Annotated in this window: 94 protein-coding genes, 3 riboswitches and 1 other annotated feature (1 of these 98 running past the window's edge); of the genes, 72 read left to right on the plus strand and 22 right to left on the minus strand. The window is 32.0% G+C overall.

Going from position 1 to position 115,343, the window contains the following annotated elements; genetic code table 11:
• The 8 genes from V6137_RS02370 to hpf form a co-directional block, all read left to right on the plus strand.
• On the plus strand, positions 1–779 hold a 779-nt coding region (locus V6137_RS02370), incomplete at its 5' end, for a flagellin N-terminal helical domain-containing protein (RefSeq protein ID WP_425446278.1).
• 402 nt (positions 780–1,181) lie between these two features.
• Entirely contained in the window at positions 1,182–1,997 is an 816-nt protein-coding gene (locus tag V6137_RS02375; protein WP_425446279.1) for a flagellin N-terminal helical domain-containing protein, read from the plus strand.
• Positions 1,998–2,410: 413 nt separating this feature from the next.
• Positions 2,411–2,782: a flagellar protein FlaG gene (locus V6137_RS02380; protein ID WP_425446280.1), complete on the plus strand. Its 372-nt coding sequence runs from the start codon at positions 2,411–2,413 to the stop codon at positions 2,780–2,782.
• A 12-nt stretch (positions 2,783–2,794) separates the two neighbouring features.
• Positions 2,795–5,230, plus strand: a complete 2,436-nt coding sequence (fliD, locus tag V6137_RS02385; RefSeq protein WP_425446281.1) for a flagellar filament capping protein FliD — start codon at positions 2,795–2,797, stop codon at positions 5,228–5,230.
• A 21-nt stretch (positions 5,231–5,251) separates the two neighbouring features.
• The gene (gene fliS / locus V6137_RS02390; RefSeq protein ID WP_425446282.1) at positions 5,252–5,635 is read left to right on the plus strand and encodes a flagellar export chaperone FliS; all 384 of its coding nucleotides are present in this window, start codon (positions 5,252–5,254) and stop codon (positions 5,633–5,635) included.
• Positions 5,636–5,639: 4 nt separating this feature from the next.
• The gene (locus V6137_RS02395) at positions 5,640–6,116 is read left to right on the plus strand and encodes a flagellar protein FlgN (protein WP_425446283.1); all 477 of its coding nucleotides are present in this window, start codon (positions 5,640–5,642) and stop codon (positions 6,114–6,116) included.
• A 194-nt stretch (positions 6,117–6,310) separates the two neighbouring features.
• Entirely contained in the window at positions 6,311–6,508 is a 198-nt protein-coding gene (locus tag V6137_RS02400) for a YjfB family protein (RefSeq protein ID WP_425446284.1), read from the plus strand.
• Positions 6,509–7,813: 1,305 nt separating this feature from the next.
• A complete protein-coding gene (hpf, locus tag V6137_RS02405) occupies positions 7,814–8,341 on the plus strand; it encodes a ribosome hibernation-promoting factor, HPF/YfiA family (RefSeq protein WP_425446285.1) in 528 nt (175 codons plus the stop codon).
• A gap of 283 nt (positions 8,342–8,624) precedes the next feature.
• Here the strand turns inward: hpf and V6137_RS02410 are convergent, their stop codons facing one another.
• Positions 8,625–9,218: a DUF5317 domain-containing protein gene (locus tag V6137_RS02410; RefSeq protein ID WP_425446286.1), complete on the minus strand. Its 594-nt coding sequence runs from the start codon at positions 9,216–9,218 to the stop codon at positions 8,625–8,627.
• Positions 9,219–9,777: 559 nt separating this feature from the next.
• On the opposite strand from V6137_RS02410, the gene secA reads away from it, so the two are divergent.
• The 8 genes from secA to V6137_RS02450 all read left to right on the plus strand — a co-directional run bounded on the left by secA (position 9,778) and on the right by V6137_RS02450 (position 23,351).
• Positions 9,778–12,519, plus strand: coding sequence for a preprotein translocase subunit SecA (gene secA / locus V6137_RS02415; protein ID WP_425446287.1), 2,742 nt, complete (start codon positions 9,778–9,780; stop codon positions 12,517–12,519).
• Positions 12,520–12,683: 164 nt separating this feature from the next.
• Positions 12,684–13,791 (plus strand): peptide chain release factor 2 gene (prfB, locus tag V6137_RS02420; RefSeq protein ID WP_425446288.1). Its coding sequence is split into 2 segments (ribosomal slippage): positions 12,684–12,758 and positions 12,760–13,791, totalling 1,107 coding nucleotides; the frame shifts between segments, so codons are not numbered across the junction.
• Positions 13,792–14,019: 228 nt separating this feature from the next.
• On the plus strand, positions 14,020–16,050 hold the full coding sequence (locus V6137_RS02425; protein ID WP_425446289.1) for a methyl-accepting chemotaxis protein: 2,031 nt from the start codon (positions 14,020–14,022) through the stop codon (positions 16,048–16,050).
• Positions 16,051–16,244: 194 nt separating this feature from the next.
• Entirely contained in the window at positions 16,245–18,386 is a 2,142-nt protein-coding gene (locus V6137_RS02430) for a methyl-accepting chemotaxis protein (RefSeq protein ID WP_425446290.1), read from the plus strand.
• Positions 18,387–18,736: 350 nt separating this feature from the next.
• A complete protein-coding gene (locus V6137_RS02435) occupies positions 18,737–20,899 on the plus strand; it encodes a Tex family protein (protein ID WP_425446291.1) in 2,163 nt (720 codons plus the stop codon).
• 213 nt (positions 20,900–21,112) lie between these two features.
• A complete protein-coding gene (locus V6137_RS02440) occupies positions 21,113–21,862 on the plus strand; it encodes a lantibiotic protection ABC transporter ATP-binding protein (protein ID WP_425446292.1) in 750 nt (249 codons plus the stop codon).
• Complete coding sequence (locus V6137_RS02445) at positions 21,825–22,571, plus strand: lantibiotic immunity ABC transporter MutE/EpiE family permease subunit (RefSeq protein ID WP_425446293.1); 747 nt, start codon at positions 21,825–21,827, stop codon at positions 22,569–22,571. Before V6137_RS02440 ends, V6137_RS02445 begins: the two co-directional genes overlap by 38 nt.
• A gap of 3 nt (positions 22,572–22,574) precedes the next feature.
• Positions 22,575–23,351, plus strand: a complete 777-nt coding sequence (locus tag V6137_RS02450) for a lantibiotic immunity ABC transporter MutG family permease subunit (RefSeq protein WP_425446394.1) — start codon at positions 22,575–22,577, stop codon at positions 23,349–23,351.
• Positions 23,352–23,489: 138 nt separating this feature from the next.
• Here V6137_RS02450 and V6137_RS02455 read toward each other — a convergent pair whose 3' ends face one another.
• Positions 23,490–24,920: a sensor histidine kinase gene (locus V6137_RS02455; RefSeq protein WP_425446294.1), complete on the minus strand. Its 1,431-nt coding sequence runs from the start codon at positions 24,918–24,920 to the stop codon at positions 23,490–23,492.
• Complete coding sequence (locus tag V6137_RS02460; RefSeq protein ID WP_425446295.1) at positions 24,907–25,605, minus strand: response regulator transcription factor; 699 nt, start codon at positions 25,603–25,605, stop codon at positions 24,907–24,909. The genes V6137_RS02455 and V6137_RS02460 overlap by 14 nt, the downstream gene beginning before the upstream one ends.
• A gap of 294 nt (positions 25,606–25,899) precedes the next feature.
• Here V6137_RS02460 and V6137_RS02465 point away from each other — a divergent pair, with 294 nt between their 5' ends.
• The 8 genes from V6137_RS02465 (at position 25,900) to rimI (ending at position 35,671) form a co-directional block, all read left to right on the plus strand.
• Entirely contained in the window at positions 25,900–27,192 is a 1,293-nt protein-coding gene (locus V6137_RS02465) for an MFS transporter (RefSeq protein ID WP_425446296.1), read from the plus strand.
• A 354-nt stretch (positions 27,193–27,546) separates the two neighbouring features.
• On the plus strand, positions 27,547–29,760 hold the full coding sequence (locus tag V6137_RS02470) for a sensor histidine kinase (RefSeq protein ID WP_425446297.1): 2,214 nt from the start codon (positions 27,547–27,549) through the stop codon (positions 29,758–29,760).
• A 314-nt stretch (positions 29,761–30,074) separates the two neighbouring features.
• Positions 30,075–31,241: an amidohydrolase gene (locus V6137_RS02475; protein ID WP_425446298.1), complete on the plus strand. Its 1,167-nt coding sequence runs from the start codon at positions 30,075–30,077 to the stop codon at positions 31,239–31,241.
• A 409-nt stretch (positions 31,242–31,650) separates the two neighbouring features.
• A riboswitch (FMN riboswitch) is annotated at positions 31,651–31,771 on the plus strand.
• A 265-nt stretch (positions 31,772–32,036) separates the two neighbouring features.
• The gene (locus V6137_RS02480) at positions 32,037–32,639 is read left to right on the plus strand and encodes an ECF transporter S component (RefSeq protein ID WP_425446299.1); all 603 of its coding nucleotides are present in this window, start codon (positions 32,037–32,039) and stop codon (positions 32,637–32,639) included.
• 290 nt (positions 32,640–32,929) lie between these two features.
• The gene (locus tag V6137_RS02485) at positions 32,930–33,847 is read left to right on the plus strand and encodes an SMR family transporter (protein WP_425446300.1); all 918 of its coding nucleotides are present in this window, start codon (positions 32,930–32,932) and stop codon (positions 33,845–33,847) included.
• Positions 33,848–34,067: 220 nt separating this feature from the next.
• Positions 34,068–34,520: a tRNA (adenosine(37)-N6)-threonylcarbamoyltransferase complex ATPase subunit type 1 TsaE gene (gene tsaE / locus V6137_RS02490; RefSeq protein ID WP_425446301.1), complete on the plus strand. Its 453-nt coding sequence runs from the start codon at positions 34,068–34,070 to the stop codon at positions 34,518–34,520.
• Between the two features lies 1 nt (position 34,521).
• Complete coding sequence (tsaB, locus tag V6137_RS02495; RefSeq protein WP_425446302.1) at positions 34,522–35,244, plus strand: tRNA (adenosine(37)-N6)-threonylcarbamoyltransferase complex dimerization subunit type 1 TsaB; 723 nt, start codon at positions 34,522–34,524, stop codon at positions 35,242–35,244.
• A complete protein-coding gene (rimI, locus tag V6137_RS02500; RefSeq protein WP_425446303.1) occupies positions 35,207–35,671 on the plus strand; it encodes a ribosomal protein S18-alanine N-acetyltransferase in 465 nt (154 codons plus the stop codon). Before tsaB ends, rimI begins: the two co-directional genes overlap by 38 nt.
• Positions 35,672–35,807: 136 nt before the next feature.
• On the opposite strand, the gene V6137_RS02505 is transcribed toward rimI, so the two are convergent.
• On the minus strand, positions 35,808–36,254 hold the full coding sequence (locus tag V6137_RS02505; protein ID WP_425446304.1) for a hypothetical protein: 447 nt from the start codon (positions 36,252–36,254) through the stop codon (positions 35,808–35,810).
• 190 nt (positions 36,255–36,444) lie between these two features.
• Between V6137_RS02505 and V6137_RS02510 the strand changes: the two genes are divergently transcribed.
• The 5 genes from V6137_RS02510 to V6137_RS02530 all read left to right on the plus strand — a co-directional run bounded on the left by V6137_RS02510 (position 36,445) and on the right by V6137_RS02530 (position 39,910).
• A complete protein-coding gene (locus V6137_RS02510) occupies positions 36,445–37,017 on the plus strand; it encodes an RNA polymerase sigma factor (RefSeq protein ID WP_425446305.1) in 573 nt (190 codons plus the stop codon).
• Entirely contained in the window at positions 36,990–37,514 is a 525-nt protein-coding gene (locus V6137_RS02515) for an anti-sigma factor family protein (protein WP_425446306.1), read from the plus strand. The genes V6137_RS02510 and V6137_RS02515 overlap by 28 nt, the downstream gene beginning before the upstream one ends.
• Before the next feature lie 222 nt (positions 37,515–37,736).
• Positions 37,737–38,642, plus strand: coding sequence for a DUF8173 domain-containing protein (locus V6137_RS02520; RefSeq protein ID WP_425446307.1), 906 nt, complete (start codon positions 37,737–37,739; stop codon positions 38,640–38,642).
• 16 nt (positions 38,643–38,658) lie between these two features.
• Positions 38,659–39,555 carry a LiaF domain-containing protein gene (locus V6137_RS02525; protein ID WP_425446308.1) on the plus strand — a complete coding sequence of 299 codons (897 nt, stop codon included), beginning with the start codon at positions 38,659–38,661 and terminating at the stop codon, positions 39,553–39,555.
• 145 nt (positions 39,556–39,700) lie between these two features.
• On the plus strand, positions 39,701–39,910 hold the full coding sequence (locus tag V6137_RS02530) for a hypothetical protein (protein ID WP_425446309.1): 210 nt from the start codon (positions 39,701–39,703) through the stop codon (positions 39,908–39,910).
• A 101-nt stretch (positions 39,911–40,011) separates the two neighbouring features.
• On the opposite strand, the gene V6137_RS02535 is transcribed toward V6137_RS02530, so the two are convergent.
• Positions 40,012–40,176 carry a hypothetical protein gene (locus tag V6137_RS02535; protein ID WP_425446310.1) on the minus strand — a complete coding sequence of 55 codons (165 nt, stop codon included), beginning with the start codon at positions 40,174–40,176 and terminating at the stop codon, positions 40,012–40,014.
• A gap of 729 nt (positions 40,177–40,905) precedes the next feature.
• Here V6137_RS02535 and tsaD point away from each other — a divergent pair.
• The gene (gene tsaD / locus V6137_RS02540; RefSeq protein ID WP_425446311.1) at positions 40,906–41,919 is read left to right on the plus strand and encodes a tRNA (adenosine(37)-N6)-threonylcarbamoyltransferase complex transferase subunit TsaD; all 1,014 of its coding nucleotides are present in this window, start codon (positions 40,906–40,908) and stop codon (positions 41,917–41,919) included.
• 553 nt (positions 41,920–42,472) lie between these two features.
• Here the strand turns inward: tsaD and V6137_RS02545 are convergent.
• Together V6137_RS02545 and V6137_RS02550 are read right to left on the minus strand one after the other, a co-directional pair.
• Positions 42,473–42,952, minus strand: coding sequence for a site-2 protease family protein (locus V6137_RS02545; protein ID WP_425446312.1), 480 nt, complete (start codon positions 42,950–42,952; stop codon positions 42,473–42,475).
• A 265-nt stretch (positions 42,953–43,217) separates the two neighbouring features.
• On the minus strand, positions 43,218–43,775 hold the full coding sequence (locus tag V6137_RS02550) for a biotin transporter BioY (protein ID WP_425446313.1): 558 nt from the start codon (positions 43,773–43,775) through the stop codon (positions 43,218–43,220).
• 308 nt (positions 43,776–44,083) lie between these two features.
• On the opposite strand from V6137_RS02550, the gene V6137_RS02555 reads away from it, so the two are divergent.
• Positions 44,084–45,394, plus strand: coding sequence for a DUF512 domain-containing protein (locus V6137_RS02555; protein ID WP_425446314.1), 1,311 nt, complete (start codon positions 44,084–44,086; stop codon positions 45,392–45,394).
• Positions 45,395–45,581: 187 nt separating this feature from the next.
• Here the strand turns inward: V6137_RS02555 and V6137_RS02560 are convergent, their stop codons facing one another.
• Entirely contained in the window at positions 45,582–47,504 is a 1,923-nt protein-coding gene (locus tag V6137_RS02560; protein WP_425446315.1) for an ABC-F family ATP-binding cassette domain-containing protein, read from the minus strand.
• 401 nt (positions 47,505–47,905) lie between these two features.
• On the opposite strand from V6137_RS02560, the gene V6137_RS02565 reads away from it, so the two are divergent.
• The 8 genes from V6137_RS02565 to gdhA all read left to right on the plus strand — a co-directional run bounded on the left by V6137_RS02565 (position 47,906) and on the right by gdhA (position 59,240).
• On the plus strand, positions 47,906–48,541 hold the full coding sequence (locus V6137_RS02565; protein WP_425446316.1) for a redox-sensing transcriptional repressor Rex: 636 nt from the start codon (positions 47,906–47,908) through the stop codon (positions 48,539–48,541).
• Positions 48,542–48,717: 176 nt separating this feature from the next.
• Entirely contained in the window at positions 48,718–49,857 is a 1,140-nt protein-coding gene (locus V6137_RS02570) for an acyl-CoA dehydrogenase (RefSeq protein WP_425446317.1), read from the plus strand.
• 21 nt (positions 49,858–49,878) lie between these two features.
• Positions 49,879–50,667, plus strand: coding sequence for an electron transfer flavoprotein subunit beta (locus V6137_RS02575; protein ID WP_425446318.1), 789 nt, complete (start codon positions 49,879–49,881; stop codon positions 50,665–50,667).
• 18 nt (positions 50,668–50,685) lie between these two features.
• Complete coding sequence (locus tag V6137_RS02580; protein ID WP_425446319.1) at positions 50,686–51,906, plus strand: FAD-binding protein; 1,221 nt, start codon at positions 50,686–50,688, stop codon at positions 51,904–51,906.
• A gap of 236 nt (positions 51,907–52,142) precedes the next feature.
• The gene (locus V6137_RS02585; RefSeq protein WP_425446320.1) at positions 52,143–54,155 is read left to right on the plus strand and encodes a methyl-accepting chemotaxis protein; all 2,013 of its coding nucleotides are present in this window, start codon (positions 52,143–52,145) and stop codon (positions 54,153–54,155) included.
• A gap of 294 nt (positions 54,156–54,449) precedes the next feature.
• Positions 54,450–56,450, plus strand: coding sequence for a methyl-accepting chemotaxis protein (locus V6137_RS02590; protein ID WP_425446321.1), 2,001 nt, complete (start codon positions 54,450–54,452; stop codon positions 56,448–56,450).
• A 169-nt stretch (positions 56,451–56,619) separates the two neighbouring features.
• A complete protein-coding gene (locus tag V6137_RS02595; protein WP_425446322.1) occupies positions 56,620–57,459 on the plus strand; it encodes an Asp23/Gls24 family envelope stress response protein in 840 nt (279 codons plus the stop codon).
• Between the two features lie 440 nt (positions 57,460–57,899).
• Complete coding sequence (gene gdhA, locus V6137_RS02600) at positions 57,900–59,240, plus strand: NADP-specific glutamate dehydrogenase (RefSeq protein ID WP_425446323.1); 1,341 nt, start codon at positions 57,900–57,902, stop codon at positions 59,238–59,240.
• A gap of 194 nt (positions 59,241–59,434) precedes the next feature.
• On the opposite strand, the gene V6137_RS02605 is transcribed toward gdhA, so the two are convergent.
• The 3 genes from V6137_RS02605 to V6137_RS02615 all read right to left on the minus strand — a co-directional run bounded on the left by V6137_RS02605 (position 59,435) and on the right by V6137_RS02615 (position 63,517).
• Positions 59,435–61,477, minus strand: coding sequence for a methyl-accepting chemotaxis protein (locus V6137_RS02605; RefSeq protein ID WP_425446324.1), 2,043 nt, complete (start codon positions 61,475–61,477; stop codon positions 59,435–59,437).
• A gap of 177 nt (positions 61,478–61,654) precedes the next feature.
• Entirely contained in the window at positions 61,655–62,605 is a 951-nt protein-coding gene (locus tag V6137_RS02610) for an NAD-dependent epimerase/dehydratase family protein (protein ID WP_425446325.1), read from the minus strand.
• A 21-nt stretch (positions 62,606–62,626) separates the two neighbouring features.
• Positions 62,627–63,517, minus strand: coding sequence for a sugar phosphate isomerase/epimerase family protein (locus V6137_RS02615; protein WP_425446326.1), 891 nt, complete (start codon positions 63,515–63,517; stop codon positions 62,627–62,629).
• 146 nt (positions 63,518–63,663) lie between these two features.
• Here V6137_RS02615 and V6137_RS02620 point away from each other — a divergent pair, with 146 nt between their 5' ends.
• The 6 genes from V6137_RS02620 (at position 63,664) to V6137_RS02645 (ending at position 69,555) form a co-directional block, all read left to right on the plus strand.
• Positions 63,664–64,542, plus strand: a complete 879-nt coding sequence (locus V6137_RS02620; RefSeq protein ID WP_425446327.1) for a LysR family transcriptional regulator — start codon at positions 63,664–63,666, stop codon at positions 64,540–64,542.
• Between the two features lie 169 nt (positions 64,543–64,711).
• Positions 64,712–65,596, plus strand: coding sequence for a DNA-3-methyladenine glycosylase family protein (locus tag V6137_RS02625; protein ID WP_425446328.1), 885 nt, complete (start codon positions 64,712–64,714; stop codon positions 65,594–65,596).
• A gap of 223 nt (positions 65,597–65,819) precedes the next feature.
• Positions 65,820–66,503 (plus strand): DUF554 domain-containing protein, encoded by a 684-nt coding sequence (locus tag V6137_RS02630; protein WP_425446329.1) that lies wholly within the window; start codon positions 65,820–65,822, stop codon positions 66,501–66,503.
• A gap of 520 nt (positions 66,504–67,023) precedes the next feature.
• The gene (locus V6137_RS02635; protein ID WP_425446330.1) at positions 67,024–67,293 is read left to right on the plus strand and encodes a co-chaperone GroES; all 270 of its coding nucleotides are present in this window, start codon (positions 67,024–67,026) and stop codon (positions 67,291–67,293) included.
• A gap of 48 nt (positions 67,294–67,341) precedes the next feature.
• Positions 67,342–68,982, plus strand: coding sequence for a chaperonin GroEL (gene groL, locus V6137_RS02640; RefSeq protein ID WP_425446331.1), 1,641 nt, complete (start codon positions 67,342–67,344; stop codon positions 68,980–68,982).
• A gap of 318 nt (positions 68,983–69,300) precedes the next feature.
• The gene (locus tag V6137_RS02645) at positions 69,301–69,555 is read left to right on the plus strand and encodes a hypothetical protein (protein WP_425446332.1); all 255 of its coding nucleotides are present in this window, start codon (positions 69,301–69,303) and stop codon (positions 69,553–69,555) included.
• A 125-nt stretch (positions 69,556–69,680) separates the two neighbouring features.
• Here the strand turns inward: V6137_RS02645 and V6137_RS02650 are convergent, their stop codons facing one another.
• A complete protein-coding gene (locus V6137_RS02650) occupies positions 69,681–69,944 on the minus strand; it encodes a spore coat protein (RefSeq protein WP_425446333.1) in 264 nt (87 codons plus the stop codon).
• Between the two features lie 421 nt (positions 69,945–70,365).
• Positions 70,366–70,569: a hypothetical protein gene (locus tag V6137_RS02655; RefSeq protein ID WP_425446334.1), complete on the minus strand. Its 204-nt coding sequence runs from the start codon at positions 70,567–70,569 to the stop codon at positions 70,366–70,368.
• A gap of 161 nt (positions 70,570–70,730) precedes the next feature.
• Here V6137_RS02655 and larE point away from each other — a divergent pair, with 161 nt between their 5' ends.
• From larE to guaA, 6 genes are all read left to right on the plus strand, one after another.
• The gene (larE, locus tag V6137_RS02660) at positions 70,731–71,555 is read left to right on the plus strand and encodes an ATP-dependent sacrificial sulfur transferase LarE (RefSeq protein WP_425446335.1); all 825 of its coding nucleotides are present in this window, start codon (positions 70,731–70,733) and stop codon (positions 71,553–71,555) included.
• A gap of 182 nt (positions 71,556–71,737) precedes the next feature.
• Positions 71,738–72,499, plus strand: coding sequence for a nickel pincer cofactor biosynthesis protein LarB (larB, locus tag V6137_RS02665; RefSeq protein WP_425446336.1), 762 nt, complete (start codon positions 71,738–71,740; stop codon positions 72,497–72,499).
• 266 nt (positions 72,500–72,765) lie between these two features.
• Positions 72,766–73,584, plus strand: a complete 819-nt coding sequence (gene larC / locus V6137_RS02670) for a nickel pincer cofactor biosynthesis protein LarC (protein WP_425446337.1) — start codon at positions 72,766–72,768, stop codon at positions 73,582–73,584.
• 26 nt (positions 73,585–73,610) lie between these two features.
• Positions 73,611–74,018 (plus strand): nickel pincer cofactor biosynthesis protein LarC2, encoded by a 408-nt coding sequence (gene larC2 / locus V6137_RS02675; protein ID WP_425446338.1) that lies wholly within the window; start codon positions 73,611–73,613, stop codon positions 74,016–74,018.
• Positions 74,019–74,084: 66 nt separating this feature from the next.
• Positions 74,085–74,186, plus strand: a riboswitch (purine riboswitch).
• A 622-nt stretch (positions 74,187–74,808) separates the two neighbouring features.
• Entirely contained in the window at positions 74,809–76,263 is a 1,455-nt protein-coding gene (gene guaB / locus V6137_RS02680; RefSeq protein ID WP_425446339.1) for an IMP dehydrogenase, read from the plus strand.
• 545 nt (positions 76,264–76,808) lie between these two features.
• Positions 76,809–78,341, plus strand: a complete 1,533-nt coding sequence (gene guaA / locus V6137_RS02685) for a glutamine-hydrolyzing GMP synthase (RefSeq protein ID WP_425446340.1) — start codon at positions 76,809–76,811, stop codon at positions 78,339–78,341.
• 65 nt (positions 78,342–78,406) lie between these two features.
• Here guaA and V6137_RS02690 read toward each other — a convergent pair whose 3' ends face one another.
• Entirely contained in the window at positions 78,407–78,676 is a 270-nt protein-coding gene (locus tag V6137_RS02690; RefSeq protein WP_425446341.1) for a hypothetical protein, read from the minus strand.
• 237 nt (positions 78,677–78,913) lie between these two features.
• Here V6137_RS02690 and V6137_RS02695 point away from each other — a divergent pair, with 237 nt between their 5' ends.
• The gene (locus tag V6137_RS02695) at positions 78,914–79,303 is read left to right on the plus strand and encodes a hypothetical protein (RefSeq protein ID WP_425446342.1); all 390 of its coding nucleotides are present in this window, start codon (positions 78,914–78,916) and stop codon (positions 79,301–79,303) included.
• Positions 79,304–79,307: 4 nt separating this feature from the next.
• Here V6137_RS02695 and V6137_RS02700 read toward each other — a convergent pair whose 3' ends face one another.
• Both V6137_RS02700 and V6137_RS02705 read right to left on the minus strand, forming a co-directional pair.
• Complete coding sequence (locus V6137_RS02700; RefSeq protein WP_425446343.1) at positions 79,308–79,649, minus strand: DUF5658 family protein; 342 nt, start codon at positions 79,647–79,649, stop codon at positions 79,308–79,310.
• A 312-nt stretch (positions 79,650–79,961) separates the two neighbouring features.
• On the minus strand, positions 79,962–80,231 hold the full coding sequence (locus V6137_RS02705; RefSeq protein ID WP_425446344.1) for a hypothetical protein: 270 nt from the start codon (positions 80,229–80,231) through the stop codon (positions 79,962–79,964).
• Positions 80,232–80,457: 226 nt separating this feature from the next.
• Positions 80,458–80,559: riboswitch (purine riboswitch) on the plus strand.
• A 409-nt stretch (positions 80,560–80,968) separates the two neighbouring features.
• Here V6137_RS02705 and V6137_RS02710 point away from each other — a divergent pair.
• The 9 genes from V6137_RS02710 (at position 80,969) to purD (ending at position 94,172) form a co-directional block, all read left to right on the plus strand.
• Positions 80,969–84,718: a phosphoribosylformylglycinamidine synthase gene (locus tag V6137_RS02710; protein ID WP_425446345.1), complete on the plus strand. Its 3,750-nt coding sequence runs from the start codon at positions 80,969–80,971 to the stop codon at positions 84,716–84,718.
• Between the two features lie 210 nt (positions 84,719–84,928).
• A complete protein-coding gene (locus V6137_RS02715; protein WP_425446346.1) occupies positions 84,929–86,161 on the plus strand; it encodes a 5-(carboxyamino)imidazole ribonucleotide synthase in 1,233 nt (410 codons plus the stop codon).
• Positions 86,154–86,678, plus strand: a complete 525-nt coding sequence (gene purE / locus V6137_RS02720; protein WP_425446347.1) for a 5-(carboxyamino)imidazole ribonucleotide mutase — start codon at positions 86,154–86,156, stop codon at positions 86,676–86,678. Before V6137_RS02715 ends, purE begins: the two co-directional genes overlap by 8 nt.
• A gap of 1 nt (position 86,679) precedes the next feature.
• Complete coding sequence (gene purC, locus V6137_RS02725; protein WP_425446348.1) at positions 86,680–87,384, plus strand: phosphoribosylaminoimidazolesuccinocarboxamide synthase; 705 nt, start codon at positions 86,680–86,682, stop codon at positions 87,382–87,384.
• A gap of 14 nt (positions 87,385–87,398) precedes the next feature.
• A complete protein-coding gene (purF, locus tag V6137_RS02730; protein ID WP_425446349.1) occupies positions 87,399–88,787 on the plus strand; it encodes an amidophosphoribosyltransferase in 1,389 nt (462 codons plus the stop codon).
• Between the two features lie 193 nt (positions 88,788–88,980).
• Positions 88,981–90,018: a phosphoribosylformylglycinamidine cyclo-ligase gene (gene purM, locus V6137_RS02735; protein WP_425446350.1), complete on the plus strand. Its 1,038-nt coding sequence runs from the start codon at positions 88,981–88,983 to the stop codon at positions 90,016–90,018.
• Positions 90,006–90,593 (plus strand): phosphoribosylglycinamide formyltransferase, encoded by a 588-nt coding sequence (gene purN, locus V6137_RS02740; RefSeq protein ID WP_425446351.1) that lies wholly within the window; start codon positions 90,006–90,008, stop codon positions 90,591–90,593. Before purM ends, purN begins: the two co-directional genes overlap by 13 nt.
• Before the next feature lie 256 nt (positions 90,594–90,849).
• Positions 90,850–92,382 (plus strand): bifunctional phosphoribosylaminoimidazolecarboxamide formyltransferase/IMP cyclohydrolase, encoded by a 1,533-nt coding sequence (gene purH / locus V6137_RS02745; protein ID WP_425446352.1) that lies wholly within the window; start codon positions 90,850–90,852, stop codon positions 92,380–92,382.
• 518 nt (positions 92,383–92,900) lie between these two features.
• Positions 92,901–94,172 carry a phosphoribosylamine--glycine ligase gene (gene purD, locus V6137_RS02750; protein ID WP_425446353.1) on the plus strand — a complete coding sequence of 424 codons (1,272 nt, stop codon included), beginning with the start codon at positions 92,901–92,903 and terminating at the stop codon, positions 94,170–94,172.
• A gap of 111 nt (positions 94,173–94,283) precedes the next feature.
• Here the strand turns inward: purD and V6137_RS02755 are convergent, their stop codons facing one another.
• Complete coding sequence (locus V6137_RS02755; RefSeq protein ID WP_425446354.1) at positions 94,284–94,481, minus strand: hypothetical protein; 198 nt, start codon at positions 94,479–94,481, stop codon at positions 94,284–94,286.
• A gap of 165 nt (positions 94,482–94,646) precedes the next feature.
• Complete coding sequence (locus V6137_RS02760; RefSeq protein WP_425446355.1) at positions 94,647–94,901, minus strand: hypothetical protein; 255 nt, start codon at positions 94,899–94,901, stop codon at positions 94,647–94,649.
• A gap of 212 nt (positions 94,902–95,113) precedes the next feature.
• Here V6137_RS02760 and V6137_RS02765 point away from each other — a divergent pair, with 212 nt between their 5' ends.
• Positions 95,114–95,407, plus strand: a complete 294-nt coding sequence (locus V6137_RS02765) for a YerC/YecD family TrpR-related protein (RefSeq protein WP_425446356.1) — start codon at positions 95,114–95,116, stop codon at positions 95,405–95,407.
• Between the two features lie 154 nt (positions 95,408–95,561).
• On the opposite strand, the gene V6137_RS02770 is transcribed toward V6137_RS02765, so the two are convergent.
• The gene (locus V6137_RS02770; protein WP_425446357.1) at positions 95,562–96,464 is read right to left on the minus strand and encodes a LysR substrate-binding domain-containing protein; all 903 of its coding nucleotides are present in this window, start codon (positions 96,462–96,464) and stop codon (positions 95,562–95,564) included.
• A gap of 196 nt (positions 96,465–96,660) precedes the next feature.
• Here V6137_RS02770 and V6137_RS02775 point away from each other — a divergent pair, with 196 nt between their 5' ends.
• Positions 96,661–98,130, plus strand: a complete 1,470-nt coding sequence (locus V6137_RS02775) for an alkaline phosphatase (protein WP_425446358.1) — start codon at positions 96,661–96,663, stop codon at positions 98,128–98,130.
• 67 nt (positions 98,131–98,197) lie between these two features.
• Positions 98,198–99,349, plus strand: coding sequence for a YibE/F family protein (locus V6137_RS02780; RefSeq protein WP_425446359.1), 1,152 nt, complete (start codon positions 98,198–98,200; stop codon positions 99,347–99,349).
• Between the two features lie 38 nt (positions 99,350–99,387).
• Here V6137_RS02780 and V6137_RS02785 read toward each other — a convergent pair whose 3' ends face one another.
• Genes V6137_RS02785 through V6137_RS02795 form a run of 3 tightly spaced genes read right to left on the minus strand, consistent with a single transcriptional unit; the run spans position 99,388 to position 103,350 of the window.
• Positions 99,388–101,142, minus strand: coding sequence for an NADH-dependent [FeFe] hydrogenase, group A6 (locus tag V6137_RS02785; RefSeq protein WP_425446360.1), 1,755 nt, complete (start codon positions 101,140–101,142; stop codon positions 99,388–99,390).
• 24 nt (positions 101,143–101,166) lie between these two features.
• The gene (gene nuoF, locus V6137_RS02790) at positions 101,167–102,813 is read right to left on the minus strand and encodes an NADH-quinone oxidoreductase subunit NuoF (protein ID WP_425446361.1); all 1,647 of its coding nucleotides are present in this window, start codon (positions 102,811–102,813) and stop codon (positions 101,167–101,169) included.
• Positions 102,814–102,837: 24 nt separating this feature from the next.
• Positions 102,838–103,350: an NADH-quinone oxidoreductase subunit NuoE family protein gene (locus V6137_RS02795; protein ID WP_425446362.1), complete on the minus strand. Its 513-nt coding sequence runs from the start codon at positions 103,348–103,350 to the stop codon at positions 102,838–102,840.
• A gap of 217 nt (positions 103,351–103,567) precedes the next feature.
• Positions 103,568–103,828 (plus strand) — a binding site (T-box leader).
• A gap of 317 nt (positions 103,829–104,145) precedes the next feature.
• Between V6137_RS02795 and trpB the strand changes: the two genes are divergently transcribed.
• From trpB to gatB, 8 genes are all read left to right on the plus strand, one after another.
• Positions 104,146–105,327 (plus strand): tryptophan synthase subunit beta, encoded by a 1,182-nt coding sequence (gene trpB / locus V6137_RS02800; protein ID WP_425446363.1) that lies wholly within the window; start codon positions 104,146–104,148, stop codon positions 105,325–105,327.
• 217 nt (positions 105,328–105,544) lie between these two features.
• Positions 105,545–107,749, plus strand: coding sequence for a DNA helicase PcrA (pcrA, locus tag V6137_RS02805; protein WP_425446364.1), 2,205 nt, complete (start codon positions 105,545–105,547; stop codon positions 107,747–107,749).
• 156 nt (positions 107,750–107,905) lie between these two features.
• Positions 107,906–109,900: an NAD-dependent DNA ligase LigA gene (ligA, locus tag V6137_RS02810; protein WP_425446365.1), complete on the plus strand. Its 1,995-nt coding sequence runs from the start codon at positions 107,906–107,908 to the stop codon at positions 109,898–109,900.
• A 94-nt stretch (positions 109,901–109,994) separates the two neighbouring features.
• Positions 109,995–111,839, plus strand: coding sequence for a hypothetical protein (locus V6137_RS02815; protein WP_425446366.1), 1,845 nt, complete (start codon positions 109,995–109,997; stop codon positions 111,837–111,839).
• Positions 111,817–113,229: a radical SAM protein gene (locus V6137_RS02820; RefSeq protein ID WP_425446367.1), complete on the plus strand. Its 1,413-nt coding sequence runs from the start codon at positions 111,817–111,819 to the stop codon at positions 113,227–113,229. Before V6137_RS02815 ends, V6137_RS02820 begins: the two co-directional genes overlap by 23 nt.
• Positions 113,230–113,426: 197 nt before the next feature.
• Entirely contained in the window at positions 113,427–113,711 is a 285-nt protein-coding gene (gene gatC, locus V6137_RS02825) for an Asp-tRNA(Asn)/Glu-tRNA(Gln) amidotransferase subunit GatC (RefSeq protein ID WP_425446368.1), read from the plus strand.
• 22 nt (positions 113,712–113,733) lie between these two features.
• Positions 113,734–115,212 carry an Asp-tRNA(Asn)/Glu-tRNA(Gln) amidotransferase subunit GatA gene (gene gatA, locus V6137_RS02830; RefSeq protein WP_425446369.1) on the plus strand — a complete coding sequence of 493 codons (1,479 nt, stop codon included), beginning with the start codon at positions 113,734–113,736 and terminating at the stop codon, positions 115,210–115,212.
• On the plus strand, positions 115,202–115,343 hold the 5' end (the start) of the coding sequence (gene gatB, locus V6137_RS02835) for an Asp-tRNA(Asn)/Glu-tRNA(Gln) amidotransferase subunit GatB (RefSeq protein ID WP_425446370.1). Its footprint extends 1,283 nt past the window's final position; only the first 142 of its 1,425 coding nucleotides appear in the window; the start codon lies at positions 115,202–115,204; the stop codon falls past the right edge of the window. The genes gatA and gatB overlap by 11 nt, the downstream gene beginning before the upstream one ends.

Below are 115,343 nucleotides of genomic sequence, written 5' to 3' on the forward strand. Positions count from 1 at the left end.
GACAATTAGGAATCAACAACACAAATCAAGGAAAATCTTTAGAAAAATTATCTTCAGGACAAAGAATAAATAGAGCTGGAGACGATGCAGCAGGACTAGCTATATCAGAAAAAATGAGAGGTCAAATCAGAGGTCTTAATCAAGCTAGTAGAAATGCTCAAGATAGTATTTCTTTAATTCAAACAGCTGAAGGTGCTATGAATGAAACTCACGCTATACTTCAAAGAATGAGAGAATTAGCAGTACAGGCATCAAATGATACTAATGTAACTGCTGATAGAACAGCTATAGCAGATGAAGTAAAACAACTTGAGAGTGAAATAAACAGAATTTCATCTCAAACAGAGTTTAATACTCAAAAGCTTTTAAATGGAAGTTTCGCAAGTAAAAAATTCCAAATAGGAGCTAATAATGGACAACAAATCGATTTAACTATAGATGCAATGGATGCGTCAGCTTTAGGTGTAAAAAGTGTAAATGGAGATCTAGGCAATGCTTCTGATGCAACAGCAGCAATATCAACAATAAATACTGCTATAACTACAGTATCAACTGAAAGATCAAAGCTTGGTGCATACCAAAACAGATTAGAGCATACTATAAAGAACTTAGATACATCATCTGAAAACTTACAAGCAGCTGAATCAAGAATCAGAGACGTAGACATGGCTAAGGAAATGATGGAATACTCTAAAAACAATATCTTGAAGCAAGCTGCTCAATCAATGCTAGCTCAAGCAAATCAAGCACCACAGGGCGTACTTCAGCTATTAAGATAATTAAGACTTTAAAAGAGTAGATGAGATGTATCTACTTAAAATATTAAAAATCCCCACGGTTAGAAACGTGGGGATTTTAATATTTTAAATTAGTTGTAAAGTAAATTGTTTAATAAGTAATAATGTATTTATACTAAAAGTAAATCCTATATATTAAAAAATGATAAGTAAAAAAGAACAATAATAAATTTAACTAGAGTATATGTTAAGTGGGTATTCCAATGTATAGTATTTTCTTTAAGATAGAAATTTATCAAAAATAAAATAAAAAGTCGTTAAAGAAAGGGGTATAAATAGTCGATACCAAGATACAGAATTAGATATATAAATATTAAAATATTGCAACTAAAATTGTAAGTGGATAAATGCTTTACTACTATATAATAATAAGAGGGTGATGGTGTGAAAATAGGTCATAATATAATGGCCTTAAATGCCTATAGAAATTTAAAGTATAATAATATAATGCTTAATAAAGCTATGGTGCAATTGATTACTGGAAGAAGAATAAATAGTGCTGCTGATGATCCTGCAGGATTGGGAATTAGTGAAAGGATGAGGGCTCAAATTAGAGGCCTTAACCAAGCTGCTAGAAATACTAGGGATTCTATTTCTTTGATACAAACGGCTGAAGGAGCATTAAATGAAACCCATGCTATGCTTCAAAGAATAAGAGAACTATCAGTACAGGCTACTAATGGAACCTATACTGATGGTGATAGAAAAAAGATTCAAATGGAAATAGATGAGTTGGTTGAAGGAATAGACGATATTTCTAGTTATACAGAGTTTAATGGACAAAAGTTAATAAGCTCAGAGGAAAAGAACTTTCACTTTCAGATAGGAGCTAATAGTGGGCAAAGTACCAATTTGCAAATGAGGGATATGGGAAAAGATGCTTTGGGAATTAAAGATATATCTGTGATGTCTGAAGAAGATGCATCCGATGCTATAGAGTTAAGTGACAATGCTATAAAAAAGGTATCATCATTTAGGAGTATGTTAGGGGCTAAACAAAATAGGTTAGAGTATACTATAAATAATTTAGAAAATGCTTCATTAAACTTACAAACTGCAGAGTCTAAGATTAGAGATGCGGACATGGCGAAGGCTATGATGGAGTATGTCAGAAGGAGTATTTTACAGCAAGTTGCTCAGGCTATGATACTACAAGCTATGCAGCAGCCCCAGGTTGTTTTGCAGCTTTTGGTTACTTAGGCAACTTTGTTTTATTACTGGTGAATTAGTACTAGGTTGTTGCTGGGGGATTTATAATTCCTCAGCTTTTTTGTTTAATAGGAAAGTTTTACTTTTGGAATAGAAAAAAATAGTAGCTATTGTAAAATAGTATATAATAGGAATACCAGTATAAGGTTTTAGTGTCATAAAACCATAACAAACTTGACAATCAAGTTCTGTAACTTACCACAATATTTATAATTTTATACAAAATAGTTAATAATTTATAATTTATACAGCATTTTGAGATTTTATTATATATAGATATGGTTTTATATTTTTTAAAATGAAAAAATTATTAAGTTTTGTTATATATAAATATTTTTATCTAAAAATAAAATAAAACTTACCGATATATATAGTAACAGAACATATGAAAGGGGAAAATCAATATGAAGATAGAGGGGGTTGCTAGTGATAGTAACACTAAAATAGCAAGTAGTAATCAACTTGAAGGGACAAGCCATATAGAAAAGAAACACATAGAAGAAAAGGATATTAGAGGGTTAGCAAATAAGCGTGATTATCAATTAGACGTCAGTGAAAAGCTCCTTAAAAAAGCAGAAGAAGAAGCTAATAAGAAGTTACTAGGTGTTAATAAAGAGGTTCGTCTTAGTGTTCATAAAAAGACCCATGACATAATGATGAAAATAATAGATACTGAAACGAAAGAAGTTATAAAAGAAATTCCACCGAAAAAAATAATTGATATGATAGCTAATTTAATGGAACAAGTAGGAATACTTGTAGATGAAAAAGTATAGAGGGGTGATATTATGAATAACATGTTACGTATAACTGGGATGGTATCTGGTATGGATACAGAAACCATGATAAAACAACTTATGAAAGCTGAAAATATGAAAGTTGATAAAGTTAAACAACAGAGACAGCTTGTAATGTGGCAGCAAGAAGAATATAGAAATATAAGTAATCTTTTAAGAGGTCTTAAAGATGAATATTTTGATGTACTAAAGCCTGATACTAACTTTAGATCTCCAGCTATGTTTTCGGCGTTTGAATCTGATGCTAAAGTTAACGGTGTGGAGACAAGTATTGTAAGTGTAGAAGCCAATTCCGGAGCAACAGCTGGTAGTCATACGCTATCTGATATAACATTAGCAAAGAAAGATATTTGGGAAAGTGCGGCTACGGTATCAGGTGGATTAGAGGGGAATACTATAACAGATTTTAGTAATCTTAAAAAAGGAAAATCTTTTGATATAAGTATAGATGGTGCAAGAAAAACTATTACTTTGGATAAAGATTATGCAAGTGCTACTGGATTAAGAGATGGATTAAACACTATAATAAAGGAAAAGTTTGGTATTGATAATGTTGTGTCGCTAAATACTTCTGGAGATGGACTTAACTTTGATTCTACTGGGAATAAGATTGAAATATTTAATTCAAAACATACTTATGTAAGTGATTTAGGTTTTAGTAATGGTCAAACCAATGCTATAACTGGAAATGAACTTGATTTCACATCTCCTATCACAGCAATAGGCAGAATTAATATTGATATAAATGGAACCACCGAAGTGGTGAATGTAAACATAAATAATGCAAATAATATAGGTGAATTTGTTTCTCAACTACAAACTAGTATAGATAGTAGTCCTATAGGAGCTGGGAGCATAACTGTATCCAATGATGGAGATAAATTAAAGTTTATATCCAATAATACTTCTGATGAAATAACTTTTAAATCATCAGATGTGGATAATGTTTTGCCGGCCTTAGGAATTAGTGATAGCAGTAAAATAAATAAACTAGAAGGTGGAGTTAACTTAAGTTTAGATGAAACAGGAAAAGAATTTGTTATATCTGTAAATGGAAGTGATAATTTGATAGATTTAACAAAGGATTATTCCAGTGTAGATAACTTAATCACTGATATAAATAATGAGCTAAGTGCTTCTGGAGTCACTGCTGCAAATGATGGTTCAGGAAATATAATATTCAATACAGGTGGAAATAATGTAAAAGTATCAAATAGTCAGACTTCCATAGTAGATGACTTGGGTTTTACATCAGGAGATAAATCCACCTTTGATGTGGGTCAAGAAATAGGAACAAGCGGTTCTTTTACAATTAACGGCAAAAATTTTAGTTATAATTCTACAGATACCTATTCTTCAGTAATTTCACAAGTTAATTCTGCTGATATAGGGGTATCTTTAAGCTACAATAGCGTAAAGGATAAATTTGTACTTCAGTCGAAGGATGAAGGGTATGCTAATCGTATAGATTATTCAGGGACTTTACTAGAGAATACTTTTAAGTTAGATAAGACTACAGATAGTAATGGTGATGGAATAGCAGATTCAAACATAACGCAAGGAAGTGATGCTAAGTTTATATTAGATGGGGTCAATACTACTAGAAGTACAAATGAGTTTGAAGTTGATGGTGTGAATTATACTCTTAACTCTGATTATACAGGGACTGATGATATTAAAATAAATATAAATTCTAATCCCGAAGAATTGGTAGATAAGATAAAAAACTTTGTTGAAAAATATAATGAGATTATAGATGATATAAGTAATAAGACTTCTGAAAAACGATATTATGATTATAAACCATTGACTAAGGAACAAAAAGAAGCTATGACAGAAGAAGATGTTGAGCTTTGGGAGGAAAAAGCTAAAAGCGGTATATTAAGAAGTGATTCTATCTTAGAAGGAATAACTAGAGATATGAGAACCGCTCTTTATAGTGGAGTTGAAGATGTAGGAATAAGATTGTTTGATATAGGTATAAAAACCAGTTCTTCTTGGAGAGAAAAAGGAAAACTAGTCATAGATGAAGAGAAATTAACTGAAGCCATAAAAAGTAATCCTAATGAAATAACAGAGCTATTTACTAAGTCAGAGGATAGTTCAGGAAATGAGTTAGGTGATAATGAAAAAGGTTTAGGACTTAAATTATATGATATTATACAAAATAATATTAGAACAACTAGAAATGAAAACGGTAAAAAAGGTTTACTAATAGAAAAAGCGGGTATAGAAAATGATATTACTGATATAAAAAATACTTTGACTGGTAGAATAGATGACTATGATGACAGAATAGATGAACTTCTAGATGAATTAAATGATACAGAGACGTACTATTATAATAAATTTGCAAAGATGGAGCAGGCTTTACAGCGAATGCAGTCACAATCTTCTTGGCTTATGGGTCAAATGGGTGGAATGTAATAATATATAGGAGGTAATATAATGGCAATGAAAAATCCTTATTCACAGTATAAACAGAACTCGGTAATGACGGCTTCTCCTCAGGAGTTAACCCTTATGTTATATAATGGAGCATTAAAGTTTTTAAAACAGGCTATGTTATTTATAGATGAAAAAAAGATTGAGAAGTCACATAATTCTATAGTTAGAACTCAAGATATACTTGTGGAGTTTATGTCAACAGTAGATCAAAACTATGAAGTTGGTAAGAATTTATTTAGTTTATATGAGTACATGAATTATAGACTAGGTGAAGCTGATATGGAAAAGGATAAAGAAAAAGTCGAAGAAATATATAGTATGATAGAAGAACTTAGGGATACTTGGAAACAGGCTATGGAAAAGGTAAAGAAAGGGCAGGCTTAAGATTATGGATAAAAAAGAAGAGGTGAAAGCTCTTACTTTTCTTGTTAGAGAAAAGGGGAAATTACTTAATGAAATAGTTGATTTTACAAATAGACAAACAAAGTTTATAGAGTCTGAAGATATGAACAAGCTTCAAAATGTAATAGAGAAAAAACAAAGAGTTATAGATAGAGTTGATAGAATAGATAAAGGTTTTAGTAAGCAGTTTGATGGGATTAAAAAGAAATATAATATAAAGGAAATATCAGAGATAGATGTGGATAGAGATGTTTTATTAGAGTTAAAGGAAGAAACTAAAAAGGTATATGAGTTATTAAATGATATAAAGAAGATTGAAGCTAAGAATAAGGATATTATGAAGGAAAACTTAGATAAAGTTAAGGCTAAGGTTAAAAGTGTTAGACATGGAAAGAAGATAACTTCCGGTTATTATAAAAAGTCAGAGCAGAATTATGGATATTTTATTGATAAAAATAAGTAATTCAGTTAATAGATAATAGTTAATAGTCTTTGGATTAAAGGGTGTTTTGGGTGGTTTATGGATAATAGGGTTTTAAATGAAAATTATTTAGGCTAGTTTGGACAGGGCATGCCCTTGTCCCTACGTCAATAATCTAAAATTTATAATTTACAATTTAAAATTCCGAAGCCATGCTTCGGCAAGGGGGTGATGACATGAATATTGGTTCTATAGGTGCTCAGTCGCTTTATAGTTTGAGACAGGCTTTGGGTATGGCTACTATGAGGAAAGCTATGAATCAAGATGCTCAATCTGTTGGAAACCTACTTAAAGATATGGAGGAGAGTAATCCTAAGGCTTTACAAAGGGCGGTGGAGCCCCATAAAGGTGGGAATGTTGATATTAAAGTTTAGAAGTGAAAAGAATAAATAATATAGAATAAAGAATAGATAAGGTGCAAAGTGGCTTAGGCCACTTTGTTTTTTTGTTTTGGTAGGTTTCCATGGGGATTGATAATCCTTCAACAACGGTGAACAGATAGAAATCCCCGTGGACTTGGGTTCCTGGGGGATTCGTAATCCCCCAGGCCATATACCGGGGATATTAATAGACTTTGGGTTTATTTGTTAACTTTGAGTTTATGGGTTGTGGGATTGCGAATCCCCCAACAACGGGGAAGTTTGGGTTAGTGTTTGATTACGCAGGTTCAAGGGGGATTGATAATTCATCAACAACGGTGAACAGATAGAAATCCCCGGGGACTTGAGTTCCTGGGGGATTCGTAATCCCCCAGGCCCTATACCGGGGATATTAATAGACTTTGGGTTTATTTGTTAACTTTGAGTTTATAGGTTGTGGGATCGGGAATCCCCCAACAACGGGGTTGTATCTACAAAAACTAAAACTCAACAATAATTTAAAATTTAAAATTTATAATTTAAAATTCGAAGTGTCGCTTCGCATATCTTGTGTATAACTAAAATATTATCCACAACAAAACGTATAACTATAATAGTAAAAAAACTTTGTATATTAGCAAAATTGATAGAGGAATGTAAAATCAACACATATCCACTGGAGATTAACAGGTTTTCCACAGTGTAAAAAATGGTAACTAACAGTTTTCCACAAAGTTATTCACATTATCCACAGAAATAGTCATTATTTATCCACAAAAACATAACAGCACGTTTGTGGATAAGTTCATAAATATTTATACATTATTATGAATATGACTATGAACTATGGGATTACGAATCCTCCAGCAACGGAGTTTGGATTATAGTTAATAGTTAACAGTTAATAGTTAATAGTCGTTGGTGGGTAAAGGGTTTTTGGTGGGAGATATAGTTTAGGCTTAAAGATGGGCTTATAATATTTCCTTTAAAAAATAAAACTTTAAATCAAAATTAAATTTATTTACCCCGTATCAAATTGAAATTTTACGACCGTAGGGAGTAAAATAACCTTCCACTATTCACTATTAACTGAAATCTCTCTTTTTCCAACAAAAAATCAAAAAAACAAAAAATCATGTTACATAACAAAAAAATTGGGTAAATTATAATTAACAATAGTTTTACATAAATATGATGAAGTTAACTTAAAAAACTACCAAAATATTTTGAATATTTAGAGGAAAAATAAAAGATATATAGAATATAATTAGTATAAAGGTTTTTTAAAAAACTTTATCATTCTGAAGGGAGTTGTCATTTATGAAATTAATAATCAGTGGAAAAAATATGCAAGTAACAGATGGTTTAAGGAATGCAGCTGAAAAGAAGTTAACTAAGCTTGATAAATATTTTAATCAAGATGTTGAAGTAAATACAACGTTAAGTGTAGAGAAGGACAGACATATAGCTGAAGTTACAATTCCTTTTTCAGGTACTATACTAAGGGCTGAAGAATATACAGATGATATGTACGCTTCTATAGATAAAGTGGTTGATATTTTGGAAAGACAAGTTAGAAAGCATAAGACTAAACTTCAAAAGAGACATAGAAATGGAGATACAATAAGATTTGAAAATATACCCCAATATCCAAAGGAAGATAATGAACCTAAAATAGTGAAAACCAAAAGGTTTGCTATGAAACCTATGGATGAAGAGGAAGCAGTACTTCAAATGGAGTTATTAAGACATAGCTTCTTCGTATTTAGAAATGCAGATACAGATGAAGTAAATGTTGTTTATAAAAGAAAAGATGGAAATTATGGATTGATAGAACCAATGATCTAAAAAAAAGCGGCTTTGGCCGCTTTTTTTAGAATTATAAATTGTAAATTTTAAATTATAAATTGGTGTGGATGCGAAGTTTTTTGGATGTTAGTTGGTTTTTGTTTTAAAGTTGATTTGTTTAGGTTTCATTGGACAGGGCATGTCCTGTCCCTACGGTACAAAAATAACTTTAGAGCCTAAGATTACCTGATCACTATAAATATTGCATTGATAATAATTTATAATTTACAATTTATAATTCAGAATTTAAAAAGGGGTGGCCTTGTATTTTGGCCACCCCTTTTTAAATTCTGCTGTCGTAATTAAATCTAACCACTTTCCCTTTCTTACCACTACTACCTAACATTATACTTTGTATCATGGCAAATAGTCCTAGGGCTATTATTAAATCTCCCACTGTTAATACTTGAGGATTTATGTACATTTCGGGGACTACTATGGTTTTTGATAGGAGGTTATATTTTGTAGCATCTGTAAGAGGTTTATAAAGGGCTACTTTTCCTTCGTTAACCAAATTAGCTGTTTCAGTAAATCCGGCTAAGTTCATACCCTCTGTGGAGATGGGCATTTTAAAGCCGTTGGCTACAAATGGTATAAAGTTCATTATAACACCTATCATAACTATCCAGAGTTCCCTAAAGTTTATATTGATAATGAAGCCGATTAAGAATAATATATATGAACCGATATATAATTCTTTTATATAATCTAGAATAAACCCACTTCCATTAAGCCCAAATAAAACTATTGCCACTTGTACTACAAGTGCTAATATAAAGGGCGAAGCTTTTTTAAAGGATAAATAGGAAAATCTTGATATTTTCCCTCCTCTAATAATTCCAAATAAAATTGCCAATATAAAAATTTCTACAAGCATCTTCATTCCCCCCGTTTATTTTCTGTTATTTATATAGTTTCTAGAATAGTTTGTAAAATCCTTTTATATTAAAGAATAAAGAATAGAGAATAAAGAATAGAGAATAAAGAATAGAGAATAAAGAATAGAGAATAAAGAATAGAGAATAAAGAATAGATAAGGTGATTTTGCTCCCGTTGGTCGCAAAATTACATAGTACAGGGGCTTAAGAGATTAAATGAGAAATGTAGGGACAGGGCATGCCCTGTCCGTGGAAAGTCATAGAATTTAATATGAGGATAAGGTGCTGGGTAGCTAGAAATTTAAGGCATTAAAATCGGTCTAGGCATGCTTAGATCCTACGGTTTTATTAAATAATAAATAAGGAAAACGTCAAATGAATTCGATGCTACTCCTGTACCTATATAATGAAATTTTACGACCCTAGGGAGTAAAATAACCATATCTATTCTTTATTCTTTATTATCTATTCTTTAAAGAAAGTTTCCCTTCTTGTTTCTTACAAATATTAGTGATAAAATAGTATGATAGGATATACCATATTGAAAGGGATGAAAGTATGAAAAAATTCTTTGAGAAAATATTTGGTTCATATAGTGATAGGGAGATAAAGAGACTTGATCCTATCGTGGATAAAATAGAAGCATTAGAAGATGATATGGAGAAACTAACGGATGATCAGTTAAAGGGAAAGACAGATGAATTTAAAGATAGATTAAAAAATGGAGAAACACTGGATGATATATTACCTGAGGCATTTGCTGTGGTTAGGGAAGCTGCGGTTAGAGTGTTGGGTATGAAGCATTATAGGGTTCAGTTAATAGGTGGAGTTGTACTTCATCAAGGTAGAATAGCAGAGATGAAAACCGGTGAAGGTAAGACATTGGTTGCTACATTGCCGGTTTATTTAAATGCCCTAAGTGGTAAGGGTGCCCATGTTATAACAGTAAATGATTACCTTGCTGAAAGGGATAAAAACTGGATGGGTAAACTATATGAGTACTTAGGATTAACAGTTGGTTGTATATTACATGGTATGACCAGTAAGGAGAGAAAAGCTGCATATAACTGTGATATAACCTATGGTACAAACAATGAGTTTGGTTTTGACTATCTAAGGGATAATATGGTTATATATAAGGATGAAATGGTTCAGAGACATCTAAATTACTGTATAATAGATGAGGTTGACAGTATTTTAATAGATGAGGCTAGAACTCCCCTTATAATATCAGGAAGTGGGGATAAATCAACCCATTTATATTTTGCTGCAGATAATTTTGCTAAAACTTTAACAGGAAGAAAATTAGACCCCAATGAAAAAACAGATAAGTTTAATAGAGAGTATGTAGAGGAAAAGGTTGATTTTGTTATAGATGAAAAGGCTAAAAATGTTACATTGGCTGAAAAGGGTGTGGCAAAGGCAGAGAAGTTCTTTGGACTGGAAAACTTAGCCGATGCAGAAAACATGGAAATAACCCATCATATAAACCAAGCCCTAAAGGCTAGAAACCTTATGAAAAAGGACACCGATTATGTTGTTAAAGAGGGCGAGGTTGTAATAGTTGATGAGTTTACAGGCCGTCTTATGTTTGGTAGACGATATAGTGATGGATTACATCAAGCCATAGAGGCTAAAGAAGGTTTAGATGTAAGAAGGGAATCGAAAACCCTTGCAACTATAACATTCCAAAATTACTTTAGAATGTATGATAAACTATCTGGAATGACAGGTACTGCTAAAACAGAGGAAGAAGAGTTTAGGGAAATATATGGGGTAGATGTAATAGAGATACCTACAAATAAACCTGTTATTAGGGAAGACAATCCCGATGTTGTATATAAAAACTTAACTGGTAAGTTTAATGCAGTTGTGGAAGAGATAAAGGAAAAATATGAAAAGGGTCAGCCGGTGCTTGTTGGTACCATATCAATAGAGAGATCAGAGGTCTTAAGTAAACTACTTAAAAAACAAGGGGTAAAACATCAGGTATTAAACGCAAAACACCATGAGAAAGAGGCTGAGATTGTTGCCCAAGCTGGTAGATATAAGGGAGTAACCATAGCTACAAATATGGCAGGTCGTGGTACCGATATTGTATTAGGAGGTAATCCTGAATTTATAGCTAAAAGTGAAATGACTAAAAAGGGATATAGTGATGAGATTATTGCCTATGTGGATGGTTTTGGACAGACAGATAACAAGGAGATAATAGAAGCTAGGGAAAAGTATAGAAAGCTTCTAGAAAAGGCAAAGGAAGAAACTAAAGAGGAACATAAGAAGGTATTAGAAGCCGGTGGTCTTCACATAATAGGTACAGAACGCCATGAATCAAGAAGAATAGATAATCAGTTAAGGGGACGTTCCGGTCGTCAGGGAGACCCTGGTTCATCTAGGTTCTTTATTTCCCTTGAAGATGATTTAATGAGACTATTCGGTAGTGAAAGAATTAAGGATATGGTTGATAAGTTAGGTATGCCCGATGATGAACCGTTAGAACATAATATCTTGTCTAAATCCATAGAAAATGCCCAAAGAAAAGTTGAGGGTAGAAACTTTAATATTAGAAAACACGTTCTTCAATATGATGATGTAATGAATAAACAAAGAGAAGTAATATATGAAGAGAGAAGAAAGGTATTAGAGGGTGAAAACCTTAAGGATCATATATTAACTATGGTAAGTGATACTATAGATGATGCCATAGGTATATATACAGCTGATGGAAAATATCCAGAGGAGTGGGACTTTATAGGTCTTGAAAATTACCTTGTGGATATATGTATACCAGAGGATACCTTAAGGTTTGATAATGTGGAGGACTTCACAAAGGAATCTTTAAAAGATTATATATATGATGAGGCAAAGAAACTATATGAAGCTAAGGAAAATGAAGTATCAGAAGAAAAGATGAGAGAAATAGAGAGGGTTATGCTTCTTAAAGTTGTTGATAAAAAATGGATGGATCATATTGATGCTATGGATCAACTTAAGCAGGGTATAGGTCTTAGAGCTATGGGCCAACAGGACCCAGTTAGGGCATATCAGGTTGAAGGTTTTGATATGTTTGAAGAGATGATTAAAAATATAAGGGAAGATACCATTAGATACCTATTTAATTTTGAAGTTGAAGAAAAGGTTGAAAGAAAAAGGGTTGCCAATATAACAGGAGCAAGCCATGGAAGTAGTGAACCTAAAAAACAAAAAACAGTTGTAAAGGGAAAGAAAATAGGAAGAAATGAACCATGCCCTTGTGGTAGTGGTAAGAAGTATAAGAAATGTTGTGGGAAAAACGCTTAAATTAAAGAATAAAGAATAGAGAATGAAGAATAGATATTGAAACCTTCGACTGAAGTCGAAGCTATAAATTATAATAAAAGCAAAGTGGCCTAGGCCACTTTGTACCATATCTATTCTCTATTATTTATTATCTATTCTCTAAACAGAAGGGAAGGACTGATATATTGCTAGAATTTGAAAGTTATAAGGATAAAATAAATACATTAAAAGAGGAAATAAACGAGGTAGGTGTGTCTCTTTGACTTACCTAGGCTTAAAAATAGGGTAGAAGAACTTGACCAAAAGATGATTGAACCTGGATTTTGGGATGATAATGATACTGCCCAAAAAGTTGTTAAGGAGTCTAAGGCTTTAAAGGATAAGATAAATGAATATGAAAATATATTAAAGGATATAGAAGAGGTCGAGGTTTTATTGGAGCTTGCATATGAAGAAGGGGACAATTCTTTAAAATCGGAGATAGATGAGAATATAGGAAATATAACAGAAGAAATAGATGACTTGAGGATAAACACCCTATTAAATGGGGAGTATGATGATAATAATGCCATATTGTCTATACATTCAGGAGCCGGTGGTCTAGAAGCTCAGGATTGGGCTGAGATGTTACTTAGGATGTATAAAAGATGGGCTGAATCAAAGGAATATACAGTGGAAACTCTAGATATACTTCCCGATACCGAGGGAGGTATTAAGAGTGTAACTTTATTAATAAAGGGGATAAATGTATATGGCTATCTCAAATCCGAAAAGGGTGTACATCGTCTAGTTAGGATATCTCCATTTGACTCTTCAGGGAGACGTCATACATCCTTTGCATCTGTGGATATTTTTCCAGAACTTGATGATGATATAGAGATAGATATAGATGAAAAGGATTTAAAGATAGATACCTTTAGGGCAGGAGGAGCTGGAGGACAGCATGTAAATACAACAGATTCTGCCATTAGGATAACCCATATACCCACTGGAATAGTTGTTCAATGCCAAAATGAAAGATCCCAGCATAGTAATAAGGCAACGGCAATGAAGATGCTAAAGTCAAGACTAATAGAAGCAAAAGAGATGGAACAAAAAGAAAAAATTGAAGACTTACAGGGAGAGTATAATCAAATATCATGGGGCTCACAAATTAGGTCTTATGTATTCCATCCATATAACATGGTTAAAGACCATAGAACTAATGTTGAGACAGGAAATACCTCAGCGGTTATGGATGGAGATATTGATATGTTTATAAATGGATACCTTAAGTTAAAGAAGAATGGGTAAAGAAGAAAGAAGAAATTTAAAAATAAAGAATAGATAATGTGCAAAGTGGCTAGGGCCACTTTGTTTTGTTTATAATGAAATTTCACCACCATAGGGATTAAAATAACCATATTTATTCTTTATATAAAATAATCCCCAATTAATCCCATTGATATCAAAAAAAAGAGGAATTTAAAGATTTATGTAGAAATATATATTAAAATTAAAATTCCAAAAGGGGATGGGGTTATGAGTAGGATAAAATTTAGAAGTTTATCAGCTAAAATAGTAATTTTAACCATTGTATGTCTATTTATTTTAATGTCGAGTGTTTCTTTTTTTACTATTAGAGTTATTTCAGGTTCACTGGAGAGTCAAATTGATTTTTCTGGAAATGGAACTATTAATAGAATAGTTACTCAGCTTCAAAGTAATAAGGTAATGGGGGATAAGGTAGAAAATTTATTAAATCAATATATGATCAATATGGCCAACATGATAGGTCTTATGGATGGGATTAATAATGAAAAACTATTGGAATTATCAAATAATACAAATATAGCAGAAATTAATATAGTAGATAAAAATAAAACCATTGTATCATCAAATTTATCCGATAATGTAGGTTATAAATATAGGGAAGATCATCCCATGGCTCCTATATTTAAAGGGGAAAAACAACGTATTATAGAAGATATTAGAAAAAGTGATGTGGATGGCAAATTTTATAAATATATTGGAATGAAGTTAGGTGATGGAGCAATACAAATAGGTTTACTGGCGGATACTGTAAATGAGATTAAGAGGGGCATAAACTTTGAAAATGGAATAAAAAGGGCTGCAAAGTCTGAAGGAATAGTTTATACTGCTTTTATAGATGTTAAGGGAAATATTTTATATCATAGTGATGAAAATAAAGTGGGAAGTATCATAAAAAATGATTATATAAAAGAAGTGATAGATACTGGGAAAAAGCACTTTATTAAGGAAAACAACCCTGACTATGATTTTAGAGTCTATGATTTAGTTGTACCATACAAAGACAATGATGGCAATATTATAGGTGCAGTTAAAGTGGGGTTGTCCATGGAACATTTAGAAGATATAAGAAGGAAGGTTATAATTTTTACGGCGGCTATATCTATTAGTCTATTTCTTTTAATTGGAATTGTGATATATTTATTTGTTAGAAAAACAATTAAAAACCCCATAAATAAGTTATTAAGCCTTGTTAGAAAAACTGCAAATCACGATTTAACCGATGATAAATCATTGGAATTCATACTTAAAAAATCAGATGAGGTAGGGGTTATGGCTAAAGAAATAGTAAAAATGAGATCTAACTTAAGAAAAATGGTACAGGATTTTAATCATAGGTCAAAGGAACTCCTTAATAATTCTGATGCTTTATCAAAAAGCACAAGTGAAACAGCATCATCAATAGAGGATGTGGGAAAGGCAGTGGAGGATTTAGCTATAGGAGCCTCTAATCAAGCGGAAGGTTCATCGGATGGTATTGTAAAATTAGAGAACTTGAACAATAAGACTAAAGAATTAGTTCAGAATGCCAATACCATGGGGACATATGCAAAAGAAACTAATAATCTAAATAAGAAGTCTATGTTAAAAATGAATGAATTAACATCTAGTTTTAGAAGTAATATTAGTATGATATCAACAATGGGAAATAATATCGATAGTCTTTCTAAAAAATCTAATAATATTAGTCAAATTGTAACAACGATAAAAGAAATAGCGGATCAAACAAACCTTCTTGCATTAAATGCAGCCATTGAAGCAGCAAGGGCAGGAGAATATGGAGATGGTTTTGCAGTTGTTGCCGAAGAGGTGAGAAAGCTTGCCGAGGAAACATCAGCTTCAACTTCCCAAATAGAAACAATAACTATGGAAATCCAAAGAGAGATGGATGTGGTAATTGATAACATGAAAAAAACTGAAAGTTCAATAAATAACACAGGGCATATATCTAAAGAGTTAGAAAAAACATATGTAAAAACAACAAATTATCTAAATAAAATTATAGAAAAAATAAATATTACTTTAGATAATATAAAGGAAGTCGATATTTATAGAGAAGATGTTTCTTCTTCCATAGGTGAGATAACTAAGGTAACAGAGGAAGCATCGGCATCTACAGAAGAGGTATCAGCTACTGTAGATGAGCAATCAGCTACAATGGAAGAACTAGCAGATATGGCTAGAGGTCTTAAAAACATAGCAGAGGATTTACAAGATAAAATAAATGTGTTTAAAATATAGACCTATTGAAGATTAACTATCATCATTGTTGGGGGGCATGATTCCCCCAACTTATATAATAAAATTTTTCCACTAAAGGAAATGGGCCAACCAGATTTATTTCCTACTATTATTCCTTAAATTAAAAAAGGAATTTAATATTTTATGTAGAAATGTTATATTAGTGTTAATTTTTTTATGTAAGGAGTGAGGTTATGGGGTTTTTTAAAAAGGGGTCGAATAAAATAACTTTTTCAAAGAAATTAAAAAAGAATAAAAACAAGAAAAAAACAAAGCCTAACAGAGAGAGAACGGGTAATAAGAGTTCTAAAAATATTAAAAAAATATTTAAAAACTTTAGCTTCAAAGATTTAAAGGTTAGAGGTAAAATAAGGACTCAATTAATATCTATTATATTAATTATGACCTTAATACCTATTATAGCTATAGGTATTATAAATTACAATTTCCAAGCTAAGGACATGGAGAAAAATATAAAGGAAACTAACCTAACTTTAGCTAAGTCCTTATCGGAGCAAATCGATATATTTATGAACAGTTCATACTCTACACTTCAGTCCATAGCTTCTAGTCAAGATCTTATGGAACTGGAACCTTCAGAGGGAAGTATGCTTCTTACAAATGCTGTTATGGATATAAAGAACATATTAGGGGTATATGTTTTCGATAATAGCGGTAGAGAAATATATTCATCAACAGGGTCTGTTGTAAAGATGGATATATCAGATAAAGCTTGGTTTAATGAACTTAATGAAAAGGAAAAAGTATCTTCAGATGCATTTTTGGACGGAGATATGCCAGGGGTTATGATAGCCATTCCCATAAAGGACTTTTTAGGTGATAAAAATGGGATAATAGCAGCAAATATAGATTTAAGAAAGATAACAGAGCTCACTAAACAACATAAGGTAGGAAAAACAGGGATAGCCTATGTTGTAGACAAGACGGGAAGGGTAATAGCCCATCCAAATTTCAAAGAAAAGGTAATAGAAGGATACAATGGAATTAAAAATGAAATAACAGGGGTTACGAAGGTATTAAATGGAGAAATCGGCAGTGATACATATAAAAATGATAAGGGTAAAACAGTACTAGGTTCCTATGAGGATGTTACATCAACTGGATGGGGAGTCATAGTGGAACAAAATCAATCAGAAGTAGCAGACAATGCATCGGCTAGTTTAATGAGGACTTTTATAATCACTATTGTCGCGGCTATACTTATAATAATATGTGCAGCCATAGTTGGAAATATTTTTGCAAAGCCTATAACAAAATTGGCCCAGTTAGCTGATAACCTAAAAGAAGGGGACTTTACAAAAAGGGCGGAGAAAACATCTAATAACGAGATAGGAAGCTTGCAACTTGCCTTTAATAGTATGATAGATTCATTGTATAAGGTCATATCAAGTGTAAAGGAAGTAACAGATAGTGTTACTAACACTGCTAGTGAGCTAAATGAAAACTCTAATCATACACTACAGGCATCATCTGAAATATCCTCTATAGTTGAACAGGTATCAGTTGGTACAGAAAATCAACTTCAAGGGGTTGAGGAAACGACTAACGTGGTTAGAAATATGTCTGACAGTGTAAAAACTGTTGAAAATAGATCAATGGATATATTAAGCGCTATTAATGAAACCTCTACTATAGCCAATGAAGGGGCTAGAGATATAAGAAAGACTAAAGAAAGCATGAATGCCATATCCAGCAATGTAAAAAATTCGGCAGGGGAAATAAAGGAATTGACAAAATATACAGAGGAAATTGGAAATATCATAACCTTTATAGACAATATATCTAATCAAACTAATCTATTAGCCCTAAATGCATCGATAGAGGCAGCTAGAGCTGGGGAATATGGAAGGGGATTTACAGTTGTAGCAGAGGAAGTAAGACAACTTGCTGTCCAGACTAAGGAGGCTTCTAAAAATATAGTTGACATAATAGATAAGGTTCAAAATGGAATGAAGTCAGTTTCATCTTCAATGGAAGAAGGAATAAATGAAGTAAATAAAGGAAATGAAGTTATGGAAAATACTACAAAATCCTTTAAAAATATAATAGATGAAACCGACAAAGTTGTGGATGTTGTTGAGAACTTCACCTATGTGGTTAAAGAGCTTTCAACAGGTATGGAATCAATAGAAAAGGCTATCAATGATGTAAGTGCCATATCGGAACAAACAGCAACAGGAACCCAAACAATACTTGCAAGTACAGAGGAACAGGAGTCAGCTATGGAACACATTAAAAACTCCACAGAAGAGCTAGATAAAATGGCCGATAGGTTAAATGGGATTGTAAGGGAATTTAAAATAAAGAATAAATAATAGAGAATAAAGAATAGATAATGTGCAAAGTGGCCAAAGGCCACTTTGTTTTGATTATAATGAAATTTTATGAACATAGGGAATAAAATAACCACATCTATTCTCTATTATTTGCATTTTCTTCCCCTTGTTTATTTATTCTCTAAAATATATAATTATAAATAGAATTAACATATTGGGGATTCATAATCCCATTAAAGGGTTACAGGAAGATTCATAATCCCATTAAAGAGTTGTAGGGGGATTCGTAATCCCATTAAAGAGTTGCAGGGGGATTCGTAATCCCCCTGCTTATCAGTAGCTTCGAATTCATTCGAAGGTTCCATTTATATAGAGAAGGGAGAAATTTAATGAACATTGTAAGTATTTTAACTAAAGAGTTTAGTTTAAAGAAATTTCAAGTGGACAATACCATAAAGTTAATTGATGAAGGGAACACTATCCCATTTATAGCTAGATATAGAAAGGAACAAACGGGAGAATTAAGTGACATAGTTCTTAGGGACTTAAATGATAGACTGACTTATTTAAGGAACTTAGAAAATAGACAAGAAGAGGTAATAAGACTTATAGATGAACAGGAGAAGCTTACAGAAAAATTAGAAAAACAAATACTACAGGCTAAAACCCTTCAAAGGGTTGAAGACTTATATAGACCATATAAGAAAAAGAGACGGACCAGGGCTACAAAGGCTAAAGAAAAGGGGCTAGAGCCTTTAGCTGATATAATAATAAATGAAGAGGTATTAGAAGGCAATATAGAAGATATAGCCAAGCCCTTTATAGATGAAGAGAAGGAAGTAAATACCATAGAAGATGCCTATCAGGGAGCTATGGATATAATAGCCGAGATTGTATCGGATAATCCAGAGTTTAGAAAAACCATAAGAAACCTTACATATAATAAGGGCATTATTATATCAAAGCTGGTAAATGAAGATGAGAAAAAGATATATGAAATGTATCACGATTATAAAGAACCGGTTAAAGGTATAGCAAATCATAGAGTCCTTGCCATAAACAGGGGAGAAAAGGAAAAAATATTAAGGGTTAAAATCGAGAGTCCCGAGGAAGAGATATTAGATTTATTAAAATCCAAGGTTATAAGCAACGATGAGGCCATAACAACAAAATATCTAAATGATGCAGTTGTGGATGGGTATAAAAGGTTAATATCTCCATCAATAGAAAGGGAGATTAGAAGTAGTCTTACAGAAGAAGCCGAGGAAGATGCTATAAAGGTTTTTGGTAAAAATCTAAAACCCCTTTTAATGCAACCTCCTATAAAGGAAAAGGTAGTTATGGGATTTGACCCAGCCTATAGAACAGGATGTAAAATAGCAGTTGTTGATGGTACAGGGAAGCTGTTAGAATATACCACGGTATTTCCAACAGATCCTCAAAATAAAGTCAAAGAAGCTAAAAAAGAACTAACGGAATTGATAAATAAATATGGTGTAGACATAATAGCCATAGGAAATGGTACTGCCTCTAGGGAATCTGAAACCATAGTTTCAGATATGATAAAAGAAATCGATAGAAAGGTATATTATGTAATAGTAAGTGAAGCAGGGGCCTCTGTATATTCGGCATCTAAGGTGGCTCAAGAGGAATACCCTGATATAAATGTATCCATAAGGGGGGCTATATCCATAGCTAGAAGACTCCAAGACCCACTGGCAGAACTTGTTAAGATAGACCCTAAACATGTGGGGGTAGGACAGTATCAACATGATTTGAATCAAAAAAAATTGGATGAAACATTAAAAAATGTCGTTGAGGATTGTGTAAATAGTGTTGGAGTAGATCTAAATACTGCATCGGTGTCCCTTCTTCAATATGTGTCAGGGATATCAAAAAGTGTTGCTAAAAATATAGTTAAATATAGGGAAGAAAATGGAGTATTTAAAAATAGAAAGGAATTAAAAAAGGTTAAAAGACTAGGAGAACAAACCTTTATTCAATGTGCAGGATTTCTTAGAATATCAGGTGGTGACAATCCACTGGATAATACATCTGTTCACCCTGAGTCCTATAGTGCTACTATGAAACTTATTGATAAAATAGGTATTACAATGGATGAAATTAGAAGGGGCAAGATAAGCAGCATAGATGATAGCTTAATGGACCTATCACAGGAATTAGACATAGGATTACCTACTCTAAAGGATATAATAAAGGAACTTAAAAAGCCGGGAAGAGACCCTAGGGATGAAATGCCAAAGCCAGTATTTAGGACCGATGTTCTTAAGATGGAGGACCTAAAACCGGATATGATTCTTACAGGAACAGTTAGAAATGTTATAAACTTTGGAGCATTTGTTGATATAGGGGTTAAACAGGATGGGCTTGTTCATATATCCCATTTATCAGATAAATATGTAAAACATCCACTGGAAGTTGTATCGGTGGGAGATATAGTTAATGTAAAGATCCTTGATGTTGATTTAGATAGAGGTAGAATTTCGTTGAGCATTAAAGAAGCGGGGGAGTTGTTAAAGAAGAATGGGTAAAGAAGAAAAAAGCGCCAATGGCGCTTTTTTTTTTGCTTTAGTTGCTGGGGGATTCGTAATCCCACAGCTTACCTAGAAATACAGTTTTTGATATAGTAGGTCTTTTAGAATAAGATCTAACGGTGCCTCTCTTCCACTTAAAAATATTAGAAAAACATTATATTTAAATAGTATTATTAAATAAAGATAATTACTATGAAGGGAGATTGGGAAATGGAAGAATATATTCTTAAAACTGAAAATCTTACTAAGTCTTTTAAAAAACAAATAGTGGTTAAAGATATTAATCTAAAGATTAAACCTAAAACCATATATGGGTTGCTTGGTCCAAATGGAGCGGGAAAGTCAACTACTTTAAAGATGATAACAGGAATTTTACATCCGACTTCAGGAAGTATTTTATTTGATGGACACCACTGGAGTAGGAAAGATCTGAGGAATATAGGAGCATTAATAGAGTCTCCAGCCCTCTATGGAAACCTTACAGCATATGAAAATCTTAAAGTCCATACCCTATTATTAGATCTAAGTAAATCAAGAATTAAGGAAGTATTAGATATAGTGAACTTAAAGGATACAGGGAAGAAAAAAGTAGCCAAGTTTTCCTATGGAATGAAGCAAAGACTGGGCATTGCCATAGCCCTTTTAAATAGGCCTAAGCTACTTATTTTAGATGAGCCCACCAATGGTCTTGATCCTGTTGGAACAAAGGAATTTCGAAAACTTATTAAGGGGTTTTGTGAGGAAGGGATAACCGTTATTTTATCAAGTCATATTTTATCAGAGGTTGAACAGGTAGCTGATTATGTTGGGATAATATATGAGGGACAATTAAAATATCAAGGGAAAATAGATAAAGAAAAAGATTTAGAAAGCTTATTTATGAACGTAATAAATGAAAATTCTATAAAAGGGGGTATGATTGATGTTAAATATGATACGGGGGGAAAAACTGAAATATAATAGAAGCTTTTCAAAAAAATTAGTTATTATAGCACCGTTGTTTTTTATTATATATGGACTTATAACCATAAAGCAGATTAATTCACAATATAATTACTTTGAATATACGGTATTTAACTGGTGGCCCCTATTATTTATGCCCATGGGAATAACTTTGATATCTTCGCTCTCTGCTCATAGGGAGAAAAAAGCCGGTAGATATATAGGACTCTTTAGCCATGATATAAGTAAATACAATATGTGGCTTAGTAAGGTGGGTGTTATAGCCCTTTATGTTTTAATATCTACTGTTGAACTTATAGGTGTATTAATCCTTTTGAAGATTATTATTCCAAATAGTATTACATCAATTGGAAATGTTACTAAAGCTAGTATAGTTATTTGGGTTACTTCCTTATCCTTTATACCCATTGCTTTATTTCTAGCAGAAAAATTTGGAATGGTAGTTTCAATTATAGTTAATATATTAGGGATTGTTGCAGGAGTTATTTGTGCAACTGAACCATCATGGATCTTTATCCCCTGGAGTTGGGCCATGAGATTAATGTGTCCTATTGTGAAGGTACATCCAAACGGCATACCCTTAGAACCAAACAGTTATCTATTAGATTCTACTGTAATTTTTAAAGGAATTGTGGTATCAATTTTAGCTTTTATAATACTATCATTATTAACAGGAATTTGGTTTAGAAATAAGGAGGTAAAATAATTGGTGATTATATTTAAACTTTTACTTTCCCAATGGGTTAAGACAAAAAGAAGTGGCCTAAGGTTTATAATATTAATGGTGCCAATAGTTTATCCTATATTTATATTATGGTATTTTAGCCAATATGAGATAACGGATTTATTGCAGGTTAAAATATATAGTGTTTTTTTTGAAGTAATATCTGTTGCCCTAACTATTATCATAGCTTTATTAACTGCCCTTATAGTTATAGAGGAGGAGTTAGCTGGGGACTTTAGGGGGTTTTTACTAACCCCTTTTCCAAGGAAAAAGCTTTATAATATTAAACTAAGTTTTTTAATTATATTAACTATAATAGATATATTTATATCAACAGCTATAATGCTATTTGGAATGAAATTTATACTAAAGATATCGGATATCCAGTATCAAATATTTTTAGTAGGGGCTATATCCACCGTTATAGGTTCATTATTTCTTTATTGCCTTCACTTACTTATAAGTTTTGCATATGGAACAGGACCGTCTATTGCGATGGGTATAGTAGGTTTTTTAATATCTGCTATACTTGGTGTTACCTCCCTAGGAGATAGTATTTGGCAGTTTATACCTTGGGCTTGGGGGGCTAGGCTTTCAAAAATTCCAGTTATTCTTATGCCAATGATGAAAGAAATAGGGGGAAATATATCTAGTAAGTTGTTTTTAAACCAATTTATAAAAGGAGTTATTCCATCGGTAGGCTCCTCTATTATTATAATCGTTTTAGGGAGTAAGTGGTTTGAAAGGTGGGAAGGAAGATAAATAATGAAATCTAGTTGCTGCCACGGCTTATTGAAAAAATACAGTCTTTAGTGTAATAGGTCTTCTAGAAGAAGATATTTAGGGAATCACTAAATCCCTGCTCTCTAAACTGAATAAAGGAGCATACTTAAGGCTCCCTTATTCAGTTGCATCAACAATATTATTAAGCTCTTCAATATAGAATTCCACTGTAGCACCCTTATTATCATTATTATAGGCGATAATATCACCATTATAATTATTTACTATTTTTTTAGAAATATAAAGGCCAAGTCCAAAGTGATTTTTATAGGATTTACTTTGATAGAAAGGATCAAATAATATAGAGGTATCCTCTTCTTTAAAGCCGGTTCCAGTATCTATACATTTAAAATGAATTATCCCCTTATCATAATCATCCCAAATGATAAATTTGATTTCTCCCTTTGATGTAAATCTAAGGCTATTATAAAAAACATTATTTATTACCCTAATAAGCATGGACTCATCTAAAGAATATATAGATTTTGTTAAATTAACTTCAAACACTATATTTATATTCTTTTTATCACAAACAGTTATAAATTCCTGTTCTTTGTTTTTTAATAAATAATCTAAATCAACATCTTGGACTCTAAATAGAAAGTTTAAGCTTTCTACTTTATAAATTAAAGATAAATTATCGGTCAAAATAGACATTTGGTTGCAGTTGTTATTTATAATAGCTATATGGGGCCTTAAATTAAAATTTTCATTATATCTTAACTCTTCGATTAACTCCATCTGTCCCCTTATGATGGTTAAAGGGGTTCTTATATCGTGGGCAATAGAAGATATAAGAGACTTACGTTCCTTATCTACACTTGATAGATGATTAATCATATCTTTAAGGGCGGATATCATGGCATTAAAGGAATATTGTATTCTATTAAATTCTTTCCCCTTAAGCCCTTTAAGTTTAAAATCAAAATTTTGGTTTGAAATTTTATCCGATGCCAACAGTAATAAGTTTATATTTTTGTATACCGATTTATATAATTTTGATGAGAAAATAATTAAGTATATAAAAAAGAAAAATAATGGTGAAGCAATAAGTAAAAAATATATAAGTACAATATGGGGACTATCATTTATATTGTTTATTGAAAAACCAAAGGGGGCTGTTAGGACATATATTCCTTTAATTGAATTATCGCTTTTTATAGGTATAAGCCTATATACCCTGTTGTCTTTTACAATTTCGTGATTTATAGATTTTGAAAAGTTAATATTTTTATCTAGGATATTGGTTTCTCCAAATAAATGGTTACCATTTACATCTAAAACCTCTCCTCTGATTTTATCGCTATAGTCTCCTAAATCAATAAGAGACCCCTTTAATATAGATAATGACTTAAGTTGTATATTTTTTTCTATCGCATTAAAATATTTAATATAGTGATTAGAACTTTTAGCCATGTTAGTCTCTGTGGAGTTAAATATAAAGACAATTAACAGTGTGTAGGTAATAATAGTAGATATAACAGTTAAAAATACTATTTTAATAACTAGTAAATAAAAGTCTCTCTTTAATGTTTTATTTTTTAGCATTTTTAACCTCCCATTTATAGCCTAGTCCATAAAGGGTGGTTATATATGAATTTTCACAGTCAAACTTTTTAATTTTTTTTCTGATGTTTTTGATGCTTTCGGTAACTGTGTCTAAATAACTTTCTGAATCTATTCCCCACACGCTATCAAATATTTTTTCTTTAGAGAAAACCATATTTTTATTCAGCATAAGTAGTTTTATTATCTTATATTCTTTTTTAGTTAACTGTAGCCTTTTACCTAGACAATAAACTTCATTTGCAGAAATATCTATAACTATATTTTTTGAACTAAGGAGATATTTATTATTATTTCTAATCCTCTCTTCCCTTCTTAAATGACTTTCTACTCTTGCTTTTAATTCCCTAAGACTAAAGGGTTTACATATATAATCATCTCCACCCACCGATAGGGCTTCAATTTTATCCTCTTCTAAAGTTTTAGCACTGACAAATAAAATAGGACAAGAAACCTTGTCCCTAATTATGGAACAGAGATTTATACCATCAATATTTTCCATCATGATATCTAACATTATTAAATCGAAGTCATCCTTTATGGCTTCTAAGACCTTTGTACTATCATTAATTGTGGTTACAATATAGTTATAATTTTCAAGGTATTGCTTTATAGTTAGGCATATATCCCAATTATCATCAACGACTAATATACTTTTTCTTATCACTAATATCACTTCCCTATTACTAATTGTCAATAACAAGATACCATAAAGGTGAAAATATTGAAAGATTTTCAATATAGCATATATTATATCACAACCCAATGTAAAGATTAAGTTTGCCTTCGGGGATTAATTGTATATTATTAAGAATATGATATAATTTTATTATCTGAATACAAACTACAAATAAAGAATAGAGAATAAAGAATAGAGAATAAAGAATAGATAAGGAGATTTTACTCCATCTATTCTCTATTCTTTATTCTCTATTCTTTAAATAAAAGGGGGTTACTAAAATTGACAAAAGTAAATAATCAAAAAGAATATAACCGCCGTTGGGCTATTTGGGGAATACTGGCTATTGCCTATGTTATAGTATTTTTCCATAGGGTTGCAGTGGGGGTTGTAAGGGAAGAACTAATATCAGATTTTGGTATTGGAGATGTCCAGTTTGGAAATATAGGGGCAATGTATTTTTATGCTTACATGTTAATGCAGATACCATGTGGAATACTTGCAGATACCCTGGGAGCTAGGAAAACGGTTACATTGGGAGTATTATTTGCAGGGATAGGTTCTATAATATTCAGTGTTGGACAAACTATTGCCTTTGCGTATGTAGGTAGACTTATAGTGGGACTTGGTGTTTCTGTGGTATTTGTATCAACTTTAAAGGTTTTATCAAATTGGTTCAGAGAAGAAGAGTTTGGAAAAATGTCGGGTTTTACTTCATTTATAGGAAATGGAGGAGCGCTACTTGCCCAATTTCCCTTGGCTTTCTTAGTTGGTCTTATAGGATGGAGACTGTCATTTGCAGGAATAGGTGCAGTTACAATAGTGGTAGGTATACTTATATATATTATTGTTAGAAATAAACCTGAAGATGTAGGTCTTAGACCTATTATGGATGAGGAAGGAAATAAAGATATAAACATAGGGGAAAGTATAAAGTCGGTATTTTTAAATATTAGAACTTGGCCGAGTTTCTTTGCCTTTGGTGGAATGTTTGGTTCTGTTATAGCATTTATGGGACAATGGGGAACACCCTATATGCAACATGTCTATAACATATCAAAGGCTAAGGCTTCAACCTTTCCAATGGCAGTTACCATAGGACTTATGATAGGAAGTTTAGCAGTTGGTACTATTTCTGATAGGATAGGAAAAAGAAAGAAACCATTTTTGATTTTTTCATTGGCTTATTTTTGCACATGGGTTGTACTACTGTTTGTTAATCCAGGAAATATGCCCTTTAGTATTCTTTATATATTGTTATTTATGATGGGCTTTACTGCAGCTGGATTTATATTATCTTGGGCATGTGCTAAGGAGGTAAATCTTCCTAGATATGCAGGTATGTCCACAGGAACAGCAAATATGGGAGGATTTTTATTTGCTGCCATAATTCAACCTTTAATAGGATATATACTAAATAATAATTTTACAGGGGAAATAATAGAAGGAACTAAGATCTATTCCATAGATGACTATAATAAGGGATTTTTAGTATGTATAGTAGCCATAGTCATATCTATAATAAGTATTTTATTTATAAAGGAAACAAATTGTAAAAATATAGTTAGAAAATAAGTAGATTTTATTTAGGCCTGAATATATTCGGCCAATTTTAAAGTTATGTAGTATAGAATAATAATAAAATTTAGTTACTGGATATTCGTAATCCCACAGCCTATTAATAAATATAGTTTTTGGCATAATAGGTCTTCTAGAAGAAGACCTAAGGGCTTCAATATATTGAAGTCCTACATATTTGTGGAATCAGCAAACCCCTGCTCTCTGCTCCCTGCTTCTTGCACTCTGCTTTTTTTAACTCCGCACAGAACAAAGAGGCCACAATGATGCCTTTGTTCTTAATTTTTAGCAGGAATTTACAAATAAAGGTAGAATTATTATATATTAAGCTTCAATATAGGGGGAATTGAGATGTGCGAAATCATTAATAATATAAAATATTGTCCCAGGTCATTTTATGGTACCATCAATTTAAATAGGGGTGGTTTATTAAATAAAGCTATAAAGTTTTTAATATATAGTATCTTAAAGGAAGGTGGCCTAGTTATAATAGAATATACAAATCCTAAAGATTTAATAGCTAAGAAAGATATGTTAAGGGATTTAGATGTATCCTTAGATAGACTAATTTTTACCCCTTCTATTAAGCAATTTCCTATGTGGGATAATAATAAAATGTATGATGAATATATAAGTAATAGGGACACTAATGACAAGGTGTTATTTATAGGTAAAAGAGATGGTAATTATAATAAATGGGATATAGACGAGATATATAAATACAATAATACAATAAAAGATATGTGTATAAAGAAGGGCATTATGTCTATTATTGAGTACAAACTTGAAGGATTAAGGGAAGATATATTTAGAAATATTATAGACTTACATGATAATCTTATAATTTCCAGTGATATGGGAATATATCATTGTGGCAATGGAGATTATGAAAAAATCAAGATATTGGGTAGTGTATTAAAAGGTCGAAATAGCAATGAAGAACAACTTTTTAAAGAGAAAAAAAAGTTTCAATTATTAAATGAACTTATTATCGATATTTCATATAAACATAACAAAGAAGACTTATTTAATAGTGCCGTTAGTTCTGTAGGAGAAATAATAGGAGCAGATTTTGGTCATATGGTAGATTTTTATCCCCTTAATTATGAAAAACTAGTGGGTAGGTACAATTTTCCCCATGGTCTAGAAGAATATTTACTTAAGATTCCTATGGATAGGCGGGAAGTATCCAGATATTATAGTGATAAAAATAGTCGTGATATAACAATAAGGGACCCAGAATATTATGAAAATGAAATGAGAAAATACATATTAAAAAAATATAAATTAAAAACTGTCATCGAGATACCTATTACAAAGGATGAAGAGGTACCTATAGGGGGAATATATTTATTTTCTAAGAAAGAATGTAGTATGTTTTTTAAACATATACCCTTTTTACGAGCAGTTAGAAATGCATTGTTTATAATATTAAAAAAACAAAGAAAAAATGAAGAAGAACAGAATAGGCTTATAAAAACAGAAAAGTTAAAGTCTCTAGGAGAACTGGCAGGGGGAATAGCCCATGACTTTAATAATGTGCTTACTACAATATTAGGTATTTCTCAAATAGCCCTTTCTAAGAATTTAGATAACGATACTAAAAAATATTTAGATATAATATATAAATCGGCATTAGATGGGAAGAGCATAGTAGAAAATGTTGAAAACTTTACTAAAAGAAGGTCTAATAATAAATATGAGTTACATAGGTTAAAGGAAATACTAGAGAGTAGTATAGAGATGGCAAAACCAAGATGGAAAAACTCCTATGAAAGTAGAGGAATAAAACTGGAACTTATTAAAAATCTTAATTCAAAGAGCTATATCTATTGTAAAGCCCATGAGATAAGGGAAGTTATACTTAATATTATATTAAATGCCATGGATGCAATGGAAGCTGGGGGAATCCTTACAATAGATTCTTATGATAAAGACAATAAAGCGATTATTGAAATAAAGGATACAGGGGAAGGAATGACTGAAGATGTCAAAGAAAGAATATTTGAATCCTTTTTTAGCACAAAGGATGTACGAGGTACTGGATTGGGACTTAGTATATCTAAAGATATAATAGAGAGACATAATGGGGAAATAGTAGTAGAAAGTGAACTGGGAAGGGGAACAAAGTTTATAATAAAATTAGATAGTCATTTAAAGGATAATAAAGCAAAAGTAGGCAGTATTGATATACCTAAGTTTAATAATGTAAGTGCTTTAATTATAGATGATAATAGGGAAGTTGCCTATTCCATAGGACAATTAATGAATATGCTTAAAATTAACAATGATATTGAAACAGATGTTGATAAGGTTATGGATAAGATAGACAATAATGATTATGATATTATAGTATGTGATTTAGCAATGCCAAGAATAGGGGGATTGGATATAGCAAAAAAAGTAAAAGATAAGTATCCAAATACTAAGTTTATAATTATGACAGGATGGCCTGGGGAAATAGGGAGCAAATATTTAGATAAAGTAGATTATATATTGGAAAAGCCCTGTCTTCTTAAGGATTTAGCCGAGGGAATTGATTTGGTGATAAATAATAAAGAATAGAGAATGAAGAATAGATAAGGAAATTTTATCCACTCTGTTCATAAAATTAAATTATGTAGGGACGGAGCATGCCTAGACCCTACTTTAGTTAAAGAAGAGAGTATAGAGAAGAGACACAATAATAAGATTATTGCATAAATGTCAGTTAAGTTATATAATGATATTTAGAGACACGAAACAGTTTTGAAAAGCAAAGAATGAAGAATAAAGAATAGAGAATAAATAAGGAAACCTTCGACTGAAGTCGAAGCTACTATTCTTTGCACCATATCTATTCTTCATTCTCTATTATTTAAAAAAGAGGGGGTTTTAAAGTGTTACTTATAAAAAATGGTAAAATATTTACAATGGTTGGTGATGTAATAGACAAAGGGGACATATTGATAGAGGATGGAAAGATAAAGGAAGTTGGAAAAGGAATAGAGGCACCTAATGGATGTGAAGTTATTGATGCTGATGGCAAAATGGTTATGCCGGGTTTTGTTGAGGCCCACTGTCATTTAGGTTTGTTCGAAGATGGTATAGGATTTGAAGGGGACGATGGAAACGAGTATGTGGATCCTGTTACTCCACAACTGAGAGCAATAGATGGTATAAATCCCATGGATATTACATTTAAAGAAGCCCATGAAAGCGGTGTTACCACTGCTGTTACAGGACCGGGAAGTGCCAATGTAGTGGGGGGACAATTTGCTGCCATAAAGACTTATGGAAATAGAGTTGATGATATGATAATTAAAGAGCCGGTGGCAATGAAGATAGCCTTTGGTGAAAACCCTAAAAGGGTATATAATAATCAGAAAAAGTCTCCAGTAACTAGAATGGCCACAGCAGCTATATTAAGGGAAACATTATTTAAAGCAAATAACTATATAAAAAAGTTGGAAAAATATAAAGATGATCCTTCTAAGGCTCCAGAATTTGATATGAAAATGGATGCAATGACTAAAGTAATGAAAAAAGAGATACCACTAAAGGCCCATGCCCATAGAGCAGATGATATATTAACAGCTATAAGGATAGCCAAGGAATTTGATGTAAATATAACTTTAGACCATTGTACAGAGGGACATTTAATAGCTGATTATATAAAAGAAGAAAATAAAGATGCCATAGTAGGTCCAACATTAAGTGATAGGAGTAAGTTCGAACTTAAAAATCTAACATTTAAGACACCTGGGGTGCTACATAAAGCAGGTGTCAAGGTTGCTATAACAACAGATTCTCCAGTAATACCCCTTCAATACCTACCTATATGTGCCGGTATGGCAGTTAAATCTGGATTAGAGGAAATGGAAGCATTAAGGGCAATAACAATAAATGCAGCAGAAATAGTAGGCATAGATGATAGGGTTGGAAGTATAGAGGTTGGAAAAGATGGAGATATAGTAATATTTGATGGAAATCCTATTAAGGATATTGGTTGCAAGACGGTGGCTACGATTATAGATGGGAAAATAGTTTATAAAAGCAAAGAATAAAGAATAGAGAATAAAGAGTAGATAAGGGGATTTTACTCACTTTGTTCGTAAAATTGGATTATGTAGGGGCCGGGCATGCCCGGTCCGGAGGGCGGTTTTAAAGTTAAGTGAAGTATATAGTTTATGACCTGTGGGATTACGAATCCCCCAGGAACGGGGTGGAGTAGATCTTCCACAGAGGGAAGAGCTGGTGGTCTAGGCATGCCTAGACCCTACGATTCATTAAATAAGAGTGGGTAAAGAAGAAATGTAGGAACTGAATATATTCAGTTCCCCGCCCTATAAAGAGGGGGAAGTCAAATTATTGTTATTGGGGGATTCGTAATCCCCCAACCTAATTTATTAGCTAATAAACTTTTTGTTGAACTATTAACAAAATAATGGTATAATTAAATTGAAAATAAAATAACGAAATCTTCAGGGCAGGGTGAAATTCCCGACCGGCGGTTAAAGTCCGCGAACTGTTTAAATACAGTTGACTTGGTGAGATTCCAAGACCGACAGTAGAGTCTGGATGGAAGAAGATAGTTTTATGTACTATTTGGTACATAATTATGTTGAACACAAACCTTGAAGATATATATCTTCAAGGTTTTTTTAGGTTTTAATTTAAGAATTGTAAACAAAAGTAATGTAGGGTCTAGGCATGCCTAGACTATCTACCCTGTCAAGTGGTGGAAAAAATCAGCTTGCTGATTCTAATATAATAATTTTACGAGGATAGTGAGTAAAATAACCATATCTATTCTTTATTCTGTATTCTCTATTATTTCTAAAAAAGAAGGGGGTAATAAAATGTTAGTTTTGAGAGAAAAAATGGATACAAAATCAATGGTAAAGATATCAATATTGTCGGTTCTAGCTTTTATAATAATGTTTTTTGAGGCACCGTTATGGTTTGCTCCACCATTTTTAGAGATTGATCTAAGTGATTTACCTGCACTGATAGGAGCTTTTGCCATGGGACCTGTGGCTGGAGTAGTTATTGAATTATTAAAAAATATACTTAATATAGGTTTGCAGGGAACCGATACAGCAGGCATTGGTGAGCTTGCTAATTTTATAGTAGGTAGTTTGTTTGTATTTAGTGCTTCCTCTATATACTTTAGAAAAAAATCTTTAAAAAATGCCATAATAGGTATGATAGTTGGAACAATAGTTATGGCAGTGGCAATGTCTGTAGCAAATTATTTTGTATTAATACCATTTTATTCGAAGGCATATGGTATGCCTATAGAGGCAATAATAGGTATGGCAAGTAAGGTAAATAGTATTGTTGTGGATCTTAAGACTTTTATAATATACACAGTGGTTCCTTTTAATTTAATAAAGGGAGTATTATTATCAGTCTTGGCATTGCCACTATATAAGAAACTTGCGCCAATACTTAAGAGATAGTGGAGAATTGATAATGAAAAGTGAAGAGTTAAAGGAACAAATCGGCTGAGGCCCATTTGAAATTTAAATAATTTTACCACCGAGGGTAGTAAAATCACCTTAAATTGTCAACTAAAACAGGTAGTAGAGGGGAATTTATTCTTCGGTATAATAAATGTAGGGGCTGAATATATTCAGCCCCTACATTTGTTTATCCCCAATCTCTGCACTTCGCATTTTTATCGTTTTAAAATAGACTACAAAATAAAATTTAACTGTGATAAAATAAGGAAAGACAAAGGAGGTATAACATGGTATATTTATTTTTAGCAATAATATGTAGTTCAGCCATTGCAATTATATTTAAATATAGTGAAGGCAATAATATGAATCGATATGCTGTTACAACATCAAACTATGTTATGGCATTTACAGTGAGTCTTGTAATGGCATTAATGGAGAGAAACATATATTTTTCCAATGATAATGTGTTTAAAAGCTTTGTAGAAGAGTCTAAAAATGTAATAATAAAAAATCAAGGATTATTTTCGAATGATTCAAGTATAGTTTGGTCAATAATTATAGGAAGTGTTGCAGGGGTATTTTTCTTTTTATCATTTATATATTATCAGAAAAGTGTTAAAGAAAATAGTGTAGGTCTAGCAGGAGCTTTCTCTAAACTGGGGATATTAGTTCCCATGTCCCTTTCCATAATACTTTGGAATGAATTACCAACAAAAATACAGTGGGTAGGAATAGTATTGTCAATGGCATCGATACTTATAGTTAATTTATCCTTTAAAAAATCTAATATTGAAGAAATTAGATTTAATCTAATATTACTATTTTTATTTGGTGGAATGGCGGAGTTCTCAAATAAATTTTTTCAGAAATATGCTATAGACGATTATAAAAGTTTGTTTTTATTTTTTGTATTCTTTGTAGCATTTATAATAAGTTTAATATTTACAATAAAAAGAAAACAACCTGTGGACAAAAGGGATATATTAACAGGGTTTATGGTCGGAATACCAAACTTATTCTCATCATTCTTTTTAATAATGGCACTAAAACCAATGAAAGCTTCAGTTGTATACCCCATATATAGTGCGGGAAGCATAGTAGTTATAAGTTTAGCAGGATTATTATTCTTTAAAGAAAAATTAATGAGAAAAGAAAAGGTTTCTATTGTTATGACCATAGTGGCATTGATTCTTATTAATTTATAATATTGTTGTAGAGATATAGACCAATCATAAAATTTTCCCCAATGAATTCCACAATTGTGTTGTTGGGGGATTGGTAATCCCTCAACCAATAAAACTAGGAAAGGTCAAAAGCTGAGGGATTACGAATCCCTCAGCAACGAAAAGCAGAAATGGAGAACAAATTTTATTAAAGATAAATTTGGATATAATAGAAATAGGATAAACTTGAAAGGATGAAATTATGCTAAAGATAATAACCAACAATCCACAGGAAACGGAAAATCTAGGATACAAATTGGGCAAAACACTAGAAGCTGGGGATATAATATGTCTTATAGGAGACTTGGGAGCAGGAAAAACCACATTAACAAAATCCATTGCTAAAGGTTTAGATATTGATGATTATATTACAAGTCCCACATTTACGTTAATAAAGGAATATGAGGGGAGATATCCTTTATACCATTTCGATGTATATAGAATAAATGATGTTGATGAAATGTATGATCTTGGTTATGAAGAGTATATCTTTGGGGAAGGTGTAAGTATAATAGAATGGGCAAATATTATAGATGATATTTTACCAAAGGAAAAGTTAATAATAGATATAAAGAGGAAAGATATTAATAAAAGAGAAATAAATATATATGGAGAAGGTAATAGATACAAAGAGATAATTAAGGAGTTGAGTTAACATGAAGATACTTGCCATAGATACTTCCAGTATAGTAGCCACCTGTGCCATAATGGATGATGATAAGCTAATAGGAGAGTACATATTAAATCAAGGTAGAACCCATTCTCAAAAAATAATGCCTATTATAAAAGAATTACTAGATAATTGTGAATTGAAACCAGAGGATATAGACTTATTTGCTGCAGCAAAGGGACCGGGTTCCTTTACTGGATTGAGGATAGGAATAGCTACAATAAAAGCCCTTGCCCATGTAAATGACAAAAAAGTTGTGGGAATACCAACAATTGATGCCCTTGCCTTTAATGTCCCCTACTCTAAGGGAATAGTTGTCCCTATGATGGATGCAAGGAGGGATAGGGTTTATAGCGGAATATATAAATGGGAAAGTGGTGGACTTTCTGTAATAAGAGAGCAGGATGTAATAGAAGTAGATGAGCTAATAGATATATTAAATGAAAGAAATGAAAGGATAATAGTAAATGGTGATGGGGGAAATGTATATAGGGAAAAACTATTAGAAGGTTTAAAAAATGAAGTAGTTTTTGCGCCAAAATCATGTAATATAGCCAGAGCATCATCTCTATGTGAATTGGCATTTTCAAAGGTGGAAAAGGGAGAATTAGAAAGTTATTTAACCCTAACTCCACAATACTTAAGGAAATCCCAGGCAGAAAGACAATATGATGAAAAATGTGGTGTGGATAATGGATGTAACTGTTAGAAAGATGGAAATAGATGATATAGATGACGTACTAGAGATAGAAAATAAATGCTTTACAACACCTTGGAGTAGAGATGCTTTTATTCAAGAAGTTAATAAAAACTTACTTGCTAAATACATAGTAGCAGAGGTAGATAAAAAGATATTAGGTTATGGTGGTATATGGCTAATAATGGACGAAGGTCATATAACCAATATTGCAACCCATCCTGATTATAGGGGATTGGGAATAGGAAATTTTTTAGTAGAGGGATTAATAAATATATGTAAAGAAATAGGTATAATGAATATGACTTTAGAAGTAAGAAAGTCAAATACCCCAGCTAAATCCTTATATAAGAAATATGGTTTTAAGGAAGAGGGAATAAGGCCAAATTATTATAGTGATACTGGAGAAGATGCAATTATAATGTGGAAGGAAATTTAATTAAAGAAGAATGGGTAAAGAAGAAACTTAAAAGCAAAGAATAAAAAATACAGAATAAAGAATAGATTATGTAAGGACTGAATATATTCAGTCCCCCCCGCCGCAGGAAGAGGTGGGGTTTTTTAATTTACTTAAGCTATTTTGATAAAAAATCAATTATTTTTTTAGTTTGTTCAATTGTTAGACTAATAGTTACCCCTTTATTAATATGAAATTTCTCGTTACTTCCTATAGATATAATAACAGTTTCAAAAGAAGATACTATAGAAATGTTTAATTCATCCTGAAGATCTATGCATTTACCTGAAACAGAACCTATTTCTATAAATTCATTAGAGATGTTTTTACTACTGTCAATAGCTTGTAGAAGAAATCTTCGTATTAAGGGTATATTTTTATTTAATATATATATAGAAATATCTGATCCATAGGCTTCGTATACAGTAAAGGTAAAGTTTGATGAATGATTTTTAGCGAATATAATTATTACAGAGATTTGATTTTCATCTGTTATACTATGCTTTTTTAAACAGGATTTTTCCTTAGAAAGGTCTATATTGTTTGAAGTAATACTAAGTTTCAATAACTTTGCCTCCATTCTTAAAAAATTATAAATAGCATTTAATAATTAGATGGTATAATAAGTTAATTATAATTTATTATACCATCAATTAAAGAAGAATGGGTAAAGAAGAAATATAAAAAAACTTTCAGACAAAATTAAATTATTTTCGTAGTATATTTATAGAAGGACAAAAGGGAGGAGGGGGATTATGGATGATAAAGAAATAGTAAATCGTTGTTTAGATGGTGACGGCGATGTCTTTAAAGAGTTGGTTACCCGTCATAAGAAGAAAATATATAATATAGCTTATAAATTTACATTTAATAAAGAAGATGCCCTTGATATAACTCAAGAAATATTTATAAAAGCATATAATTCCCTTGAAAAATATAATCCCAAGTATAAATTTTCATCATGGATTCTTAAAATGACTACAAATTACTGTTTGGATATTAAGAAGAAAAAAAGAGTAAATACAGTGGAGTTAAATACTAAGCTAAAGAATGACAAAACCACAACTAGTGCAGAAGATGTATTTATTCATAAGGAAAATAAAAAAATTATAAAGGATGCAATAAATAATCTTTCTAAAGAATATAGAGTACTTATAATACTGTATCACAATGAAAATCTAAGTTATAAAGAAATATCAGAGACATTAAATTTACCCCTTACGAAAGTGAAAAACAGACTGTATCGGGCTCGGAATATGTTAAAGGAAAACTTAAAAAATATTAAAGAGGAGGAATCTAAATGGACTGCCAAAGAGCTTCAATATTAATCATGGAGTATATAGATGGTGATATTTTAGATATCGATAAAAAGCATTTATTAAACCATATTGAAGATTGTCATCATTGTAAAGAAGAGTTTCAACTAATAACAGAAGCCGTGGACTTAGTGGAAGATGTAGATGAAGTGGAGCCTCCTTTAGAGATAGAAGAAAATATAATGAAAAAGATAGATAAAGATAGGTATAAAGCAAATGGAAATCATACATCTTTAATTTTAACACTTTTGGCTATAATGCCTATAATTATGGGATATATAAGCTACAGGTCCATATTTAATAATTTATCCATTGGAGAAGTGGCAATAGTTACTATAACTAGATTTGTTAATTTTACCGTATTGGCCCTTCCCAAGGTGTTGGCTTTTATAAACAATTATTTATTATTGATATTTTTGGGGGCTATGTCTATAGTAAGTACAACAATAGTTTTTATGGTGATTGTTGTTTTATGGCAAGTAAGAAAGCAATTGAGAATTGAGAATTGACAGTTGAAAGTTTAAGGAAACCGTCGAATGAATTCGATGCTACCATATATTAAAGAAGAAAGTGTAAAGAAGAAAGAAGAGATATAAAGATGTGGAAGCTGTGCTTCCTTATGTAGGGACTGAATATATTCAGTCCCCGCCGTGATAAGAGGCGGGAGGGTATCTAACTAGTTGCTGGGGGATTCGTAATCCCTCAACCAAAATAGAAAGGAGAGATTTCGTATGAAAAAGAAAATAGCAATATCACTATTAGTCATATTGTTAATAACTACAAGTGTAGTATTTGCAACAGAAACAATCTATGAAGGGAGTAAACTGGCATTATTTAAAGATATAAAAATAAATGGAGATACCCATATAAAAGGGGAGATAATATCCATTTTTTCAGACGTAGAGGTAAATGGAACTGTAGATGGAGATGTAATATCTATATTTGGAAATACTATTGTGGATGGTAAAGTAGATGGAAATACACTTTCGGTATTTGGAAGTGTGGATATGGGAGAGAACTCAATAATAACTAGGGATAGGATACAGATCTTAGGTGGAGTAAATGAAAGACCAAACTCATCAATTGTTTCTGGTGAAGAAGTGGGCATAATGCTAGTAGGGGGATTTTTTACAGGTATAACAGGATTAATAATAATAATACTCTTTCTAATCATAGGGAAATTTGTTATTTCATTTATTTTATCAATATTATTGGTAGCTTTAATACCCGATAGAATAAATAAAATAACAGATAAGGCAACAAATAATATTTTAAGAAATTTTGCAATAGGATTAGTTACCACTGTTATAATATATCTAGCATTTATACTATCAACAGCTACAGTTGTGGGAATAATATTGTTACCTTTTCTAGCTATAGCAAAAGTAATATTAGGATTTATTGGAAATACAACCATAAAAATAGCCATAGGTAGAAGGATAGGGAAAAATAAATCCTGGACTAATATGACAGAATTAATAATAGGAAGTTTTATATATCTAATATTGGATTTAACAATAGTCTTAAAACCAATACTATATTTAGCCAAGTTCATTGGTATAGGAGCTATTATAGATACAAGGGGAGGGAAAAAAGATTATATCAAAGAACCACAAAATAATAATGAGATAATATAACAGGGGGTAAAGATTTATGAAAAAATTAATTATATTAATAATAATATGTCTGATTCCATTAACGGGGTGTGTTATTGAAATAGATGACGATCTGGGAGTGAAGATAAACGATAAAAACTTTAATGTAAATATAGATGGACTTAATAAGGTAGAAATAGGAGATACGAGGACAATCGAAGAAGAGTTTGAAGTTAAAGGGCAGAAGGAACTGGAGGTACGCTTAGATGTAAGCGGGGCAGACTTAAGTATTTCAAAGACCGAAGATAATTTATTTAAAGGTATAATCGAAACCAATATAAAAAATCTTAAACCTAAAATAGAACTAAAAGACAATAGAATAATTATAGATGATAATTTTAAATATAATGGCTTAGGAAAATATGAGAATAATTGGAATCTAAAGTTTACTAATAATATACCTTTAAAATTAGATATTGATAGTAATGCGTCGGATAATGGGTTTGATTTTACTGGAATGAAGATTAGTAAATTAGATATAGATACTAATGCTGCTAGTACAGATATTAACTTTAATGAAAAAAATGAAGAAGATTTAGATAAAATAAAATTAGATATAAATGCAGGAGACTTAGATATATTTGATATTGGCAATGCAAATGCCAGTGATATAAATGTAGATGTCAATGCAGGAAGTGTGGATATTGACTTTGGGGATAAAGTTTTTAAAGATACAGAAGTATCCATAGAAGCCAATGCGTCAAGTATAACAATAGATGTTCCAGAAGATGTGGGGATATCAATAGAGAAGGAAAATATGTTATCGAGCCTAAGCTATAATAGTTCTGAGTTTGACAAGGTAAATGGTAGATATATAAGTAAAAATTATGATAAAGCTAAATATAAAATAGAAATAGAGTTAGAAGGTGGAGTAAGTAGTTTTGATATTAAGTAAAAATAGAGGGGAATTCATTCCCTTACATAATAATATAGAAATATGTATAAATTATTGGTCATAAGAAATACTAGAAACATATCAAAGATAGCCTTGAAATAAATTGAAGTTTACTTATAGCAGAAAAGTACGAAGGAGGATTATTATGGCCAATAAAGAGCAATTAAAAAAGGTAGGACTTTTATGTAGTGAACACCGCTTTAGAGATGAAGGTGGACTTAGTTCTGATATAACTGTGAATAATAAAGAGGTAAAAAGCTGTGAAAACTGTATTCACTATACTGAAGATAAAAGATGTGATATAAACCTAACCGATGAGATATTATCAAACATGGCAGAACTGGACTATGAATAGATGAGAGTGGAAAGTGGAGAGAGGAGAATTAAAAATCAGCGAAGCTGGTTTTTTACTAATCTCTTAACTTTCCACTTTCACTTCTCCACTTAATGTATTCTCTATTCTTTCTTATCTATTCTCTGTATCGGTATACTTGCTTCTGGTTTATCCTTTAAAACCATCATCAAAGCAAAATCTCCATAATTTACTTCCGATAACATTCCATCGGACATTATATTGTTTTGAGCTATTTTGTTATAAAGGGAATGTTCACTCTTAGCCAATAATATCACTCCTTTAGAGGAATATACCTCTAATTATATTTTGGCTTTTACGGGACTATATAATGTGAGGGAAAAAACGGAAAAATAAAATTAAAATTTTGTATAAATTTTTAATTAAAAAAGAAAGAAAAGATGTAGGGACAGGGCATGCCCTGTCCGGTGGACGGTTCCAAAATTTAATAGGAAAATGAAGGGATGGGTAGTCAGAGGCTTATGGCATTAAAATCGGTCTAGGCATGCCTAGATCCTACGTTTCGTTAAAGAAGAATGGGTAAAGAGGAAATGTATAGATACAGAAGCTTTGCTTATTTATTTTAATAATAAAGTTATTATAAATGTTTTTTGAAAATAATGGCACTAATTTATTTTTATCGTAGGACTTGAATATATTTAGGCCGATTTTAAAGTTGTATAATATAGTAAAATTTAATTGCTGGGGGATTCGTAATCCCACAGCTTATTACAAAATATAGGTTTTGGGCATAATAGGTCTTCTAGAAGAAGACCCAAGGGCTTCAATATATTGAAGTCCTACATAACTTTATGGTCTCACAAACTCCTACTTTTGTTCTATATAATCAAATTTTACCACCGTAGGGAGTAAAATAACGATAATTCTTCTTTCCTAATTCTTCTTTAACTTCCCCCTCTTTCTAGTAACAAAATCTTAAATAGGTTATAATATAAACATGATATTATAGATGTAATAGATTTATAGGAGGAATTAAATTGGATAAAGATATAATTGTTTTAGCAATTGAGACATCATGTGATGAGACATCGGTTGCCATTGTTAAAGATGGAAGGGAAGTTTTAGCTAATGTTATTTCTTCTCAGATAGACATACATAAAAAATTTGGTGGTGTGGTTCCTGAAGTGGCATCTAGAAAACATATAGAAAATATTAATGCCATTATACAAGAGGCTCTAGATAAAGCTAGAATAACATTCGATGATATAGATGTAGTTGCAACCACATATGGGCCTGGACTTGTAGGGGCTTTATTAGTGGGTCTGTCCAGTGCCAAGGCTATAGCATTTGGAAAGAATATCCCTTTAGTTGGGGTAAATCATATAGAAGGTCATATATATGCAAACTTTATAGAAGATAAAAGTCTTGAACCTCCGTTCATGTCCTTGATTGTATCAGGTGGACATACCCATTTAGTATATGTAGAAGATTATGGACAGTATGAGATCCTAGGCAGGACTAGGGATGATGCTGCTGGAGAAGCCTTTGATAAGGTAGCAAGATCTTTAGAACTGGGATATCCAGGGGGGCCCATAATAGATAATCTTGCTAAAAAGGGAAATAAGGAAGCAATAGATTTTCCAAGGTCCTATTTAGAAGAGGGGAGCTTTGACTTTAGTTTCAGTGGTCTTAAATCAGCAGTATTAAATTATTTAAATAATTCAAAGCAGAAAAGCTTAGATATAGTAGTTGAAGATGTGGCTGCCAGTTTCCAAGAGGCTGTTGTAGAGGTTTTAGTAGAGAAAAGTATAAAAGCTGCTAAATTAAAGAATTCAAAAATAATAGCTTTAGCCGGTGGTGTAGCTTCAAATAGTAGATTAAGAGACCTTATGAAGAAAAGATGTGATGAAGAAAATATAGAATTAAAATATCCATCAAAGATATTATGTACTGATAATGGAGCAATGATAGGTTCCGTTGGCTATTATAATTACATAAAAGGCATTAGATCTGATCTAGATTTAAATGCAGTACCTAATTTGAAACTTTAGAAATAAAGACATAGTTGAGAATTGACAGAGGAGAATTAAAGGTGATTTTACTCATTTCATTCGTAAAATATTATATGAAAATCGGCTTCAACCGATTTGTACCTTAACTGTCAACTCTCAATTCTCAACTGTCAATTATACCGCAGGTGATCTTGTTTTCATTATGTAAACTAAAAGGTCTTATTTTTTGACAAAAAATTAACCACAGCTTGTCCACATATATTAATAAGTTAGTCACATAAAAATGTTGATAATGTGGAAAAGTAATAAGATTTAGTCTATTAGAGGATTTAAAAATGTGGATAACTCTGTGGATTAAGTGTATAAAATGTGAATAGTTTGGGGAAAATAAAAATTTTTTTATAAAATCTTAATTTTTCTGTGGATAACTTTTCGAAACATAAGTTGACATAAAAGTACAAAATTAAAGAAGAGTGGGTAAAGAAGAAAGAAGAAATATGGTGATTTTACCCCGATGGTCGTAAAATGAAAACAATGTGGCCTATGCCACATTGTATTATTTTTGGAGTTTTTTAAGTAAGTAACTTTAATATTACTGGTCTGTGTTTTTGGATTTACGTCTGGAGTATAGATGCTTTATAATATAATAAATTCTTTGTCCATCACTTTTTCCCCTTTGAAAATATTGGATAGGAAGTAACGCAGCTATGCCTATATATGCATTGAAGTTTATAAAAGCATGTAATAACCAATGACTTCGTAATACTCCATTATGTAATAGGAGAACGCATATGAAAATAATAAAAAAATTAAATATAGCTCCTCCAAATACCATTAACATTTGGCCGAGTATATTATCTATTTTATTTTCAGCATAATAATGTCCACCTAAGAAATATACAGATTTAAATTCAATTAAACCAATTTTAAAAACTGCTTTACCCGTTCCAATTTCAATTTTAGCTAGTTTGTAACCACAAAGCTTACCAAAAAAAGCATGTCCTAGTTCATGAATAAAGAAGATAATCGGTGCTAAAAAAAATAAGCCTATAAAATATCCTTTTATTCCCATAATTCGCCCCTTTTCTTTTAAATGTTTTGTAATCCTAATATATTGAATTTTATGAATATTAATATATATATATATATATATATTATCATTATATGATTTTTTTGTAAATTAAGTATTTAAATAAGAATAGAGGAGTTAAGAAGAATATGTATAAATTTTAAATAGGCCTGAATATATTCAGGCCCTACAATTACGTTTCAGAAGAATATTTATCATCGCCATTTGGACCGGTCATGACTGGCCCCTACGTTTTTATATTTCTTCTTTATCTATAGAGTAATTTATTATTAACTAAAGCCTTCTTAACTGATATGGACATTGGGACTGCTAGTCCTATTTTAAATAAATCGGCAGGAATGAAGGGTATCACTGCTAATTTTAAAGATTGCATAAATGTCATATCATTTAATAAAGAAAATTGAAGGGTACCTAAGGTATATATTACAGCAATACCTATCAGTAAGGAACAAGTGTAGCTTACTACATGTACATATGTTGAATCTCCCTTATATATTTCTACTACTTTACCTATAATATATGCTGCTATAGGAAATCCCCATATATATCCTCCAGTTATGCCAGCTAGGATATGTAGTCCCCCTGAAAATTCAGAGAAAACAGGTATTCCTATAGCTCCTAACAGTATATATACTAACTGAGATAAAGCTCCTTTTTTACTACCAAGTATGGCACCGGATAAAAATACAGCCAATGTTTGAAGAGTAACTGATACCGGTGTAAAAGGTAATGGCACAAATATCTGAGCACATACAGCAGTTAATGCAGTAAATAATGATACTATAACTAAATCTTTAGTTTTCATATAAATCCTCCTTAGTTTTAATTGTAAACCAAATAGATAATATGTGTTAACAATAAGTATGATATTATATTAAGGGGAAAAAGTCAACCGTGAAAATAAAGAACTTAAAGCAAATAATAAAGAATAGAGAATAAAGAATAAATAAGGAGATTTTACTCCCGATGGTCGTAAAATTAAGTTATGTAGGTAGGGGGATTACGAATCCCCCTACAACAGAAATAAACAAAGTGGCCTATGGCCATTTTGCACAATATCTATTATTTATTATTTATTCTCTATTATTTCAAATAAAAGGACGGTGTTAACCAATGAAGATTGCTAGGAAAGATATGATATTGCATACGGTACAAAATCATAACATATTGCCAATAACATCTAAATGTGACACTGCTTGTGTCTTTTGTAGTCATAAATCTAATCCAAAGGGACTAGATGTTTATAGATTACCTAAATTATCCTTAGATGATATTAATGAAATGATAGAGTTTTTAAGTCCAGATAGGAAGATAATAATAGGTGAGTCGGCTACTAGGATAATAGAAGGTGAGCCCTTTATAAGAAAAGATATATTAGATATATTAAAAAATATAAGGAAACAATTTAATAAAGAGGTAATTGAAATTACAACAAATGGAATTTATATAACAGAAGAAATGGTAGAAAAATTAAAGAAACTGGAGCCTTTAGAGATAAATATATCTTTAAACTCTGGAACTAAAGCTGGTAGAAGAAAACTTCTAAATGACAGACATCCCAATGGGGCTATGGAGGCTGTAAAACTATTTAATAAATATGATATAAATTATCATGGAAGTATAGTAGCTATGCCCATGATAGTGGGATATGATGACATATATAAAACCATAAAATATTTAGATGATAATAAATGTAAGACAATAAGGGTATTTGTACCGGGGTTTTCCAGTTTAAGTGATATAGATTTTGATTTTTATGATTTGAGAAATGAATTAGACCAATATATAAATGATATAAAAGATAAAATTAATGCTCCCATACTTTTAGAACCTCCTATTATAAAGGAACTAAAACCCATTATATATGGAGTCATAAAGGGTAGCAAAGCAGATATATATGGAATTAAAGAAAATGATATCATAGAGAGAGTAAATGGGAAAAAACAGCTTACTAGAGTTGATTGTTTTAACCAAATATTAAAGGGAAAAGACCCTGTGATTGAAATAAAAAGGGGTAATGACAAATTTAAATTAAATATAGAAAAAGAAAAAAATGAATCCATAGGAATTATAATGTTATATGATATATCCCTAGAGATTAAAAGAAAAGTAGAAAATATAATAAATAAAAATCATTCAAAGAAACCTTTATTACTGGTTTCTGAATTAAGTGAAGAGATAATGGGGATGTTATTTAAAGATATTAATATAAAGATAGAAGTTGTTAAAAATAATTTTTTTAAGGGAACAATAAAATCAGCAGGGTTGTTGGTTGTGGATGATTTTATAAAAAAGATAAATGAAATAAAAAAACAATTAACTCCAGATTTAATAATACTACCATCAAAACCCTTTGATCATAGGGAGATGGATTTGGTTGGGGATAGTTTATATGATATTGGGGAGAAAGTTTTTATAATATAAATAATAAAGAACTAGAAACAAAGAATAAATAATAAAGAATAAAGAATAGATATGGAGATTTTACTCCCGATGGTCGTAAAATTTCATTGTGTAGGTAGGAGGATTACGAATCCCCCTACAACAAAAAAATAAAAACAAAGTGGCCTAAGGCCACTTTGCACCATATCTATTCTCTATTCTTTATTCTCTATTCTTTATCAGTTAAAACTACCCACTTATCATAAAGTTCTTCAAGCTTATTTTTTAACTGATTATTTTCGTTATGAAGTTCTTGGCTTTTTTCTGGATCTGAGTAAATATCAGGATCACACATTTTCTGTTCAAGGTTTGATATTTGTTCCTCTGTTTCTGCTATTTTAATTTCTAATTTTTCTATTTCTTTTTTTCGTTTTCTGATTTCTCGTTGTCTTTCCTTTTCTTTTCTTCGCTTGGCTTTAAGTTCAGTCTTGGTTACTTTAGGGCCATCATCTTCAACAAAAACTACTTCATTTTTCTTTTTTAAATAATAATTATAGTTTCCTAGATACTCTGTTATGCCCTCTTTTGATAAATCGAGGATTTTATTTGTTGCTTTATTTAGAAAATATCTATCATGGGATATAATAAATACTGTTCCATCATAATTGATTAAGGCATCTTCTAGTACTTCTTTTGAGTCTATATCAAGATGGTTAGTAGGTTCATCCATTAGGAGAAAGTTAGACTTTGAAAGCATTAGTTTTATTAGGGCTATTCTACTTTTTTCCCCACCACTTAGATCACTAATTTCTTTAAATATATCATCACCATAAAATAAAAACTGTGCAAGGATTGTTCTTATATCGTAATGGGTTAAACTTGGATTATAATCCCATATTTCATCTACTATAGTATTTTCAGGATTTAGATTTGCCTGTTCTTGGTCATAGTATCCTATATTAACATGGTGGCCAAGTTTTAATTCTCCTTCATAGTCTTTAATTTTTTTCATTATCATTTTAAATAGGGTGGATTTACCAATACCATTTGGACCTATAAGTCCAACCCTTTCACCTCTATAGATTCTAAAGTTTACATTGTGAAAAAGTTCCACATCATCGAAGGATTTAGAAAGTCCTTCAGCCATTAAAACATCTTCACCACTTTTAACTTTAGGTTCAAAACGAATTTTTGCCTTTTTATTATCTCCACTTGGCTTATCCATTTTTTTCATTTTATCAAGCATCTTCTGTCTACTTTGGGCTTGTCTTATATACCTTTTACCACCATAGGACATAAATCTTGATACGATTTCCTCTTGTCTTTTTATTTCTTTTTGTTGTTCTTCATATTTTTTCCTAAGGAGTTCCATTTCTGTTTTGCGTTTTTTTATAAATGTTGTATAGTTACCTTTATAAATGTTTAACTGGGTATTTTCTAAATAAAATATCTTAGATACAGTTGCGTCTAAAAAATATCTATCGTGGGATATAATAATACAGGCTCCCTTATATTCACTTATATATTTTTCAAGCCAGTTTATGGCATCTATATCAAGGTGGTTGGTAGGCTCGTCAAGGAGTAAAATATCAGGTTTTTCTAGAAGTAACTTTCCCAGTAAAACCCTTGTTTTTTGACCTCCACTAAGTTGATTTATAGGTTGATTAAATTGGGAGTCATCAAATCCCAGTCCCTTTAAAATCCCCTTGATCTCACTTTTATATCCATAACCATTTTGTTTATTAAATTCTTCCGATAGATGGGCATATTCATCCATTAATTTTTCTAAATTATCGGATTCATTTTCACCGGCTATACTTATTTCCTTTTCTAAGGTTCTCAGTTTTTTTTCCATTTCTATAAGGTGGTCAAAAACATGAAGGAGTTCATCAAATATTGTATTATCACTATTAATTTGAGTATTTTGTTTTAAATGACCTAGCTTACAATTTTTAGATATAAATATATCACCGTCGTCTTTAGGGAGTGTACCAGCTATTATATTAAATAAGGTTGATTTTCCAGCACCATTTAGGCCCACCAAACCAACCTTTTCACCATCATTTATTGAAAAAGTTATATTATCTATTATTTTATCTACAATGTAGCTTTTGGATATATTATTACACGATAAAACTATCAAGTGTGCCACCTCGTTTCTTTTGTTTTGGGATAATTAATTATATATTGTTTTATATTAATAGTGTAGAATTCATTCCACGGTTATCATTTTTTAAAAGAATAGATAGTAAAGAATAAAGAATAGATATGGTGTAAAGTGGCCTAAGCCACTTTGTTTATATTATAATAAAATTTTACGACTATAAGGAGTAAAATCTCCTTATCTATTCTTTATTCTCGATTCTTTATTCTTTGATTTTAAAATTTTTCTTTCTTCTTTACCCATTCTTCTTTATTCACAGTTCTTTACTTATAATTTTAGCATAAAAGAAGGCATAATTGAAACGTTTGACACTAAATTATCATGGTGATATAATTACCTTGAATAAGTATCTGTAATTAATTTACAAAAATTAGTAAGTAGGTGATCTAATGGCGAAAGATAATAAAGTATCAATGGCAGTGGTAAGAAGGCTACCAAAATACTATAGATATTTAGGAGAACTAAAGAATAAGGATATAAACAGGATATCATCCCAAGAACTTAGTAGACTGACGGGATTTACTGCTTCACAGATTAGACAAGACTTAAATAACTTTGGGGGCTTCGGTCAACAGGGATATGGTTATAATGTTGAGGAGCTTCACAAACAATTAGCCAATATATTAGGTCTTAAAACCAAGTATAATGCGGTGATCGTAGGTGCTGGTAATCTAGGTCATGCAGTGGGTAACTATAGAGGTTTAGATGATGCTGGGTTAAATCTCCTTGCCTTATTTGATAGAAGTCCTGAAATGGTAGGCAGAAAAATTGGTGATATAGAAGTAAAAAGTGTTGATGACTTAGAGGACTTTATTATTGAAAATAAAGTTGAAATAGGAGTTATAACTACTCCAAAAGAAGGAGCACAGATTATTGCAGATAGGTTTGTAAAAAAAGGAATTAAAGGTATTTGGAACTTTGCTGAAGTTGACCTTAAAGTTCCAGAGGATGTAGTTGTGGAAAATGTACATCTTAATGAAAGTATCTTTACATTATCCTATTTGTTAAAAGAGCAAGGAAAATAAATTTTAATAGTCCTATGGCTAGCCATAGGACTTTAGTGGGGAAAAAATGACAAAAATTTAACAAGAAATTTTGCCAATCATATAGTATCATATAGATGTATGGTGATATTGATATATATAATTTTTAGATAATTTTAAGTATTAAAACTTAATTCAAAATTAAGGAGGGGGAAATTGTGAATTTTAATTTAACTGAAGAGCAAAAAATGGTTAGAAAAGTAATGAGGGATTTTACTGAAAATGAGGTAAAGCCTATAGCAGCAGAAATTGATGAAACAGAAAGGTACCCTAGGGAAACAGTGGATAAGATGGCTAGATACCATATGCTAGGAATACCTTTTCCTGTTGAAAACGGGGGTTCTGGAGGGGATGAAGTATCCTATGCCATAGCTGTAGAGGAATTATCAAGATATTGTGCGACCACAGGGGTTATACTATCTGCCCATACATCCCTTGGATGCTGGCCAATATATAAATATGGAACAGAAGAGCAAAAGGAAAAATATTTAACTAAAATGGCAAAGGGAGAACTGTTAGGAGCCTTTGGGTTAACTGAGCCAAATGCAGGTACAGATGCTTCTGGGCAACAGACAACAGCTGTTTTAGATGGTGACCATTATATATTAAATGGTTCAAAGGTATTTATTACCAATGGTGGACAGGCAGATGTTTACATAATATTTGCTATGACTGATAAATCAAAGGGAACCAGGGGAATAACTGCATTTATAGTTGAAAAAGACTTCCCTGGATTTAGTATAGGAAAAATAGAAGATAAAATGGGAATTAGGGCTTCATCTACATCTGAGCTTATATTTGAAAACTGTAAAGTTCCTAAAGAAAATTTATTAGGTAAAGAAGGAAAGGGCTTTAAGATTGCCATGACTACTCTTGATGGGGGAAGAATAGGTATAGCATCCCAAGCCTTAGGTATAGCTCAAGGAGCATTGGATGAAAGTGTAAATTATATAAAAGAGAGGGAACAATTTGGTAGACCAATAGCTAAATTCCAAGGACTTCAGTGGATGGTAGCTGACATGGAAACTAAAGTAAATGCTGCAAGATGGATGGTATATAATGCTGCATTTAGAAAGTCTCAAGGTCTTTCCTACAGTAAAGAGGCTGCGATGGCTAAACTTTATGCTGCAGAGGTTGCTATGGAGGTTACAACTAAGGCGGTTCAATTACATGGTGGATATGGTTACACTAAAGAGTACCCAGTTGAGAGAATGATGCGTGATGCTAAAATCACTGAAATATATGAAGGTACATCTGAAGTACAAAGAATGGTTATAGCAGCAAATGTATTAAGATAATCTAAAAGGGAGGAATGGGCGATGAATATAATTGTATGTGTTAAACAGGTTCCTGATACAAATGAAGTTAAGATAGACCCTAAAAAGGGAACTTTAATAAGGGAAGGAGTTCCAAGTATTATAAATCCCGATGATATGAATGCATTAGAGGGTGCATTAAGTATAAAGGATAAACATGATGATACGAAGGTAACAGTATTAAGTATGGGACCACCTCAAGCAAAGACTGCCTTAAGGGAAGCTTTAGCTATGGGGGCAGACGAGGCTATACTCCTTAGTGATAGAGCCTTTGCAGGGGCCGATACTTGGGCTACATCAATAACATTAGCAGGAGCTATTAAGAAAATCGGAGACTTTGACATTATATTCTGTGGTAGACAGGCAATAGACGGGGATACTGCCCAAGTTGGACCACAAATTGCAGAACATCTTGACATACCACAAATAACATATGTGGAGGATTTAGAAATAAAGGATGGTAAGATAAAGGCAAATAGAGCCTTAGAAGATGGACATTTTATTATAGAAAGTCAAATGCCAATACTTCTTACTGCAATAAAAGAGTTAAATGAACCAAGATATCCTTCTATTAAGGGAATTTATAAAGCCCATAATGATATGGAAGTGAAGGTATGGACTGTTGATGATATAGTTGTGGATAGAGGAGAAATAGGACTTAATGGTTCGCCAACACAGGTTAAAAAATCTTTCACTCCAGCCACTAAAGGCTCAGGGGAAATGCTAGAGGGTTCAGTTAAAGATACAGTAAGGGATTTGGTTGTAAGACTTAAAGAAAGAAAGATTTTATAATAAGGGGGAGGTATACAAATGGCTATTAAGGTTATTAGCGATAAATGTATTGGATGTGGAGTATGTGTAAATGAGTGTCCATTTAATGCAATAGATATGATAGATAATAAAGCGGTTATAAATGAAAGCTGTACTGCATGTGGAGCATGTATCGAAGCATGTCCCGTAGATGCAATAGAGAAGGAAGAAGTGGCAACTAAAGGAATAGATATAACTAAATATAAAGGTGTTTGGGTATTTGCAGAACAAAGAAATGGCGAACTTTTAAATGTAGCTATAGAATTACTGGGAGAAGGTAGAAAAATAGCTGATAAACTGGGAGTACAGTTAACGGCAGTTCTTTTAGGTAATAACGTTAAAAATATGACAGAGACCCTTATAAAATATGGTGCCGATAAAGTGATCCTAGGAGATCATGAGTTACTTGAAACATATACCACAGATGGATATGCTAAGGTTATATCAGAGCTTATAGAAGATAAAAAGCCTGAAATAATGTTAATAGGGGCTACAAACATAGGTAGAGACTTAGGACCAAGAATTTCAGCTAAGGTAAAAACAGGACTTACAGCGGACTGTACTAGACTTGAAATAGATGATGAAGATAAAAAATTATTACAGACTCGCCCAGCCTTTGGTGGAAACCTTATGGCAACAATAATATGTCCAAAACACAGGCCTCAAATGTCAACAGTAAGACCTGGAGTAATGGAAAAGGCTAAATATGATGAAACTAGACAAGGTGAAGTAGAGGAAATAGAAATAAAACTAACAAAAGATGATATAAAGGCAGTAGTTATAGATACTGTAAAGGCAGAAAAGGAAGAAGTTGCCCTTGAAGAGGCACCAATAATAGTTGCTGGGGGTAGAGGTGTAGGAAATGAAAAGGGATTTGAATTAATAGAAAAGCTTGCTGAGAAATTAGGTGGAGTAGTTGGGGCCAGTCGTGCATCGGTAGATGCAGGTTGGATAGATCAGCCCCATCAAGTTGGTCAAACAGGTAAAACGGTAAGACCAAAACTTTATATAGCCTGTGGTATATCAGGAGCTATTCAACACTTGGCAGGGATGCAATCATCAGACTGTATAGTTGCGATAAATAAAAATCCTGGAGCGCCAATATTTAAGGTAGCGGACTATGGTATAGTTGGTGATTTATATGAAGTAGTGCCAGCATTGATAGAGGCATTAGATAATGTTGATGATATTATGGAAGCATTTAAAACAGTTAATAGTTAATAGATAATAGATAATAGTTAATAGTCAAAAGATTAAAAACAGTACAGAAAAAAAGGATTAGCCTAGGCTAATCCTTTTTTTTGCCTTGTTCTTTGCACTTTGTGCCTGCACACTCCTTTCTGCACTGCTTCTATTTTTTGTCTGAAAACAGAAGGTGTTTTTAATATTATGTCGAAGTCAATAATTGGGATAGATCATAATATTTGAGGATAAGACATAAAATAGGAGGGATATCATTGGAAAAAGAAAGAAAAAGGGATGTAAGATTTGGTATAAGGGCGAGGTTGATGACTATGTTTGTAATACTAATAACGATACCATTGTTAGTATTGGGGATAAGTTCATACATAGCATCTGTAAATTTAACAGAAGGGGAAGTAGAAAATACCACAACCCAGCTAGTAGCTCAAATAAACAGTAGTATTTTAAATTATTTAAATGGGATTGAAAATGGTGTTAAATTAATGGCCAGTAATAAAGATATAAAAGAGATATATTCAAATCCAGATATAATAGATGAGATTCTAATGGATTTTAAAGAATATGAGGAAAGTTATGAAGGGATAAATAACATCTATATAGGAACCTATAGGGGAGATGTGATTTCTAATAAGTATTTAGATACTGAGCCGACTAATAGATCATGGTATAAAAAGGCAAGGGAAGAGAAGAAATTAATTTGGACACAACCATATATAGATAGTGACACTAAAAAGCCTATAATTTCTTTGGCTCATCCCTTATATGATAGAAGCAATAAGTTCATTGGGGTATTGGTAGTAGATGTTGCCCTTGAAAAGTTGGCTAATGTTGTGAATAGTATAGAAGTAGGGGATAATGGTCATGCTTTTATAATTAACAGTGATGGTGAGATAGTAATATATAAAAATGAAGAGGTAGGAAAAAAGGTAGAGGTTAAAGAGATTGTAGATGCAGCAACAAAACAGAAAAGTGGACATGTTACCTATAGATGGAGAGAAAATAATAGGTTAAGAGAAAAAATGGCTGCATTTACAACTCTAGATAAATTGGGATGGAGAGTATTTGGTGCCATATATACTGATGAAATAAAGTTAAAGACAGGAATAATACTTAAAAGAATGTTGATATTTGGAATAACATCACTAATATTAGCATTAATAGGTTCATACATCTATTCTAAAGTTTTAATGAAAAAAATAAATAAAGTCAAGGACATCACAGAAAAAGTGAAGGATAGGAATTTATCATTGAGAATAGAAACAAAATCAAAGGATGAAATAGGAGTTTTATCAAAATACTTTAACAGTATGTTGGATAATATAAGCAAACTAATTAAGGACATTCAGTCTATGGGCTCTGAAGTAACAGGTTCATCTAAACAATTGGCAAGTGTAACAGAAGAAACTAATATTTCCATTGAAGAAGTCACCAAGATAATGGAAGACTTGGCCACAGGTGCCAATGATCAAGTTAGTGATACAGAAAATGGAGTAAAAATAGTAAACTCATTAGATAATAAAATCCAATCTTTGGTTAAAGATAGTAAGGAAATATCAGAGATTACAGAAGATATAAAAGTTAAAAACATAGATGGTTCTAAAAAGGTTGGTGAACTAAGGGAAAAGACAGAATCAAATAATAGGGCAATAGGAGATATAGAAAGGGCAGTGACAAACCTTAGCATTAAAATAAATGATATAGGCGATATATTAGGTACAATATCATCAATATCTGAACAGACTAATTTGCTTGCATTAAATGCTTCTATAGAGGCTGCTAGAGCAGGGGAAGAAGGTCGGGGCTTTGAGGTAGTTGCAAATGAAATAAGAAAACTTGCTGAAGAGTCCAATGGAGCCACCGATGAGATAAGGAACATAATATCTAATGTAAAAGAAGAAAGTGGTAATACGGTAACAACAATGAACCAATTAAAGGAAAGTTCTAAAAGTCAATTTACCTCTGTTACAGATATGAGTAATTCCTTTAAAATGATATCAGATAGTATAAATAAGATAGTTGAAAAAATAAATTCTATAAACCAAGCTGTATATAGTGTAAACAATGACACCGATTTAGTTATAAATACTATAGAAAATATATCATCGGTATGTCAACAGACGGCAGCATCAACAGAAGAAGTAAATGCATCAATGGAGGAACAGTCAGCATCAATGGAAGAAGTCAATAAGGCGGCAGAGAAATTAAGTGGATTAGCTGAAGAGTTAAATAGGGAAATAGGGAAATTTACATTAAATAATAAAGAATAGAGAATAAAGAATAGAGAATTTAGAAACTGAATAATATGTAAAAAAGGATTAGCGCTTTACTTGCTAGTCCTTTTTTACTTTCTTTCTGAAATATGAACCCTCTGGACTTTAGTACTGAATAAAGAAGTGCCAAAGGTGTCTGTATTCTATTTGCATATTTGAAATCATTGTAAAAAAATATAGTTATTAAAACATATTTTGGGTATAAAAATAAAAAAGGATTTCACGATATTATGTCGAAATTAGTAGTAATAGAGAAAAGGGACAATTTTCTTATCAAAGGAGTGATATACGATGAAAAAGAAGCTCAAGATGGGATTATCCCATAAATTAATAGCTATATTTACGGTTATAGTTTTCATTATAATATCAGTTATGGGGGTAAGTTCATATTTTAAGTCCACTAGTATTTTAGAAAATGAATTATCCGATTATTCGGCTGAGACTATTGGACAAACTAAGGAATCCATTAAGGCTTATTTCCATGGGTTAGAAAGAAGTATAAAGATGATTTCCAAAGATCCAAATGCCAAAGTTATAATAGATAATCCAGATTATGCAGTTTGGCTTGAGGGCGCATTAGAATCCTATATGGAAGCAAATGAAGATGTTAATGCTGTTTATTTAGGTACGAAAACTGGGGAATTTTACCTTGAGCCTAATCCCACTGAATTAGATCCCACAACAAGGCCATGGTATATAAAGGCTAAAGAAGAGGATAGGCTTATTTGGACTGATCCATATGAAGATGAAAATGAAGCAAATAAAGGTAATATGGTTATAACGGTTGCAGCTCCAGTATATAATGAAGATGAGTTTATAGGAGTAATGGGGGCGGACATATCCCTAGAGCAATTATCGAAAAAAATAAATGAAATAAAAATAGGTAAAAAGGGTTATGTATATTTATTAGATGGGAATAATAAAGTGATTGCCCATAGGGATAAAAGTAAGTTGAATGAACTACTTCCAATAGAAAACTTAAGGGAAGCTATTAATAACAAAGATAAAGGGGTAGTACCATATAGTGTTAAAGAAAATGGTGACAACGTAGAGAAGTTTGGAGTATTTAACAGAATAGATGGAGTTGATTGGACTATTGTGGGAAATATTTATAAGGATGAGATATCCGATGATACAAGCTCTATATTGACGACTAATTTGGCTATTGCTATTATTTCTATTATAATGTCAATAATTGTTATTTATATAGTATCAAAAAGGATTACTAAGCCAATAGAGAAATTAAGGGATAGTATGGAGATAATTAAATCTGGGGATTTCACTAAAAAAGTCAATATTAAATCTAAAGATGAAATAGGAGATTTAGCTGATGGATTTAACATTATGGTAGATAATCTGTCTAATTTAGTTAGAAGAATAAAGAAGGTTTCAAATAATGTAAGTTCGTCATCAGAAAGTCTTGCATCAACTTCAGAAGAAACCAGTGCTTCTGCAGATGAGGTATCAAGAACAGTTGAGGAGATAGCCCATGGAGCCAGTGAACAGGCGGCGGATGCAGAAAATACTGCAAAAACAACTTATAGTCTTGATGGAAAAATAAAGAGATTAGTGGATAATAGTGATGAAATGTTTGAGTTTGCTAAAACCGTTATGAAGGAAAATAGTGATGGAACTAAAGCCATAAAGGAATTGGAAGAAAAAACTAAGCTAAATAATGATGCAACTAATAAAATAGAAGAGGCTATATTAGGATTAGACGATAAATCTAAAAACATCAATAATATAGTTGAAACTATATCATCAATAGCAGAGCAAACCAGTCTTTTATCATTAAATGCATCGATAGAGGCGGCTAGGGCTGGGGAGGCAGGTAAAGGATTTGCCGTAGTTGCAGATGAAATAAGAAAGCTTGCCGATAGTTCAAATGAAGCTACTGAAGAGATAAAAAATATTATTTTAAGTATTCAAAATGATAGTAATAACACGGTGAACATAATGGGAGAAGTAAAACAAAGGTCCGGTGAACAAAGTAAGTCAGTTGCAGATATGACTGAAACATTTACATCAATATCCGGCTCAATAGAGAAAATAACAGAAAAGATTGAGTATATAACTAAATTTGTAAATGATGTAAATAAGGATAAGGATAGTATAGTAGAATCTATAGAAAACATTTCGTCTGTATCAGAAGAAACAGCAGCAGCTTCACAAGAAGTAAGTGCATCAATGGAAGAACAATCATCGGCTGTTGAACAGGTGGCAAGTGCTGCCGAGGATTTAAGAAATCTAGCTAAGGAACTTGATGAGGAGATAAATAGATTTAAAGTGTAAGTTTAAGTCTCAGTTTTATTAAAAGAATTTTGCCTTTGGCAAAATTCTTTTCTTTTTTTTACTTAAACTTAAACTTAGACTAAAACTTAACCTCAATATATTTTTATAGAAAAATAGATATAATATGATACAATTGATGATATAATTAAGAACTCTGGAGGTTTTCTATATGAAGGTAGTAGCCCTTGTGGGGGAAAGTGGAAGTGGAAAAAGTTACAAGGCAATATCGGTAGCAAAGGATTTAGGTATAGAATATATAATAGATGATGGATTACTTATAAAGGGGACTAAGATAATAGGTGGAAAATCTGCCAAAAGGGAAAGGTCCACAGTTTCAGCAGTTAAGAGAGCCATATTTATGGATGACAAACATAAAAAACAAGTAAGGGATGCAATAGATGTCATAAGACCTAAAGGAATACTTATCTTAGGGACGTCAGATAAGATGGTGAAAAAGATAGCATTAAATTTAGGATTGCCTGAAATATCTAAAACAATATATATAAGGGACATATCTACAGAAGATGAAATTAATATAGCCAAGGGTCAGAGGACCAAAGAAGGTAAACACGTAATTCCAGTACCTACATTTGAAATAAAAAAGGATTTTTCAGGGTATTTTATGGACACTTTAAAAATTTTTACTAAAAGAGGTAATGGAATAAGGGAAAGAATTTATGAAAAGAGTGTGGTACGCCCTACATTTAGTTACCTAGGTAACTATACAATCTCAAGGAAAGTAATAATTGATTTGGTGAAATACGGAGCTAAAAAAACTTCAGATATATCCAAAGTATATAATATATATGTGGATAACTTAGAAAATGGGGTGTTGATAACAGCAGATACTGAAATAATATATGAAAAACCTATAAGAGAAGTAATAAAAAAGCTTCAAGAAAATATAATTAGAGAAGTAGAAATGATGACATCCCTTAATATATTGGCTGTTAATATAAAGGTCATGAAGTTAAAGAAGAAAGAACTTAAAGAAAAGAATAAAGAATAGAGAATAAAGAATAGATATGGTTATTTTACTCACTTTGTTCGTAAAATTAAATTATAATAAAAACATATGGAAACTGCGTTTCCATTGTAGGGGCCAGGCATGCCTAGACCCTACGTTTATTTTGTTGTTGGGGGATTCGTAATCCCCCAACCTATATAATGAAATTTTATGACCGTAGGGAGTAAAATAACCATAATCTATTCTCTATTCTTTAATTAAAAAAGTGTAATATTTATTTACAAATTATAACCTCCTATGTTATAATGCCAATGTAATATAAATTAGAAAATAAAAGTGTTTATAGGTTTCCAACTCCAAACATAGTGTTTTTTTATGAATTAAGGAAAACCTTTTCTTTAGATTCGTAAAGTTAATTATTTAACAATCAAGCATTATGTTGGATAAAATATAAAACCTACTATTAGAAGGGGGACTTAAAGATGTCTTATGTTCAAGATGTACTAAAGAAATTAAAGGAAAGAAATGCCCACGAACCAGAATTTTTACAGGCAGCGGAGGAAGTACTTAAGTCTTTAGAGCCAGTTATTGAAAAACACCCAGAATACGTTAAAGCAAATCTTTTGGAGAGAATGACTGAGCCAGAAAGAGTTATAATGTTTAAAGTACCATGGACTGACGACGAAGGTAATGTTCAGGTAAATAGAGGTATGAGAGTTCAATTTAATGGATCTATTGGACCATATAAAGGTGGACTTAGATTCCATCCATCAGTTTATCTTGGAATTATTAAGTTCTTAGGATTTGAGCAAATATTTAAGAACTCACTAACAGGACTTCCAATAGGTGGAGGTAAAGGTGGTTCTGACTTTGATCCAAGGGGTAAATCAGACGGAGAGGTAATGAGATTTTGCCAAAGTTTCATGACAGAATTATTTAGACATATTGGACCAGACGTTGACGTTCCAGCAGGAGATATAGGAGTTGGAGCAAGGGAAATCGGATACTTATACGGTCACTATAGAAGACTTAGGGGAGCATTTGAAAATGGAGTGCTTACTGGTAAAGGATTAGCTTATGGTGGTAGTTTAATTAGACCAGAAGCTACAGGTTTTGGGGCAACTTATTTCTGTGAAGAAATATTAAAGCATGAAGGAGAAACTTTCAAAGGAAAAACAGTTGCACTATCAGGATTTGGTAATGTTGCTTGGGGTGCTGCTCAAAAGATAACTGAATTAGGTGGTAAAGTAGTTACTCTTTCAGGTCCAGACGGATATATATATGATCCAGATGGTGTTAAGGGTGAAAAAATAGATTATATGTTAGAAATGCGTGCTTCTGGTAGAGATAAAGTACAAGACTATGCTGATAAGTTTGGTGTAGAGTTCTTCCCAGGAGAAAAGCCATGGGGTGTAAAGGTTGATATAGTAATGCCATGTGCTACTCAAAATGAGATCTTAATGGAAGATGCTAAGAAGATAGTTGAAAATGGTGTTAAGATTATAACAGAGGCTTCTAACATGCCAACAACTAACGACGCATTAGACTATGTAATGGATAATGGAATAATAGTAGGCCCTGGTAAAGCTGCTAATGCAGGTGGGGTTGCAACTTCGGCTCTTGAAATGTCTCAAAATAGTATGAGAATAGCATGGACAGAAGAAGAAGTTGATGCTAAACTTCATCAAATCATGATAAATATCCATAAAAATGCTATGGAAGCTGCAGAAGAGTATGGTTTCGGTTATAACTTAGTTGCAGGTGCCAATGTAGCAGGATTTAAAAAAGTTGCAGAGGCAATGTTAGCTCAAGGAGAATACTAGAATTAAAGAATAAATAATAGAGAATAAAGAATAGATTAGGAAATCTTCGAAATAATTCGAAGCTACCATTTTAAATTTAAAAAACAAAGTGGCAAAGTCCACTTTGTTTTTGTTGTGTTTTTGTTGTTTTTGTTGTTTTTGTTGTTTGTGGTGTTTTTGTGTTGTTGGGGGATTCCCAATCCCCCAACTTTTTCTTACATTTTAAACTTTTTAATTTCTTTATTTAATTCCTTTGCAAGTTCATTTAATTCTTTAGCAGAGTGGGCAACTTTATCGATTGTTGTTGTTTGTTGCTCTATAGATGCGCTAACTTCTTCTGCTGAAGCTGCCGTTTCTTCTGATACAGCTGAGACATTTTGTATGGCAAAGACTATATTGTCCTTATCTTTACTTAAATCATCAATAAATGAACCTATATTATTCATTTTATTAGTTATATCCTCTATTGTACCGTATATATTATTGAAGGATTCGTTAGCTTCCCAAACTGCTTTATCCTGTTCTTCAGACATATTTTTAACTTCTTTAACAGTTTCCACACTATCTATAGCTTTAGATTGTATATCTACTACTATTTTCTTTATTTCATCAGATGCATCACTGGAACCTTCAGCTAATTTTCTGATTTCATCCGCTACCACAGCAAAGCCCTTCCCGGCTTCCCCAGCTCTAGCTGCTTCTATTGATGCATTTAATGATAAAAGGCTTGTCTGTTCTGCTAATGAATTAATAGTTTCTAATATATTTCCTATATTTTTAGTCTTTTCATTTAATTCATTAATAACCTGTTCAATTTTTTCTGTTGACATATTACTTAATTCAGATTTTTCTTTAAGACTATCTATAACTGTTATACCATTTTTACTAATGTCTACAACTTCAGTTGCAGATTTTGCCATATCATTATTTATGTTAAGGAGTTCGTTAAACTTAGTATCTAACTCTGCTGCAAGTTTAGCTCCTTGTTCCATTTCTATGGCCTGTTCATTAACACCTTTAGCTATTTCATCTACAGCAGTAGAGGCTTCATCTATAACTACAGAGGCATTATCCGATGAATTGGCAAGATTATCTGCAGAGTCTAAAAGAGTTTCACTAATATTATTACTTGTAGTAATTAAATCCTTTATATTAGTAACCATTATATTAAACTTAGAAGCGATCTCTCCAACTTCATCATTTGTTTTTATATTTAGTTTAGCTGATAGGTTTCCATTTGCAACTGAGCTTAGGCCATTTAATATTAGAGGAACTTTTCTTAACATAAACTTTGTTAATAACAATATTAATGCACTTAGTAATATACAACCTATGATATAAGTAGCTATAACAGTTTTTCTCACATTATTTACATAACTATCTATATATTCAGAAGGGATAATCATACCAACGGACCAACCATTTTCTTCAACAGGAACATAGGCTATGTATTTATCAGTTCCATCTAGATTGTAGGCTTCAACACCTTTCTCTCCTTTTAGCATTTTTTCCCCAAGGAGACTAAAATCTTCAGATATATCTGTAACTTTTTTCTCTAATATCCAATCCTTATTAGGGTGATATACTACTGTCCCTTTGTTATCTATTAGCATAGAGTAACTATTTTTCCCTATTTTATATTTGGACATTATTTCAGATAATCTAGTTATATATACATCAAGGGCTGACGCACCTATAGCCTTTGAACCATTAAATATTGGAGTCACAACGCTTATAACGGTTTTTCCTGTAACACCATCTATATATGGTGCAGTAAAGTGAGTTTCTCCCTTACTTATTGCCCTTGTATACCAGGGCTTCTTCGATAAATCAAATTCATTAGGTACAGTATATGACCTATCATTACTTATAAAACTATTATTATAATCTAATGCTAAATATGCAAGACCTAAATCTTTATCGGAATTTTTGATATTTTCCAATGTTGTAGCTACAGAGTCATAGCTAGGAAGAGTTTTTACTTCTTCTCTATCTATTATTCCTATTGTATCGTTAATATAATTTGTAAAGCTAGCAGTATTTGACATAGTCTTTGTAATGTTTCTCTTATCGGAAAAGAAATTATTTACCCTTGATGTAATTTCCTCGGATTTATTTATTACTTCCCCTAAAGCTATTTCTTTAATATTATTACTAACCCTCTTATCTATAATAAGACCCGAAACTAGAAAGATCAATATTACCAGAGGTAATATTATTAATAATAATTTGTTAGATATACTTGATTTTAATTTCAAATTTAATTCCTCCTTCTTTTTATATTTCAAAATGTCATTATTACAATATTCGACATAAAAACACAAAATCCTTTAATAAAATTGAAATTTTTTCAAAATATAGATGATAAAAGCTTTTATCATCTATATTAGTTAGGAGTAACGAATCAATAAAATATACCGATTAAATCCTAGGATTTAATCGGTATATTTTATTGCAAACTCCACTCTATTCATTTTTAAGTCTTGTAGCTGGGGTTTTTCATTTATATACCATTTGTATGTACTATTTAAACCTTCCTCTAAACCAATTTTAGGTACATATAAATTATGATATTTTAATTTTTCTATATTGAAAAGATAAGTAACATCTCTAAATGGGAAAAACTCCCTTGGACTAATAGCTGCTGTACTATAGTCAACTTTATGAATCTTAACTTTTTTATCCATAACCTTTAATGCAGTCTTAACTAGATATTCCCAAGTTATTTGTTCTCTATGGGTTACATTATATACCTCTCCTATAGATTTATTACAGTATATTGCACTTTCAAAAACCCTTACTAAATCATTAATATGAATAAATTGAGTTTTATTATAACCCTTTGGAATAGGGATATCTAATCCCTTATTTATTCTATCAAATAGATAAACTTCTCTATATAGATTATTGCCATCTCCATAAATATATGTTGGTCTAAAAATCGTAATAGGAAAGTTATCTGTTTTATATAGATCAAATAAATAATCCTCTGCTTTTTTCTTATTTAATCCATAATCATTCCAATTATTATTAAATCCCCGAGGATAATCTTCAGCAACCATTTTTTCAGTAGGCTTATATACAGCCCCAGAACTACAAAAGATATATCTTTTAAGTTTACTAGTATTTATAACAGAAGTAAGTTTTTCTACATCTTCGGATGTGTAGGCAGAAATATCAAATATAACATCGTATCTTTTATCTAATAGACATTTTTTCAAATCATCTGGAGAAAGTCTATCTCCTACAATATGATTTCTTATACCTTCATAGTTTACCTTTTTTATGCCTCGGGTAAAGATATCAACAGTATTTCCTTCATTAATCATATGCTTTGCTATAGAACTACTAACAAACTCAGTACCTCCCATAACTAGTATTTCCATTTTAATACCTCCTAAAGTATATTAAAATTCAAAATAACTACGAACCCACTTATAACATAAATCTAGATCTTTATCATTTACTAAATCTGAACGATGTTCAAACAATATTCTAATGTTTGGATTTATATTAGACATTATTTTTAAATAAGAATCTATATTAGCCCATCCATCTTTTGTATTTTGATTAGGGAGTACTGGAAAGTGTCTATCTTTAAGGGTTTTTCTCACACGAACATTAGAAATGTGAAGAAGATAAGTATACTTAGCCATATTCTGTACAAACTTTATAGAATCAAAGTTAGGGTTTACTTTATCCATAACATGGAGTCTTCCAGTATCTAGGCATAATTTTATATTAGTGTATTTTTTTAATAAATTTTCTAATAAATCTTCTTCATAAAAATACTTATTTAAATAATCATGTTCTAAGACTATTTGAACGTTATATTTATCTGACAAACGGGATAATTTTTCAAAGGCATTAATACAATCTTTTCTAAAATCTTCAAAGGAATAATCTTTTTCAAAAATGAATTCATTATCATAGGTAAATGCCCATGTATCAAAATTAAAATCATCATTAAGAATTACTGGTTTTGGAAAGTGCATAACCATGTATTTGGCATTAATATCTGTAGCAAACTTCAGTTCCTTTTCTATAGCATTAAAGGCATCAAGGCGTTCATCTTTGTCCTTTGATAGAATTAAAGGATCTCTGTATTTGTATATCTTTTTTCTTAAAGGAAAATGAATACCTATATTGAAATCATCGGTTTTAGCTATATTCTTTAGTTTATTAACCTCTTCATCACTAAAAAGACAAAATTCTATACCATTAATAAAATTGCGGAAGTCTCTTTTGTACTTTTTATCATCAAAAAATCCATGCATTCCAATTGAATATTCTGTCAAAATATTTCCTCCTTTTGTTGAAATCGTAGAAATATATTAGTTGTTGGGGGATTCGTAATCCCCCAATCTATCTTAATTATATTATAATATGATAAAATATATAAATAAAATTAATATTACTTATGCTGAATATAAGGAGAGGTTATATGATTGTAAATATGGAGCTCTATAAGGTCTTTTATTATGTGGTAAAAGCAGGGAGTATATCAAGGGCTGCAAAGGACCTATATATAAGCCAACCGGCTGTAAGTCAATCTATAAAGCAATTGGAGACGGAATTAGGAGGTAGAGTTTTTTTTAGGACATCAAAGGGGATTAGACTTACAAGTGAAGGGGAAGTATTGTTTAAATATATAGAGCAAGGATATGACTTTATAATGACTGCTGAAAATAAATTTTTAGAAATGAGAAATCTAGTTAAGGGACAGTTGAGAGTAAGTACAAGTGATACATTATGCCAATATTACCTATTGCCTTATCTTAAGGAATTTCATAGTAGATATCCTGACATAAATATAAAAATAAATAATCAAACTACCCCTGAAACTATAAAACTTTTAAAATCAGGCAAGGTAGATATAGGTATTGTAACATTACCAATAAAAAATGATAAAAACTTTTTGATAAAGGAAGTTTTTGAGATTGAAGATTGTTTTGTATGTGGAGAGAAATATAAATTTTTAAGTGATGAAATCATAGAATTAAAAAAACTATTAGAATATCCTATATTATTGTTACAAAGGGATAGTAACACTAGAAAATTATTTGATAAATATATTAGGGAACATGGATTTAATATAACACCAGATATAGAAATAGGAAGTTCAGATCTCTTGATTGAATTTGCTAAAATAGGCCTTGGGATATCTTATGTAGTAAAGGATTTTATAAAGGATAAACTAGAAAAAGAAGAGCTATATGAAATAAAAACAAAAGAGAAAATGCCTAAAAGAAGTATAGGATTAGTAACCCATAAAAATTTTCCAGTATCAGCTGCTGCTAAAGAGTTTATGGAGTTATTGTAGGAGTTAATAGTGTTTAATAGGATATATTAAGGTTATATTTATATATATAGGAAAAATCAGTTTTAGCTTAAGTTTTAGTCTTAGTAAATACAACTAGCTTTGCCTTTAACAAAGCTTTTACTCAAACTAAGACTTAAGCTAAGACTCAAAATAATAGGGAGGAAAAACTATGGATTATAATATAATAGAGAAAGATAATAAAATAATAATAGAAAATGTGAGTGACTTTGAACCTAAACATATATTTGAGTGTGGACAATGTTTTAGATGGAATGAAGAGGATGATGGAAGTTATACTGGGGTAGCCCATGAAAAAGTTATTAACGTGAAAAAAGAGGAAAATAATATTATTTTGTCTAATACTAATAGAGAGGATTTCAATAATATTTGGTATGAATATTTTGATTTAGATAGGGACTATAAAGCTATAAAGGAAGAATTATCTAGGGATGAAGTATTAAAGAAATCAACGGACTTTGGCTATGGAATAAGAATATTAAATCAAGACCCTTGGGAAATTTTAATATCCTTTATAATATCGGCAAACAATAGAATACCTAGAATAAAGGCTGCAATTGAATTATTGAGTGAGAAATATGGTGAATATATAGAGGAATACAATGGAAAGAAATATTACAGTTTCCCTAAACCAGAAGATATTACAGAAAAGTCTGTGGAAGATATAAAAAATTGTAAAACAGGCTTTAGGGCAAGATATATAGTAAATGCAGCAGATATTGTAGCCAGTGGTCAAATGGACATATATGCAATTAAAAATCTAACAACAGAGGATGCTAGAAAAGAACTTATGTTATTTTCTGGGGTAGGACCTAAAGTATCAGATTGTATTATGTTATTTTCAATGGATAAATATGATGCTTTCCCAATAGATGTATGGGTAAAAAGGGTTATGGAATACTTTTATCTAGATGAGGATACCAAACTTAAGGATATACAAAAATATGCTCAAAATAAATTTGGTAAATATGCAGGCTTCGCTCAGCAATATTTGTTTTATTATGCAAGGGAACTTAATTTAAAGAAGAATGGGTAAAAAAGAAAGAAGAAATTTTAAAAAGCAAAGAATAAAGGAATGGAGAATAAAGAATAGATAAGGAAACCTTTGACTGAAGTCAAAGCTCCTATCGTGTTGTTGGGGGATTCGTAATCCCCCAACTTATATAATAGAATTTTACGACCGCAGGGAGTAAAATAACCATATTTATTCTTTATTCTTTATTATCTATTCTCTAATTTATGAAAAGGGAGAAAAGAATATGCTAGGAACTGTTGTAAATTCTATATTAATTATTGTAGGGGCCCTGATAGGGGTATTACTTAAAAATGGACTAAAGGATAACTATAAGGATACTATAATAAATGGGTTAGGTCTTACGGTTATTGTATTGGGGCTAAAGGATGCCCTTACGGCTGAAAATACTTTATTGGTTATATTAAGTGTAGCAATAGGAAGTTTTATTGGAGAATTACTAAATATAGAAAAAAATTTAGAGAAGTTTGGTGACTTTATAGAAAAAAAGATGGGCAAAGGTGATTCTAATTTTTCAAAGGGGTTTGTAACAACCTCTCTTATTTATTGTGTTGGAGCTATGGCAATAACAGGGGCTTTAAAAAGTGGTCTTACAGGGGAGCACGATACATTGATTGCAAAGGGAGTAATCGATGGAATTACAGCTATAGTATTTGCATCTACTTTAGGAATAGGTGTAATGTTTTCTTCTGTATCGGTGTTTTTATATCAAGGGCTTATAACTATTTCTGCAGTTTATTTAAAAGATTATCTTTTAGAACCATCTGTTCAAGCCAATATGGTGGCCGTTGGAGGTATACTTATTATGGCTATATCAATAAATATATTAGAGATAAAAAAAATAAAGGTGGGGAATATGTTACCAGCAGTATTTATACCGTTGGTTTATTATGCTATTATGAACCTTTAGTTTAAAGAATAAAGAATAGAGAATAAAGAATAGATGAGGGAACCTTCGACTGAAGTCGAAGCTACATTAGATTAAAGAAGAATGGGTAAAGAAGAAAGAAGAAATATAAAGACAAAGAATAGAGAATAGATAATGAGATTTTACTCCCGTTGGTCGTAAAATTTCATTATGTAGGGACAGGGCATGCCTGGACCTAAGTTGTTCATTATTTTTTTATAAAATAGTAGCTCCGAATTCATTCGGAGGTTTCCATATCTATTCTCTATTCTTTATTATTTATTCTCTAAACTAAACTTGTTATGAAAAAAATAAATAATGGGAGATATATGAATAAAAATAGCAATAATTGAGAATAATCACAGTTGGTGGTTATTTTTATGCTTTTACGGGATTTGCTAAGTAATAGTCTATTATGTAATATATTAATTGTAAGTATTAGCACTCGTTAATGTTGAGTGCTAATAATAAAAAGTAAGTAAATGAATTTAAATTTATTATACAAAATAAGGAGGGTAATAAAATGACTATCAAGCCATTAGGTGACAGAGTTGTAATTAAAAAAGTTGAAAAAGAAGAAACTACAAAAAGTGGGATAGTATTACCTAACTCAGCTAAGGAAGAACCTAAAATAGCTGAAATTATAGCAGTAGGACCAAAGGTAGAAGAAAAAGGTGAAATAAAAGTCGGAGATAGGGTTATATTCTCTAAGTTCTCAGGAACAGAAGTTGAAGCAGATGGTGAAGAATATACTATATTGAAGTCAATAGATATTTTAGCAGTTGTTGAGTAATAAGGTTATATTTAAATCTTTATAAATCGAAAAGGGAGTGAATAAATTATGGCTAAAGAAATAAAATTTAGTGAAAATGCTCGTCGTGCCATGGAAAAGGGTATTAATAAATTAGCAGATACAGTTAAAGTGACATTAGGACCAAAGGGTAGAAATGTTGTTTTAGATAAAAAATTCGGATCACCACTTATAACTAATGATGGTGTTACTATAGCAAGGGAAATAGAACTTAAAGATCCATATGAAAATATGGGGGCACAGCTGGTTAAAGAAGTAGCAACAAAAACTAATGATGTTGCAGGTGATGGTACTACTACAGCTACATTATTAGCTCAAGCTATAATAAGAGAAGGACTTAAAAATGTTGCAGCCGGTGCAAACCCAATGATCTTAAGAAAGGGTATACATAAGGCTGTTGATGTTGCAGTAGAAGGAATAAAAGCTGATTCAAAACAAATAGCTGATAAAGAATCAATAGCTCAAGTTGCATCTATTTCAGCAGCTGATGAAGAAATAGGTAACTTAATAGCAGAAGCTATGGAAAAGGTGGGAAAAGATGGTGTTATAACTGTAGAGGAATCAAAAACTATGGGAACTACTTTAGATGTAGTTGAAGGTATGCAGTTTGATAGAGGTTATTTATCACCATATATGGCAACTGATACAGAAAAAATGGAAGCTTTATTGGAAGATCCATATATATTAATAACAGATAAGAAAATAACAAATATTCAAGATATATTACCAGTACTTGAGCAAATAGTACAACAGGGCAAACAACTGTTAATTATAGCAGAAGATATAGAAGGGGAAGCTTTAGCAACATTGGTTGTAAACAAAATAAGAGGAACTTTCAATTGTGTTGCAGTTAAGGCTCCTGGATTTGGTGATAGAAGAAAAGAAATGTTAAGCGATATAGCTACATTAACAGGGGGAGAAGTTATCTCTGAAGAGTTAGGATATGACTTAAAAGAAACTACATTAGAAATGTTAGGAAGAGCTAGTACAGTTAAAGTAGAAAAAGAGAACACCACTATAGTTGATGGTGCTGGAGAAGAAAGTGCCATTGAAGATAGGGTAAGACAAATAAAAGCTCAAATAGAAGAATCAACTTCAGAATTTGATACAGAGAAATTACAGGAAAGATTAGCTAAGTTAGCCGGTGGAGTTGCAGTAATCCAAGTTGGTGCAGCAACTGAAACTGAAATGAAAGAGAAAAAATTAAGAATAGAAGATGCTTTAGCTGCTACGAGAGCTGCTGTAGAAGAAGGTATAGTAGCCGGTGGTGGAACAGCATTACTTAATGTAGTTCCAGCTGTAGAAAAGTTAATTGATGAAGTTGAAGGTGATGTAAGAACAGGAATTAAGCTTATAAGAAGAGCACTAGAAGAGCCAGTAAGACAAATAGCTGAAAATGCTGGATTAGAAGGTTCAGTTATAGTGGAAAGAATAAAAGCAGAAGGAAAAGGTATTGGCTTTGATGCATTAAATGAAAAATATGTAGATATGATAAAAGCTGGTATAGTTGACCCAACTAAAGTTACAAGATCAGCACTACAAAACGCAGCATCAGTAGCTGCTATGGTATTAACCACTGAAAGTGTAGTTGCCGATGAAGAAGAAGAAAATGATGCCCCAATGGGTGGCGGAATGCCAGGAATGGGCGGCGGAATGCCAGGAATGATGTAGTTTAAAAAAGGTGGCGAAGTGCATGCCACCTTTTTTAATTGTTAATTTTTAATTGTGAATTGTTAATTGGTTTGGTGATAGAGGGTTTTTATATAATTCCCTCGTTGTTGGGGGATTCGTAATCCCCCAACTTTGTAAGGCCTGAATATATTCAGGCCTGTTTTAATGCCCTATAGTATAGAATAGTAATAAAACTATTTTAAGGAATATAATATACAGTATAATAGGTCTTCTAAAGAGAGTCTAAAGTTTCAATATATTGAAGTCTAAACACTTATGGTATAATAATGTTAATAATACCATATAAAGGAGGTAACTATGGAAATAGGCATAATAGAAATTATAGCTTTAATACTTTTTAATATAGACATTATTAGAACTAAGAAGATTGAAGGATGGTTTGTATATCTAGGATATATTTCATTTATCCCTGGTTTAATAGGCACCTTATTACTATCATTTAGTATTGTTAATAGTTTTGATGACTTAAAAATAAAAATAATAAGACTTACATTTTGGTTATTGATGTTGATATTAGGAGTTAATATTTTAAGAAGAAGTGATCAAAATTAGTTTAAGCCTTAGATAATATCCAATTCCACATAAGCTAAGGGTATCATCAATCACCCTAAACCTCCAATAATTAACAATTAACCATTAACAATTAAAAAAGCGACCACGTTTCCGGTCGCTTTTGTCTATATCAAATTGCTAAACTTATTATAAACATCCTTAACTTCCCTATCACTGACTAATTTTGTTTTAATCCAGCCCCGTTTATCTATGGCATCATATAGAGAGAATTCGTTTTTTTGGTTATTAGATAGACACTCAGAAAAAATATTTCGTAAAACTGGGCATGATGATTCCATTAATGCATTATTATAATCATTGCATATTTTTTTTTCCGATGACATTAAATCAAATAGAAGATCCTTTTCTGATAAAGTTTTATTAAACATGATAAAACCCCTTTCGCCGAAGCGGTGGCTTCGGAATTGTTAATTTTTAATTGTTAATTGTTAATTGTTAATTTTGGTGATTTAAAGTTTTTGCCTTGGACCGGCGCTTCGGAATTTTAAATTGTAAATTTTAAATTATAAATTGGTTTTATGTCTTCGTTATTGGGGGATTACGAATCCCCCAACAACAGGATTGGTGGTGTTTATAGTTTTTTGGTTATTAGTTATTCTTTTGTTTTAAACCAATTTTATTTTCGGCTCTTTCCCACCACTTTCAGGGCGAGAGGGCTGAATATATTCAGCCCCTACATAACAAAATTTGTAGCTTCGAATTCATTCGAAGATTTCCATATTTATTCTTTATTCTCCATTCTTTATTCTTTGCTTTTAAAATTCTTCTTTCTTCTTTACCCATTCTTCTTTAGATTAAGTAAGATAGTAATAGATGATAATTATCCCTATGTTTCTTACTTGCTTCATGGCAGATATTTTTTAGCTCACAATCTAAAAAAGACCCAGCTAGATTTAAATATTTTTTATAAAGTAAAGCTTCTTCGTTTAATTGTTCCTCTAATAGTGAAAGTAACTTGGTATCTAATTCTCTTTTTGAGCTAATGTTGGCCATAATATCCCTCCGTTATGAAAATCGATAGATTTATTTGTAATATTATTATTTAACAATAACCATAATATATAGCATGAAATAAATGAAATGACAAACAATAAAATAGTTTAAATGAAAATTATGTTATAATATACATTAATAAAGCTATAAGGAGTGAAATGATGTCATTAGAAGAAAAATACCAGAAATTGCATCAAATAATAAAAGAATTAAAAAAAGTAGTTGTAGCTTTTTCAGGGGGAGTAGATAGTACCCTTTTATCAAAAGTATGTTATGATGTATTAGATAATAATGCTAAGGCAATAACTGTATTAGGTCCAATGCATCCATCTAGGGAGATAAATGAAGCTAAGGAGTTTAGTAGATCAATAGGAATAGATCATAAAATGATTAAGATAAATGAGAGGGAGTTTAAGGATCTATTTAAAAATAATCCAACTGATAGATGCTATATATGCAAGAAAAAAGTATTTACATCAATAAAACAAGAAGCTAAAAGCTTAGGAATTAACTATGTATTAGACGGCTCCAATGTTGATGATTTGGGAGATTATAGACCAGGAATGAAAGCTATAGAAGAGTTGGAAGTTAAAAGTCCATTAAAAGAAGCTGGATTTACTAAAGATGATATAAGGGCATTATCTAAAAAGTTAGGGTTACCAACGTGGGATAAGCCAGCATTTGCTTGTCTTATAACGAGAATTCCATACCATAAAGAGATAACTAAAGATAAACTTAAAATGATCGAAAATGCTGAAGACTATTTGAGTAGTATAGGTTTTAAACAATATAGAGTAAGACATCATGGGGATATGGCTAGAATAGAAGTTTCTAGAGATGAAAGAAATAAATTTTTTAATATGGAATTAATGGACAAGATATCGGGTAAATTAAAAGAGATTGGATTTACCTATGTAACAATGGATTTAGAGGGATATAGTCAAGGGAAAATGAACACTTTCATTAAAGAAGAAAGTGTAAAGTAAGAAAGAAGAAAGATAAAAGCAAAGAATAAAGAATGAAGAATAGAGAATAGATAAGGAGATTTTACTCCCGATGGTCGTAAAATTTTATTAGAATAGAAACAAAGTGTCCTAGGCCACTTTGCACCATATCTATTCTTTATTCTCTATTATCTATTCTTTAAAAAAAGAGGGTGGTGTTTGAAGTGACAAATGAAGATATAAAGAAGATACTGGAAGGTGTAAAAGATGGTAATGTGGATATAGATTCTGCTATGGATAGACTTAAGGATCTTCCCTTTGAAGATTTAGGTTATGCTAAGATTGACCATCATAGGGGTCTTAGAAATGGATACCCTGAAGTTATATATTGTCAAGGAAAGTCTATAGAACATATAAAGGGTATTGTGGAGAAAATGTTATTAAGGGAAAATAATATATTATTAACTAGGGCAAATATTGATATATATAATGCAATAAAAGAAATAACCGATGATGTGGAGTACCATGAGCTAGCTAGAATAGTTCTAGTTAAAAAAAGGGAAATTGGAACAACAGATAGTAAAATACTAGTTGTAACGGGAGGCACTTCCGATATACCAGTGGCAGATGAGGCTTATATAACTGCTAAGGTTTTAGGCAATAGTGTAGACAAACTCTATGATGTGGGGGTTGCTGGAATACATAGACTATTATCCCATAGGGAAAAACTAGATGAAGCAAATATAATAATCGTAGTTGCAGGTATGGAAGGGGCCTTAGCCAGTGTAGTTGGAGGGCTGGTTGATAAGCCAGTAATAGCAGTGCCAACCAGTATAGGCTATGGAGCAAACTTCAACGGTCTAGCTGCCCTTTTAGCCATGCTAAATAGCTGCGCCAGTGGTGTTGGAGTTGTAAATATAGATAATGGATTTGGAGCAGGATATCTGGCTAGTACTATTAATAGGCAAATTGAGAAAAATAGATAACAGTTAATAACTAATAGTTAATAGTCAAAAGCAAAAGTAGCTTCGAATTCATTCGGAGGTTTTGTTAAAAATAATTGACAATTGACAATGGACAGTGGACAATTAAAGGTGATTTTACTCCCTTTGGTCGTAAAATATTATATATTAAATCGGTTTCAACCGATTTATACCTTAAACTGTCAATTGTCAACTGCATAACCCCCCCACAAGATGGTGGCAAAATTAGATCGCTGATTTTATTAATTATTAAAGAGGGAGATGAAAACATGGACAAAAAAATACTATACTTCGATTGCCTATCAGGTATAAGTGGTGATATGACCATTGGGGCTTTACTTGATTTAGGTGTTGACAAAGATGAGTTTTTAAATGAGCTTAAAAAGATAAAAGTGGATGGCTATAAGATAAATATAAAAAAAGGGCAGAAAAATGGTATAACAGGTACTAATTTCAATGTTATATTAGAAAGCCATGGTGATAACAATCACGGACATAACCATGGACATAATCATGATCATGACAATAAGCACCACAGCCACGATCAACATCATGGACATCACCACCACAGAAATCTCCATGATGTTGAACACATAATAGGGGATAGTGATTTAAATGATAATGTAAAAAAACTTAGTAAAGAGATATTTACATATGTGGCAAAGGCAGAGGCTAAAACCCATGATAAGCCAATAGAAGAGGTTCACTTTCATGAAGTTGGAGCAATTGATTCAATAGTTGATATAATAGGTGCAGCAATATGTATTGATAAATTAGGGGTTGATGAGATATATTCATCACCACTACATGTTGGTACTGGATTTGTAAATTGTGCCCATGGTAAAATTCCGGTTCCAGCACCGGCTACCCTTGATATATTAAGGGGAATACCAGTATATCAAAAAGGTATAAGAAGTGAACTTGTAACTCCAACGGGAGCTGCAATAATAAAGGCTTTAGCTAAGGACTTTATACCTATGCCAGAGATGGTAATAGAAAAAATAGGTTATGGCTTGGGGGATAAAGACCTCGAGATAACCAATGTATTAAGGGTAAATTTAGCTAAAAAAAAACTAAAGAGGATTTAGTTGTTTTAGAAACTAATATTGATGATATGAACCCAGAGATATATTCCCATCTATTTGACTTGTTATTTGAAAAGGGAGCACTGGATGTATATTTAACCAATATTATTATGAAGAAAAATAGACCCGGTTCAAAAATAAGTGTACTGTGCTATATAAAGGATAGTGGCATTTTAGAAAATATATTATTTAATGAAACAACAACATTAGGTATTAGAAAGTATAAAGTGGACAGAGAAAAATTAGATAGAGAGTTTATAAAGATAAAAACTAAGTATGGAAAAATAACGGTAAAGCTAGGATTAAAAGATGGAAAAATATTAAAGTATGCTCCTGAATATGAGGAATGTAAAAAAATCGCTAAAATAAAAAATATACCTTTGAAAGATGTATATAAAGAGGCTTTGAGTAATGTTAGTGAAAAATTAGAAAATTAAAAAACTTAGAAAAAAGATTGACAATGTAGAAATTCTTTGTTAGTATGTATAAAAATTAAACAGTTGAAATTAATATTTTTTTAAACTCATATATACCCTGGAATATGGCTGGGGAGTATCTACCGGATAACCGATAATTATCTGACTATGGGTGGAATTATTCTATTGTGATAGAACTAACACATAGATTCCACTCTTGGAGTCTGTGTGTTTTTTTTATAAACTTAAACTTAAACCTAAACTTAAACTAGAGAAATGATATATGTACAATATTGTATATATATCATTTTTCTAAAAGCAACCTTTTTTTAAAGAAGAATGGGTAAAGAAGAAAGAAGAATTGTAAAAGCAAAGAATAAAGAATAGAGAATAAATAAGGAAACCTTCGAATGAATTCGAAGCTACGTTATATTCCGTTGTTGGGGGATTCGTAATCCCCCAACCAATAAAATTAGAGAAGGTGAAAAACTGTGGGATTATGAATTCTCTAGTAACGAAGAAAATTTACAATTTAAAATTTTCAAGGTGCTCCAAGGCATAAACTTTGGATCACCAAAACTAACAATTAACAATTAAAAATTAACAATTCCGAAGCAAAGTTTCGGCATGCGTAGGGACAGGGCATGCCCTGTCCACCCGCCCTGAAAGTGGCGGGAATGGGCCGAAAATAAATTAAATAAGAAACAAAGAAAGACTAGCAATCCCAAATTATGTAACTAAATCAATTTAAAATTTATAATTTATAATTTAAAATTCCGAAGCAAAGCTTCGGCGAAAGGGGTGTAATATTATGGAAAAATTTTTAGGAGAAGGCTTAACTTTTGATGATGTTTTATTGGTACCAGCTAAATCAGAAGTTTTGCCTAAAAATGTAAAGGTTAATACAAAGCTTACTAAAAAAATAAAACTGAATATACCTATAATGAGTGCAGGAATGGATACGGTAACAGAGGCTCGAATGGCTATAGCTATGGCTAGAGAAGGTGGTATTGGAATAATTCACAAAAATATGTCAATAGAAGCTCAGGCCATGGAAGTAGATAAGGTTAAAAGATCAGAGCATGGTGTAATAACCGATCCTTTTTATTTATCTGAAAATCATGTTGTGGCAGATGCATTGGAATTAATGGAGAGATATCATATATCAGGAGTCCCAATAGTAAATGATAATAGAAAGCTAATTGGAATAATAACAAATAGGGACATAAGGTTTGAAACCGATACAACTAAAAAAATAAGTGGGGTTATGACTAAAGAAAATCTAATAACAGCTCAAGAAGGTATTTCAATGGACTCTGCTTTAGAAATAATGAAAAATCATAAGATCGAAAAGTTACCCCTAGTTGATAATGATGAAATATTAGTGGGATTAATAACTATTAAGGACATAGAAAAATCTATACAATACCCAAATTCAGCTAAGGATGATAACGGAAGGCTTTTAGCAGGGGCTGCAGTTGGAGTAACGGGAGATGTATTAGATAGAGTTGAAGCTTTGGTTGACTCTCAAGTAGATGTTATAGTTATAGATACGGCCCATGGCCATTCTAAGGGAGTTTTGGAAGCCGTTAAGAAAATAAAGGGACGTTTTCCAGAAGTACAGTTAATAGCAGGAAATGTTGCAACAGCAAGTGCCACAGAGGATCTTATAAATGCAGGTGCAGATGCAGTAAAAGTTGGCATTGGACCTGGCTCCATTTGTACAACTAGAGTTGTTGCTGGGGTTGGAGTTCCTCAAATAACTGCAATATATGATTGTGCAAATGCCGCTAGAAAATATGGTATACCAATAATAGCGGATGGTGGTATAAAATATTCAGGAGATATAGTAAAAGCCATATCAGCTGGAGCTAACGTTACTATGATGGGTTCCATGTTTGCAGGAACGGAAGAAAGTCCTGGAGAAACTGAACTTTATAATGGAAGAAGATTTAAAGTATATAGGGGCATGGGTTCTTTGGGAGCTATGGCAGCAGGAAGTAAAGATAGATATTTCCAAGAAGATAGTAAAAAGTTTGTACCAGAGGGAGTAGAAGGTAGAATTTCGTATAAAGGACCCCTTAAGGATACAGTATATCAGCTTGTAGGTGGCCTTAAGTCTGGTATGGGATATTGTGGTTCTGCTACAATAGAAGAACTAAAAGAAAAGGGACAATTTATTAAGATAACAGGAGCTGGACTTATAGAGAGTCATCCCCATGATATTCATATAACGAAAGAGGCACCGAATTATAGTAAACAATAATTAACCTTTGGTTAATTGGTGCAGAGTGCAAAGTACAGCGTGCAGGTATAAATTAAAGAAGAATGGATAAAGAAAAAAGAAGAATTAAAAAAACAAAGAACAACAAATAACCAAAAAACCATAAAACCGACTAATTCTGTTGTTGGGGGATTACGAATCCCCCAGTAACGAAGAAAAGTTATAATTTAAAATTTAAAATTCCAAAGTGCCGGTCCAAGGCACAAACTCCGGATCATCAAAGCTAACAATTAAAAATTAGCAATTAACAATTCCGAAGTATTACTTCGGCAGATGTAGGAACTGGGCATGCCCAGTCCACCCGCCCTGAAAGTGGCGGGAAGGAGCCGAAAATAAAACTGATAAAAAACAAAGAACAACTAGCAGCCAGAAACTACGTAACCGAATCAATTTATAATTTAAAATTTACAATTTAAAATTCCGAAGCATTGGTCCAAAGCAAAAACTCTGGACCCACACAAATTAACAATTAGCAATTAAAAATTAACAATTCCGAAGCACCTGCTTCGGCAGAGAGGGGTAAATCAATGACAAATAATACAGTTTTAATTCTAGACTTTGGTGGGCAATATAGCCAGCTTATAGCAAGAAGAGTTAGGGAAGCTAATGTATATTGTGAAATAGTTCCCTATAGCTATAGTATAGATGAGATAAAAGAAAAAAATCCCAAGGGAATAATATTCTCAGGAGGACCCTCCAGTGTATATGGAGATAAGTCTCCAACATGTGATAAGGATATATTTAAGCTAGACATTCCTATCCTAGGAATATGTTATGGTGGACAACTAATGGCCCATATCTTCGGAGGTAAAGTAAATAGAGCTAAATCTAGGGAATATGGAAAGGCTGCCATTGAAATAGAGGATAGGGAAGGTATATTTAAAGACATAGATAATAAAAGTCTTTGCTGGATGAGTCATACCGATTATATAGAAGAGCCACCGGCAGATTTTATAGTCACTGCAAAAACTGAAAGTTGTCCTGTTGCTGCAATGAAAAATATAGAAAAAAAATTATATGCAGTTCAGTTCCATCCGGAGGTTGAACATACCCATCAAGGAAAAGATATGATTAAAAACTTCCTATATGAGGTATGTGAAATAGAACCAGATTGGGATATGGGAGATTTTGCAACAGAGACTATAGAAATGTTAAAGAAAAAAATAGGGGATAAGAAAGCATTATGTGCACTATCAGGGGGAGTAGATTCTTCAGTTGCAGCAGTACTTGTTCATAAAGCCATAGGAAAAAACTTAACCTGTGTATTTGTTGACCATGGTTTACTTAGGAAAGATGAAGGGGATCAGGTTGAAGAAGTATTTAAAGAAAAATTTGATATGAATCTCATTAGAGTTAATGCTCAAGATAGATTTTTAGGAAAACTAAAGGGAGTAACCGACCCAGAAAAGAAAAGAAAAATCATTGGAGAAGAGTTTATCAGAGTATTTGAAGAAGAAAAAGCTAAGTTAGGAGAAATAGATTATTTAGTTCAAGGTACCATATATCCCGATGTAATAGAAAGTGGTACCGATAGCGCAGAAGTTATAAAAAGTCATCATAATGTTGGAGGACTTCCAGAGGATGTGGACTTTGATTTAATTGAACCATTAAATCAATTATTTAAAGATGAGGTTAGGGAAGTGGGTAGGGAACTAAATATTCCCAGTGAAATAGTTGATAGACAGCCATTCCCTGGACCAGGTCTAGCTATTAGGGTTCTTGGAGAAATAACAGAGGAGAAATTAAATATAGTTAGGGAAGCTGATTATATTTTTAGAGATGAGATAAGAAAAGCTGGACTCCAAAAGGAAATATGGCAATACTTTGCTGCCCTTCCTAACATCAGAAGTGTTGGGGTAATGGGAGACGAAAGAACATATACCCATACCATAGCTCTTCGTGCTGTAACAAGTGTGGATGGAATGACATCTGATTGGGCAAGGATACCCTTTGAGGTGCTAGAGAAAGTATCAAATAAAATAGTAAATAATGTAGATGGGGTAAATAGGATTGTATATGATATTACATCTAAGCCACCGTCAACTATAGAGTGGGAATAAAAAAAGAGTAGGGACTCAATATATTGAGTCCCTACTCTTTTTATTTACCTGCATTCTGTACCTTCTTAGTTGTTGGGGGATTCGTAATCCCCCAAATCCTCTTTCCATTCAGCTAATACTTGTTCACAGGCTGCTATGGTTGCATTATTGGTCACTTCTTTTATTTCCCCTTTACCTATCCAATCATTACCTTGACTTGTATATAAACTCTCAAGCAAAGCCTCTAATTTTTCAATAGTATATTTAGGATCATTATTTCTTTGATAATTTAAGTTTGAATAAACATTATCAAAGGTAGTATTATACTTTTCTTTTTTGAATTCCTCTAAAAACATAGTATCGCCTCCAAATGTATTAAGTATTTATTATATTTTATTACATAAACTAATTACCCATCAATATAAAAAAATAAAATATAATTTATAATGAAAAAAAAAGGAATTAAGTAGCTATATGTCGAAATTAGTAGATAAAGATTTACATGGTACTATGGTACTATTTTTTAGGGAACATACAGTCTAAAAAAACTATAATTAATCAGTGTATAATATGTAATGAAAGAGAGGGATATTATGGAATTATTAGCTAACGGTGTTGCTAAAGTTTTATTGAAGTCTAGGAATATTGAAAACATATCAAATGAGATAATAGTATTAAAAGATGATATGACGAAGCTAGCAAAGGATAAGGAAAGGCATGATAATTACCCTAAAGAGCTAGAAGAGGTTTTGACTGTAACTAATAATATTGCAAGGGATATAGATAAAGTGATATATAATATTAAACAACTTACAGAGACAAGTAATACTTTTGCGTTAAGTAGGACAACTAAATTTAATAAAAATGTAGACTTTAAGCTTATGACTAAAGAAACAACGGATACTATTAATAGATGTTATAATGGAAATAGTGATGATACTTTAGGGGAAATAGCAAAAGCTATACTTAAAGTGATAAAATAAAAACTTATATATATAATAACCAAATCATATGTAACACATTAGGATATAATACAATGGATAATATTAATATCAATATATTATAATAATAATCAATATTTAAAAATCTACTTTTAACTTTTTCTAATAGTAATAGTGGAAAAAGAGAGAAAATACTCTTTAGAACTAAACCTTTATAAAAGGGAAGGGTCATAAATTTAACCATAATAGGGTTAGCTTCAGTGATAATATGAAATATGTTTATGCCTATAAAAGTCAACGAATAATCTAGTAATGTTAGAAAATAGATTAAAAATAAAAGTTTAATGGTATAGTATTGGTCTTTAGAAACTAAAAATAATTGTCCCATACTAAAACTCCTTTGATTTAATAGAAAACTTTGTTTTAGTATGTGTAAAAATCTTATTTTTAATACTAATATAATAAAAAGTATGTTTAAATCGTTAATATATTCATGATGGCTTTAAAGCCATATAATATATAACAATAATAAAATTATCCTTAGAAATATGGTCATTAGCATAATAGATCTTCTAGCAGAATACCTAAGGGCTTCAATGTATTGAAGCCCTACAAATAGTATATATTAAGTATTTTTCATAATATAGGGCCACCAGATCTCTGCACCCTGCACTCTGGACCTTGTACTTTACTTGCACGTCTAGTTATTGGGGGATTCGTAATCTCCCAACTCTTCTTTCCATTCAGCTAAAATATTTTGTGCTGCTGCTATTTTAGCCCTATCTGTTATATCATTAATTTTACTTCGACCTGTCCAATCATTACCTTCGATTTTATAAAAATTATTAAGCAATGATTTTAGATCATCAATCTTAAAATCTTCATCATTTTCTTTTTGATGTTTCAAATCATTATAGATTTTTTCAAAGATTTCATCATATTTTTGTTGTTCAAATTTTTTTAAAAACACTAAACAAATCCCTCCTATAATAATTAACATTCATTTCTTACCCCAAAAAAGTGGATTTAAATGTACTTCTAATAAAAATGCGGCATATTAATGGATTTCAATATAAAACACGAACATTAACAATAAATGTCCTGCAGAACATACATCAATAAGCAAAGTATAACAAAAATATAACAAAAATAATTCATTTTATACGTTGACACTTTATAAATAAATTGTTATTATTAGTACATAAATAAAAGTTACCCATATAGATTTCAGAATATGGCTGAAAAGTTTCTACCAAGGGACCGTAAATTCCTTGACTATGGGTGAAAGTGTATCTAGGGTTCCGGAGTGTTCCACTCGTCAGGTCCAAGCGATACAAACATTACAGATGTAATGTTACACCTTGGGGATAAAAGCCCGGAAGGATAGGTTTCACTTATAAGTGGAGTCTATCCTTTCGGGCTTTTTTTATTAAAGAAGAAAGGACTTAAATTAAAGAATAAATAATAGAGCATAAAGAATAAAGAATTTAAAGCAGAGAATAAATAATAAATAATAAAGAATAGATAAGGAAACCTTCGAATGAATTCGAAGCTACAAAATTTATTGTTAAGGAAGACCTAGTTGTTGGGGGATTCATAATCCCCTAAACTATAACAATCAAATTTTACGAACGAAGTGAGAAAAATAACCACATCTATTCTTTATTCTCTATTCTCTATTATCTAAATAAAAGGGGGCGGCGATATATGGATAAAAGGGTAAGAAGGTTATTTGTTGAAAAGAGGGGTGGTTTTGATGTTGAAGGGGAAAAACTTTATAAGGATTTTAAAGATTATTTAAATATAGAGGGATTAAAGAAAGTTAGGGTTATTAATAGATACGATGTTGAAGGAATCTCAGAAGAAGAGTATAAAAAGTCTATAAAAACCATTTTTTCAGAGCCTAATGTTGATATATTTTATGAAGAAGATATAAAAATAGATGAAAATTCTAAAATATTTGCCTATGAATATTTACCAGGCCAATATGATCAAAGGGCAGACTCAGCGGCCCAATGTATACAGATTTTAACTCAGAAAGAGAAGCCCATTATAAACTCAGCTAAAGTTATAGTATTAGAGGGGAATATATCTAATGATGATTTTGTAAAAATAAAAAATTATACTATAAACCCTGTGGACTCAAGGGAGGCAAGTTTAGATAAACCATCTACATTAATAGAGAAATTTGAAATACCGGAGGAAGTTATTACATTAGATGGTTTTATAGATAAAGATGAAAAAGGATTAAAACTTTTAAAAGAAGATATGGGCCTTGCTATGAGTTACGAAGATTTAAGATTGTGTCAGCAATACTTTAAAGATAAGGAAAAAAGGAATCCAACTATTACAGAAATCAAAGTTATAGACACATATTGGTCTGACCACTGTAGACATACCACGTTTTTAACAGAGATTGAAGAGGTTAAGTTTGAAGAAGGGGTCTATAATAAAGCTGTAGAAAGGGCCTTTAAGTCCTATCTAAGTTCTAGGGATTATGTTTATAAAGATAAGAAAAAAGATATGACTTTAATGGATATAGCCACAATAGAAATGAAGGAACAGAGAAAGAAGGGGATATTAGATAACTTAGATATTTCCGATGAAGTTAATGCATGTAGCATAAAGGTGGATGTTGATATAGATGGGGTTAAGGAACCATGGCTTATTATGTTTAAAAATGAAACCCATAACCATCCCACAGAAATAGAACCCTTTGGAGGGGCAGCAACCTGTTTAGGGGGAGCTATTAGAGACCCATTATCAGGAAGGTCCTATGTATATCAAGCCATGAGGGTATCGGGAAGTGGAGATCCCAGAAGGAAACTAACAGAGACATTACCAGGCAAACTTCCCCAAAGAAAAATAACCCAAGGTGCAGCCTTAGGATATAGCTCCTATGGAAATCAGATAGGTATAGCCACGGGGCATGTTTCAGAAATATATGATGAAGGATATGTTGCTAAAAGAATGGAAATAGGTGCAGTTATAGGGGCAGCTCCAGAGGAGAATGTTATTAGAAAAGAACCTAAAGATGGAGATGTTGTATTAATAGTAGGGGGAAGAACAGGAAGAGACGGATGTGGTGGTGCCACAGGATCATCTAAAATTCATACAGAGGAATCAATAACCAGTTGCGGAGCAGAAGTACAAAAGGGAAATCCCCCCACAGAAAGAAAGATACAAAGACTTTTTAGAAACTCTAAACTAAGTAAACTTATTAAAAGATGTAATGATTTTGGAGCCGGTGGAGTGGCTGTGGCCATAGGCGAGTTAGCTGATAGTTTAGATATTAACTTAGATAAGGTACCTAAAAAGTATAAAGGACTTGATGGAACAGAACTTGCCATATCGGAATCCCAAGAGAGGATGGCAGTTGTTATAGATAAAGAAAATCTTGATAAATTTAATAGTTACTGTGAAGATGAAAATCTAGAGGTAACTGTTGTAGCTAAGGTTACTTCCACAGGAAGACTTAAGATGAGTTGGAATGGAAAGGATATATTAGATATTAGTAGAGAATTTCTAGATACAAATGGAGCAAAACAAAAAACAGAAGTATTAGTAGGTGCTCCTGATGAAAATAATAACTATCTTGATAGATTACCTAAGATGATAGATAAAGGGAATAGGTGTATAAAGGATTTATGGTTAGAGAATTTACAGGATTTAAACAATGGTAGTCAAAAAGGCTTGGTAGAAAGATTTGATAGTACCATAGGAGGTAATACTGTACTAATGCCCTTTGGTGGAGAATATGAACTGACACCAACGGAGGGAATGGTTGCAAAGGTTCCAGTTTTAAATGGAGATACCAATACCTGTACAATTATGAGCCATGGTTTTGATCCTAAACTATCAAAATGGAGTCCATTTTATGGAGGGGTTTATTCAGTTGTTCATTCCATAGCTAAAGTTGTAGCTATGGGGGGAGATTATAGTAATGTAAGACTTACGTTACAAGAGTATTTTGAAAAGCTAGGAAAGGATAAAAGTAAATGGGGAAAACCCTTTAGCGCCCTTTTAGGTGCATTTGAAGCTCAAAAAGAACTTGATATTCCAGCTATTGGGGGAAAAGATAGTATGTCGGGAACATTTAAAGACATACATGTACCACCAACTCTAGTAAGTTTTGCAGTGGGAATAGGAAATGTGGAAGATATAATATCCCCAGAGTTTAAAGGGATAAATAATAATGTGGTCCTTATAACTATGGATAAAAGGGACGATGGAATGCCAAACTTTGATACTTTAAAGAAAAACTTTAAGGTAATCCATAAAGCTATTATAAATAAGAATGTTATATCAGCCCATACTGTGGGATATGGTGGAATGGCTTCAGCCATTAGCAAAATGACCTTTGGTAATAAAATAGGTGTTAACTTTGATAAAGATATGGATGTTAGTAGATTATTTAAGCCAGATTATGGTTCTATCATATTAGAAGTTAATAATAATGAAGACTTAGAGGATATATTTACTGATATAGATTATGTTAACTTAGGAAAAACAAATAATGAAAAGACTATAAACATTAATAATGAAAGAATAGATATAGATTTAGCTATTGATACTTGGTTAAAACCTTTAGATGGAATATTTAAACTAAATAATGAAAAAATTGATGATAAAGAAAAGATTATATATAAGGGAAAAGAGACTAAGAAAATAAAGTCTAAAATAAATATAGCAAAGCCAAGGGTATTTATTCCAGTTTTCCCAGGAACAAATTGCGAATATGATACTGAAAAGGCATTTAAAGTTGCCGGCGGTGCTGTGGATAGCTTTGTATTTAAAAACTTAACAGGAAATAACATAGAGGAATCAATAAATATGATGGTGAAAAAAATAAATAACTCCCAAATAATCGCATTACCAGGGGGCTTTAGTGCAGGGGATGAACCCGATGGATCTGGTAAATTTATTGCCACAGTATTTAGAAATCCAAGGATAAAAGAGGCGGTTATGGATTTATTAAATAATAGGGATGGACTTATCCTCGGAATTTGTAATGGATTTCAAGCCCTTATAAAACTTGGTTTAGTTCCCTTTGGGGAGATAAGGGATTTAGAGAGGGATGCACCGGCATTAACCTTTAATAAAATAGGTAGACATATTTCTTCTATAGCAAAAACTAAGATTGTATCAAATAAATCTCCTTGGTTAAGTAAAGTATCCGTTGGGGATATCCATACTATACCAATATCCCACGGCGAGGGAAGATTTATGGCCAATGAAAAATATATAGAAAAGATGAAAGCAAATGGACAGATTGCAACCCAATATGCCAGTCATAATCCCAATGGTTCTGTATATGCCATAGAAGGTATTACCAGTCCCGATGGTAGGGTATTTGGGAAAATGGCACATTCAGAAAGAAGGGGTAACTTATATAGAAATATCCCAGGGAACAATGATCAGAAGATATTTGAAGCAGGAATAGAGTACTATAAATAATACTCACAGCATATTGACAAAGTAAGCAAAAATGTCCGCCAGTCCTCGGATTTGGAAAATATATAGAAACGGTCGAAAATAGAATTCCAAACTCCCTACGGTCAAACAGTGGAATTCTAACGATTTTCTCCCTTATTCTATATTTTCACAAATCCTGCGGGATGGCTCCCATTTTTCCTTACTTTGTCCGAATATAATAGAGTATTATAAATGAATTCAAAGGAAATAGACCTAGATGATATAGAGGGGAATTCATTCCCCGGTATAATAATATGGATAAGGGGTGATTATGTGAATCCAAGGGCTATTAAGATAGGTATAATTGGTGGGGGTCAACTGGGTAAGATGTTAATACAGGAAGCAAAGAAAATGGATTTTACGGTTATAGTTTTAGATCCATCTAAAAATTCTCCCTGTAAGAAGATAGCTGATAAGCATATAGAAGGGGATCTTCATGATGAAGATAAAATAAAAGAACTTGTGAAAAAATGTGACGTTACAACCTTTGAGATAGAAAATATTAATACTGAAGTATTATCAAAACTGGAGGATAAAGGTCATAAAATATTTCCATCTCCTAAGATATTAGAAATCATAAAGGATAAATCTAAGCAAAAAGAATTTTTAGATAAAAACAATATACCCACATCTAAATGGGAACGAATAACCCATATAGAAAAGACAGCCAATAACTTAGGTATGCCCTTTGTACAGAAAGCATGTTGTGGGGGATATGACGGCAGAGGGGTTCAAGTTATTAATGGCCAGGATGATTTTAAGAATTCCTTAAAAGGGGATAGCTTTGGGGAAAAATATGTAGACTTTAAAAAGGAACTGGCGGTTATGGTTTCAAGGAATATCAATGGAGATATAAAATCTTTTCCCGTGGTGGAAATGGATTTTAATCATGGAGAAAATATTTGCGATACAATAATTGCCCCGGCTAAGGTTTCCAAGGATATAGAAAAAAGGGCTAAAAAGCTGGCTTTGGAATGTATAAAGGCCTTTGATGGTATAGGGGTATTTGGAGTTGAAATGTTTTTAACTAAAAATGATGAAATACTTATAAACGAAATAGCACCTAGGGTCCATAACTCGGGACACTATACAATAGAGTCCTGCACTACATCTCAATTTGAACAACATATTAGATGTATTTGTGGATTACCATTGGGGTCTACAGAATTAATATTGCCATCTGTAGTAACCAATATATTAGGAGAAGAAAATCAATATGGAGAGCCCTATTATAAGGGAATGACCGAAGCCCTTGAAATCCCAGGGGTAAATGTTCATATATATGGCAAAAGTGAAGTTAAACCCTTTAGGAAAATGGGCCATGTAACAGTTGTAGATAAAGATAGGGAGAGGGCCATAAAGAAGTCTAATGATGTGAAGAACATATTAAAAGCTATTAGTAAAAAGGGGGCTAATAATGAATAATAAATCAGTAGGTATAATAATGGGAAGTGATTCAGATTTACCTGTAATGCAGGAAGGAGCAAAGATATTAGATGATTTAGGAATAAATTATGAGTTAACAGTAGTTTCGGCCCATAGGACCCCAGAGAGATTAGTAGACTATGGAAAAACAGCAAGGGATAGGGGACTTGATGTTATTATAGCTGGGGCAGGGGGAGCAGCCCACCTTCCTGGGATGATAGCCTCTCTTTGTGAGATTCCTGTAATAGGGGTACCTATAAAGACATCTTCATTAAGTGGATTAGATTCCTTACTTTCGATTGTACAAATGCCCGGAGGAATTCCTGTGGCAACGGTTGCTATAAATGGAGCTAAAAATGCCGGAATTTTAGCTGCAGAAATGATCGGTATTAAAGATAACAGTGTAAGGGATAAGGTAGCAGAGTATAAAAAGGGATTAAGAAAAAAGGTTGAGGATATTGCTGATAAAGTAGAAGTTATGGGGTATGAAGAGTATTTAAAAGGGGGTAAAGCTTAAAATGAAAAGGGAAATGGTTTATGAGGGAAAGGCTAAAAAAGTTTTTAGAACTGATAATGGTGATAAATATATAGTTGAATATAAGGATGATGCAACGGCTTTTAATGGTGTGAAAAAGGGGACAATAGAAAAAAAGGGTATAATAAATAATAAAATGTCAGCTATACTGTTCTCTTTATTAGAAAAAGAAGGGATACCTACCCATTTTGAAGAACTTCTTGGAGAAAGGGAAATGCTTGTTAAATCGGTGGAAATAGTACCCCTAGAGGTTATTGCAAGAAATATTGCCGCTGGGTCATTGGCAAAAAGGTTAGGTTTAGAAGAGGGAACTAAAATGGACTCCACAGTTCTTGAATTTTGTTATAAAAAGGATGAACTAGGTGACCCAATGATTAATGAATATCATATAGAGGCAATAAATCTTGCAACTAAAGAGCAGGTAGAGACAATAAAAGACTATTCATTAAAAATTAATGATATACTTTGTAAGTTTTTTGATGAAAGAAATATAAAGCTTGTTGACTTTAAATTGGAGTTTGGAATTCATAAAGGGGAAATCATCTTAGCCGATGAGATTTCACCGGATACCTGTAGATTATGGGATAAAAAAAGTGATAAGAAACTAGATAAGGATAGATTTAGAAGGGATCTAGGAGATGTAGAAGAGGTATATGAAGAGGTATTAAATAGACTAGAAAATAATTAGAAGGGAGGGTCCATATGTACCAAGGAATAGAGCTTGATAAACTAAAGGAAGAATGTGGTGTTATTGGTATATATACAGAAGATAGTAATATTACCAATATGTTATGCTTTGGACTTTTAGCCCTTCAACATAGGGGTCAAGAAAGTGCCGGAGTAGCTGTAGCTAAGGATGGAGAAATAGATTACCACAAGGATATGGGACTTGTAACTGAAGTCTTTGATGATGATACTATAGAGTCATTAAATGGGAATATCGGTATAGGTCATGTAAGATACTCAACAACTGGGGAAAGTTATGCATATAATGCCCAACCCCTTGTTGTTCAATATAGAAAGGGTTCCTTTGCCTTAGCCCATAATGGAAATCTTGTAAATGCCGACACCATAAGGGATATGTTGGAAGAGGATGGCGTAGTATTTCAAACATCCATTGATAGTGAAGTTATTGCAAATTTAATAGCAAGGTATCACAAATTCGGAATAGAAAAGGCCATAAGAAAGGTTATGGAGATCCTAAAGGGTGCATTCGCCCTTTCTGTTATGACCGAAGATAAATTAATAGGAGTAAGGGATCCCCATGGATTGAGACCCCTATGTTTAGGTAAAATTGATGATGGATATGTTCTTGCTTCAGAAAGTTGTGCCCTAGATACCATAGGTGCAGAATTAGTAAGGGATATTGAACCGGGAGAAATAGTAGTAATAGATAAAAACGGAGTAAAGAGTATCCCATCAAATAAATGGTGTAAAAAAAATATGTGTATATTTGAACTTATATACTTTTCAAGACCCGATAGTGTGTTAGACGATATTAATATATATAATTTCCGTAAAAGAACAGGAAAGGTACTTGCAAAGGAATATCCAGTAGATGCCGATGTTGTTATATCCGTTCCCGATTCAGGAAATGCCGCAGCCATAGGATTTTCAGAAGGGTCTGGGATACCCTATGCTGAGGGGCTTATAAAAAATAGATATGTGGGAAGAACATTTATACAACCAAGCCAGGAACTAAGGGAACAGGGAGTAAGGCTTAAATTAAATGTATTAAAGGAAAATATAGAAGGGAAAAGGGTGGTCCTAGTGGACGACTCCATAGTAAGGGGTACCACAAGTAGAAGAATAGTAAATATGCTAAAAAAGGCTGGTGCTAAAGAAGTACATGTAAGGGTAAGCTCTCCTCCTGTTAAATACTCCTGCTACTTTGGTATAGACACACCAAATAGACAACACCTAATCGGAGCAGTTAAACCGGTAGAGGAAATAAAAGATATGATAAACGCCGATAGTCTAGGTTATATATCAATAAAAGGTTTAATTGAGTCAACTGGAAGGGAAGAAGGATATTGTTTAGCCTGTTTCAATGGAGACTATCCCATGGAAGTTCCGAAAAACAAAGAATAAAGAATAGAGAATAAAGAACTCAAAGGAAAGAATAAAGAATAAAGAATAGAGAATAAAGAATAAATAAGGAGATTTTACTCCCGATGGTCGCAAAATTTACTTATAATAAAAACAAAGTGGCCTCTGGCCACTTTGCACCATATCTATTCTCTATTCTTTATTCTCTATTATCTAAATAAAAGGGGGTAATATTATGTCAAAGTTAACATATAAAGATGCTGGGGTTGATGTTAAGGCCGGTTATAAGACTGTTAATTTAATAAAGGATCATGTTAAGAAAACCTTTACCGATGGAGTTGTATCGGATATCGGTGGATTTGGCGGTTTATTTAAACTTGATAAGGAAAAATATAAAGAGCCTATTTTAGTTTCTGGAACAGATGGGGTAGGTACTAAACTTAAGGTTGCTTTTATGACCGATAAACATGATACCATTGGGGAAGATTGCGTTGCAATGTGTGTAAACGATATATTATGCCAAGGGGCAGAACCATTATTTTTCCTTGATTATGTTGCCACAGGAAAATTAAAACCAGAAAAGGCATCGGAAATAGTAAAGGGAATATCCAATGGGTGTATAAAGGGGAGTTGTGCCCTTATAGGTGGAGAAACTGCTGAGATGCCTGGGTTATATAGTGATGGAGAATATGATGTGGCAGGTTTTACAGTGGGTATAGTAGATAAGGAAAAAATAATAGATGGATCTAAAATAACAGAAGGGGATATCCTTATTGGTCTTCCTTCAACAGGAGTTCACAGTAATGGTTTTTCCCTTGTAAGAAAGCTATTATTTGATATAAAGGGATACGATGTTAATGATTATATAGATGAGCTTGGTAAAACCCTAGGGGAAGAACTTTTAACCCCAACAAGGATATATACAGAACCATTGATTGATTTAGTAAATAAATTTGATATAAAGGGAATAAGTCATATAACAGGCGGAGGATTCTATGAAAATATTCCTAGAATGTTACCGGATAATGTTGATGCAATAGTACAAACTGAAAAAATAGATGAGCTTCCCATATTTAGTTTTATAAAAAAATTAGGAAATATTGATATAGATGAAATGTATAATACCTTTAATATGGGTGTAGGGATAGTTATGGCAGTTAGTAAAGATGATGTTGATGATATAACTGACTTTTTAGACAATAAAGATGAAGAGTACTACCTTATGGGTGAGATAGTAAAGGGTAAAGGAGATATAAAAATATGTCACCACTAAAAATCGCTGTTTTAATATCTGGAGGAGGAACCAATCTTCAAGCAATAATAGACAGCATAAAAAATGGTTATATAAATGGAAAAATAGAAGTGGTTGTATCTAATAAGAAAGAAGCCTATGGACTAGTCAGAGCTGAGAAAAATAATATAGATAATATATATATAAATAGGAAAGAGTTTTCAAACGACATAGAGTATAATAATAAAATAATATCTGAGCTTAAAAAGCGAAATATAAACTTAGTAGTATTAGCAGGATATTTAAAAATATTGTCAGAAGAATTTATAGATGAATTTGAAAATAAAATAATAAACATTCATCCTTCTTTAATACCTAGCTTCTGCGGTAAAGGATATTATGGAAGAAAAGTCCACGAAGAAGTATTAAAAAGGGGAGTAAAAATAACCGGTGCCACAGTCCACTATGTAGACAAAGGTACCGACACAGGGCCAATAATAATCCAAGAATCGGTGAGGGTCGAAGACGATGACGATGTAGATAGTCTTCAGAAGAAGGTTTTGGAGGTTGAACATGAAATCCTTATAAAGGCAATTAAAATTAAAGAAGAAAGTTAAAAGTAAAGAATAAAGAATAGAGAATAAAGAATAGATAAGGAAACCTTCGAATGAATTCGAAGCTACAGATTCTATTATGTAGGGGCTGAATATATTCAGCCTTCCGCCCTGGTAAGTGGCGGGAATGAGCCGAAAATAAAATTGATTTAAAAAATAAAAGTAACTAATAACCAAAAACTAAGAAATACTACATTTATAATTTAAAATTTACAATTTAAAATTCCGAAGCCATGCTTCGGCCAAGGGGGTTTTCAAATTGAAAAGAGCATTAATTAGTGTATATGATAAAACTGGTATTGTTGAATTTACAAAGGAATTAGTAACCCTAGGGTGGGATATTATCTCAACTGGGGGAACGAAAAGGATATTAAAGGAAAATGGTATAGATGTTTCTGATGTTTCTAATATAACAGGGTTTCCTGAATGTTTCGATGGAAGGGTAAAAACACTACATCCCAAAATACATGGTGGGCTTTTATATTTAAGGGATAACAAAGAACATACTGAAAGATTAGAAGAGTTAGATATACCTCCAATAGACATGGTTGTTAACAATCTATATCCATTTAAAGAAACAATATTAAAAGAAGATGTTACCCATGAAGAAATAATAGAAAATATAGATATAGGAGGCCCGTCAATGTTGAGGGCTGCTGCTAAAAACTATAGATTTGTAACTGTTATATCGGACCCAACAGATTATCACAAAGTATTAGAAGAACTTAAAAATAATAAAGAAACAACTGAAAAAACTAGGGAATATTTAGCTGCTAAGGTTTTCCTTCATACAAGTAATTACGACACCCTTATATCAAATTATTTTATGAAAAAAACAAATGTAGAATTACCGGAAACCATGACCTTAACATTTGAGAAAAAACAAAATCTGAGATATGGAGAAAATCCCCATCAAAAAGCTGCATATTATACATCTATAAAGGATACAGAGGGAACTTTATCAGATGCTGTAAAACTCCATGGAAAAGAATTGTCATTTAACAATATAAACGATACAAATGGAGCCCTTGAGATACTAAAAGAATATGAAGAACCAACAGTGGTGGCAGTAAAACATGGTAATCCTTCAGGAGTAGGTAGCGGAGAAAATATCTACGAGGCTTATAAAAAGGCCTATGAATGTGACAAAGTATCGATATTTGGAGGAATAATAGTATCAAATGGTGAAGTAGGTGAAAAGACGGCTAAATTGATAAATGAAATATTTATAGAAGTAGTTGTGGCACCATCATATAGTGAAAAGGCCTTAGAAATACTTAAAAGTAAAAAGAATATAAGGATATTAAAACTTGATAATATAAGTAAAAATGATTATAAAGACTATAATATTAAGAAAGTATTAGGTGGACTACTGGTTCAAGAGAGGGATATAAAGCTATTAGATGATGAGCTAAAGATAGTAACAGATAAAAAGCCAACGGATAAAGAAATGGAAGATTTATTATTTGCTTGGAAGGCAGTAAAGAACACCAAATCAAATGCAATAGTTTTAGCCAAAGATAAGGGAACAGTGGCCGTTGGACCAGGACAGGTGAGTAGAATATGGGCCCTTGAAAACGCAATAAAACAAGGGGAAGATAGAATAAAGGGAAGTGTTATGGCATCAGATGCATATTTTCCATTTAAAGACTGTGTAGAAGAAGCCCACAAAGCAGGAGTAACAGCAATAATCCAACCGGGAGGCTCCATTAGAGATGAAGAATCAATTGAAGCTGCTAATAAGTATGGCATAGCCATGGTGTTTACGGGAGTTAGACACTTTAAACATTAACTTTTGAAACAAAGAATAAAGAATAGAGAATAAAGAATAGATAAGGTTATTTTACTCCCTCTGGTCGTAAAATTTAAATTTGTAGGGACGGATTAAAGAAGAGTGGGTAAAGAAGAAAGAAGAATTTTAAAAGCAAAGAATAAATGATGAAGAATAGAGAATAAATAATGAAACCTTTGAATGAATTCGAAGCTACGTTATATTAAAGAGAAATGGATAAATAAGAAAACTAAAAACATAGGGACAAGGCAAGCTCTGTCTGAAGAGAGACATTAAACTAATGATAATGAAATTGTTTCGACTTTTTAATTTGACGATTTAGGAGAAATAAAGGAAATTTCCTGGGAAATATGGAAAAGATAAAGAATAAAGAATGGAGAATAAAGAATAGATAGGGAGATTTTACTCGCTTCATTGGTAAAATTATAATAAGAACAAAGTGGCCTCTAGCCACTTTGCACCATATCTATTCTCTATTCTTTATTCTCTATTCTCTAACAAAACGGGGGTGTTATAAAATGAAAATCTTAGTAATCGGTTCTGGTGCTAGGGAACATGCTATTGTTTGGAAGATATCAAAGAGCGATAAGGTATCAAATATATATTGTGCTCCTGGAAATGGGGGTATAAGGGATCTAGCAGAATGTGTAGATATAAAGCCAGAAAATATAGAGGGGCTTTTAAACTTTGTTAAGGAAAAAGACATAGATATGACAGTTGTTGGTCCAGAAGTTCCACTAGTGAAGGGAATAGTAGATAGATTTGAAGAAGAAGACCTCAAAATATTTGGTCCAAATAAGGCTTGTTCTTTATTAGAAGGAAGTAAAATATATGCAAAAAACTTTATGGAAAAGTATTCTATACCTACAGCTAAATATGAAACCTATAGTGACTTTAATAGTGCATTAAAGGGGTTAGAGGATTTTAATTATCCTTTAGTTATTAAAGCGGATGGTTTGGCAGCTGGAAAAGGTGTACTAATATGTGATAAAAAAGAAGATGCTGTATTAGGTTTAGAAAATATGATGAAAAATAAAAAGTTTGGAGAATCGGGAAGTAACATAGTTATAGAGGAATTTTTAGATGGAATAGAATTGTCCCTATTATGTTTTGTTTCAAATAATAAAATAATACCTATGGAAAGTGCCAAGGACTATAAAAAGGCATTTGATGGAGACGAGGGACTTAATACCGGTGGAATGGGGTGTTTTTCACCTAATATAATATTCAAAAGAGAAATTCTAGAAGAAATAAAAAGGGATGTTATTAATAATATAGAAAATGGACTAAATAGTGAAGGTCTTAATTATAATGGGGTTTTATTTATAGGATTTATGATAACAGAAAATGGACCTAAGGTATTAGAATTTAATGTAAGAATGGGAGATCCTGAAACTGAGGTTGTATTACCTAGACTTGAAAGTGATATAATAGACATATTTACAAAAACACTAGATGAAGAATTAACTAGTGATGACTTAAAATGGAGTGATAAAAAATCCATGTGTGTAATACTAGCATCAGGGGGGTATCCAGAAAAGTATGAAAAGGGTAAAACTATAGCAGGATTAGATAATGTTGATGATGATATAATAGTATTTCATGCAGGAACAAAATATGAAGATGGAGATATAGTTACCAATGGGGGAAGGGTTATGGCTGTAACGACATTGGGAGAAAATTTAGATGATGTTAGAAAAAAAGTTTATGATAATATAGAAAAGATAAATTATGACAAGAAATTTTACAGGACAGATATAGGAAAGGTAAAAATAAAGAATAGAGAATAAAGAATGAAGAATAGATAAGGAAACCTTCGACTGAAGTCGAAGCTAGTTAGAATAAAAAACACTGAAGAATAGATAATGTAGATATTTGCCGTAGGCAAATATCTATTTTTTTTATTTAATATTGGCTTTAGAGTTATTTCTATTGGATACTTGGATTTTAAAGAAGTTTGGAATTTCATTTATATTAATGTCTGGGGTAATATCCTCTGAAAAATAATCTTGTTTATTGTTAATATTACTGGTATTATATATTTCAAAACGAATAAGTCCACTTATAGTATCCATTTTTTTAGCCATAGTAGAACACATAAAATCACCCCTTTAAATGAATAGTTGCTATAAAGATTCTAATTTTTAACTAATGTCAAATTAAACTGTTGGAGGATTTATAATCCCCCAACTAATCTGTAAATGTCCCTAGTATATAATATGCAATATAAAGGGAATGAATGACAAATTTTTAGAAAAAATTTATCACTCTAAAAGCCCGGTTCTACCAGTCTTTTCAAAGACTTCAGGTATACCATTTATTCCCCTTTTTTCTGTTTTTTCATTGGTTTCCACTGAAAATCTCATGGAATCTATTGCATCCACATCCCGTTGCATATTCCAAGGGAAAACAACGGCATTTATCTGATTTTTTATGACAGGATATTTGTGGGAATTGTAAGTTTCTAAAATAATATCCATTCCATTCTTACTTCTTGGAGTTTTGTTATTATTTATCAACTATTCCCCTCCTTTAGGGATAACAATTTTAATATAAATAAAAATCCCTTAAAAATATTGTTTACATTCTCTTAAATAATTATTAAAATTAATATAAACTAGGTTATAATAAAGATAGATATTAATTTAATATTTTGGTGTAATACATATATTTAAGTTAAATGGAAAATTTTAATTTATTATGATAAGCTAAATATTGTGGGGGTGAAAACTTGAATTATACTTCTAAAGTAAAGGATGAACATATTGATGAATTATTTGAAGCAATACTTAAATTAGATGATATGAACGAATGTTATAGATTTTTTGAAGATATTTGTACAATAAAGGAATTAAAATCTATTGCTCAGAGATTACAGGTGGCTAAATTGCTTAGAAAACATAAAACATATAACGAAATTGAAGAAAAAACCGGAGCAAGTACAGCAACCATTAGTAGAATAAATAGAGCATTAAACTATGGAGCAGATGGTTATAATTTGGTACTTGATAAATTAGAAGAATAATACATTAAATTAATTGACAGTTGACAATTTAAGGTAATTTCATTCCCTTTGGTCGTAAAATATCAATTCAAATCGGCTTCAGCCGATTTGTACCTTTAATTATCAATTGTCCATTGTCAACTGTCAATTAAAAAAGCGGTCAAAGACCGCTTTTTTAAAAATCCTCTTGACAAAATCCCCTTTTAGAAGACTTGATAAACTTTATAAAGTCCCTTTCACAGGGGCTTAATTCTGTATTTTTCATATATGCTACAGAAAAATCCGATACTATTTGTAGTTCTTCTATTACAATTTCTTTAAGGGTACCATTATATAACTCCCTTTTAACTGACATTTCTGGAATAAAAGCCATTCCCTTGCCTGCTATTACAGAGGATTTTATAGCCTCCATAGAATTTAACTCATATACGATATTTAAATCATTTGAGCTTATACCATGTTTATTTAGGTCTTCTTCTATAGTGTACCTAGTTCCAGAACCCTTTTCCCTAAATATAAGGGGTAAATTAATAAGTTCACTAATGGATATTTTGTCCTTTACAAGGGGTAATGATGTAACTAAGACTAGATTATCGGAAGTGATTTTTTGGATATTTAATTGAGGTGATTCCACGTTGCTGTGGATAATACCTATATTTACAGTCCTATTTATTAAATTTTGAATAACATCTTTAGTATTAGAAATCTGCAAGTTAATATCCACATTTTCATTATCCTGTTTATAGACATATATACTACAGGGAAGTGCATATTCACCTATAGCTTTACAGGCACCTATTGATAATTGTCTTTTATTTGTTTTTAGGTTTTCTAAATCCCTTTCAAGATTATCCTTTAGAGAAAGAATTGTATCTGAATAGTTAAATACTATTTTTCCCGCTTCTGTTAGTTCTACTCCCCTATTACTTCTGTTTAAAAGACTTACCTGCAACTCCCTTTCTAAGGATTGTATTTGCATACTAAGTCCCGGTTGGGTTAAATGGAGTTTTTTTGCTGCCTTAGATATACTGTTGGATTTAACCGTTGTGTAAAAAGCCTTTAAATAATCTATATTCATAATATCACCCTAACTAATTAAGTTTAAAATGTTAAATTAATTATACCATGGGATTGTTTAAAAATCATGGATAGATATATTTTAAACAATCATAAAGCAATTTAACCATTATATAACAATTAATTAAGATCAATATAACATTAGTAATTTATACTACTTAATGTAAAACATAAAACATAAAGGAAGGGTTGATTAAATGGATATTAAAAAGTATTTATCAAAAGGGATTATAGCAGTACTATTTTTAGCATTAATATTTTCAAGTTTCACAATAACAAGTAATGATATAACAAAGGGTAATGTTGTAGAAGCATCGGGAGAAAAGTCTCCTAAATATGTGTTTTATTTTGTTGGAGATGGATTAGGGGCATCCCAAAGACAGTTCGCTGAAATTTTTTTACAAGAGAAGACAGGAGATAAGTCAAAGAAGTTATTAATAAATAGTTTACCAGTGGCAGGTATAAATACTACATATTCCTCAGATAGTTTAATAACAGATTCAGCCGCTGCAGGAACTGCCCTTGCCACAGGGCATAAGACTAATAATAAGGTCATATCCCAAACTCCAGATGGAAGGGATTTAAAAACTTTAGTTGAAGGGGCAGAAGAAAAGGGAATGGCAACGGGAATTATTACATCCACTAGGCTTACCCATGCTACCCCTGCAACCTTTGCTTCCCATAACGAAAGTAGATACAATGCAAATGAAATAGCAGAAGAATATTTAGATAGTGGAGTTGAATTTTTTGCAGGTGGTGGATATAGACATTTTGTACCAGAGGGGTGGAAATGGGGTAAATCAAAGAGGGAAGACAGCAGAAATTTACTGGAAGAATTTAGCCAAAAGGGATATAAAGTATTTGAAAGTGATAATAAGACAGAGGATTTTAGAAACTATATTCCTAATAAAGAAGATAAGGTTATAGCAACATTTGACTATAGTCATCTTCCCTATGAAATAGATAGGGTAAATGATAACAAAACTCCAAGTTTAGCAGAGATAACCCAAAAAGGTATTGATGTTTTATCTAAGTATAAAGATGGTTTCTTTATGATGGTTGAAGGTGGAAGGATAGACCATGCCTGTCATGCCAATGATCCAGTTGGTGCCATCCATGATACCCTTGCCTTTGATAATGCTGTTAAAAAGGCATATGATTTCTATAAAAAACATCCCAAGGAAACACTAATAGTTGTTGTTGGAGACCATGAAACCGGTGGTATGGGATTAGGATTTGGAAATGGTTATTTCTTAGATATGAAACCCCTTTTAAATGCCAAAGTATCCATAGCTGACACAGTTATGGGAGCATATACAAATCAATTTGATAATGATAGAGAAAAATACTTGAAGTATATAAGTGAAAAATTACGTTTAAATGACCTAACTGAAAGTGAAAAATCTGAAATAGAAAAGGCAATGGATATCGTTGATAATAAAGATGAAGAAAGGGCAAAGGTATATGGAGGATATGATCCCGTAGGAATGGCAACGGCCCATGTGGTATCTGAAAGAGCAAATATCCAGTGGACAACATATGCCCATTCAGGAACTCAAATACCAATGTCAGCTGTGGGAGTGGGAGCTGAAAATTTCAGTGGATATAAAGATAACACTGAGATAGCTAAGACTATGGCTAGGTTATTAAGTATTACATTAGATTAAATATATTTAGGGCTTGGATATATCCAAGCCCTAAATATATTAGTTAAATAGGAAAGGGGTATTTACCATGAAAAAGGCTAGACCTATTTTAATTATAATTGCTATTATAGTATTTATTATGGGGGTTTTTATTTATACAGACAATGAAAAGCAAGAAACTAATAAAAATATATCTGAAGTAAAAGGAAGAGTTTTAGAGGTTAATAATAATGAAGTGGTCCAATCGGGATTATCTAGAATAGGTCATCAAGATATAAAGGTTGAAATCTTAGAAGGAAAATATAGGGGGAAAATAATAGATGGATATAGTAACCTAATTGGGAAGTTAGATATTGATACCTTTGTTGAAAGGGATGATAAGATTATTATTGCAATTATGGAGAAGGATAATGAGATAAGGGATGCAGTGGTGGTGGAACACTATAGAAAAGACTGGCTTCTTGCTATGTTTGGAATATTTGTATTTTGCTTAATAGTTTATGCAAAGTTTGTGGGGATTAAAGCCCTATTTTCATTTGTTGCAAGTCTATTTATAATATGGAAATTCCTAGTTCCAGGGCTTTTAGCAGGAAAAAATCCATTGGTATTATCGGTATTAATATTAATGTTATTATCGGGGATAATAATCTTTTCTATTGCCGGTTTTACCAAGAAGGGATTTTCCGCATTTATAGGTACTATTATAGGACTTTTAATAACAATAGTTATAACAGTTTTCTTTGGGGAAAAATTAGGACTAAATGGTATGACAGCACCCTTTTCGGAAACCCTTGTTTTTAGTGGGCATTTAGATTTAAATATGAAGCATATACTATATGCAGCAATAATAATAGGGGCATCGGGGGCTGCTATGGATATAGCCATGGATGTATCGGCATCTATGGCAGAAATAAAAATAAAAAAGCCAGATATAACCACAAAGGAACTAATACAATCGGGATTTAATATAGGAAGGGCAGTAATAGGAACTATGACAACCACATTATTGTTAGCCTATTCGGGAGGATATTTAACACTCCTTATGTTATTTATGACTAAAAATTCTAGTTTTGTTAGAATTATAAACCTAAAAATAGTTGCAGCGGAAATAATGAGAACGGTGGTGGGGAGCATAGGTCTAGTACTGGTGGCCCCAATAACGGCTATATTTGCAGGATGGATACTTCAAAGGGAGTTTAAGATAAGGAAAGAAGTTTCTACACGGTACTTTCTCTTTTAATTGACAATATAAACCAAAGTTGCCTAGGCAACTTTGGTTTATATCCTTTCTCTTTCCTCATAATGGGTATGTAAAAGCCTATGGGCAGTTTCATTAAAGGGTTCTCCTATATATTTTTCATAGAGTTCTAAGACTTCTTTATTTTCATGGGATTTTCTAATCTTTTTATTTCTATCCTCTTTATAGATAGCCTCTTGACGTTTCTTTACTATTTCAGCATTTCCATGGTGATAGGGTTGACCTCCACCACCGATACAACCTCCAGGACAAGCCATTATTTCTATAGCGTGATATTCAGACTTTCCTTCCCTTATTTCTTCTAAAAGTTTTCTAGCATTACCTAGTCCGTGGGCTATCCCTATGTTTAAACTTTTATCCCCTATTTCAACCGTTGCTTTACGTAATCCATCAAATCCCCTTAACTGATGGAACTCAACATCTTCTAGCTCTTCATTTGTTATCCATTCATATGCTGTTCTTACTGCGGCTTCTATAACTCCTCCTGTTGTACCAAAGATAACTGATGCTCCAGTGGTTTCTCCTAAAGGTTTATCAAACTCACTATCGGAAAGACCTACAAAGTCAATACCCGCTTCTTTAATCATGGCACCTAGTTCCCTAGTTGTTACAACTATATCCACATTATTATGCTCATCCTTTGTAAGTTCCGGTCTTTTAGCTTCTGCTTTTTTTGCAATACAGGGCATTATTGAAACTACTACGATATTATCAGGATCTAACTCATTTTTTTCTGCATAATATGTTTTAGCTATTGTACCAAACATTATATGGGGAGATTTACATGTAGATGGTACATCTAAAAGTTCTGGGAATTGGTGCTCTATAAACTTAACCCAAGCAGGACAACAACTTGTAAGCATGGGAAGGGTCTTATTATTTTCTAGGCGATATATAAGTTCAGAGGCTTCCTCCATAATGGTAAGGTCAGCTCCGAAGTCAGTATCAAATACTCCATCAAAACCCATTTCCCTAAGGGCGGTAACCATTTTTCCAGTAACCAGGGTTCCAGCCTCCATGCCAAATAGTTCACCTAAAGCAGTTCTAATGGCTGGAGCAGTTTGAACCACAACATGCTTATCGGGATCATTTATTGCTTCCCAGACCTTGTCTGTATGATTAACCTCTGTTAATGCAGCGGTGGGACATACTTGAACACATTGACCACAGTAGGTACAGGATGATTCCACCATGGGCATATTAAAGGCGGGACCTACAAAGGACTCAAACCCTCTACCAATACCTGATAATATACCACAGGTTTGAACTTCATTACACATGGTTTCGCAACGTCTACAATATATACACTTATTGGCATCCTTGACTATGGCATCACTGGATAGATCCTTGGGATAATCCATTCGTTCCCCTTCCCATTTTATTTCCCTAACACCTAGTTCAGCTGCTAGGGATTGGAGTTCACAATCGGTATTTTTAGGACATGTAAAACATTCATTTGGATGGTTAGAAAGCAATAGTTCAACGGCCATTCTTCTAGCTCTAATAGCTCTAGGAGTATGGGTTTTAACTTCCATGCCGTCATTTACCTTAGTAACGCATGCTGGAACAAGGGTATTTCTACCGGAAACCTCAACCATACAAACCCTACAGGAAGCTGTTTTATTAACCATCTTAAAATCATGTAAATCAAGATGGCATAAAGTTGGTATCTTAACCCCTACCTGTTGAGATGCTTCTAATATAGTTATTCCTTCTTTTACTTTTATTTCTTTATCATTTACTTTAAAATTAATTAGTTTTCCCTTTTCAACCATAATATCACCTCACTTATATTAAAATTAAACCATAGCATCGTCTTTATTTTTTGCAATATATTTACCTTCACCTTGGGGATGATTTTCATCTTTTATATAGGCTGTATATTCATTAAAGAAATGTTTCATTGTACTTATAACCGGATTTGGGGCAGTTTGACCGAGGCCACATAAAGAACCATCCTTTACCATATAGGATAATTGTTTTAATGCATCTAAATCCGCCATGGTACCTTTACCACTGGTTATTTTATTTAGTAGCTCATATAATCTTTTATTTCCTATGCGGCAGGGAGTACATCTGCCACAGGATTCATCCATTGTGAACTCAAGATAAAACTTAGAGATATCAACCATATTATCGGTTTCATCCATAACTATCATTCCACCGGAGCCCATCATGGAACCAATAGCTGTTAAACTATCATAATCTATTGGAGTATCAAGTTCATTTTCAGTTAAAACTCCTCCCGAGGGACCGCCGGTTTGTACTGCTTTAAATTTCTTACCCCCTGGGATACCTCCCCCTATATCAAATATTATTTCCCTAAGGGTAGTACCCATGGGAACTTCAACAAGACCAACATTATTTACTTTTCCAGCAAGGGCAAAAACCTTAGTGCCTTTACTATTTTCCGTACCTATAGATGAGAACCATTTATGTCCCTTGTTGATGATAACTGGTATATTAGCAAAGGTTTCTACATTATTTACACAGGTGGGGTGACCCCAATAGCCTTCTTGGGCAGGATAGGGAGGTTTATAATTTGGTTCTCCCCTTTTTCCTTCACAGGAATTAATAAGGGCAGTTTCTTCTCCACAAACAAAGGCTCCAGCACCATATTTAATATCAATATCAAAGCTAAAGTCTGAATCAAAGATATTTTCACCTAATAAACCTAGTTCCCTAGCCTGTTTAATAGCTTTATTAAGCCTAGATATTGCAAGGGGGTATTCAGCCCGTATATAAATAATACCCTTATCAGCGCCAATGGCATAGGCACCAATAGCCATAGCCTCTAAAACACTATGGGGATCCCCCTCTAAAATACTTCTATCCATAAATGCACCTGGATCCCCCTCGTCTGCATTACAAACCATAAACTTCACATCACTGTCCTGTTTTTTCGTGATCTCCCATTTAACTCCCGTGGGGAAACCACCACCACCTCGACCCCTAAGACCTGATTTTTTAATAATATCTATAACTTTATCCCTTGACATTTCAGTAAGGGATTTACCTAAGGCTTTATAACCATCCATAGCTATATATTCATATATATCTTCTGGATTTATTAAACCACAATTTCTTAAAGCAATACGGAGTTGTTTTTTATAAAAGGACATATCTTCATGTTTTGTTACTACTGTTTTCTCTAGGGGGTCTTTATATAAGAGTCTTTCCACCTTTCTTCCCTTTATAATATGTTCATCAACAATATCCTTAGCATCCTTAGGACCAACCCTAACATAAAAAACATTATCCGGTTCTATTTTTACAATGGGGCCCTGTTCACAAAATCCGAAGCAACCGGTTTCTATAACCTTAACTTCATCACCATAACCTCTAGCTTTTAATATAAGATTTAAATTTTTAATAACTTTTCCACTATCACTTGCCAAACAGCCGGTACCACCACATACCAATATATTAGAACGGGTTACACTCATTTAAATTCACCTCCGTTAAAAGTATTATTTTCTATAAGTATTTAAGATATCATCTAAATCTTCTTCCTTTACCCTTCCATAAACTTTATCATCAACCATGACAACTGGGGCTAAGCCACAGGCTCCTACACATCGTACATCCCTTAGGGTGAATAATCCATCTTCAGTAATTTCATTAGCTTCAATATTAAGTTTTTCTTTAAGTCTTTCAGTAATTTTATCTGCACCCTTTACAAAACAAGCAGTTCCCATACATACACTAATGGTATGTTTTCCCCTAGGTTTAGTAGTAAAATAGGAATAAAAGCTTACCACACCAAAAACTTCAGCTCCAGGTATACCGAGTTTTCTAGCAACATAAAGTTGAACATCCCTTGGAAGGTAACCAAAAATATTTTGAGCTTTATGTAAAATAGCAATTAAAGCGCCCTTGGTGGTTTCCATACTGTCTATAAACTTATTAAGTTCATCAAATTTTTCTTTAGGTAAGTCGTCATTTACAGGTGCTGTAACACTAATTGATTGGGGTTTTGTCATGAGTAAAACCTCCTTTCTAAAAAAATAATATTTAATTTATTGATTATAATATTTTGAAATAATTAAAGGAGTTATTGTCAAATATTAGTATGTACTTAAAGGATGTTTTTTATTTAGTATAGATAATGAATAATAAAAATAAAATTTGAAAAAAACTGTTGACAAAGATGAAGTATAATATTATAATTTTAAAAAAGAAAAATAACTGACAAATATTTTAAATTCTGTGAATGGAAAGAGTAAGTAAAACTTGAAGTTATAGAGAGTCGGGGATGGTGGAATCCTGATATGGATTGTTTACTGAATGGTTCCATGAGAAGCAGTGGGAAATCTTAAGAGAGTATCACTTGCCGTAGGTCTTACGTTACAAAGACAGGGTATCGATATAGCATAGACTATTTTCTGTACCTGTATAAGAGAGATAGAAAAATACTATCTAAATTAGGTGGCAACGGGATAACAACATTTCGTCCTATAATAGGGGGAAGTGTTTTTTTTATACCATCAAATTTTTAGTTCCATGAGATTTATAATCTTATAACTAATTGGTTACAACGGGATTTCCAGTCCTGAAATTGATTAGTCACAAGGGGATTTGTAATCCCCAAATTGGCTGGTTGCAGGGGGATTCGTAATCCCTAAATTGGTTGGTTGCAGGGGGATTCGTAATCCCCCTGCTTACAGTATTTCACTATTTAACAAGGGTGGCAACGGGGAATGTAAGCATTTCCTCCCTATTATAGGGAGGAAGTGCTTTTTTTGTACCAAAAATTATAAAGAAAGTAGGTAGATAAAATGATTAATAAAAAAATGTCAACAGAATTTGGAAGGTTTGGAGGTCAATTTGTACCAGAAACACTAAAAGGTCCCCTTTTAGAACTTGAAGAGGAGTTTATAAAGGCAATGGAGGATGAGGACTTTAAAAAAGAGTATAGATATTATGTGAAAGAGTATTCAGGACGTCCCACACCATTATATTTTGCAGAAAATTTAACTAAAGAATTAGGAGGAGGAAAAATATATTTAAAAAGGGAAGATCTTAATCATACTGGAGCCCATAAAATAAATAATGTTATAGGTCAGATTTTATTAGCAAAGAGAATGAATAAAAAAAGAATTATAGCTGAAACTGGAGCAGGACAGCATGGGGTTGCAACGGCTACAGCATGTGCTAAATTCGATTTACAATGTGAAATTTATATGGGGGAAGAGGATATGAAACGCCAATCATTAAATGTATTTAAAATGAAGATGCTAGGAGCTAAGGTGAACCCAGTATCATCAGGAACTAAAACATTAAAGGATGCAGTAGATGAAGCAATAAAAGATTGGGTTAAAAATGTAGATAGTACCTTCTATTTAATAGGCTCAGTTGTTGGTCCCCACCCATATCCAACAATGGTAAGGGATTTTCAAAGAATTATTGGAGATGAAGTAAAGGGACAAATAATTGAGAAAGAAGGAAGGTTCCCTAATTATCTAGTGGCCTGTGTAGGGGGAGGAAGTAATGCAATGGGATTATTTTATCCATTTTATAAAGAAGAGAATGTAAAAATATATGGAGTAGAAGCAGGGGGCCTTGGAGTTGATAGTGATAAACATGCGGCAACTATTACTAAGGGAAGTATAGGAGTTATCCATGGTATGATGACATATTTACTTCAAGATGATGATGGTCATATAACGCCTGTACATTCTATATCTCCTGGTCTTGATTATCCTGGAGTAGGTCCTGAACATGCATATTTTCATTTAACCAAAAGGGGAAAGTATGAAAGTATAACTGATAAGGAAGCAGTAGAAGCCTTTAAACTGTTAACTGAAACAGAGGGAATCATACCAGCTATTGAAAGTTCCCATGCTATTGGATATCTTAAAAAATTAGCACCTAAAACTAAAAAAGATGATATTATTGTTGTTAATTTATCAGGAAGGGGGGATAAGGATATTAATACTATTAGAGAATTTATAGAATGATTTTCTTAGTCTAGGTTTTGCCCCACTATTATATGGCAATAATATGTAAAAAGAAAGATAAACTAAAAGACTATAAATTATAGTCTTTTTTTTATATAATAGTAAATACAGTTATATAGAAATAATATTACACACTGAGCTTTATAATCTGTTCAGTGGGTATTAGTCATAAAGGTTTTTAGAAAATTAGAGTATTAACAAATGAAAGGAGTATTTTATGAATTACTTAGAAGGATTGAATGAAAGGCAAAAAGAGGCAGTTACCACGACGGATGGTCCCCTTTTAGTTCTCGCAGGGGCAGGGAGTGGAAAAACTAGAGTTTTAACCCATAGAATTGCCTATATAATAGAAGAAAAGAATGTGGAGCCGGAGAATATACTTGCCATAACCTTTACCAATAAAGCAGCCAATGAAATGAAGGAAAGGGTAGAAAGGATTTTAAAGGGAAGAATTGGTCATATGTGGATGGGAACCTTCCACTCAATATGTGTAAGAATATTAAGGCGGGATATAGATAAAATAGACTATAATAGAAACTTTGTTATATTTGATACAGCGGATCAGAAAACCCTTATAACCGATTGCATTAAGGAATTAAATTTAGATAAAAAAATGTATGATCCAAAGACGATGCTAAACTTTATAAGTGGCCAAAAGGATAAATTGATTAAACCAGAATCGTACATAAAGGATAATTATAGTGACTTTAGAAAAAGACAACAAGGGGAAATATATGAACTATATCAGAAAAAATTAAAGGAAAATAATGCCCTTGATTTTGATGACCTTATTAATAAGACAATAGATTTATTTAAAGACTATCCAGAGGTTTTAGATTATTATCAAAGAAAGTTTAAATATATACTAGTTGATGAGTATCAGGATACCAATAGGGCTCAATATATTTTAGTAAGGTTACTTGCTAAACTTCATAAAAATATATGTGCCGTTGGCGATAGTGACCAGTCGATCTATGGGTGGCGTGGAGCTGATATAAGGAATATAAATGACTTTGAAAAGGACTACGACAATGCAAAGATTATAAAGCTTGAGCAAAATTATCGTTCAACTAAAAATATCTTAGATGCTGCCAACTATGTTATAAAAAATAATATGGATAGAAAGGCTAAAAAGTTATGGACATCCCAGGAATCAGGTAGCCTTATAAAGCAGTTTAAAGGTTATGATGAAAGGGATGAAGCAAGTTATATTATAAAGAACATAAATAAAATAAAGAAAGAAGAAGAATATGGTTTCTCCGACTTTGCAGTTCTTTATAGAACCAATGCCCAGTCCCGTGTACTAGAGGAAGCATTAATGAAGGCAAATATACCCTATAAGATTGTCGGGGGTCTTAAGTTCTATGATAGGAAGGAAATAAAGGATATTATTGCCTATTTAAGGCTTATACAAAATCCAGTGGATAATATTAGTCTAAAAAGAATAATAAATGTTCCTAAAAGGGGAATAGGAAAAAGAACATTAGAAAAAATAGAAGAAAAGAGCCTTAGTCAAGGGGAAAGCATGTATAGTATTATACTAGATGTTGATGAAATGGATAATCTATCCCATAGGGCTAAATCAAAAATAAAGGATTTTTCCTCTATGATAGGAAAGTTTATAGCCATGAAGGAACTTATAGAAGTAAAGGAACTTATAGAAAATGTAATAGATTCCACAGGATATGTTAGGGAACTTGAAAAGGATGATTCCGTTGAAGCCAGAACAAGAGTGGAAAATATAAAAGAGTTTCTATCGGTGGCAATAGACTTTCAAGCTAATAATGACGATAATAATCTAGAGGAGTTTTTAGCCAATATATCACTAATGTCCGATGTGGATAAAACCGATGAAGATTTAGATAATGCAGTTACTTTAATGACCCTTCATAGTGCCAAGGGCCTTGAATATCCAGTTGTATTTTTAACGGGAATGGAAGAGGGGCTATTCCCAACTTCGAGGGCACTAGATAGTGAAGCCGATTTAGAAGAAGAAAGAAGACTTTGTTATGTGGGAATAACTAGAGCGGAAAGGATACTTCATATGACAAATGCAATAACTAGAACCATATATGGTAGAACAAATTATAATACCCCATCAAGGTTTTTAGAAGAAGTACCATCAAACTTAGTTGAAGAAGGGAATAAATCCAGTGGTAATAAAATTGGTGGAATGAAGCCTAAAAGACAGCTAAAGGATTTCATGAAGGAATATGCAGTTACTGCAAAGGCAGAAAAGAAGAATACAACTACTGGAGATAGTGTTAAATCTGGTACAAAGATAAGACATAAAACATGGGGAGAAGGCACAGTGGTTCAAATAAATGGAACTGGGGATAACACGGAACTAACGGTGGCCTTTGCCAGTAAAGGAATAAAGAAGATAATGCTTTCCTATGCGCCGGTGGAAATTTTAAAATAATTGAGAATTGACAGTGGACAATTGACAGTTAAGGTGATTTTACTCACTCTGTTCGTAAAAGATTATAATTTTAAATCGGCTTCAGCCGATTTATACCTTAACTGTCAATTGTCAATTGTCCACTGTCAATTTTTAAAAAAAAGGGATGGTGAAACAATGGATAGAATGAGGGAACTTATAGATAAGATAAACGAGTTAAATTACTATTACTACACCCTTGATGATCCTAAGGTTAGTGATAAGGAGTATGATAGGTTATATGATGAGCTTTTAGAGCTTGAAGAGGAAACGGGAACTGTTATGGAGGACTCTCCAACCCAGAGGGTTGGTGGGGAACCCCTTGATAAGTTTGAAAAACATAGACATTTAGGTAGGCTTTGGAGTCTTGATAAAAGCCAGAGTATAGAAGAGTTAAGGGAATGGAACAATCGTGTTAAGAGACTTATTAGTCAACATAATACATCTAATGAAGAAAAGTTACCAGAACCTACATATATATTAGAATATAAATTTGATGGGTTGACTATAAACCTAACCTATGAAAATGGAAAGTTAGTCCAAGGGGCAACTAGGGGAAATGGAGTAGTGGGTGAAGCTATAATTCCCCAGATTAAAACCATAAAGTCTATCCCTTTAACTATAGATTTTGATGGTACTATAGAAGTGCAAGGAGAAGGGGTAATGCCCTTATCTGTTTTAGAAGAATATAATAAGAAGGCAGACGAACCCCTTAAAAATGCAAGAAATGCAGCGGCAGGAGCCCTTAGAAACCTTGATCCTAAGGTTACTGCAAAGAGAAATCTATCGGCATACTTTTATAATGTAGGATATATAGAGGGAAAGGAATTTGAAACCCACTTAGAAATGATGGAATTTTTAAAGGAAAATAGATTGCCTGTATTTAAATACATAAAATCATTTAATAATATAGAAGATTTAATAGAACAAATAGAAGTGTTAAATGAAGAAAGAAAAAAATTAGATGTATTAACCGATGGATTAGTTATAAAAATAAATGATATGAGAACAAGGGAAGTCTTAGGATATACTCAAAAATTCCCTAGATGGGCAATAGCATATAAGTTTGAAGCGGAAGAGGTTACAACAAAACTTAATAAAATAAATTGGAATGTGGGAAGAACAGGGAAAGTTACCCCAACAGCAGAACTTGAACCAGTGGATATAGGGGGAGTGACTGTAAAGCGGGCTACACTAAATAACTGGGATGATATCCAAAGAAAAAATGTAAAAGTAGGTTCTAGGGTATGGATAAGAAGATCCAATGATGTTATACCAGAGATAATGGGAACAGTGAATGAAAGTTGTGGAGATTGTAAAGATATAGAGAAACCTGAAGAGTGTCCCTATTGTGGTAGTGAACTTATAAGGGATGGAGTACATATATTTTGTCCCAATTCATTATCCTGTAAGCCTCAACTGGTATCAAGACTTGTCCATTATGGTAGTAGAGATGCAATGAACATAGAGGGATTTAGTGAAAAAACAGCTATACAATTATTTGATGAATTGGATTTAAAAAATATACCTGAGCTTTATGAACTTAAATTTGATGATCTAGTTAAATTAGATAGATTTGGAGAAAAAAAGGCTCAAAATTTATTAGATGCAATAGAAAAAAGTAAGGATTGTACCCTAGACGCATTTATATATGCCCTTGGCATACCCAATGTAGGCAAGAAGACAGCGACAGACTTGGCTAATAAATATAAATCATTGGATAATCTATTAAAAGCTTCAAAGGAAGAGCTAGTTGATATTCCCGATATTGGAGAGATTGTAGCAGATAGTATAATAGAGTTTGTAAATGATGAAAAAATATTAGATAGTATAGAAAAGTTACTAGATGAAGGGGTTAAACCAACTTACCATGAAGAAGAGACGATAGATGAGGAAACAATATTTACTGATAAAAAAGTAGTGGTAACAGGAACAATAGAAGGGATAAGTAGAAAGGAAGCAAAGGAAATAATCAAAAGACTAGGTGGTAAAGTAACGGGAAGTGTAAGTAAAAATACCGACCTTGTTGTAGTGGGGGAAAATCCCGGTTCTAAAGCTGATAGGGCAAGGGATCTAGGAATTAGGATAATTGATGGTGATGAGTTTAGAAGTATGGTTGAAGGTATAGAATAATATAAAAAATAGGAATTTACCTCTGGGTAAATTCCTATTTTAAAATTTATTATTAGATTTATAATATCAATAGCAAGAAGAGGGGATTTTAATTATGGAAAGGGAGTACTACTCTATTATAAAAGAACTTTCGAGAATTCATATTGTTCCGTATCATAAATGGAATAATAAAGCAAAAAAAATTATAAAGGATTTATTGGGAGATATTCCATATTTTATAACTCCCAATGGGAGTATATTCATAGGGGAAGAATGTGAGGAAAATATTAAAAGTAACAAAATATGTTTACAGGCCCATTTAGATCATCCGGGGGGAAGACTATATTATAGTAAGCAACAAAATTATATGTATTGTAAATTTTATGGGCAAAGTAGCTGTCAGAAACTAATAGGTAGAAAATTTGGGGCTTTTACATTGGGAGAAAGTAAGTCAATTAATAATCTAGAAGTGGAACATTGTAACAAGAATTCAAATGATTATATAACTTTGTTTTTTAAACCTAATAAAGAGATTATGAAAGAATATGAATCAGGGGATCTGGTTATCCATTATAATTCCTCCTTAGTAGTAGATGAAAGTATAAAAAACTGGAATTTAGATGATATATTAAATAGTGCTTTGATTATATATCTTTTGAAGGATAAAAAATATAGAGGACATTATGGTCTCTTAACCATAAATGAAGAAGTTGACCACAGTGGTATATATGAATTTTTAAATATAACTATAGACAAAAATCTTTACTTTATATCAATGGACACCATATATGATGAAAGCAATATCAATAATGATTTCGGCATAAGAATTAAACAAGGAAGGGTTAAACTAGATAAGTTTATACCTAATAATTTTAAGAATAACATTAATGAAAAATATAAAGGTAAAATCCCTTTTGGAGAAAGTGAAGCTATAACTTTGACTAAGGAAAATGCAAGCAATATAGGTTTATTTGTCAAGATAAAAAACTTTCACAATGGAATTCCCTTTAAGAAATTTCAAGAGGAAGAAATTCATATAGAAGTATTTAATGAGTATATTAATTTTGTAAAATATATTGTTGATAGTATGGATATGTACTTAACTTTAGAAAGGCTTAAGTTTTTTAAAGTTAGTAAAGACAAGTTAAAAATAAATATTAGAAATTACTGCAATGATATTAGAGATATAATATTAGAATGTAGAGATTACACTGACTACTTAATAAAAGGCGCTCAGAATATAAGTGATATTTTTTCAAAATATAACTTAAATATACCAAATATGAACAACCATATATTTTATAACTGCAAGAAAAACTTAGAAAACAAAGAAATTATGGAAATAGACAAGATGGAGGTTGAGGAAATAGTAGGATATTTGTTAGACAATATTTCTAATTTATTTGATATAGAGAAAGATGATCTCTTTAACTATATTAAGGATATAGATATATCACAAATAATATTGGGAAATTTTAATGCTTGTAATATATTTCATCCTAGACCTATGATTATACTATCTAATGACCAAATCAGAGGAGAGGATATAGAAAGGGTTATGACCCATGAACTAACCCATTATATTACGAGAAATATATGGAGGGGTATAAACCTGCCAGGTATCGCTAAAACTTATTATGATGAGGGATTAGCTATATATATATCGGCTAAAAAATGCAAACTAACTATTAGAGAAGCACTAACTTTAAAAGAAGATGAATATGTTAAATATATGGGAAATATAGAAAAGTTAAGAGAATGGTTTTTAGACTATTTAAGAGGTAATAATGTAAGTTTCTATAAGGGAAATATACATGAATATTTTATAGAAAAGCAAGTTCCCCACCCATTCTATGCAAATACAAAAGAAATGCCCCGTTATGGATATTTTCTAGGGGCATTAGAGACTAAAAGGATGATTGAAGGAGGGAATTATTATGAAAAATTGTTATGTAAGTAATTATTTAAATATAATTTCCCTAAAAAATACAAGCTTATTATTTAATGGTTTCAGTGGCTCTGTAGATGAAGTCTCTAAGGATTTAGGAGATTTTTTAAAAAATAATAAAAGAATAAAAAAGCAAAATGATATTTTAGAAGAAGAAATTAACTTCTTGATGAATCGGGGACATTTAACTAGCTTATCAAAGGAACAGGAAATAGAAAAATTTAAAGAGTTTGCTAAAAGAGTGGATGATTACAATATGAAAGTATATGCAAAACGAGGAAAATTAATGCTTCTTTTGACCTATGATTGTAATTTAGATTGTTATTATTGCTATCAAAATTCAATAAGAAAAGAAAAAAATAATAAGTTAATGACAAAAGATTTAGTAAATCAATTATTTAACGATTATTATTATCAATTATTTAGAGATGTAGATAAGGGTAACGTGGATATAATATTATATGGAGGGGAACCTCTTTTGAAAAAAAATAGGGAAGTTGTAGAAAGAGCATTAGAATATTCTAAAAAATACTCTAGCAATGTAGCGGCAATATCTAATTGTACGGAACTAGAGCACTATATAGATCTACTGGGACCCTTACCGGGTATGATTAACTTTATACAAGTGTCAATCGATGGTGATAGAAAAAGTCACAATGAAACTAGAAGCACTAAAAAAGGTAGATTTACATTTGATACTATATTGAGGAATATACATATAATGCTTGATAAGAAAGTTAAAGTAAATATACGGATAAATATACAACCTAAAAATTTTCAAAATCTTGATGTCTTATATGATTTACTGGAACAGGAAGAAATATTAGATCACCCATATTCCTATGTGTATGTAAATAATTTAAGAAATAATTTTGGACAAGTAAGAAATATTGATTTTGAAAATGATAAAAAAGTATTAGAGTTATTGGAAAAAATGAATACTAAAGACAAAATAAAGCATCCTATAAGAAGGCGAGCAGATGAAGTATCATATACTATAAAAACGAAAAAAAATATGCCATTTAAAAAAACTAGATTTTGTATGAAAAACATACCGAATAATTACATAGTAGACCCATACGGTGATATTTATGGATGTTATGAAGAAGCCGGCAGGAGTAGACTAAAAATAGGTTCTTTAAGAAATGGAGAATTAAAGAAAACCCTCAATAAGGAAATATACTTACAAAGAAATATTATAAACATTAAAAAGTGCTTAGGATGTTCGGTAGCTTTACTCTGCGGTGGAGAATGTGATGTTAAAGTAAGAGAAAAAAATATAGATATAAAATCCTATTGTAACTCTAGAAAAAAAGAAATTCACCAAGGAATAAAAAATTTTTATACAAAAGGGGGAGACTTTACAACTGATTATTTAAATACTTTATTTCCCAATCTGTAAAAAAGGTATAATACTACATTCTATGAGAGATGTTTACACAACAGAAGTAATAATGTATTATATTTTATAGAACCTATAAAAAATAGAGGAGAAGGGAGAATTGAGAGAGGAGAGTTAGTTGAAAGTCGGTTTCGCTGGTTTGTCTATATCTCTTTACTCTAAATTCTCCACTATAAAAAGATAAGGAGGATGAAAGAATGATATCGAAAGATGATGTAAAGCATGTTGCTAAGCTTTCTAAGCTTAAGTTTAATGATGAAGAAATAGAAGATTTTACAGAAAAATTTAAATCAGTAGTAGAATATATAGATAAGTTAAAAGAAGTTGATACAGAAGGTGTGGAACCTACATATCACGTTCTTCCTATAAAAAATGTTATGAGGGAAGATGAAGTTCATGAATCCCTATCTAGGGATAAGGTTTTATCCAATGCCACTAATAGTGAAAATGGATATATAAAGATACCAAAGGTTCTTAAATAAACAAAGAAAAGAGGTGAAAAAAATGGATGTTACAACAATGACTATCCATGAATTAAGGGATAAAATAAGAAATAAAGAAATAAGTTCCTATGAATTAGTAGAAAGCTTTTTTAATAAAATAGAAAAAACTGATGAAAAATTAGGTAGTTTTATATCATTAAATAAAGAAAAAGCATTAAAGAAAGCTAAAATAATAGATAAAAAACTAGAAAATGGAGAAGAACTTGGAGACTTAGCAGGAATACCTATTGCCATAAAGGATAATATTGTGGTTGAAGGATTAAAAAATACATGTGGCTCTGAACTTTTAGAAAATTTTGTATCCCCATATGATGCCACAGTTATAAAAAGATTAAAGGCTGAAGGAGCTATAATAATAGGTAAAACCAATATGGATGAGTTTGCAATGGGTTCATCAACTGAAACATCAGCATATAAGATTACAAAAAATCCATGGGATTTAGATAGGGTTCCAGGGGGATCAAGTGGAGGTTCAGCAGCAGCAGTTTCAGCTAACCAAATACCATTTGCCCTAGGTTCATCAACAGGAGGATCGATAAGACAGCCTGCAAGCTTTTGTGGAGTAGTTGGATTTAAGCCTACATACGGTTTAGTATCAAGATATGGTCTTGTGGCCTTTGCATCTTCCCTTGATCAAATAGGGCCCATTACAAAGGATGTGGAGGATTGTGCCATTGCCCTTAATAGTTTAGTGGGATATGATAAAATGGATTCCACATCTATAGACAGGGAAAAGATTGATTATAAAAAGGCCCTTATAAATGATATAAAGGGACTTAAGGTAGCATTGCCTAAGGAATACTTTGATGAAAGAATAGATAAGAAAATTAAAGAAAAGGTATATGATGCAGTAAAAGTACTGGAAGAATTAGGGGCAGAGGTAAGTGAAGTAAGTCTTCCCCATACAGAATATGCACTACCGGCATATTACATACTGGCACCATCAGAAGCTAGTTCAAATCTAGCTAGATTTGATGGTATTAGATATGGAAAAAGAGCGGAAAATTATGAATCAACGGAAGATATATTTATAAATACAAGAAGTGAAGGATTTGGAGAAGAGGTAAAAAGAAGAATTATGGTAGGAACCTATGCATTATCATCGGGATATTATGATGCATATTATGACAAAGCCCAAAGAGTAAGAACATTGATAAAAAGAGATTTTGACAAAGTATTTGAAGAATACGATGTTATTTTATCACCTACCACCCCAACACCACCATTTAAGATAGGGGAAAAGGTAGATGACCCGGTATCTATGTATCTATCAGATTTATTAACTGTATCTGTAAACTTAGCTGGAATATGTGCCATGTCTATGCCCTGTGGGTATGTAAATGATTTACCAGTAGGCCTTCAAATAATAGGGAATGCCTTTGAAGAAGAAAAGGTGCTAAGGGTTGGATATACTTATGAAAAGAATGACAAAATAAAAGAGAAAACACCTGAAATAGGAGGTGAGGTAAATGGGTTATAAAACTATAGTTGGTTTAGAGATACATTCAGAACTTATGACAAAATCAAAAATATTTTGTGGCTGTTCCACAGAATTTGGCTCAGACGTAAATACAAACTGTTGTCCAATATGTCTAGGTATGCCAGGAGCAT

The organism is Dethiothermospora halolimnae (genome assembly GCF_037577855.1).
GTDB classification, from domain to species: domain Bacteria; phylum Bacillota; class Clostridia; order Tissierellales; family VENL01; genus Dethiothermospora; species Dethiothermospora halolimnae.

Coding starts and splice junctions, on each gene's coding strand:
- V6137_RS02380 (WP_425446280.1), top strand. CDS start 2,411: ATGAAGATAGAGGGGGTTGCTAGTGATAGTAACACTAAAATAGCAAGT.
- fliD (WP_425446281.1), top strand. CDS start 2,795: ATGAATAACATGTTACGTATAACTGGGATGGTATCTGGTATGGATACA.
- fliS (WP_425446282.1), top strand. CDS start 5,252: ATGGCAATGAAAAATCCTTATTCACAGTATAAACAGAACTCGGTAATG.
- V6137_RS02395 (WP_425446283.1), top strand. CDS start 5,640: ATGGATAAAAAAGAAGAGGTGAAAGCTCTTACTTTTCTTGTTAGAGAA.
- V6137_RS02400 (WP_425446284.1), top strand. CDS start 6,311: ATGAATATTGGTTCTATAGGTGCTCAGTCGCTTTATAGTTTGAGACAG.
- hpf (WP_425446285.1), top strand. CDS start 7,814: ATGAAATTAATAATCAGTGGAAAAAATATGCAAGTAACAGATGGTTTA.
- V6137_RS02410 (WP_425446286.1), bottom strand. CDS start 9,218: ATGCTTGTAGAAATTTTTATATTGGCAATTTTATTTGGAATTATTAGA.
- secA (WP_425446287.1), top strand. CDS start 9,778: ATGAAAAAATTCTTTGAGAAAATATTTGGTTCATATAGTGATAGGGAG.
- V6137_RS02425 (WP_425446289.1), top strand. CDS start 14,020: ATGAGTAGGATAAAATTTAGAAGTTTATCAGCTAAAATAGTAATTTTA.
- V6137_RS02430 (WP_425446290.1), top strand. CDS start 16,245: ATGGGGTTTTTTAAAAAGGGGTCGAATAAAATAACTTTTTCAAAGAAA.
- V6137_RS02435 (WP_425446291.1), top strand. CDS start 18,737: ATGAACATTGTAAGTATTTTAACTAAAGAGTTTAGTTTAAAGAAATTT.
- V6137_RS02440 (WP_425446292.1), top strand. CDS start 21,113: ATGGAAGAATATATTCTTAAAACTGAAAATCTTACTAAGTCTTTTAAA.
- V6137_RS02445 (WP_425446293.1), top strand. CDS start 21,825: ATGTTAAATATGATACGGGGGGAAAAACTGAAATATAATAGAAGCTTT.
- V6137_RS02455 (WP_425446294.1), bottom strand. CDS start 24,920: ATGCTAAAAAATAAAACATTAAAGAGAGACTTTTATTTACTAGTTATT.
- V6137_RS02470 (WP_425446297.1), top strand. CDS start 27,547: ATGTGCGAAATCATTAATAATATAAAATATTGTCCCAGGTCATTTTAT.
- V6137_RS02480 (WP_425446299.1), top strand. CDS start 32,037: ATGTTAGTTTTGAGAGAAAAAATGGATACAAAATCAATGGTAAAGATA.
- V6137_RS02485 (WP_425446300.1), top strand. CDS start 32,930: ATGGTATATTTATTTTTAGCAATAATATGTAGTTCAGCCATTGCAATT.
- tsaE (WP_425446301.1), top strand. CDS start 34,068: ATGCTAAAGATAATAACCAACAATCCACAGGAAACGGAAAATCTAGGA.
- tsaB (WP_425446302.1), top strand. CDS start 34,522: ATGAAGATACTTGCCATAGATACTTCCAGTATAGTAGCCACCTGTGCC.
- rimI (WP_425446303.1), top strand. CDS start 35,207: ATGAAAAATGTGGTGTGGATAATGGATGTAACTGTTAGAAAGATGGAA.
- V6137_RS02510 (WP_425446305.1), top strand. CDS start 36,445: ATGGATGATAAAGAAATAGTAAATCGTTGTTTAGATGGTGACGGCGAT.
- V6137_RS02515 (WP_425446306.1), top strand. CDS start 36,990: ATGGACTGCCAAAGAGCTTCAATATTAATCATGGAGTATATAGATGGT.
- V6137_RS02520 (WP_425446307.1), top strand. CDS start 37,737: ATGAAAAAGAAAATAGCAATATCACTATTAGTCATATTGTTAATAACT.
- V6137_RS02525 (WP_425446308.1), top strand. CDS start 38,659: ATGAAAAAATTAATTATATTAATAATAATATGTCTGATTCCATTAACG.
- V6137_RS02530 (WP_425446309.1), top strand. CDS start 39,701: ATGGCCAATAAAGAGCAATTAAAAAAGGTAGGACTTTTATGTAGTGAA.
- V6137_RS02545 (WP_425446312.1), bottom strand. CDS start 42,952: ATGGGAATAAAAGGATATTTTATAGGCTTATTTTTTTTAGCACCGATT.
- V6137_RS02550 (WP_425446313.1), bottom strand. CDS start 43,775: ATGAAAACTAAAGATTTAGTTATAGTATCATTATTTACTGCATTAACT.
- V6137_RS02555 (WP_425446314.1), top strand. CDS start 44,084: ATGAAGATTGCTAGGAAAGATATGATATTGCATACGGTACAAAATCAT.
- V6137_RS02565 (WP_425446316.1), top strand. CDS start 47,906: ATGGCGAAAGATAATAAAGTATCAATGGCAGTGGTAAGAAGGCTACCA.
- V6137_RS02575 (WP_425446318.1), top strand. CDS start 49,879: ATGAATATAATTGTATGTGTTAAACAGGTTCCTGATACAAATGAAGTT.
- V6137_RS02580 (WP_425446319.1), top strand. CDS start 50,686: ATGGCTATTAAGGTTATTAGCGATAAATGTATTGGATGTGGAGTATGT.
- V6137_RS02590 (WP_425446321.1), top strand. CDS start 54,450: ATGAAAAAGAAGCTCAAGATGGGATTATCCCATAAATTAATAGCTATA.
- V6137_RS02595 (WP_425446322.1), top strand. CDS start 56,620: ATGAAGGTAGTAGCCCTTGTGGGGGAAAGTGGAAGTGGAAAAAGTTAC.
- gdhA (WP_425446323.1), top strand. CDS start 57,900: ATGTCTTATGTTCAAGATGTACTAAAGAAATTAAAGGAAAGAAATGCC.
- V6137_RS02610 (WP_425446325.1), bottom strand. CDS start 62,605: ATGGAAATACTAGTTATGGGAGGTACTGAGTTTGTTAGTAGTTCTATA.
- V6137_RS02620 (WP_425446327.1), top strand. CDS start 63,664: ATGATTGTAAATATGGAGCTCTATAAGGTCTTTTATTATGTGGTAAAA.
- V6137_RS02625 (WP_425446328.1), top strand. CDS start 64,712: ATGGATTATAATATAATAGAGAAAGATAATAAAATAATAATAGAAAAT.
- V6137_RS02630 (WP_425446329.1), top strand. CDS start 65,820: ATGCTAGGAACTGTTGTAAATTCTATATTAATTATTGTAGGGGCCCTG.
- V6137_RS02635 (WP_425446330.1), top strand. CDS start 67,024: ATGACTATCAAGCCATTAGGTGACAGAGTTGTAATTAAAAAAGTTGAA.
- groL (WP_425446331.1), top strand. CDS start 67,342: ATGGCTAAAGAAATAAAATTTAGTGAAAATGCTCGTCGTGCCATGGAA.
- V6137_RS02645 (WP_425446332.1), top strand. CDS start 69,301: ATGGAAATAGGCATAATAGAAATTATAGCTTTAATACTTTTTAATATA.
- V6137_RS02650 (WP_425446333.1), bottom strand. CDS start 69,944: ATGTTTAATAAAACTTTATCAGAAAAGGATCTTCTATTTGATTTAATG.
- V6137_RS02655 (WP_425446334.1), bottom strand. CDS start 70,569: ATGGCCAACATTAGCTCAAAAAGAGAATTAGATACCAAGTTACTTTCA.
- larE (WP_425446335.1), top strand. CDS start 70,731: ATGTCATTAGAAGAAAAATACCAGAAATTGCATCAAATAATAAAAGAA.
- larC (WP_425446337.1), top strand. CDS start 72,766: ATGGACAAAAAAATACTATACTTCGATTGCCTATCAGGTATAAGTGGT.
- larC2 (WP_425446338.1), top strand. CDS start 73,611: ATGAACCCAGAGATATATTCCCATCTATTTGACTTGTTATTTGAAAAG.
- guaB (WP_425446339.1), top strand. CDS start 74,809: ATGGAAAAATTTTTAGGAGAAGGCTTAACTTTTGATGATGTTTTATTG.
- guaA (WP_425446340.1), top strand. CDS start 76,809: ATGACAAATAATACAGTTTTAATTCTAGACTTTGGTGGGCAATATAGC.
- V6137_RS02690 (WP_425446341.1), bottom strand. CDS start 78,676: ATGTTTTTAGAGGAATTCAAAAAAGAAAAGTATAATACTACCTTTGAT.
- V6137_RS02695 (WP_425446342.1), top strand. CDS start 78,914: ATGGAATTATTAGCTAACGGTGTTGCTAAAGTTTTATTGAAGTCTAGG.
- V6137_RS02700 (WP_425446343.1), bottom strand. CDS start 79,649: ATGGGACAATTATTTTTAGTTTCTAAAGACCAATACTATACCATTAAA.
- V6137_RS02710 (WP_425446345.1), top strand. CDS start 80,969: ATGGATAAAAGGGTAAGAAGGTTATTTGTTGAAAAGAGGGGTGGTTTT.
- V6137_RS02715 (WP_425446346.1), top strand. CDS start 84,929: ATGAATTCAAAGGAAATAGACCTAGATGATATAGAGGGGAATTCATTC.
- purE (WP_425446347.1), top strand. CDS start 86,154: ATGAATAATAAATCAGTAGGTATAATAATGGGAAGTGATTCAGATTTA.
- purC (WP_425446348.1), top strand. CDS start 86,680: ATGAAAAGGGAAATGGTTTATGAGGGAAAGGCTAAAAAAGTTTTTAGA.
- purF (WP_425446349.1), top strand. CDS start 87,399: ATGTACCAAGGAATAGAGCTTGATAAACTAAAGGAAGAATGTGGTGTT.
- purM (WP_425446350.1), top strand. CDS start 88,981: ATGTCAAAGTTAACATATAAAGATGCTGGGGTTGATGTTAAGGCCGGT.
- purN (WP_425446351.1), top strand. CDS start 90,006: ATGTCACCACTAAAAATCGCTGTTTTAATATCTGGAGGAGGAACCAAT.
- purD (WP_425446353.1), top strand. CDS start 92,901: ATGAAAATCTTAGTAATCGGTTCTGGTGCTAGGGAACATGCTATTGTT.
- V6137_RS02755 (WP_425446354.1), bottom strand. CDS start 94,481: ATGTGTTCTACTATGGCTAAAAAAATGGATACTATAAGTGGACTTATT.
- V6137_RS02770 (WP_425446357.1), bottom strand. CDS start 96,464: ATGAATATAGATTATTTAAAGGCTTTTTACACAACGGTTAAATCCAAC.
- V6137_RS02775 (WP_425446358.1), top strand. CDS start 96,661: ATGGATATTAAAAAGTATTTATCAAAAGGGATTATAGCAGTACTATTT.
- V6137_RS02780 (WP_425446359.1), top strand. CDS start 98,198: ATGAAAAAGGCTAGACCTATTTTAATTATAATTGCTATTATAGTATTT.
- V6137_RS02785 (WP_425446360.1), bottom strand. CDS start 101,142: ATGGTTGAAAAGGGAAAACTAATTAATTTTAAAGTAAATGATAAAGAA.
- nuoF (WP_425446361.1), bottom strand. CDS start 102,813: ATGAGTGTAACCCGTTCTAATATATTGGTATGTGGTGGTACCGGCTGT.
- V6137_RS02795 (WP_425446362.1), bottom strand. CDS start 103,350: ATGACAAAACCCCAATCAATTAGTGTTACAGCACCTGTAAATGACGAC.
- trpB (WP_425446363.1), top strand. CDS start 104,146: ATGATTAATAAAAAAATGTCAACAGAATTTGGAAGGTTTGGAGGTCAA.
- pcrA (WP_425446364.1), top strand. CDS start 105,545: ATGAATTACTTAGAAGGATTGAATGAAAGGCAAAAAGAGGCAGTTACC.
- ligA (WP_425446365.1), top strand. CDS start 107,906: ATGGATAGAATGAGGGAACTTATAGATAAGATAAACGAGTTAAATTAC.
- V6137_RS02815 (WP_425446366.1), top strand. CDS start 109,995: ATGGAAAGGGAGTACTACTCTATTATAAAAGAACTTTCGAGAATTCAT.
- V6137_RS02820 (WP_425446367.1), top strand. CDS start 111,817: ATGAAAAATTGTTATGTAAGTAATTATTTAAATATAATTTCCCTAAAA.
- gatC (WP_425446368.1), top strand. CDS start 113,427: ATGATATCGAAAGATGATGTAAAGCATGTTGCTAAGCTTTCTAAGCTT.
- gatA (WP_425446369.1), top strand. CDS start 113,734: ATGGATGTTACAACAATGACTATCCATGAATTAAGGGATAAAATAAGA.